Source organism: Carboxylicivirga sediminis (assembly GCF_018156225.1).
Lineage (GTDB): Bacteria > Bacteroidota > Bacteroidia > Bacteroidales > Marinilabiliaceae > Carboxylicivirga > Carboxylicivirga sediminis.
The window spans coordinates 1-115,343 of the sequence record NZ_JAGTAR010000005.1; the positions used below are offsets into that span (position 1 = coordinate 1).

The 115,343-nt window shown below is 40.1% G+C and carries 81 protein-coding genes and 1 riboswitch (1 of these 82 running past the window's edge); of the genes, 34 read left to right on the forward strand and 47 right to left on the reverse strand.

Translation table 11 applies throughout. From position 1 onward, the window contains the following. From KDU71_RS04655 to KDU71_RS04665, 3 genes are all read right to left on the reverse strand, one after another. Positions 1-1,169, reverse strand: a 1,169-nt coding sequence (locus KDU71_RS04655) for an Ig-like domain-containing protein (protein WP_212188749.1), incomplete at its 3' end; no start/stop codon positions are given. A gap of 293 nt (positions 1,170-1,462) precedes the next feature. Then, positions 1,463-2,122: a hypothetical protein gene (locus KDU71_RS04660; RefSeq protein ID WP_212188750.1), complete on the reverse strand. Its 660-nt coding sequence runs from the start codon at positions 2,120-2,122 to the stop codon at positions 1,463-1,465. Between the two features lie 552 nt (positions 2,123-2,674). Beyond that, complete coding sequence (locus KDU71_RS04665; RefSeq protein ID WP_212188751.1) at positions 2,675-3,691, reverse strand: Smr/MutS family protein; 1,017 nt, start codon at positions 3,689-3,691, stop codon at positions 2,675-2,677. 113 nt (positions 3,692-3,804) lie between these two features. Between KDU71_RS04665 and KDU71_RS04670 the strand changes: the two genes are divergently transcribed. After that, on the forward strand, positions 3,805-5,019 hold the full coding sequence (locus KDU71_RS04670; RefSeq protein ID WP_212188752.1) for an S-adenosylmethionine:tRNA ribosyltransferase-isomerase: 1,215 nt from the start codon (positions 3,805-3,807) through the stop codon (positions 5,017-5,019). 39 nt (positions 5,020-5,058) lie between these two features. Here KDU71_RS04670 and KDU71_RS04675 read toward each other — a convergent pair whose 3' ends face one another. Together KDU71_RS04675 and KDU71_RS04680 are read right to left on the reverse strand one after the other, a co-directional pair. Next, the gene (locus KDU71_RS04675) at positions 5,059-5,253 is read right to left on the reverse strand and encodes a (2Fe-2S)-binding protein (RefSeq protein WP_212188753.1); all 195 of its coding nucleotides are present in this window, start codon (positions 5,251-5,253) and stop codon (positions 5,059-5,061) included. 53 nt (positions 5,254-5,306) lie between these two features. Continuing rightward, positions 5,307-6,173, reverse strand: a complete 867-nt coding sequence (locus tag KDU71_RS04680; RefSeq protein WP_212188754.1) for a histidinol-phosphatase — start codon at positions 6,171-6,173, stop codon at positions 5,307-5,309. A 331-nt stretch (positions 6,174-6,504) separates the two neighbouring features. Between KDU71_RS04680 and KDU71_RS04685 the strand changes: the two genes are divergently transcribed. The 8 genes from KDU71_RS04685 to KDU71_RS04720 all read left to right on the forward strand — a co-directional run bounded on the left by KDU71_RS04685 (position 6,505) and on the right by KDU71_RS04720 (position 14,956). Then, positions 6,505-7,500, forward strand: a complete 996-nt coding sequence (locus KDU71_RS04685; RefSeq protein WP_212188755.1) for an AAA family ATPase — start codon at positions 6,505-6,507, stop codon at positions 7,498-7,500. Positions 7,501-7,581: 81 nt separating this feature from the next. Further along, complete coding sequence (locus KDU71_RS04690; protein WP_212188756.1) at positions 7,582-8,448, forward strand: DUF58 domain-containing protein; 867 nt, start codon at positions 7,582-7,584, stop codon at positions 8,446-8,448. After that, entirely contained in the window at positions 8,449-9,489 is a 1,041-nt protein-coding gene (locus tag KDU71_RS04695) for a hypothetical protein (RefSeq protein ID WP_212188757.1), read from the forward strand. Then, complete coding sequence (locus KDU71_RS04700; RefSeq protein WP_244828179.1) at positions 9,486-10,481, forward strand: vWA domain-containing protein; 996 nt, start codon at positions 9,486-9,488, stop codon at positions 10,479-10,481. Before KDU71_RS04695 ends, KDU71_RS04700 begins: the two co-directional genes overlap by 4 nt. Before the next feature lie 73 nt (positions 10,482-10,554). Next, positions 10,555-11,604, forward strand: coding sequence for a VWA domain-containing protein (locus KDU71_RS04705; protein ID WP_244828188.1), 1,050 nt, complete (start codon positions 10,555-10,557; stop codon positions 11,602-11,604). 12 nt (positions 11,605-11,616) lie between these two features. Next, complete coding sequence (locus tag KDU71_RS04710; RefSeq protein ID WP_244828190.1) at positions 11,617-12,351, forward strand: tetratricopeptide repeat protein; 735 nt, start codon at positions 11,617-11,619, stop codon at positions 12,349-12,351. Positions 12,352-12,383: 32 nt separating this feature from the next. Continuing rightward, positions 12,384-14,204, forward strand: a complete 1,821-nt coding sequence (locus KDU71_RS04715) for a BatD family protein (RefSeq protein WP_212188758.1) — start codon at positions 12,384-12,386, stop codon at positions 14,202-14,204. Further along, positions 14,204-14,956, forward strand: coding sequence for a tetratricopeptide repeat protein (locus KDU71_RS04720; RefSeq protein ID WP_212188759.1), 753 nt, complete (start codon positions 14,204-14,206; stop codon positions 14,954-14,956). The genes KDU71_RS04715 and KDU71_RS04720 overlap by 1 nt, the downstream gene beginning before the upstream one ends. A gap of 413 nt (positions 14,957-15,369) precedes the next feature. Here the strand turns inward: KDU71_RS04720 and KDU71_RS04725 are convergent, their stop codons facing one another. Beyond that, positions 15,370-16,320 carry a hypothetical protein gene (locus KDU71_RS04725; RefSeq protein ID WP_212188760.1) on the reverse strand — a complete coding sequence of 317 codons (951 nt, stop codon included), beginning with the start codon at positions 16,318-16,320 and terminating at the stop codon, positions 15,370-15,372. A 194-nt stretch (positions 16,321-16,514) separates the two neighbouring features. Here KDU71_RS04725 and KDU71_RS04730 point away from each other — a divergent pair, with 194 nt between their 5' ends. From KDU71_RS04730 to KDU71_RS04740, 3 genes are all read left to right on the forward strand, one after another. Further along, positions 16,515-18,134: a sensor histidine kinase gene (locus KDU71_RS04730; RefSeq protein WP_212188761.1), complete on the forward strand. Its 1,620-nt coding sequence runs from the start codon at positions 16,515-16,517 to the stop codon at positions 18,132-18,134. Positions 18,135-18,139: 5 nt separating this feature from the next. Further along, positions 18,140-18,832, forward strand: coding sequence for a response regulator transcription factor (locus KDU71_RS04735; protein ID WP_212188762.1), 693 nt, complete (start codon positions 18,140-18,142; stop codon positions 18,830-18,832). Between the two features lie 67 nt (positions 18,833-18,899). Then, on the forward strand, positions 18,900-19,535 hold the full coding sequence (locus KDU71_RS04740; RefSeq protein WP_212188763.1) for a DUF4097 family beta strand repeat-containing protein: 636 nt from the start codon (positions 18,900-18,902) through the stop codon (positions 19,533-19,535). Between the two features lie 82 nt (positions 19,536-19,617). Here the strand turns inward: KDU71_RS04740 and KDU71_RS04745 are convergent, their stop codons facing one another. The 18 genes from KDU71_RS04745 to KDU71_RS04830 form a co-directional block, all read right to left on the reverse strand. Next, a complete protein-coding gene (locus tag KDU71_RS04745) occupies positions 19,618-20,550 on the reverse strand; it encodes a CPBP family intramembrane glutamic endopeptidase (protein WP_212188764.1) in 933 nt (310 codons plus the stop codon). A 153-nt stretch (positions 20,551-20,703) separates the two neighbouring features. Beyond that, positions 20,704-21,279: an acetate uptake transporter gene (locus tag KDU71_RS04750; RefSeq protein ID WP_212188765.1), complete on the reverse strand. Its 576-nt coding sequence runs from the start codon at positions 21,277-21,279 to the stop codon at positions 20,704-20,706. Between the two features lie 260 nt (positions 21,280-21,539). Further along, complete coding sequence (gene htpG, locus KDU71_RS04755; RefSeq protein WP_212188766.1) at positions 21,540-23,594, reverse strand: molecular chaperone HtpG; 2,055 nt, start codon at positions 23,592-23,594, stop codon at positions 21,540-21,542. A 197-nt stretch (positions 23,595-23,791) separates the two neighbouring features. Continuing rightward, complete coding sequence (locus tag KDU71_RS04760) at positions 23,792-25,840, reverse strand: sulfatase family protein (RefSeq protein ID WP_212188767.1); 2,049 nt, start codon at positions 25,838-25,840, stop codon at positions 23,792-23,794. 166 nt (positions 25,841-26,006) lie between these two features. Next, positions 26,007-27,470, reverse strand: a complete 1,464-nt coding sequence (locus KDU71_RS04765) for a sulfatase family protein (protein ID WP_212188768.1) — start codon at positions 27,468-27,470, stop codon at positions 26,007-26,009. A gap of 1,177 nt (positions 27,471-28,647) precedes the next feature. After that, positions 28,648-29,661 (reverse strand): ABC transporter ATP-binding protein, encoded by a 1,014-nt coding sequence (locus KDU71_RS04770; protein WP_244828192.1) that lies wholly within the window; start codon positions 29,659-29,661, stop codon positions 28,648-28,650. Then, on the reverse strand, positions 29,654-30,700 hold the full coding sequence (locus tag KDU71_RS04775) for an iron ABC transporter permease (protein ID WP_212188770.1): 1,047 nt from the start codon (positions 30,698-30,700) through the stop codon (positions 29,654-29,656). Before KDU71_RS04775 ends, KDU71_RS04770 begins: the two co-directional genes overlap by 8 nt. Positions 30,701-30,702: 2 nt before the next feature. Continuing rightward, complete coding sequence (locus tag KDU71_RS04780) at positions 30,703-31,881, reverse strand: ABC transporter substrate-binding protein (RefSeq protein WP_212188771.1); 1,179 nt, start codon at positions 31,879-31,881, stop codon at positions 30,703-30,705. Further along, a riboswitch (cobalamin riboswitch) is annotated at positions 31,870-32,070 on the reverse strand. Its footprint overlaps the gene before it by 12 nt. Before the next feature lie 43 nt (positions 32,071-32,113). After that, positions 32,114-34,081, reverse strand: a complete 1,968-nt coding sequence (locus KDU71_RS04785) for a dipeptidyl-peptidase 3 family protein (RefSeq protein ID WP_212188772.1) — start codon at positions 34,079-34,081, stop codon at positions 32,114-32,116. 17 nt (positions 34,082-34,098) lie between these two features. Further along, positions 34,099-35,298: a hypothetical protein gene (locus KDU71_RS04790; RefSeq protein WP_212188773.1), complete on the reverse strand. Its 1,200-nt coding sequence runs from the start codon at positions 35,296-35,298 to the stop codon at positions 34,099-34,101. Positions 35,299-35,405: 107 nt separating this feature from the next. Then, positions 35,406-36,437: an L-threonine 3-dehydrogenase gene (gene tdh, locus KDU71_RS04795; RefSeq protein WP_244828194.1), complete on the reverse strand. Its 1,032-nt coding sequence runs from the start codon at positions 36,435-36,437 to the stop codon at positions 35,406-35,408. Between the two features lie 162 nt (positions 36,438-36,599). Then, positions 36,600-38,285, reverse strand: coding sequence for a SusD/RagB family nutrient-binding outer membrane lipoprotein (locus KDU71_RS04800; RefSeq protein ID WP_212188774.1), 1,686 nt, complete (start codon positions 38,283-38,285; stop codon positions 36,600-36,602). Positions 38,286-38,302: 17 nt separating this feature from the next. Then, positions 38,303-41,419 (reverse strand): SusC/RagA family TonB-linked outer membrane protein, encoded by a 3,117-nt coding sequence (locus KDU71_RS04805; protein WP_212188775.1) that lies wholly within the window; start codon positions 41,417-41,419, stop codon positions 38,303-38,305. A gap of 317 nt (positions 41,420-41,736) precedes the next feature. After that, positions 41,737-43,482: a SusD/RagB family nutrient-binding outer membrane lipoprotein gene (locus KDU71_RS04810; RefSeq protein ID WP_212188776.1), complete on the reverse strand. Its 1,746-nt coding sequence runs from the start codon at positions 43,480-43,482 to the stop codon at positions 41,737-41,739. A 21-nt stretch (positions 43,483-43,503) separates the two neighbouring features. Then, positions 43,504-46,584, reverse strand: coding sequence for a SusC/RagA family TonB-linked outer membrane protein (locus tag KDU71_RS04815; protein ID WP_212188777.1), 3,081 nt, complete (start codon positions 46,582-46,584; stop codon positions 43,504-43,506). Positions 46,585-47,000: 416 nt separating this feature from the next. Further along, positions 47,001-48,287 (reverse strand): tRNA (N(6)-L-threonylcarbamoyladenosine(37)-C(2))-methylthiotransferase MtaB, encoded by a 1,287-nt coding sequence (gene mtaB / locus KDU71_RS04820; protein WP_212188778.1) that lies wholly within the window; start codon positions 48,285-48,287, stop codon positions 47,001-47,003. Between the two features lie 2 nt (positions 48,288-48,289). Next, positions 48,290-49,633, reverse strand: coding sequence for a tRNA (N6-isopentenyl adenosine(37)-C2)-methylthiotransferase MiaB (gene miaB / locus KDU71_RS04825; RefSeq protein WP_212188779.1), 1,344 nt, complete (start codon positions 49,631-49,633; stop codon positions 48,290-48,292). Between the two features lie 166 nt (positions 49,634-49,799). Next, positions 49,800-50,480: an FAD-binding oxidoreductase gene (locus KDU71_RS04830; RefSeq protein WP_212188780.1), complete on the reverse strand. Its 681-nt coding sequence runs from the start codon at positions 50,478-50,480 to the stop codon at positions 49,800-49,802. A gap of 274 nt (positions 50,481-50,754) precedes the next feature. On the opposite strand from KDU71_RS04830, the gene KDU71_RS04835 reads away from it, so the two are divergent. The 3 genes from KDU71_RS04835 to KDU71_RS04845 all read left to right on the forward strand — a co-directional run bounded on the left by KDU71_RS04835 (position 50,755) and on the right by KDU71_RS04845 (position 57,594). Then, positions 50,755-54,828, forward strand: a complete 4,074-nt coding sequence (locus KDU71_RS04835) for a hybrid sensor histidine kinase/response regulator transcription factor (RefSeq protein ID WP_212188781.1) — start codon at positions 50,755-50,757, stop codon at positions 54,826-54,828. Between the two features lie 101 nt (positions 54,829-54,929). Then, positions 54,930-55,811, forward strand: a complete 882-nt coding sequence (locus KDU71_RS04840; RefSeq protein WP_212188782.1) for a lysophospholipid acyltransferase family protein — start codon at positions 54,930-54,932, stop codon at positions 55,809-55,811. A 10-nt stretch (positions 55,812-55,821) separates the two neighbouring features. Beyond that, the gene (locus KDU71_RS04845) at positions 55,822-57,594 is read left to right on the forward strand and encodes an AMP-dependent synthetase/ligase (RefSeq protein WP_212188783.1); all 1,773 of its coding nucleotides are present in this window, start codon (positions 55,822-55,824) and stop codon (positions 57,592-57,594) included. A gap of 80 nt (positions 57,595-57,674) precedes the next feature. Here KDU71_RS04845 and KDU71_RS04850 read toward each other — a convergent pair whose 3' ends face one another. Both KDU71_RS04850 and purL read right to left on the reverse strand, forming a co-directional pair. Then, a complete protein-coding gene (locus tag KDU71_RS04850; protein WP_212188784.1) occupies positions 57,675-61,403 on the reverse strand; it encodes a DEAD/DEAH box helicase in 3,729 nt (1,242 codons plus the stop codon). 339 nt (positions 61,404-61,742) lie between these two features. After that, positions 61,743-65,432 (reverse strand): phosphoribosylformylglycinamidine synthase, encoded by a 3,690-nt coding sequence (purL, locus tag KDU71_RS04855; RefSeq protein WP_212188785.1) that lies wholly within the window; start codon positions 65,430-65,432, stop codon positions 61,743-61,745. Between the two features lie 342 nt (positions 65,433-65,774). Between purL and KDU71_RS04860 the strand changes: the two genes are divergently transcribed. After that, the gene (locus tag KDU71_RS04860; protein ID WP_212188786.1) at positions 65,775-66,833 is read left to right on the forward strand and encodes an aldose epimerase family protein; all 1,059 of its coding nucleotides are present in this window, start codon (positions 65,775-65,777) and stop codon (positions 66,831-66,833) included. A gap of 49 nt (positions 66,834-66,882) precedes the next feature. On the opposite strand, the gene KDU71_RS04865 is transcribed toward KDU71_RS04860, so the two are convergent. Continuing rightward, on the reverse strand, positions 66,883-68,226 hold the full coding sequence (locus tag KDU71_RS04865; RefSeq protein ID WP_212188787.1) for a tetratricopeptide repeat protein: 1,344 nt from the start codon (positions 68,224-68,226) through the stop codon (positions 66,883-66,885). Positions 68,227-68,423: 197 nt separating this feature from the next. On the opposite strand from KDU71_RS04865, the gene KDU71_RS04870 reads away from it, so the two are divergent. From KDU71_RS04870 to uvrB, 4 genes are all read left to right on the forward strand, one after another. Beyond that, on the forward strand, positions 68,424-70,340 hold the full coding sequence (locus KDU71_RS04870) for an AMP-dependent synthetase/ligase (protein ID WP_212188788.1): 1,917 nt from the start codon (positions 68,424-68,426) through the stop codon (positions 70,338-70,340). Next, complete coding sequence (locus KDU71_RS04875; protein ID WP_212188789.1) at positions 70,333-71,088, forward strand: copper homeostasis protein CutC; 756 nt, start codon at positions 70,333-70,335, stop codon at positions 71,086-71,088. Before KDU71_RS04870 ends, KDU71_RS04875 begins: the two co-directional genes overlap by 8 nt. 151 nt (positions 71,089-71,239) lie before the next feature. Continuing rightward, positions 71,240-72,076 carry a hypothetical protein gene (locus KDU71_RS04880; protein ID WP_212188790.1) on the forward strand — a complete coding sequence of 279 codons (837 nt, stop codon included), beginning with the start codon at positions 71,240-71,242 and terminating at the stop codon, positions 72,074-72,076. 78 nt (positions 72,077-72,154) lie between these two features. Then, entirely contained in the window at positions 72,155-74,164 is a 2,010-nt protein-coding gene (uvrB, locus tag KDU71_RS04885) for an excinuclease ABC subunit UvrB (RefSeq protein WP_212188791.1), read from the forward strand. 31 nt (positions 74,165-74,195) lie between these two features. Here uvrB and KDU71_RS04890 read toward each other — a convergent pair whose 3' ends face one another. Next, complete coding sequence (locus tag KDU71_RS04890) at positions 74,196-75,056, reverse strand: sigma-70 family RNA polymerase sigma factor (RefSeq protein WP_212188792.1); 861 nt, start codon at positions 75,054-75,056, stop codon at positions 74,196-74,198. An 80-nt stretch (positions 75,057-75,136) separates the two neighbouring features. Then, positions 75,137-76,612: a Do family serine endopeptidase gene (locus KDU71_RS04895; RefSeq protein WP_212188793.1), complete on the reverse strand. Its 1,476-nt coding sequence runs from the start codon at positions 76,610-76,612 to the stop codon at positions 75,137-75,139. Between the two features lie 263 nt (positions 76,613-76,875). Between KDU71_RS04895 and dapF the strand changes: the two genes are divergently transcribed. Beyond that, positions 76,876-77,664 carry a diaminopimelate epimerase gene (gene dapF, locus KDU71_RS04900; protein ID WP_212188794.1) on the forward strand — a complete coding sequence of 263 codons (789 nt, stop codon included), beginning with the start codon at positions 76,876-76,878 and terminating at the stop codon, positions 77,662-77,664. A 56-nt stretch (positions 77,665-77,720) separates the two neighbouring features. Here the strand turns inward: dapF and gyrB are convergent, their stop codons facing one another. From gyrB to KDU71_RS04925, 5 genes are all read right to left on the reverse strand, one after another. Next, positions 77,721-79,685 (reverse strand): DNA topoisomerase (ATP-hydrolyzing) subunit B, encoded by a 1,965-nt coding sequence (gene gyrB, locus KDU71_RS04905; protein WP_212188795.1) that lies wholly within the window; start codon positions 79,683-79,685, stop codon positions 77,721-77,723. A 161-nt stretch (positions 79,686-79,846) separates the two neighbouring features. Continuing rightward, on the reverse strand, positions 79,847-81,604 hold the full coding sequence (locus tag KDU71_RS04910; RefSeq protein WP_212188796.1) for a TonB-dependent receptor: 1,758 nt from the start codon (positions 81,602-81,604) through the stop codon (positions 79,847-79,849). A 12-nt stretch (positions 81,605-81,616) separates the two neighbouring features. Next, entirely contained in the window at positions 81,617-84,658 is a 3,042-nt protein-coding gene (locus KDU71_RS04915) for a tetratricopeptide repeat protein (protein ID WP_212188797.1), read from the reverse strand. A 167-nt stretch (positions 84,659-84,825) separates the two neighbouring features. Next, a complete protein-coding gene (locus KDU71_RS04920) occupies positions 84,826-85,557 on the reverse strand; it encodes a cell division ATP-binding protein FtsE (protein WP_212188798.1) in 732 nt (243 codons plus the stop codon). Between the two features lie 73 nt (positions 85,558-85,630). Continuing rightward, a complete protein-coding gene (locus tag KDU71_RS04925; RefSeq protein ID WP_244828196.1) occupies positions 85,631-86,830 on the reverse strand; it encodes a pyridoxal phosphate-dependent aminotransferase in 1,200 nt (399 codons plus the stop codon). Positions 86,831-87,114: 284 nt separating this feature from the next. Here KDU71_RS04925 and KDU71_RS04930 point away from each other — a divergent pair, with 284 nt between their 5' ends. Together KDU71_RS04930 and KDU71_RS04935 are read left to right on the forward strand one after the other, a co-directional pair. Beyond that, positions 87,115-87,642, forward strand: coding sequence for a DUF7935 family protein (locus KDU71_RS04930; RefSeq protein WP_212188799.1), 528 nt, complete (start codon positions 87,115-87,117; stop codon positions 87,640-87,642). Positions 87,643-87,653: 11 nt separating this feature from the next. Next, entirely contained in the window at positions 87,654-88,415 is a 762-nt protein-coding gene (locus KDU71_RS04935) for a glycosyltransferase family 2 protein (RefSeq protein WP_212188800.1), read from the forward strand. A gap of 2 nt (positions 88,416-88,417) precedes the next feature. Here the strand turns inward: KDU71_RS04935 and KDU71_RS04940 are convergent, their stop codons facing one another. Continuing rightward, positions 88,418-90,805: a GumC family protein gene (locus tag KDU71_RS04940; protein WP_212188801.1), complete on the reverse strand. Its 2,388-nt coding sequence runs from the start codon at positions 90,803-90,805 to the stop codon at positions 88,418-88,420. A gap of 68 nt (positions 90,806-90,873) precedes the next feature. Next, on the reverse strand, positions 90,874-92,193 hold the full coding sequence (locus tag KDU71_RS04945) for an amidohydrolase family protein (RefSeq protein ID WP_212188802.1): 1,320 nt from the start codon (positions 92,191-92,193) through the stop codon (positions 90,874-90,876). Positions 92,194-92,329: 136 nt separating this feature from the next. Here KDU71_RS04945 and KDU71_RS04950 point away from each other — a divergent pair, with 136 nt between their 5' ends. From KDU71_RS04950 to KDU71_RS04965, 4 genes are all read left to right on the forward strand, one after another. Then, a complete protein-coding gene (locus tag KDU71_RS04950; RefSeq protein WP_212188803.1) occupies positions 92,330-93,229 on the forward strand; it encodes an EamA family transporter in 900 nt (299 codons plus the stop codon). Between the two features lie 534 nt (positions 93,230-93,763). After that, a complete protein-coding gene (locus tag KDU71_RS04955) occupies positions 93,764-95,173 on the forward strand; it encodes a tetratricopeptide repeat protein (protein WP_212188804.1) in 1,410 nt (469 codons plus the stop codon). 5 nt (positions 95,174-95,178) lie between these two features. Beyond that, the gene (locus KDU71_RS04960) at positions 95,179-96,090 is read left to right on the forward strand and encodes a DUF368 domain-containing protein (protein WP_212188805.1); all 912 of its coding nucleotides are present in this window, start codon (positions 95,179-95,181) and stop codon (positions 96,088-96,090) included. Between the two features lie 2 nt (positions 96,091-96,092). Beyond that, entirely contained in the window at positions 96,093-96,833 is a 741-nt protein-coding gene (locus KDU71_RS04965) for a shikimate dehydrogenase family protein (protein ID WP_212188806.1), read from the forward strand. Positions 96,834-96,840: 7 nt separating this feature from the next. Here KDU71_RS04965 and truA read toward each other — a convergent pair whose 3' ends face one another. Next, a complete protein-coding gene (gene truA, locus KDU71_RS04970; RefSeq protein WP_212188807.1) occupies positions 96,841-97,620 on the reverse strand; it encodes a tRNA pseudouridine(38-40) synthase TruA in 780 nt (259 codons plus the stop codon). Positions 97,621-97,765: 145 nt separating this feature from the next. Here truA and KDU71_RS04975 point away from each other — a divergent pair, with 145 nt between their 5' ends. From KDU71_RS04975 to KDU71_RS04985, 3 genes are all read left to right on the forward strand, one after another. Continuing rightward, the gene (locus tag KDU71_RS04975; RefSeq protein ID WP_212188808.1) at positions 97,766-98,209 is read left to right on the forward strand and encodes a nuclear transport factor 2 family protein; all 444 of its coding nucleotides are present in this window, start codon (positions 97,766-97,768) and stop codon (positions 98,207-98,209) included. A 69-nt stretch (positions 98,210-98,278) separates the two neighbouring features. Beyond that, on the forward strand, positions 98,279-98,905 hold the full coding sequence (locus tag KDU71_RS04980; protein ID WP_212188809.1) for a protein-L-isoaspartate(D-aspartate) O-methyltransferase: 627 nt from the start codon (positions 98,279-98,281) through the stop codon (positions 98,903-98,905). 51 nt (positions 98,906-98,956) lie between these two features. Then, complete coding sequence (locus KDU71_RS04985; protein WP_212188810.1) at positions 98,957-99,496, forward strand: glutathione peroxidase; 540 nt, start codon at positions 98,957-98,959, stop codon at positions 99,494-99,496. Positions 99,497-99,617: 121 nt separating this feature from the next. Here KDU71_RS04985 and KDU71_RS04990 read toward each other — a convergent pair whose 3' ends face one another. From KDU71_RS04990 to KDU71_RS05005, 4 genes are all read right to left on the reverse strand, one after another. Then, on the reverse strand, positions 99,618-101,732 hold the full coding sequence (locus tag KDU71_RS04990) for a M3 family metallopeptidase (protein WP_244828198.1): 2,115 nt from the start codon (positions 101,730-101,732) through the stop codon (positions 99,618-99,620). Between the two features lie 119 nt (positions 101,733-101,851). Further along, positions 101,852-103,279, reverse strand: a complete 1,428-nt coding sequence (gene dnaA, locus KDU71_RS04995) for a chromosomal replication initiator protein DnaA (RefSeq protein WP_212188811.1) — start codon at positions 103,277-103,279, stop codon at positions 101,852-101,854. Positions 103,280-103,590: 311 nt separating this feature from the next. Next, positions 103,591-104,829 carry an MlaD family protein gene (locus KDU71_RS05000; RefSeq protein WP_212188812.1) on the reverse strand — a complete coding sequence of 413 codons (1,239 nt, stop codon included), beginning with the start codon at positions 104,827-104,829 and terminating at the stop codon, positions 103,591-103,593. A gap of 79 nt (positions 104,830-104,908) precedes the next feature. Continuing rightward, complete coding sequence (locus KDU71_RS05005; protein WP_212188813.1) at positions 104,909-106,018, reverse strand: N-acetylmuramoyl-L-alanine amidase family protein; 1,110 nt, start codon at positions 106,016-106,018, stop codon at positions 104,909-104,911. 137 nt (positions 106,019-106,155) lie between these two features. Here KDU71_RS05005 and KDU71_RS05010 point away from each other — a divergent pair, with 137 nt between their 5' ends. Together KDU71_RS05010 and KDU71_RS05015 are read left to right on the forward strand one after the other, a co-directional pair. Next, positions 106,156-108,882, forward strand: a complete 2,727-nt coding sequence (locus tag KDU71_RS05010; RefSeq protein WP_244828200.1) for a putative LPS assembly protein LptD — start codon at positions 106,156-106,158, stop codon at positions 108,880-108,882. A gap of 36 nt (positions 108,883-108,918) precedes the next feature. After that, the gene (locus tag KDU71_RS05015) at positions 108,919-109,296 is read left to right on the forward strand and encodes a RidA family protein (RefSeq protein WP_212188814.1); all 378 of its coding nucleotides are present in this window, start codon (positions 108,919-108,921) and stop codon (positions 109,294-109,296) included. Positions 109,297-109,448: 152 nt separating this feature from the next. Here the strand turns inward: KDU71_RS05015 and rplI are convergent, their stop codons facing one another. The 6 genes from rplI to KDU71_RS05045 form a co-directional block, all read right to left on the reverse strand. Continuing rightward, entirely contained in the window at positions 109,449-109,892 is a 444-nt protein-coding gene (rplI, locus tag KDU71_RS05020) for a 50S ribosomal protein L9 (RefSeq protein ID WP_212188815.1), read from the reverse strand. Positions 109,893-109,910: 18 nt separating this feature from the next. After that, positions 109,911-110,180 carry a 30S ribosomal protein S18 gene (rpsR, locus tag KDU71_RS05025; RefSeq protein WP_212188816.1) on the reverse strand — a complete coding sequence of 90 codons (270 nt, stop codon included), beginning with the start codon at positions 110,178-110,180 and terminating at the stop codon, positions 109,911-109,913. A gap of 3 nt (positions 110,181-110,183) precedes the next feature. Further along, on the reverse strand, positions 110,184-110,531 hold the full coding sequence (gene rpsF, locus KDU71_RS05030) for a 30S ribosomal protein S6 (protein WP_212188817.1): 348 nt from the start codon (positions 110,529-110,531) through the stop codon (positions 110,184-110,186). A gap of 162 nt (positions 110,532-110,693) precedes the next feature. Beyond that, entirely contained in the window at positions 110,694-111,686 is a 993-nt protein-coding gene (locus KDU71_RS05035; RefSeq protein WP_212188818.1) for a dihydroorotate dehydrogenase-like protein, read from the reverse strand. A 4-nt stretch (positions 111,687-111,690) separates the two neighbouring features. Further along, a complete protein-coding gene (gltA, locus tag KDU71_RS05040; protein WP_212188819.1) occupies positions 111,691-113,175 on the reverse strand; it encodes an NADPH-dependent glutamate synthase in 1,485 nt (494 codons plus the stop codon). Positions 113,176-113,177: 2 nt separating this feature from the next. After that, positions 113,178-114,008, reverse strand: a complete 831-nt coding sequence (locus tag KDU71_RS05045) for a sulfide/dihydroorotate dehydrogenase-like FAD/NAD-binding protein (protein ID WP_212188820.1) — start codon at positions 114,006-114,008, stop codon at positions 113,178-113,180. Positions 114,009-114,267: 259 nt separating this feature from the next. Here KDU71_RS05045 and rd point away from each other — a divergent pair, with 259 nt between their 5' ends. Continuing rightward, the gene (rd, locus tag KDU71_RS23290; RefSeq protein WP_212188821.1) at positions 114,268-114,972 is read left to right on the forward strand and encodes a rubredoxin; all 705 of its coding nucleotides are present in this window, start codon (positions 114,268-114,270) and stop codon (positions 114,970-114,972) included. A gap of 130 nt (positions 114,973-115,102) precedes the next feature. After that, a protein-coding gene (gene rbr, locus KDU71_RS05055; protein ID WP_212188822.1) for a rubrerythrin crosses the window boundary here: on the forward strand, positions 115,103-115,343 show its beginning. It continues 335 nt past the right edge of the window; only the first 241 of its 576 coding nucleotides appear in the window; the start codon lies at positions 115,103-115,105; its stop codon lies off the right edge, out of view.

Below are 115,343 nucleotides of genomic sequence, written 5' to 3' on the forward strand. Positions count from 1 at the left end.
ACATCAGCCGGGTCGATGGTTAAGGTAGCACCTGTTTCACCTCCAATTACAACTCCGCCTTTTGTCCAGGTATAAGTAGTATAGGTTCCTGAACCTCCTGATGCATTAGCACTAATCACTAAACTTCCTCCATCGCAAACCGGCGCATTGTAGGATGGTGCTACAACTGGATTTCCTGAAACGGTAACACTTGTGGTAGATGAATTTACACAAGTAGTCACATCTTCAATTGTAAGTGTAAATATATGAGTACCTACGCCATAATCGCTTGAAGATAATGTTATATCTTGATTGGTACCAACCTCAGTACCACCTGCATTGGTCCAGGTATAACTGGCCATCCCATCCGGATCGGCATACAGCAGAATATCTTCTCCTAAACAAACATCGCCTCCATTGGAGGCAACAGGCACTGGTAAAGGATTAACTGTGACAGTAGATGTACCATTCATTACAGCGGCACATGTGCTTTCCGTACCATTAACAGCCTCTACCCGATAAGTCTCAGTTGCATTAACAATAAAACTAATTGGGCTTCCATTTCCATTTACCGGAAAGCCAATCGGATTATCACCGCTATCAAATAACTGATATTCCATGCCAGTTTCAGAGCCACTTAATGTAAGTGTAGCATCTTCTCCTGCGCATATATCAACTGTAGCAGGACTTAAATCAAAGGCAGTGGGTGTTTGATAAACATATGTATAATCCCACTCTGTATCAACAATAAACCCAAGGTTATTTTTTTGTATATATTCAAAGTAAATAGGAACGTTATAGTAGTCCGATGTTACCCTATCAGGATAAAACCTCAATACCGTACTTTGACCTGTTCCTACATATTCGGCCCAATCAGGGTGCTCTTCAGATGAACCAACGATGGTTGTAATTGTCCACTCTATAGTTACAGCATCGGCATCGACATTATCAGGTACGATATCAACAAAGCCAGCATCAGAGCAATACTTATCGCCTAAACTTGAAATAGGATTACCTGGACGAGCGCCTTTTAACACTGGCAGACCATAACTAACCCGCTTTTCTGTAAAATAATTCGTGGCCTGACGTAATTCTTTCTTAGATATATCCTGAGCGAAAGCACTAATATTCACCAGTGCAATAACCAGACTTACAAACCATCTAAACCTAAAAAGTAACATTCTTTTCATAAACTTTGAGTTTATTTCTGCCCCCAACTTCTCTACCCTTCTACACAGCATTAAAAATATAACATCGTTACCGAAACCCATTAAGAATCGACCGCAATCTTTTAATATTTTTATTAACAGCCCATAAATGCAGACTAATTCTAACTTTACAGACATATAACACCGTCTCATACAGAGCTAACAGCAACGTTCATTCTTAAACAATTACGTTTTTTACGTTAACACTGTACAGATGTTACGCCTTTAAAGGCATTATTTGGCTTTTTCTTCAGTTCAGTTTTCCATATTACATTCTATTCTCTTTTAGCGCCAATACCTAAACTGCTTAAAAGCTTAGGCTTCTCTTCGAGAGCAATACGAACCACCTTCACATAGTCACTTACATAACGCTGCATATTTACCAACTTCTTCTTCTTTAGGTCTGTCAAACGACGCACCTCGCCCTGAGCTTCCAGACATTTATCAGAAAGCTGCCCCAATTGCTTCAAACGCTCCTGCAACTCACGGATAGTTTCTGTACTAATATTATAAACGTTAAGCGCATTGAGCCAACTGGAATTATTCATCAGATTGGACACAAAAGCACTTATTTGAAACAGCAATTCATTATAGGTCCTTGCCCTAGAACCATTTAACATCAGAGCTTCAGCGGCCTTTAAATCTTCACTCAAAACTATTCGAGCAAGTTTAAGACAGCGCATATAATCCTTTTTGATACCTGCCAATAGCGCATTCTTATCTCGAAAGACAAGCCTTTTATGGCTTTTTGCTTGCTCAACGGCAGTGACAATGCCAGCCAACTCCCGATTAAGGTTATAAATATGGTTCAGTTCATCCTCACTATAACCAAATTGAGTGACAGTATTCTTAACCGACTGCTGATTCAGACTATTGTAAAGCAAAAGCTCTACTCCAGATTGATAGTTTGCTATGCTATTTTTTGTATAATGCATATTCTAACTATTTTAACTTATCTATTTGTTAATAATAGAAGTCAAATTATATAATATCATATAAATGTTTTAAATTATTTTTTAATTATGCAAATTATTTTAACTCTAATTTATAATTTCATTTTTCTATTTTATAAATGTATCTACACAACTAATTATATCATTATTCAAAATTTACCTTAGATAACTATTCATATACGGTAGATTATTACATTATTCATTTAGGTATAATTTAATTTAAAAAAGACTTCGTAGTTATTATAATAGGTTAATTCAAATTTAAAATTTTCTTCAACTATTACTTATTATCGAATCACTCCATCTTGAAAATAGAATATACAATTAGCAAGTCACTAGTTACATCAAGGTTTAAACCGCAATTGAAGCTAGAGAAGATTGACGATGATGAGATTACATCAAATAAAAAGCCTGCTTGCAATACAAACAGGCCTTACCGAAATTAGCTGGCAATTATTTCCAACCAAGACATTAAAAAAAAGCCGCCTGAAACCAAATTCAGACGGCTAATATTATTATCTACTATATAACTCTCTAAATAATCACCATGGTCGCCCCATAACCATATTCCTGAAAAGAGGCATCCTGAAATGCATGTTTTTTATACTGACGTTCGAGCAGTTTGCGCAGTTCACTCTTAAGCTTGCCATTGCCAACACCATGAATAAAAACAATTTTTTTACCACGATTCTGCTTATTATGATCCATCACTTGCTTAAACTTATCTAATTGTATCGTAATTATCTCCCCTTTACTCAGACCTGCTATGGAATCAATCAGCTCATCAATATGTAAATCCACTTCAAGCATTTTATCGTCATCGCGCCTTTTGATCTTCTTTCGTACGGGTTGATGATCTTTTTCCTTTCTGGCTTTCTTTATTTCACGTTCACTCAAGGCCTCTATCTTACGTTCCAGATCACCTTTTATCACTGGTAGCAAAACGGCCTTTTCGTGATAATAGGCATTATCAGCAAAAACATTATCCTTTAAAAATCGTGGTGCTTTAATTTTCAAAACTTCAGCAATCGGTGCTATATTTTTATATGTTTTTCCTTTCTTAAACAGTATAAGATTAACATGCCATTGACGATCATCCAGCTGCATCACTGCCAACTTATCAAGCGCTACTTTTGTATTTGGCTCCACCTCTCCGTGATAGAACAAATCAAGGCTGCCATCTTTACGAAGATTGCTAATTGTATAAAACACGAAGTAATTGCTATCATTTACAGCTTGGATTCGCAAATCACCAGATGCCTGGCCCGGCTTATCGCCTTGCAAGAAGGCTATATAGAATTGTGGTGCTGAATCATCACCCACCTCTTCAATGTATTCATACTCCTCTACTTCTTCCGCAACCGCACTAGCTGCTACATTACTATCGCTTTTGGGTGGCTCTTCTTTAATAACAACACATTCACTGATAAGCACGGGTACCTCAAAGCCATCTTCATCTTCCACATACGCCAGCTTACCATCAACACGCACCACAACACCTCCACCACTTATATCTAAAAAGCGAACCACATCACCTGCCTTCACATTCATAATTTACCGATTTAAAAGTTTGATTTTTTTTGACAAATTATCTTAACAACTAACACCTGATTTGGTGCAGTCGCACAAAGTTAACTAAATTTGTCGCGCCAAAAATGCTGAATATGATTAAGCCGAATATATCTATAAGTGATTACACATACCATTTGCCCGACGAACGCATTGCCAAGTATCCGTTAAACAGCAGGGATGCATCAAAACTTCTTATCTATAAAAATAAGGAAATCAGGGAAGACTTATTCAAAAACATCACTGAAGAACTTCCACCTAAAGCACTGCTGGCGTTTAACAATACCAAAGTCATCAGAGCTCGATTACGTTTTCAGAAACATACCGGCGCTCAAATAGAAATATTCTGCCTGGAACCATTATTGCCTGCTGAAGTACAAATGTCCTTTGACAGCCGAACAGCAACAAGCTGGAAATGTATTGTGGGCAATGCACGTAAGTGGAAAAACGAACCATTGTCTCAATCATTTACAATTGACGGCCAAACAACACTGCTACAAATAGAAAAAGGCGAACGCATGGGCGATGCCTATTCAATTAAGTTTAGCTGGGATAACCCACAGATATCGTTTGCCGAAATAATTGAGCACATCGGTCTAACACCTATTCCTCCATATCTGAATCGTGAAACTGAAGACATTGATAAAGATCGCTATCAGACGGTTTATTCAGAGCACCAGGGTTCGGTTGCTGCACCAACTGCTGGTCTGCATTTCACGGAGGACATTCTTAAAATGCTCACCGATAATGGCCACTCGTTACTGAACGTAACCCTTCACGTTGGTGCAGGTACTTTTAAGCCAGTCAAATCGGAGGAAATTGCAGGCCATGAAATGCATACGGAACATTTCGTGATCGAAAGGGATGCGTTAGAAAGGCTTATCGCTAACGAACAACAGCTGATTGCCGTTGGCACTACATCGGTACGAACACTTGAGAGCCTCTATTGGTATGGCGTTCGTTTGCTAACCGGACATAGCATTACCAACGGCATTGAACAATGGGATCCGTATAACCTGAAGGTGAACTACACAACAAAGGAGGCGTTAGCTGCACTCCTCGAATATATGACCAACAACAACCTAGCCTATTTAGCTGGTAAAACAGCCATTATTATTGTGCCTGGTTATCGCTTTAAACTTATTAATGGCCTTGTAACTAATTTCCACCAGCCACAAAGCACCCTGCTACTGCTGATTGGAGCCATTGTTGGTCATCGGTGGAAAGATATTTATAATTATGCGCTCAATAATGATTTTCGTTTTCTCAGCTATGGAGACAGCTCACTATTGATGATCGAACAAGAGTAGACTAAAAAACAAAGGGCACTTTAAACGGCGCCCTATTTTTTACATTTCGCGTTTGGCAATCTCATCCTCCAGAATTTCTTCAATATCAGCCACACAGCTACCACATACAGTAGCCACATCCGTTTCATCCTGAAGATCTTCAAAAGAGGTGATATCCTTTTCTCTTATCACTTTTATAATATCAGCTTTTGTCAGCTGCATATGTCTGCAAACAAAATCATTATCATCAAACATGGTTGTTTCTTAAATTTTTAGATTAAATACTGCCAGGGATAATCCAAGGCTTTCTATTTATCTGAAATAACATCACTAATAGGAATTTGTTTCCATGCTTTCCCTTCAAAAACACTGAGGTATTCACATCCGGCCGATTTCAATCCAGCTGCCGCCTCGCTAAAACCTGAGCATAATTCAGAAGGATGATGTGCATCGACAGAAACAGTCAAAGGAATATCGAGTTCAACACAACGCTGAATAACATTTTCATTTGGAAACCAAGTATGGTATTTTCCCCGGTAGATACCTCTTGTATTCACTTCAACAATTACAGAAGATGCTGCAATTACCTGCAAGGTTTCTTCCATGGCATCTTTGTACCACGAGTCTGACTCGAAAAAATAGCCATTCTTGTTGTTCATGACAACTTTATCCATGTGCGCAATCACATCGGGCTGCTGTAACTGAACCATTTCTCTTATTTGCGCAAAATATTGTTCAACCGCTCTTCTGGCATCACCATCAAAACATTGCTCAATTCCTTTGTCATAGTTAGTTGATGGTCCGTCTAAAAACCACAAACCATCATGCTTAGCAGGATTAGTCACCAAATGAACCGAACCAATCAGGTAGTCCAACTGCCCTAGCTTACGCAATTCATTGAACGGAATGCTCCTTCCTTCTCCGATATAATCAGCTTCAAGCGAACGGTAAATCTTAATTTGATCCTTATACTTAATTTTACATCGCTCCACCTCTTTCACATACGCCGATAAATCCTCAAAACGCATAGCCCAGGCAGTTTCAAACATAACCGGGGCATGACTGGAAAAACCGAGTGATGATAAACCTTGTTCGATAGCGCTGATACACACCTCTTCAACACTAGCCTTACCATCACAAAAGGAAGAATGCGTATGATAACTGAAATATTTCATGCCAATAATTTTAAGGCTGACAAAAGTGTTAATAAATTCTTAAAATGACAATGACAGAACTCCCGCACCTATAGTAGAGTCTAAAACTAAGGGCATATAATTCGGATAGTCCTAAAATCCTGCTATTTTTGCTTACTCATCATTTGCGCATGGCTAAAACATATTGGTTTAATGTCAGAAAAAGAGAAGTTAAAGCTTAGTTAAAATGGCTATTGCTTAACAAAAATTAACGAACATCAAATATTTGAATAGCCCAATATTGTGTTTATTTGAAAGTAACGAGATAAATATTCAAAAAATATAAAAAAAACAGATAAATAAAATAATCATCATGGAACAATCCGTAGACATTAAAGCGATAAACGAACGCATTAAAGAAGAAAGCTCTTTTGTTGACTTGTTAACAATGGAAATGAACAAGGTTATTGTTGGGCAGAAGCACCTTGTCGAAGGTCTTTTAATTGGCTTATTATCTGATGGCCATATTCTTTTGGAAGGTGTTCCCGGATTGGCAAAGACACTTGCTATTAACACATTGGCAACTATTGTTGACGCTAAGTTCTCGCGAATTCAGTTTACACCTGACCTGTTGCCTGCCGACTTATTAGGTACAATGATTTACAGCCAGAAAAAAGAAGAGTTCATTGTTAAGCAAGGACCAATCTTCACCAACTTTGTATTGGCTGATGAGATTAACCGTGCCCCTGCTAAAGTGCAAAGTGCTTTATTAGAAGCCATGCAGGAACGCCAGGTGACCATTGGTGAAACCACCTACCCGCTAGACGAACCATTTTTGGTGATGGCCACACAAAACCCTATTGAGCAAGAAGGTACTTACCCATTGCCCGAAGCACAGGTTGACCGTTTTATGCTTAAGCTGGTGCTTGACTATCCTAAGAAAGATGAGGAGCAGATGATCATCCGTCATAACCTGGCTAAAACATTCCCAAAAGCATCAACCATCCTGAAGCCTGAGGATATCATCAGAGCGCGCCAGGTGGTTAAAGATGTTTACATGGACGAGAAGATCGAAAAGTACATTGTTGATATCACTTTTGCTACGCGTTACCCTGAGCAATATGGATTGGAGAAATTTAAGGACATGATTTCGTATGGTGCTTCACCTCGTGCAAGTATCAGTTTATCTATGGCCTCAAAAGCCTATGCTTTTATTAAGCGCCGCGGCTATGTGATTCCGGAAGATGTGCGTGCTATCTGTCACGATGTATTACGTCACCGTATTGGCTTATCGTACGAAGCCGAAGCCAATAACATCACATCAGAAGAAATTATCAGCGAAATATTGAATCAGGTTGAAGTACCATAGCGATAGCAGCTGCTACTAGCCATTAGCTAATAGCTTCCTATGATTACGAAACATTTTGTTTAACTTCTAAACGAGTTTAGATTGGAAGCAACTGATTTATTAAAGAAAGTACGCCAGATAGAGATTAAAACCAGGGGTTTATCGGCCAATATTTTTGCCGGCGAATACCACTCGGCATTTAAGGGCCGCGGTATGACCTTTAGTGAAGTGCGTGAATACCAATATGGCGATGACATACGTAACATTGACTGGAACGTAACTGCCCGCTTCAATCATCCATATATCAAGGTGTTTGAAGAAGAGCGAGAGCTGACCGTTTTACTGATGATTGATGTTTCTGGCTCGCGCGAGTTTGGCACCTCATTCAAATACAAAAAGAATATCATAACCGAGATGGCCGCTGTGCTGGCTTTCTCGGCGATCCAGAATAACGATAAGATTGGGGTCATCTTTTTTAGCGACCGGATAGAGAAATTCATTCCGCCTAAGAAGGGCCGAAAGCACATACTGCATATCATTCGCGAGTTTATCACCTTTACACCTGAGCACCGCGAAACCAACATCTCGGAAGCACTAAAATATCTGACCAACGCCATTAAAAAGCGTTGCACGGCATTTATTATTTCTGATTTTATTGATGATGATTTTGAGGATGCCCTTAAGATTGCCAATCAAAAGCACGATGTAGTAGCCCTAAAGGTGTATGATAAGCGGGAAACAGAAATACCATCCATCGGCATGATTAAGCTGAAAGATGCCGAAACCGGTCAATACCATTGGGCAGACACATCTAATAGAGCCGTAAGAGAGGCCTACAGTAAATGGTGGCGCGAAACCGATGAGACCACCCGCAGGCTTTTCAGCAAGTGCGGTGTCGATAATGTGTCGGTTCGTACCGATGACGACTATGTAAAAGCGCTGATATCGTTATTTAAAAAACGTATATAAATGAATCGTATAAAAAAACATATATCTCGTGTATTAGTATCTTTTCTGATTCTTTTACCCGGAGTTGTGCATAACGCAAGTGCTCAGAATGTATCTGTTTCAGCAGAAATGGATTCAACTGTCATATTTATTGGTGGGCAAATTGACTTGAAATTGCAATTGAGCCAGCCTGATAATATGGAGTTGAACTTCCCGCTATTAACCGATACCATTACAAAGAATATTGAGATAGTCAGGGCAAGTCAGATTGATACCTTAAACAAAGAGAACGGTCGTTATTTGATTGAACAGAGTTTAAGAATTACATCTTTTGATAGTGGGTTACACTATATTCCACCCATTGTATTTGAGGAAGCCAGCCAAAAATTGGGTAAGGCTATTCAGACCGAACCAATGGCATTAATGGTAGTTAATCCGTTTGATGAAGTGGATCCGCAAAAAGGTATTGTAGATATTAAACAACCCATGCAGGCACCATTCCATCTGTCGGAATTGTACAAATACCTGCCATGGGTGCTGGGCATTATTCTACTTGCCGGCATAGTAACATTTATTATACTCAGATATTTTGGCAAAGAAGTGCCGGTTAAGATTTTTGCTAAACCTGCACCAGTGATTCCTCCCCATGTTAAGGCATTGGAGGCGCTGGATAAAATTAAGCAGGAGAAGCTTTGGCAACACAATCGCATCAAAGAATATTACTCCGGGGTATCTGATACATTGCGGCATTATATAGAAGAGCGCTTTGAAATAAGAGCCATGGAGCAAACTACCGATGAAATAATGGACTCGTTCAAAGGCATTGATTTCAGAGATGGCAAATCAATTGATAACCTCAGACAAATATTAATTACTTCGGACTTGGTGAAGTTTGCCAAGCACGAGCCTTTGCCAGATGAAAATGACTTAAGCATGATCAATGCCTTCTTTTTTGTGAATCAAACAAAACTGGAAGAAATAAAGTCACTGGAAGAAGAGAAAGAGGCAATGCTTAATAAGGAAAATGAAGTGCTTAATGTATCAAACAGTAGTGAGCGATGATGAATAATATAACATTTACACAACCTTACTTTTTTTGGTTACTGCTGATTGTACCTGCCTATATAGCCTGGTACGTTTGGAAGCAAAAGGGCATGCAGGCCTCGCTTAAAATTTCAACACTGAGAGGATTTGCAAAGGCCCCCACCTCCAATAAAGTATATTTACGTCATTTGCTGTTTGTCTTTCGTGTCCTTAGCATCATTCTTTTAATCTTTGTTCTGGCTCGTCCGCAATCGAGCAACAGTTTCAGAAACGAGATTACTGAGGGGATTGACATTATGATGGCCCTGGACATATCAGGTAGTATGTTGGCTGAAGATTTTAAACCCAATCGCCTGGAAGCAGCCAAGGAGGTAGCTGCAGAATTTATTAAAGGACGTCCGAATGATAAAATTGGATTGGTGATATATGCCGCTGAAAGTTTTACCCAGTGCCCGCTGACAACGGACCACAATGTACTCCAGAACCTGTTTAGGGATATCAACATGGGTGATTTGGAGGACGGTACTGCTATTGGCATGGGATTGGCAACAGCTGTGCAGCGCATCAAAGATAGCGAAGCGAAAAGCAAGGTGATCATATTAGTTTCGGATGGTGAGAACAATCGTGGAGAAATTGCTCCGATGACCGCAGCCGAAATAGCAAAAACCTTTGGTATTAGAGTATATACTATCGGTGTTGGCACCAACGGCATGGCGCCCTTCCCCATGCAAACCGTTTTTGGTAAGCAATATCAGCAAATGGAAGTTAAGATCGATGAAGAGTTATTGCAAGGCATAGCTGATTTAACTGACGGCAGATATTTCAGAGCTACCGACAAGCAAAAACTAGATGAAATATACAAGGAGATTGACCTATTGGAGAAGACAAGAATAGAAGTACGCGAGTATACGAAACGTAAAGAGGAATACTGGTGGTTCGCAGCCTTTGCCGGTTTATTTCTTATGTTGGAGATATTTATGCGTAGCACCGTTTTCAGAAATCTACCTTAATAATTAAACAAGCAACAGCCTCAATAATGAAAGTTATTCAGGCGCCACTAACGACTGTAAAGAACAAGATAAAATGAATATATTCAGGTTTGAACATCCGGATGCGCTCTATTTACTCTTGCTGATTCCTGCCCTGGCCTTTATCCATTTGTACCTGGCTAAAAGACGCAGAAAGGCACTAGAGGAATTTGGTAATGTAGAGCTACTTAATGATCTGATGCCAAATGTGTCCTTTAAGCGTCCTACGGTTAAGTTTTATATTCTGCTGCTGGCCTTCATTATGCTCATCATAACCATTGCAGGACCACAGTATGGTAGTAAACTGCAAACCGTCAAACGAAAAGGTATTGAATTGATTGTAGCCCTGGATGTATCCAATAGTATGATGGCACAGGATATAGAGCCCAATCGACTGGAGCGGGCTAAAAGAGCGATATCCCGACTCATTGATAAACTGCAGAACGACAGAGTTGGTTTTATTGTCTTTGCTGGTGAGGCATACGTTCAATTACCAATCACCACAGACTATGCATCAGCGAAGATGTTTCTGAATTCTATAAACACTGATGTAGTTGGTACACAAGGCACCGCAATTGGCTCCGCCATCAATAAAGGTATCAGCTCGTTTACAACTCAGGAAGACATCAACAGGGCCATCATTGTAATAACCGATGGTGAGAACCACGAGGATGATCCGGTGGCAGCTGCTAAAATGGCGGCCGATAAAGGGATAAAAATATATACTGTTGGGATGGGTTTACCTAAGGGAGCACCTATACCTGTTGCTGAAGGGCGCAGTAACGACTTTATGAAAGACAAAGATGGGAATGTGGTCATCTCAAAACTGGATGAAGAAACGCTTCAAAAAGTAGCCATTACAGGCAATGGTGCATATATTCCCGCCAATAATATTCGCAATGGCATTAACAACCTGGTAGATGAGTTAAGCCAGTTAGAAAAATCGGAACTGGAAGCCAAGGTGTATACCGATTATGACGATCAGTTTCAGTATTTTGCCGCCTTTGCCTTATTACTGATTATTCTTGAATTTATTATTCTAGAAAGGAAGAACAGACGTTTAAAGCACATCAATATATTTGAGGTAAAAGATAACAAAGAGTAAAGATTAACGGGTATGATGAATTTAAAATATATCACATTAATAGCTATTCTGCTTCTTGGGGTCTTTAACCTGAAAGCGCAGGATGAGCGCAAGTTTATCAGAAGTGGTAACTCTCATTTTTCCGACTCGGCCTTTCTCGAATCGGAAATTGAATACCGCAAAGCACTTGATAAAACAGATAATTCCTTCGAAGCCCAATTTAATTTGGGTGATGCATTATATAAGCAGGAAAAATTTAATGAAGCATTGGACCAGTTTCAGATTTTAGCAGGTACCGAGCAAGAGCCTGAAAAACTGGCACAGGTGTACCACAACATGGGTAACAGCTACTTTGCCATGCAAAAACTACAGGAAAGCCTGGAAGCATATAAAAATGCGTTGCGCAACAACCCTGAGGACCATGATAGCCGCTACAACCTGATTGCTGTTCAGAAGTTGCTGGATCAACAGCAGCAAAACCAAGATCAGCAAGATCAGCAAGACCAACAGGACCAGCAGGAGCAGGATCAACAGCAACAGCAGGATCAGCAACAAGACCAACAGCAACAAGACCAGCAACAGCAAGATCAACAGCAGCAGCAACAGCAGCAGCAAAATCAGCAGAACCAGCAACAGCCTTCTGAGCAGATGTCGAAAGAGGATGCACAGCGTTTACTCAATGCCATCCAGCAGGATGAAAATGAATTGCAAAAAAAACTGCGTAAAGCCAAAGCTGGACAACGAACAAAAACAGAAAAAAATTGGTAGAAGTACTATTTTTGCACAAAACACTCTAAAATATGCGACTCACAATTCTTTCCATAGTACTATTCATCACTGCCTGCATTTCTGCCAACGCGCAGGAAATAAGCTTTACAGCCCGTGCACAGTCAGCAGTAGTAGTTGGAGATAAGTTTCAATTAGTTTACACACTTAACAAAGAAGGTAGTGATATACGCCTCCCCTCATTACAGGATTTCCAAATATTGATGGGCCCCAGCACTACATATTCAACCAGCACTTCCATCGTAAATGGGAAGGTATCGCGCGAAACATCGTATACCTATACATTTATTTTAAAAGCGCTTAATGAAGGTCAATTTACCATTCCTCCTGCCACCATTAAAGTAGATGATGAAAAGGTGAGCTCCAATGCTGTTAGCATTAAGGTGGTGAAAGGCGATGCGCAGGCTCAACAAGAAAATCAAAGTAGTGCAACTGCTGGCTCAGCACCTTCCGATGATGACCTGTTTATTACGGTTACCCCATCGAAAACAAACCTTTACCAGGGTGAAGCAATGGTGTTAACCACTAAAATTTTTACCAAAGTACAACTCGAAGGCCTATCGGACATCAAGCAGCCTGAGTTGGCCTCATTTATTACGCAAACACTTAAAGATCAGGATGGCATTAAGTGGACCATGGAAAATATCAATGGTAAAACCTATAATGTGGGGACATATGAACAAAAGCTATTGTTTCCGCAGAAATCAGGTAAGTTAACCATAGAGCCCACCGAGATAGAGTTTATGGTGCGTCAGCGAGTAGCACGCAGTCGTTCACGCAGTATTTTTGATGATTTCTTCGAATCAAATTACAGAACCGTCAAAAAAAGAGTCAAATCGAAACCTATATCGATTAATGTAAAACCGTTGCCATCTGGAAGACCTGCCGGTTATTCTGGCGGTGTTGGGCAGTTGAGCATGCAGGCCAGTGTTAACAAAAATGATGTGGCCGTCAACGACGGTATCACGCTCAAAGTAGTCATAAGCGGAACCGGTAATCACAAGTTCATAGAAGATCCGGCGATTCAGTTTCCGGCTGATTTTGATGACTTTGATGCTAAAATATCAAACAGCATTAGTAATACAGCCCGCGGTATGAAAGGATCAAAAACCTATGAATACCTGATGATACCACGTCATGCCGGCACCTTTACAATACCATCCATTCAGTTTGCCTACTTCGATCCGGCCAAAGGCCAATACCAGTCAATGGAATCGGGCCCAATCAGTATTAATGTTGCCAAAGGAGAAGGTGATGAAACAAGCACTTCGGGTGTTGTAAGATCAAATGTGACAAAAGAGAATGTGAAATTCATTGGCAAGGATATCAGATTTATTAAAACCGGCAAAACACAACTAAAACCAACTGGCACATTCTTTATCGGAAGCCTTACGTATTACCTGGCTTTATTGATACCATTATCATTATTTGTGTTGCTGTTTATCATTAACCAGAAGCGTTTAAAAGAGAATGCCAATGCGTCGTTAATGAAAACAAAGAAAGCCAACAAGATAGCCAAGAAACGCCTGAAAAAGTCGGCACATTTCCTTAAAACAGGTGAAAAAGAAGCCTTCTACGAAGAGGTGCTTCGTGCACTTTGGGGTTACTTAAGCGACAAATTAACCCTGCCATTAAGTGAATTGTCGAAAGATAATGCTGGTGAATTACTTCAGCAATCCAATGTGTCGGACGAAGTCATTTCTGATATGATGAATATTCTGGATACCTGCGAATTTGCGCGCTATGCACCAGCATCTGGCACCGGAGAAATGGATAAACTTTACAAACATACAATTGCAACTATCAGCCAGCTTGAAAACCAAATAAAACGTTAATGATGAAGCAATTAATTATACTATTCGTTTTTTGCCTTGCTACAGGAATAGCTAATGGCCAGGACGACCGTTTTGAGGAAGGCAACACACAATACAGCAATGGTGACTTTCAATCGGCCATTGATACTTACAAAGGTATTTTGTCTACGGGCGTTGAAAGTGGCGACTTGTATTTTAACCTCGGTAATGCCTTTTATAAAAATGGTGAATTAGCCAGCGCCATTCTTAACTACGAACGTGCTTTGCTATTAAAACCACACGACAAGGATATAAAGTACAATCTGGAGCTTGCCTATTCTCAAACCACTGATAAGATAGAGTCGGTTGATGAATTCTTCTTAAGCAAGTGGGTGGCAGATTTCAGGAATAAGACAACATCAGACACCTGGGCCTTTATTGGCCTAGCTTGTTTTATGCTGACCCTGGTCATGGCTGCTCTTTTCTTCTTTTCAAATTCGGTTCTATTAAAGAAAGCCGGATTTTACCTGGGAGTTGGCTTACTATTGGGCACATTGGTCACTTTATCATTTAGTTATCGTCAGAAAACGAAACTGGTGGTGCGCAACCATGCCATTGTATTCAACCCTTCACTAACAGTTAAAAGTTCACCAGATGCCAGTGGTACTGAAATATTTATTTTACACGAAGGCACTAAAGTAGAGATCATCAGTACTCTTGGGCAGTGGAAAGAAATACAGATTGCTGATGGTACTGTTGGTTGGGTTGAAGAAAGCTCAATCACCGTGATCTAGAGCTAGTTTTTACCGCATAAAAAAAGCTCCCTGTCCGTTGACAAGGAGCTTTTTTATTATAAACACCCAAACTACTGATTGGCTCATCTTCATTATTGTTCTGAAGCGCCAATCAAATATATTTTATATATCATCTTGATTAGCAATCAAGTATTTGTCAATCACATACCATGCATATATCAAAGTTATGGCTGCACCAATTATTTCTATCGCAATCATTATTGTTATTTGATAATGTCTATTTCAATTGCCTTGCCAAAAACTGCATTACACTGTATTTGTGTACTTTAACAAAATACTCACAAATTACACTATCCATATATTGGAATTATATGTATTATATGGAAAAGCAAAGCGGTCATCCTTCCCACAAGAAGAATGACCGCTTAAATTTAAGTTTATGGTTGCTATTTTTATAGGATGATTTTTCTACCGAAAAGCTGATTGTTCTTAGATAGAATCAAGTAGTAAGGTGCCTCTTCCTTTTTTAAGTCCAATTCTTCTTTTAATGGTCCTGCCTTGATATCCGCCTTTTCCTTCACCTTATCCCCTTCCTGATTAAATAATTCAAGCAGGTAATCACCATCTGGTAATTCACATTCAATATGCATTAATGTCTGAAGCTTTTCATTCTCCATAATTTTTTCAATTTTTACTTTCACATCTTTCAGATCTAAAGGCTCAGAAGTCAGCTTTTTTGACGAAATGCCTACTTTCTTTAAAAAAGGGATGTCTTCCATTGGAATAGACTCCACTTTGACCGTCATATGGTGTGTGTGCTTTTCTTTCCAGTGCATGGGCATCTTTTCATCATCCGTGGCAATGACAATTGTTTTAACTCCGGATTCCCCATCTACTTCACAATCAATCTCTTTTTGAATAATTTTTACAACATCGCCATCCTCACTGATAAACTCATTAATATCAAAATCCCCTTCTTTCTCCCTCAAAAACATGATATGATTTCGGTGCATCTCTTCCATATTCTCCAGCTCAATGCCCTTCTCTTTCAGCATTTTCTCAATTTCAATATGCATCTTCTCCATATCTCCGTCAAATTCAAAGTGAAAATCATTTAGCGAATCCATGGTAAAAGCCATCACCTTCATATGCTTGTCAATCTCTTCCCTGTTAGCATCCATGATGCTGTCCATATTTATCACTGTTGTTTCGCCTCCCGATTGTATTACAAATACATCATGTGTGAAAGTGGTATCCATGTCAACTACCTTCTTACCATCGCTGCCCACCACTTTTACTTTGACCCGGTTTTCCTTTTTTGTTTGTGCTGTCGCCTGATAGCTTACACCACCAATAAGCAGTCCTATCAGTGCCAACCATAGAGCATTCTTTCGTTTTTTCATAGCTTCCGCGTTATTTGTTAGTATTATTTTCTGAACAATTAGAATAATTTATCCTGTACACTTATTCAATGTCAAATGTATGAATGAACTGATTATTTGCGGGTTAAGGCGCGGTTAAAAAGAGTTAAGGAAAGGTTAATGTATAAGTACACTTTTACTCAAACACTTATCTTTACGCTATAATTAAGTCATTTATGAAACGTAAATCAATACAGGGACTAATACTTTTAATGAGCCTTTCGCTATTGGGTATTATTGCCGCTCAGTATTTATGGATACAACAGTCGGTAAATGTGCAGCGTGAGAAATTTCAGGCAGCAGTTTACAGGTCGCTTGACAATGCAGTCCAAAGAATGGAAAAAGAGCAAAGTGCTGATTATATCTTTCGCGAGTTTTTTCACCAGCCAAGTTCAAAATCAAGAACAAGTTACCGTCAAGATAATAATGGCAATGTGTCTATCATCAGACAAAAAAGCACCAGCTCTGTCAAACCTAACATTGTTTATCAGAAAAAAGACACCGTTATTACACAAGGAGGCACACGCATAGAAGTGCATACCGAGGTTAATGGCAACCAAACCGATCATCAGGTATGGATTAATGCATCAGGTGAAGCTGTTGACTTGCTCGAACTGGAAGAACAGATGGTTCATATCGAAGACTCTATTGAAGTGGTGATCAGCGCTATGGAAGAGCGTAATCAGGAGATTAAAGAAGTGTTTAATCAGATGAAACGCGAAATTGAAGCACGCCATAATCCACTACAGGCACGCATTGATCTTGAGCACCTCAACGATGTTCTGACACAGGAACTGGCTCAAAACGGCATAGATACGAAATTTGAATTTGGCATATTCAATCAGTATACGCGGCAACTCTCCAATTACAAAACCACTAATTTTGATATTTCAAAAGCCAATAGTTACCATCCATTTCAAATTAACCTGTTTCCGCGAGATATCTTCAGAGGCATCACACCCTATGAATTGGTGGTCTATTTTCCCGACGCGGCATCGTACCTGGTGAAAACAATTGGCTGGATGGTATCGCTATCCGCCATATTTACACTGTTCATTCTCATTACCTTTTTCATCACGATGCGGACAATATTAACGCAAAAAAAGGTATCGCAGATAAAAACAGACTTTATCAATAACATGACCCATGAGTTCAAAACGCCTATTGCTACCATTAGCCTGGCTACCGACAGTATTTTAACCCCAACCATCATTAATAACGAAGAGCATATCAAAGGCTTCTTAAAAATTATTAAAGAAGAAAACAGTCGGATGAACAGTCATGTGGAACGTGTGCTGCAGATGTCACAAATTGAGAAGAAAGATTTCTCAGTTGTAAAAGCATCGCACGATATTCATGAACTTATTTTGCGCGCCGTTGATAACATGCAGCTTTTAGCTAATGAAACCAATGGTAAAATTAGCACCTCATTAAAAGCTGAGTTAAGCGTATTTTTAGTAGATGAAATACATTTTACCAATGTTATTGTAAATTTACTGGAAAATGCACTGAAGTATGCAAAAGAACAACCATTGGTAACACTTTCGACCATTAATAATAACAATGGCATTGTAATAAAGATAGCCGATAATGGCATTGGTATGACGCGTGAACAGCAAAACAAAATTTTTGAAAAATTCTACCGTGCTGCGGGTGGCAATGTGCATAATGTTAAAGGCTTTGGACTGGGCCTAAGCTATGTTAAGGCGGTAATTGACGCTCACCATGGTTCAATAAGTGTAAAAAGTAAAATAAGCGTTGGAACTGAGTTTAGTATTCAACTACCTTACAAATAAAAACAATGACGGATACAAACAGAGTTTTTATGGTGGAAGATGACCGCAATTTTGGTACGGTCATGAAAGCCTATCTGGAGATTAATAAGTTTGAGGTAACCTGGGTGAAAGATGGCCTGCAAGCCTTTAAGCGCTTTAAAGAAGGGCAGTACGACATATGCATTCTTGATGTGATGCTTCCCAATGTGGATGGCTTTACCATTGCCCGTGAAATAAAAGAATATAACCAGGATATTCCCATTATTTTTCTAACCGCCAAGGTAATGAAGGAAGATGTGCTGGAAGGATTTAGCACAGGGGCTGATGACTATATTACCAAACCCTTTGACTCGGAAATTCTTATTTGTAAAATCAATGCCATACTAAACCGCAATAAGCGTCAGCAGACAGAAGAAATGCCTTCTGAATATACGATTGGAAACGCCACATTCAACCATGAATTCAGAACCATCACCATAGCTGGAGAGGAACAGAAACTATCACCAAAAGAGGCGGATTTATTGCTACTGCTATGTCAGACACAAAATAAGGTTCTCCCCCGAGATAAAGCACTGAAACAGGTTTGGGGCGAAACCGGCTATTTTACAACAAGAAGTATGGATGTATACATCACCAAGCTGAGAAAGTACCTTAAAGATGTTGAAGGTGTTGAGATAATAAATATTCACGGCAGTGGTTATCAACTAAGAATTGATTAATCACTTTCAAGCTGTAACTTATGCTCCACTGTATGCGTCCTACAATCATTAATCACTAAAACGCAATATGATGAAACAACTGACCATACTCATTGGCCTATTAATTTGTACGCTGGTAGCTTTTGGCCAGACCAAAAAGGTAGAAGTAGACAAAACGTTCGACAACATAACAGATGTGGAAGTGAACGTAGTATTTAGCGACGTAGTGGTGGAGGCTGCTGACGGCAATACTGTGCATGTAACAGGCTCCCTGACCTGGGACCGGGACAAAGATGAATATGAGATTGTAACACGCCAATCGGGTACTACACTATATGTAGAAGTAAAACATCCTCGTAACTCAAGAGGAAGTGCCGAAGGACAATTTTACATTACCATGCCGGCCATGACAGATGTAGATGTTAACAGTGTGAGCGGCGATATTAAAGTAAGTGGCGTGGGGCAGCGAAAAGTTAAATGCAATACCGTTTCGGGCGATATCGTAGCTGAAAAAATTGGCAGTGACATATCAGCGAATACAGTATCAGGCGACATTGCTCTGAATGGCGTTAAAGGCAATGCCAAATCCAATACGGTTTCTGGAGATGCCGAACTATCGGATATTGATGGTAATCTGAAGGGCAATTCTGTTTCAGGTGATTTCCGCATTACAAACCTGAAAGGTAATCGCGAGATAAGCACATTATCAGGAAGCGTGAGATAGAGATCCGCCATTGTAAAAAGCACAAAAAGGACTGCTCGCAGTCCTTTTTTTTATAGTTGTAATTGATGGCTCGTTTATTTATTTACACTTCCTCTACCGGAGCTTCAATTTTTCTGAATAAGGCACTTAACTGCCAGCGATACTTGAAAGCAAGTGCGCCTACAAATACCAGTGATGCAACCAGCAGAGTTCCTAATTCTTTTGATGGATCTATTTCGTGAGCCTTTAATAAAGCATCCGTTTGAAAAGCCAATCCATCAGCAGTCACAAACATGCTTATAAAAACATTATTGACAGCATGCGCTCCCATGGCCAGTTCAATACCATCATCAAATACCGAAATGAGCGCATAAACAAATCCCATAATAAAATACTGAGGCATCATTACCCAAAAGCCAAACTTCTGAATTTCTGGATTAGTGCCATGCATCAACGCAAAAAATACAGAAGGAATAATAAGTACCAATATTCGATTCTTGAAAAGGCGCCCAATGCCTTGAGCCAGATAACCTCTGAACAATATCTCTTCATAGAATGCTTGAAACGGGATAAGTAAAATGGAGACTAAAGCCAATACTATTAGCGCATTCCAGTTTAAGCGCATCTCATAATTATCAATATTCATATAATAATCAACCACCAGGGTAAAAGCCATTATCATCCCCCACAATCCAGCTCCAATAATCACACGTCGCCAGCGAATAGCTTTGGTTCCATTAATAACAGTGGCAAAAGTGCGCTGATGAAACGCTTTAAAAAGCACAACAAATAACACAAGACTGAGAATAAAAGGCAGGATAATCAAAGCCAGACCAAGTGAAGAGTTAATTCCCATAGCCGCAAAATCCATACTCTGAACAGCAGCAGTATCAATATTACCTGAGCCGGCCCATGCCAGTACTACCAACAATGGGATGGCTCCGAAGAACTGACCACCAAGGAATGAAATAAGTATTAGTAAAAGGTATTTCCACCATTCGTTTTGTCCGGTGTATGAACTTTCTAGATGCTTCATTGTATGTGTAAGATTATGTACTGCTAAAATAATTATTCTCAGCTCTTCGACCATGTCGTTTAAGGACAAGATTGATACTTTAGTCAAACAAAGACAATAAAAAAGCGCCCGAACTAACATCCGGGCGCTTGTCAATATCATTCATTCAACTAATTAAGGCATTGGCAAAATTTGCTTGCCATATACCTCAACCAATAGTGTTCCGATAGCAATGTAAAGAGCACTTGCTCCACAAATTACACCTTCGATACCTGCTATGGTATGAATCAGGTGACTACCTGTAAAGTTGGCGATAGCCAACAGTGCAAAAAGCACTACTACAGTTCCAAATAACCAAATCATGGTCTTTGTCATCTTAAGGGTAGCAATCCACAATCCAAAAGTAAATATACCCCACACAGCCAGGTAATACCCCATAGCAGTTGCTGAAGGAGCCTCGCCCAAGCCCATTTTAGGGAAAATCCAGATAAATACTAAAGAAATCCAGAATGCGCCATAAGATGTAAAAGCCATCATTCCAAACATGTTGTTCTTCTTCCACTCAAGCATACCTACAAGAATCTGAATCAGACCTCCCATCATGATACCCATACCCATAATCATGGTATCCAAACCGAATAAACCGGCATTGTGAAGGTTCAGTAGCATGGTTGTTAATCCAAAGCCGGTTAGTCCAAGAGGCGCAGGATTAGTTGTCACATCTTTTGCGATGAAAACGTTTTGTTCCATTTTTTTCTGGTTTTAAGAATAGTGTTCTGGTCCATTACCAACTGTCCCCTGAACGGCAATGCACCCTGTAATAAAATCGGCGCAAAAATAGACAAATGCCTGAATTATTAAACTATGCAACATCATACCTCGCCAAAATAAACGTTAAAAGATGTTAAGTCAGAGTCAAACATTTATACCTAAGCCGTTATTTAGGTGCATTACAGCAAAAAGCCCGGAAACAAATTGCTTCCGGGCTTAAAAAGTATGATGCTATAACATTATATCAAATCGATGCTGCGCTTAACGAATTTAGTCAGGGCCTCCCCTTTCAACATATTATTCGAAAGCAAAGCCAGGTCAATCAGCTGTGATACTAATTTGTTAGATGATGCAAACGATGATAGTTCTGCATCTTTCTTGCCGTTCAATTCGGTCAGCTTCTTGTTGATGTCTTCCATTTCATCCTTATCGGCTTGTGGAATCTCCTCATCTTTTTTCCCTTCTTTGGCTTTTTCCAGTTCAGAGCGCTTACCTTCCAGTCCTTCAATCTTATGACGGATAGACGCTACTTTTTCGCCTACTTCTTGCTCTTCCTCTTCGATGATGCGATTTACCAATGGGTGATTACCATTCACCACCAGGTTGTAGCTATCAGGCATTTCGCCATAGAAACTCATTGGGCCACCACCCAGCTGACTCATCTCTTTCATTCGGCGCATAAACTCCTGCTGCGTAATCATCACTGGCGTATCAGTCTCTTCTAATGCTTCAAAAGTTACAATGAAATTGGCCTTATCCACATTTGGCACCTGAGAGCTGAAGATGGTTGTTAAATCCTGTTTTTGTGCAGCAGACAGCTTCAACTCAGCTGCATCTGCCTTAGGTATCAGTTTTTCAGCAATATCACTATCAACACGCACAAAACGAGACTTCTCGAACTTGCTTTCCAGATGGTTCACAAAGTGACTGTCAAGCTGTCCGTCAAGTACTAAGACATCATACCCCTTATTCTTAGCCGCTTCAATAAAGCTGAACTGACCTTCAACATCAGTGGCATAAAGGTATACCAGCTGATCATCTTTATCCGTCTGGTTGTCCTTAATGATGTTAGCGTATTCGTCAAAAGTAAAGAATTTACCATCCGTATTTTTCAGAAGCGTGAACTTCTTGGCACGGTCGTAGAATTTCTCCTCTGTCAGCATACCATATTCGATGAAAATCTTCAGGTCATCCCATTTGGCTTCAAATCCGTCACGGTCTTTCTTAAAGATTTCTTCCAGACGATCCGCTACTTTTTTGGTGATGTGGCTCGAAATCTTCTTCACATTACCGTCACTCTGCAGGTATGAGCGCGATACATTTAACGGAATATCCGGTGAATCAATCACACCATGTAACAAGGTTAAGAACTCTGGCACTATTCCCTCAACCGAATCGGTTACATACACCTGGTTGCAATACAGCTGAATCTTATTCTTCTGCACTTCAACATTGTTCTTCAGCTTAGGGAAGTACAATACACCTGTCAGGTTAAATGGATAGTCTACATTCAGGTGGATGTTAAACAAAGGCTCATCGGCCATTGGGTACAAACCACGGTAAAACTTCGTGTAGTCCTCATCTTTTAATTCAGATGGTGTGCGAGTCCACAAAGGCTTAGTTTCGTTAACCACATTGTCCTTGTCGGTCTCTTCTTCCTTGCCATCTTTCCACTCCGTCTCTTTTCCGAAGATAACCTCAACAGGCAGGAAGCGACAGTATTTCTTTAACAGCTTATCAATCTCTACTTTGGTGGCATACTGCTCATTATCCTTGTCAATGTAAAGAATGATATCTGTACCTCTGTCGGCCTTTTCTACTTCTTCAAGCGTGTATTCCGGACTGCCATCGCAGCTCCATTTAACAGCTTGTGCACCATCACGGAACGATTTGGTGATGATCTCCACCTTTTCAGACACCATGAAAGATGAGTAGAAACCTAAACCGAAATGACCGATAATGGCATTGGCATCCTTCTTATATTTTTCCAGAAACTCGTTGGCACCCGAAAAAGCCACCTGGTTGATGTATTTATCAATCTCTTCAGAAGTCATCCCCACTCCACGGTCAGAGATGGTAATGGTCTTCTTTTCTTCATCAAGGATAACACGCACAGGCGCTTCGCCCATTTCACCTTTAAATTCTCCAACCGAAGCCAGTGTTTTAAGCTTCTGCGTAGCATCAACCGCGTTAGATACTAATTCGCGTAAGAAAATCTCATGATCTGAATAAAGATACTTTTTGATGATAGGGAAAATGTTCTCGGTAGTAACCCCAATATGTCCTTTTTGCATCGTTACTAATATTTATGTTTTTACATATCAATTTAACGGCTCAAAGTTATCAAAGCCTGTGCCATTCGTCAATGTGTGACAATGCGGCAGACAGTGCTGACAGCCCCTTGCAATTTTGGCAGAAGTTAATGATGTCAGATATAAAAAAAGGCCACCCTAAGGCAGCCTTCTAATCGGAAAGTAAAGATTTATATCTGCTAGTTTACAATAAACTCATCACAAAACAACCACGAAGGTTGTCCGGCACCGGGCTTGCCCTCGGGAATAAGTCCAAAATTAGAGACCTTAACTCTTATATAACGAGCCTCAACACTCATGCCCGTTGCTCCTTTAGTCACCAGGTAAACATTGTTAAGCACTTCGTTTTGTTGCGACTCATTTAGCTGAACAGGCTCGTAAGAACGACCATCTTTTGAAATAAATATCTCCACCTGTTGGGGTGCATACACCCACGAGCCACGCTTATCCAGGAAACGCATTTTTATCTCATTAATGGCAGTCAGTTCGTTTAATTCAATAACGCCCTGCATATCGTTGCCGTTGAAGCCTAAAAATGTATCATAGTCGGAAGCCCAAAGAGGTGTAAAGTTCTTGCCTTTTCCATCGCACAAAAAGCTGATTGGTGCATCGTAGGGTTTATCGGGCATCTGCTTCATGGTTACCTTTGCGCCTTTTGCTTTATTGGTAAGGGTCACAAATCGTTCGCCCATCTCCTGCTCTATCGAAGGCACCTCATATTGCTGCTTTAATTTAGCCAGCTGTGCTTTCAGCTCTTCTATCAGCGTTGCACACTCAGCATTAGCATATTGGTTATTCATTTCCTGTGGGTCGGTTTCCAAATCGTAAAACTCCCACTCGTCGGTATCAAAGTAGAAATGAATTAACTTGTAGTGACCTGTTGAGATGCCATAGTGACGCTTAACGGCGTGTATACCCGGATACTCATAATAATGGTAATAAACGGCGTCGCGCCATGCATCTGAGTTTTGCTCCAACACCGGACGCATGGATAAACCTTGCATTTCCTGTGGTGCTTCAACACCGGCATAATCAAGGAAAGTCTGCGCAAAATCCAGATTCTGTACCAGCTTGTCACATACCCATCCTTTCTTCACACCTTCCGGATAGCGTAATAGCAATGGTGTACTTAATGACTCTTCATACATAAAGCGCTTATCGAACCAGCCGTGCTCGCCCAAATAAAAGCCCTGATCTGAGGTATACACCACAATCGTATTATCGGCCAAACCATTTGCATCCAGGTAATCCAGAATCTCACCCACGCCATCATCAACCGAAGCAATGGTTGACAGGTAATCCTGCATATAGCGCTGATATTTCCAAATAGCCTTTTCTTTTCCACTCAGCTCTGCATCATAATAGGCCTGATTCTTGGCCCGATAGGCATTGTGCCAGTTGGTTTTCTGTTCGTCGCTCATACGCTCATACCAGTCGCCCCAGCCATCTCTGATAATATCATCGGTACCGGGCTTTGTCAGCTTCAGGTCGTAGCCTTCAAACATGATTTTATCGATTTCCATTTCCTGCTCCCTGGCAGCACGGCCACGGGTGGAATAGTCATCAAAGAAGTTATCCGGCACAGGAATTTCGGCCTGATCAAACTGATTGAGGTACTGCGGTGCAGGCATCCAGTTACGGTGAGGTGCTTTGTGCTGCACCATTAGGCAAAATGGTTTGTCCTCCTGTTTGATGCCTTCGAGCCACTCCAAGGCTTTATCAGTAATAATATTGGTCACATAACCGGGAATACGAACCAATCCCTGCGGCGTTCTGAAGTCCGGATTATAATATTCTCCCTGATCGGGTAATACCATCCACTGGTCGAAACCCGTAGGTTCACTCTTGAGGTGCCATTTACCAACAATGGCCGTATGATAGCCAGCCTCTTTCAAGAGTTTTGGAAAAGTGGCCTGCCCGCCATCGAAGGTCACCTCATTATTAATCAATCCGTTTTTATGACTATGCTTACCGGTTAATATTACCGCACGCGACGGGGCACAAATAGAGTTGGTGACCGTCGCATTTGTGAATAGCACGCCCTCTTTAGCCAGCCTGTCGATGTTAGGTGTTTGATTAAGGCCATGTCCATAGGCACTGATGGCCTGTTCAGCATGATCATCAGATATGATGAAGACGATATTAGGACGCTCTGTTTTGACTGCCGAACATGCAAAAGTCAGCAGTATTACAAAAGCAGCCAGTAGCTGATTGATAGAATTTTTCATCGTATTGTATTTATTGTAGCCTGTTAGTTTATTTAAACAGTAGTAACTTAATGTAGTACCAAGACATAAGATACGAGACTATTAATGCTCCCATTGGAACAAGACTTGGGTCTAGTCCCCCATCGCCTTCGGCACTTCCCCAAGGGGAAAATGCTTTGCTGTTCCACTAATTCTCCTCAATACGGCCAAGGGGACGCACTTCATGACCTTCCATTTTTTGCAGCCTGTCGCCCAGTTCGTAACGTGCCTGTTTGGCAATCGCCTCTAACTCCTCTACTACATCAGGGTGCAGGTCAATGACGTTATATGCTTCCTCAATATCATCCTGCAGGTTGTACAACTCCAGGCCGCATGGCATTTGTTTGGTCCAGCCCGGGAATCCATCCTTTCCCGGAGGGTGCTGACGATATGAGCGATACTCATGCGGGAAATAGAGCTTCCAGTCGCCTTTACGCACAGCGTGCAGTTCGCCGCCGTAGTAGGCCCAAAACTCATCACGCGGCGTTACATCTTTACCTTTTAGCAGTTTAGAGATATCCACACCATCAATCTTATTCTCGGGCAACCTGGCACCCGTTATTGCAGCTATTGTCGGCAACAAATCAATGGTCGATGCCAGCTTGTCGTTTACCTGCCTGCCTTTTATCTGTGCAGGCCATTGCATCACACAAGGCACCCGGTGGCCACCTTCCCACATCGAACCTTTCCCTTCGCGCAAGGGGTAAGCCGAACCGGCATGATTACCAAAACACATCCAGGGGCCATTATCACTTGTAAACACCACCAGTGTATTATCATCAACACCAGCGTCCTTCAGAGCCTTCATCACCTGGCCTACCGACCAGTCTATCTCCATCATCACATCACCATAGAGCCCCTGTTCACTTTTACCTTTAAACTTATCGGACACCGCCAAAGGCACATGAGGCATGGAGTGCGCCAGATACAAGAAGAATGGTTCTGCCTGGTGACGCTGAATAAACTCAACGGCCTTATGGGTATATAAAGTAGTTATTTGAGCCTGGTCGTCGAGGTTATGAATCTCCGCCACCTTTTCATTGCCTTCAAGAATAGGCAGAGGCGGATATTTCAATTTCCAATGCTTGGCAACAGTATCCTTCTCATGCACAGATATGCCATCGTAATCAACGGGCCACATATCGTTGGAGTAAGGGATGCCATAGTATTTGTCAAAGCCCTGCTGAAGCGGCAAGAATACCTTATTATGCCCTAAATGCCATTTGCCAACCATACCCGTTGCATAGCCATGCTCTTTCAGCATGTCAGCAATGGTCACCTCATCGGGATTTAAACCAATAAGCGTATCCCAGGGCATGTATGCTCCCCGCACGTTAAGGCGCTCGTTATAGCAGCCGGTAAGCAGTGCAGCACGCGAAGCACTGCATACAGCCGTGCTCACATGAAAGTTGGTAAATCGCATGCCATTTTCAGCCAGCCGGTCGATGTGCGGTGTTTCAAACTCGGTGGCCCCGTAGCATGACAGGTCGTTATAGCCCTGGTCATCAGTGAAAATAATCACCACGTTGGGCGGCCTGTTGTCCTTACAGGCAGTGAGGCTCACAAGCGTAAGCAGGAGCCAGCTAAAAACATAAGATTTGGATACTTTCATAGTATGATTACTTGTAAATGCACTGTCATACAAAAATAATCAGCTCCTGTACACCTGTTGTTTTATGCCGGTTCAGAAAAGGTCAGTCATGTTCAAAATACGCCATATCAGTAAATCGATTCAAAATAATACCGAAAACGACTCAAAACGATTGATAGAAAATCAATCTGTAATTCTGAATCGCCATAACGATGGCTCTCTGTTCTTTCGCCAATAAACACTGAGCACCACTCATTGCATACACTCCGAATCCGTTACTTTGCAACGAACTCAGCACACCATGTGCCTTAGCGCAATATTCATTGTTCAAATGGATTTCCCCCTTGGCGAAGGGGGATAGTTTGTATAGGTTTATAACAATTTAATGATGAGGGGGATTGCCTTTTAGTTAGATTGAAGGGTAATAAGAACCCATGCTATAATACCGTTTACTAATCAAAATGCGCCTTTAATGCCTTTCAGTTTTAAAGCCACTTTGATTATGTATCGGCATTTACCATTGTTGTTTTTAAAATTGCGCTTAAGGCGCATTTTAAAATACAATTGCTATAACAGGCAATAAACAGGGTTTTGCTCCCTATACAAATCCCATGGATTAAACGGGAATCACTTCAAATAGTTGTGGAGTAACATTAATTCCTAAAAAAAGCTATAGCTGTGATTAGTTAACAGGACTATGCATAGTCTTGGGCTTCAAGGAGCTTTGTCTTACCAGACGGGTTTTCTTTTTCCATATCCGAAAAAGAAACAAAAAGACTAGTCCCATTGATGCTTCCGCGCGCTCTAATAAATTATAAGCATCGCTATCAAAGTAGGATAAACCCCTTTGATGCTCTGCTAAATAATCTATTATTCACCCCTTCGCCGGCCCGCCAATGAGACAGGCCACCCCTCAACCGGAACATCCCCATAAGTAAGAAAGACTTAAAAGTATTGTTGTCGAAAACAGAAATGAAAATTGTTTTCTCAGGATTAGATTAAATTAACCTCAATCACTTTTGTCCACAAAATGTCAATTGTTCCCAAAACGCTCTTGATACTTTTCAAAAACCTTCTAGACACTTTTAAAATTGTATCTAGAGACTTTTTGATTTTCATCAAGACGCTTTTTAACCGACTACATAGCCAATGTAAAAAGCCACCATTTAATTTGTGGGTGTAATAATATTAATGATTACTATTCCTGACGAATCTGTAGTAAGAGATCTTCAATGGTCCTGAGCGCGTGCCGGCTTCCATCGGTCTGATGCAGTATGTACGCCTTATTGGCATTACTGTCTATCTCAATATTTGGGTAATTACCTTCTTCAACCGTTGTTTGGTAGCCTGTACGGTTAAGGGCATGGCTCAGCCACTTGTACTCCACTCCCTTGCCTATCACCCGGATGGTTTTCATTTGCTCGCGCTCCACCTTAAACGAGCCACTTTCGTTGTCAAACAGTATCCCTTCCTTCTCGAAGAAACGACGAAACCCATTGGCCAGCACCAAATCTTCGGGCACTCCGGCTTCCAGCTGTCGTCCTTGTGCCAATAACCATATTTTATCGGCCAGTTGCAAGGCCAAATCCAAATCGTGGGTGGACAGCAGAATCGCCCTGTTTCGTTCGCGAGCCAGTTTCTTCAGTAGCTGAACAATCTCAATCTTACTTGGCAAATCCAGAAAAGCGGTTGGCTCATCCAGAATAATCAAAGGTGTATCCTGCACCAGTGCTTTGGCAATCATCGCCTTTTGGCGTTCACCATCACTCATGCACACCAGCTGGCGATTAATAAAACCTTTCAGGCCCACATCTTCAATGGCCTGTTTTACCAGTTGCTTATCATGTTTAGAAAGCATACCAAAGAAATCGGTATAAGGTGTGCGACCTAAAGCCACCAAATCAAACACAGTCATGTTTGGAATCTGCAATCGCTCAGTGAGGACAACAGATACCACTTTAGCCAGTTCATTGCGTTTATAATCAGCCAAGGCCTTACCATTAACAGACACCTTGCCGGCCATTTTAGGAATAAAACCACTCAGTGTTTTTATCAGGGTTGACTTGCCTGCTCCATTGGGCCCCAATAAGCATGCGAACTCACCACGGTGCAGCTGCACATTAATATCCTTATGCAGCACCAGCGACTTGTTGCCACCTTGCCTGTAACCAACAGCTAAATCATTCGATTGTAACAGAACAGCATTATCCATTGGCATTCATCTTTCGGCGTTTAATAATCACTGATATCACAATTGGTGCACCTATCAGGCCCGTCACCACATTAATCGGCAAAGCCCCATCGAAGCCAGGCAAGCGGGCTATTAAGTTACAAAACAGCGCTAACACGGCACCTGCAAGTATAACAGCAGGCATCAATACCTTTTGGTCGCTGGTACGGAATAATCCCTTTGTTAGGTGAGGCACTGCCAATCCTAAGAATGCAATAGGTCCGCAAAAAGCAGTAATGGCGGCTGTCAGTATACCTGTACAAAATAATATAGCAAGCCTTGTATTGCGGATATTAATCCCCAGGTTTTCGGCATAGTTTTCGCCCAACAGAAGTACATTAAGCGGCTTTATCAATAGCAAACTCATGACCAGACCAATTAAAACAATTGGAATTAATATGAGCAGATGTTCCCAACTGACGTTTGAGAAACTACCTAAGCCCCATATCACATAGGCGTGTACATCTTCCTTGGGACTGTAAAACTTCATGACCCCAATAATAGCCGATGCGGCATAGCCTATCATTATTCCCACAATCAGCAGGATGGTATTATCGCGCAAAGCCTGCGCAAAAAACACGATGAGCAACAATATGGTAAAAGCACCCAGAAACGCAGCTCCTACCACCGTCATGTGACCGAGCAAACCATATCCACTAATGGTTACCCCCAGAATATTTCCGGCAAATAACACTACTAATGCCACCCCCAGGCCTGCCCCACTGCTGATGCCAAGAATTGATGGTCCGGCCAGTGGGTTACGAAACAAGGTCTGCATCTGCAATCCGCCAACGGCCAATCCGGCTCCAGCCAGTACTGCAGTAATCGTTTGTGGTAAGCGCGACATTAATATAATGGATGTATAGGCACTGCGTGAAGCTTTTTCGCCCAATAGTACATTTAAAATATCATCGAATGGAATGGACACGGAGCCAAAACCAATATTCGCCATAAACAACAAGAGTAGTAAGGCTACCAATAAGCCAAATCCCAATACCCACTTTACCCGGTGCTCCTCCATTACTACTTGTTTATCAGTTGAAAATAGACAGGCTCATAATCGGGTAGTAATGCAGGATGAAAGGCATGGGCCAAATCGCTTAGTACAACATGCGGCTGCAACAGGCCTTTTTCAAAATACCTGGAGTAAGATGAGTTAGTCACCACCACCTGCTTGTTTTTATAAGCATCAAAATCGGTGTAGCGCTTATCTATCGTTTCTATCTCATTATAAGTAACCTCAGTTGGGTAGTTAATAATGAGCACCCAGAAGTCGGTATGCTCAGCCTTATCTATTATTGTCTCATAATCGAGCGAAAGAGAACCCGTTCCTTCGGTATCATTGTAGATATAATTACATCCGGCATCGTTAAAGAAGTTGGCCATGTAACTCTGGCCGGCAGGTGTGTACCATATACCCTGATAGATGTGCCCGGTAAAGACAGATGGCTTATCCTCCACCCGACTCACCTTTGCTTTAACAGCTAAGTACTCCTTTTCGATGGCCTCAAACTGATGTTTTGCATTGTTTCCTTCACCCAGCAACTCACCAACAAACACGAGCCATTCGGCACGCCCCAATGGTGTATGCTCCAGGTAATCGGCATTGGTAATAACAGGAATGCCCGCACTCTCAACCGCCATAAAATGATTATCCTTAAAGGGGGAAACCATCATAAAGTCAGGCTCGATATCCACCATGATTTCAACATCAGGTGCCACGGCCAATCCTACGTTTTTAACCTGACCACTGGCAATGGCCTCTTGCAAATAGTCATCGGCAATATATTGTGGTTCTGCTACTCCTTTAATGGTGTGTTTTACCCCCAAAGCATGCGCATAATTCACCATGGTGGAAGACAGTGCTACCCATTTGCTCACCGGGTATTTTAATACAACATCATTTTGTGCTTTAAGGACTTTTAACTTCGATTCATCTCTCACCAAAGCAATGGTTTCGGTTTTAGTCGAATCGCCCCATGGGTCGTTCAACACAATCTGACTATATCCATCAAAGTAATTGATGACAAAGCCTTTGGCATAATGTGGGATATAAGTACTATCAGGTTCTGCAACGCTTGATTGCTTACTATTGCTGCTGGTTCGTGCTGTGCAGGACCACATGAGTGCTGCAACTATAGCTATGGATATGAAAGTTCTAATCATCTCTTTTTCTCCGAAAGAATTCTGAATAAATAGCATTACCAGACAGGTTTTCCGGCTCTCTTTCTTTGCTTCCCCTTCCCATCCATTCAAAGACAGTGGTTATTGAAACAAAGCTCCTGTTGCAGGCACAGATTACGGCTGCGGGAACAGCTCAGGTATTTAACCTGATTCCCTTTCTGAATAATGTGCAAAAATAGTGTTTTATGCTGACAAGCCTTTAAAATAGTGCATTTATTATCGCGCACCGGGCGGATACATAAGCCAAAACTTAAACCATCGAGTACGATAGATAATGATAATCGCGGTTATACCTCATCATTTGCTCAATAAAGTTTTCATCGTATGAAACAGTGATATCAACCACCTCCCCTTTATTATTCAATAGAGGCTCCAGCTTTGGATTGACAAAACCGGAGTAAGGGGCAACGTGCAGTTCGGCATAACGATTAAGCACTTCCTCATGTAATGGCTTATCAACCTTTACACCATATGTTTCAACCAATTTACGCGCAGCTTCATAATCACCCTGCGATTTAATGCGTTGCACCTCTCTCAACAGTTGACCAAACAATTGCCTTAGCTTTTCATAGTTATTAACCTGGTAGTAGGTTTTATTATTACGCGAGTGCTGTTTTATTACCTCTTCTGCCTGACCATGCTCCAACACCCATTTAGCAATCAACTGACGGTTACGCATGTGTGCCTGCTCAATATTGGATCCTTTATTGATGCGAGCTAATTGCACCATCAAACCATTCCTGATATAGGAATTATATTGCGCTTTGGCCACATCCATATTTGGCACAAGGTCCAACTCCATCATTTTTTCATCGGCCATAAAATACAAGCCAAACAGATCAGCGCGCGCCTCTTCAATAACCGAACCATATGCTTTTAAGTCATCGGAACGCACACCCGGCTCCAACTTTCCAGAACCATGACCAACACATTCGTGCAAATGTGTATGCAAATGATCGGCCAATGCACCATACTTCTTATGAAGTTCAATTTCCTCCTTTGTACAGGCAAATTCTTCGATTACTCCCGATGTCAATGAAGCCATCTCATAAGCTTCACTAATGTTGTTGAGTGATACCGACTTGGAGCCATGCACCTCTCTAATCCACTCAGCATTGGGCAGATTAATACCCAATGGCGATGCCGGGTAACAATCACCACCAAGCATAATGGCATTAATCACCTTCATACTTACGCCACTCACCTGCTCTTTGCGATGATTATCCATCACTGGCGAATGATCTTCAAACCACTGCGCATTGGCACTTATTACAGATGCCTTGTCTGTTTCCTCTTTATCAGTGATATTAACGAGGCTCTCCCAGGTAGCTTTAAAACCCAAAGAGTCGCCATACACTTCAATAAAGCCATTTATAAAATCAACTTCTCCGCTCTGCTCTTTGAGCCATTCAATGCTGTAGTTATCAAACAGCTTTAGGTCGCCTGTAGTATAGAAGTCGCACAACAACTTAATCACTTTTTGCTGTTGCTGATTTTCACATACTTCAGCGGCTTTATTCAAGTAATGAACTATCCGCTCTATTGCGGCAGAATATTTACCATTAATGCACCAAACTTCCTCCTTTATCTCATTCCCGTGTTTTATCAGGCGCGAATTCAGTCCGTGTGAAACGGGCTGAGCATCGTTCTTATCTATTACCTGCTTGTAAAAGTTCTCAGCCTCATCCTGTGTCAGGTTTTTGTAAAAATTATTGGCCGAGTGCAGAATAAGGTCTTTATCGTCATCCTGACACACACGCTTGGCCATTGCCTGCTCATTAAACAGCAACAGCTCCAGCTTTTCGAATAGCTCTGTATGGGAACTACATCTCAAATGTTCCAGCTGCTGAACAGATAGCTTTTCCACCCATGTTTTTAGCTTCATTGGGCTAAATTGAGGAACAAGCTTATCGGTGCTATAATGATGATGCATTCCATTGGAGAATAACACCCTTTTGTAATATATCTCTAAATAAGTGTATTCATCATCAGTCTTGTCGACTGAATAATAAAGCACATCCAAACAATCTCTTAGCCAAAGATTATATTCGTTATGCTGATCCCAAATGATATCGCGACCAGCCAAAGCGGCTTCTGACAGATAATAGATATACAATTTCTTTTGCAAATCTAAATCATCGAAACCGGGTATTCTGTAGCGAAGGATACGCAGGTCGGCAAATTGCTCCACCTGGTATTGAAAATTATTGCTTGCCATTACATTTTATATTTTAACTATTGTCGCTTGGGGTTACGCAAGTCAATATCTTTTTTCAGTTCCCAAACTCCCTTACTAAATTTAAATGCATTGTATGAAAAATCGGGTCCATAATATTGGTAAACGCCTCTAAACATCGGATCCGCCGGTTCGAGGTTATCAAAAACAATCATCTTTTGATTGGTATCGTAACGCAGCATCATAGTAGCTTTTGCCGAATACTCAAATACAATTCTGTTACGCGTTAACCTATCGGTTTTAAATATCGGAGCGCCAAAACGAATCCGGTTATTCTGAACAATTAAGACATCCAAAACGCGTCTTTTCATAAACTCATCGTGCCCTTTGTAGCCAATAAGCGTATAATAGGTTTGATTGCCACTCTGATTTTCAATTATGTCGAGATAAAGCGCTCCGTACCATTTTTTATCTGATAAAGTAGAGCGTTCAGGTGATTTTATTTTGTCCGATGTATCAATTAAAGGTTTAACAATTATGCTTTCATCGTTAATAATAACAGCTCCATAGAAATGTTGCTTAAAATCTTTCTTTTGGATGTTGTAAGTACACACCTTCACACGCCCATCTTTTGAATGTAAGGTTTTCATGCGTTTCAGTTGTGAAAATCCATTTTCATAGTACTCCTTATCAGTCCATAAGCGCATGAGCCGTTTCTCAATAATGTTATTGAGAGAATCCTTTTGCGTATCTTCGGTCAACATTTGCAAATGTTCAAACAAACCTTTGGTTACCAAATCCGATGCATTGATTAGTTGCTTCTTTCCTCGATGTATGGAAACACTGTAGATGTCTTCCTGCTTTTGTGCGATATTAATGATTAACGAGACATTACTTTTTGCCTCAGTTATTTGCACTTCCTCACTATAGCTCCAGGTTTTTCCAGCATAATTAACCAACCATTCTAATTGATATACTCCACTGTAAGTATTTGTACCAAAAGCTACAACTACCATCTCCAGATCCTCTGATTTGACCACTTGTAACTTCTTCGTATGACGCATTATCTCGTTAAGCTCAGTATCCGATTTCCAAATACTGTGAAGTGCTTTATTGAGTTCCTGCAACTCAAATCGTTTGTTGTTAGGATCCAATTTAACTTCCAATGCGTTCAGCCGTTCTGCCCACTCTTTTGATTCTTGAGCAAATAGATTGATCGAAAACATTATTAATACCAGTAGTGAGAATTGTCTAATCATCGTGCTGTTTTTGATTAACTACACAAATTTAAAAATAAATGATGACTAGCTATGGCAATAAAAAAGGCAGCCATACGACTGCCTTCATAAAATATTTCTTTATTGCCTTAGTCCCAGTTAAGAAGCACTTTTCCGCAATTACCTTCTTCCATTACATCAAAACCTTTCTGGAAATCGTTGATGCTATACTGATGTGTAATAATTGGTGACAAGTCAAGTCCAGACATCAACATTTGTTCCATGTGATACCAGGTTTCATACATTTCGCGACCGTAAATACCTTTCAATGTGAGCCCTTTGAATATAATTCTGTTCCAATCAACCTGTGTAGTAGATGGTAAAATCCCTAACAATGAAATCTTTCCTGAATTATACATGTGCTCAACCAGTTGATTAAATGCTGCAGGCGCACCTGAACACTCCAAACCAATATCAAAACCAATCATTCCCAGGTCATCCATTACATCACGAAGGTTCTCAGTAATTGGATTAACTACACGGGTAGCTCCCATCTTACGGGCTAATTCAGCTCTGAATTCATTTGTTTCGGTAGCTACTACATAACGTGCTCCGGCAAACTTAGCCACAGCAACAGCCATACTGCCGATTAGGCCTGAACCAGTTATTAAAACATCTTCGCCAATTAATGGAAATGATAAAGCTGTGTGTGTAGCATTACCAAATGGATCCATAATTGCCAGAACCTCATCTGGAATAGATGCATTGATCTTCATCACATTGGCTGAAGGCACCTTTACATATTCAGCAAATGAACCATCGATATTAACACCAATGCCTACAGTTTTTTCGCAGATATGCTGACGGCCCCGACGACAGTTTCGACAATGACCACATGCGATATGGCCTTCACCGGTTACGCGATCACCCTCTTTAAACTCAGTCACTTCGCTACCTAACTTTGCCACATGGCCCACATACTCATGACCAATGGTCATGCCTACAGGAATGGTGTTTTGAGCCCATTCATCCCACTTATAAATGTGCAGATCTGTTCCACAAATGGCCGACTTAGACACCTTGATTAATACATCATTAGGTCCAATTTCGGGAATCTTCACTTCTTCTAACCAAATACCTTTTTCGGCTTTTGATTTTACAAGTGCTTTCATCGTTGTCATTGTCTTATTTTTTAGCGTGTAATTATATTCCTATCTATTTTTAATCTAAATAACAAATGTGCAAAAGGTATTTGAATTGCACCTATGATTATTATCAGATTTGTAAAATAAATAAAGGCCGGCACGTTTGCCAGCCTTTTGGAACGATTATTTTAGGTTTAGTTATTTAGCCCACCAAAGAGTAGTCGCTTGTAAGTCCACTCCTTGACGCTCAAGAGCCTCTTCCAAGTTATCTCCATTAGTTGTATATGCATTAGTACCATAACGCATTCTTTGCGGATATTTTCCATTAAGATCTCCCATTCCATAAATATCAGGATCATCAACACCTGCAGCTAGCTCAGTCGGAAAGCCTGTATCGCGAACAATTGCCCATGCTTCAAAACCTTCTGTATAATTAATTAACCAACGCTGTATAGCGATCATCTCTTCATCATTAGCCCCAGTTAGGTTGGCCATTGGTGAGTCTGCCAAAAATGTTGTAATATCATCAGGAGCAACACCCCAAAGCAACATAGCCTGCTCCAATCCACTACGATACAAAGCATTAGCATCTCCAGTCACAAATCCTTTAACTACAGCTTCCGCTCGCATAAAATATGCATCAGCAGACGACACAACTACTTCAGGTGCAATTGGTACTGACTCATTTTTAGGTGCGACAATATAGTCAGCCGGCATACTATAAAACTCCCTTCGATTATAATCATACATTTCACCATTCAAGCGAGGAGGTTGGCCAATGTAATACGTATCTACATCTATGGTAACAACTGTTTCTCCATTTTCATTTGTACTTGTGGTATAAACTGCACCAGCTTCATCAAGATTTGCGAGAATAAAATCTCTTCGTTTTGCATATAAAGCATCATCATCTGATTCTGGCTGAGGTATTGTTATCTCACCACCAGGAGCTGGCTTGGCATATTTTTCTAAGCGAGGATCAGCATTATCTTGCAAATAATTAATAACATACTTGCTTACAGTCCATTTTGAACCATATCCACCAAAGTTATGCCAAACATCACCATATGCCGCACTATTCCATTGGCTAATTACATTATCCTTTGGCAACAAAGCATTGTCTTCAAAATCTTCCAAAAAGGAACCTCCCATAGCCTCAGTGATAGCAGGTGAGGAAAAATTATCACCTTCAGCACCATTTGCCCTTAATGCAAGACGTAATTTTAATGTGTTAGCAAGGGCCTTCCACTTTTGAAGGTCGCCTCCAAAGAATAAATCATTTTCACCAAGATCTTCATTTAATTCACCAGTAGTAGTTGCACTACCAATTGTTTCAATAGCTAGAGTCAGATCAGTGATCATTCCTGAATAAATATCTTTCTGCGTATCAAACTTTGGAAGTAATACATCTAAACTACCTGTTTCACTATAGGGTATTTCTCCAAAAGTATCTGTAAAATACATAAAGTAAAGACTACGCATAACCAAACCAACAGCATATGCTAATGGATTCTCTCTATCACCTCCTTCTCCAGTAATTTGGAGATAGGTAACCAGAGTGCCCGTATAGCCTTCAAAATAATCCCAAGTAGCATTAGTATAGCCTCCACTATAACTATAACCTAGAGCATCACTCCACCAAGAACCATTAAAACCGAAACAAAACTGACCGGCATAACGATCTGCATGTATCAATTGACCACGCCAATATGGATAGCGATTTGGTGCGATTAAATTTACTTGAGCCTTAGTGATAAAATATTTCGCTTCAATATTTTCGCCTGTTATAGCTGAAGGATCCTGATTAAATTCTTCAAACTTATCAGTACAAGCACCCACTAAGCTCAATAATAATGCAATTATTAATAAATTATATACTTTCATAATTCAACTCTTTAAAATTAGAACTTAAGGTTAACATTAAATCCAATGCTCCGTGCTGAAGGAAGCGGATTGTAAAGAATACCCTGAGAGAAATTACCTGTACTATAACTCATTTCAGGATCAAAGTTCGGCGAGTCTTTATAAATAAAGAATAGGTTACGCGCTATTACGCCGACAGATACACTTTTCAAAAATGTGTCATCAATTATTGACTGAGGTAAACGATATGTCAATGACATTTCACGTAAACGCACGTTAGTCTGACTGTACACATAAGGAGCTCCTAAACCAGAAACAGCACCCCAATATTGTTCAGCAGTTATTGAAGTTTCATTTGGCACATAAATAGGATTTCCACTTCCATCTTCCCCATTCTGAACAACAGCATCCAATACTACATCACCATCTCTATATTTTAAAGAACGATCTGAAACACCATTTGCATCTAACGCAGCATCAGTACCCGAGTAAAACTCTCCTCCAAATCTAGCATCAATCAAAAACCTAAACGTAAACGTTTTAAAATCAATAGTATTAGTCAGACCTGCTAAAGCATCTGGCTGATAGTTACCCAATAGCTTTGCTTCACTATCAGTTGGAACACCATCCGAATTAACAATCATCCTTCCATCTTCTGTTCTAGCGTAGTCCGTTCCCCATATCTCACCAAATCCTCCTCCAACAGTACCCTGCACAAAGATATTTCCACTATTAGTTTGTCCAAATGCAAATGTTTCGGTACCTGCTATTAATGAATTTAATTTATTGTCATTCTGAGAATAATTCAATGCAACATCCCAAGTTAAATTTGAGGTCTTTATAGGGGTACCACCAAGTAATATTTCGAAACCAGTATTTTGAATTTCTCCTACGTTATCAATTACTTTTGAGTAACCTGTTGCAGCTGCTACCGGCACAGGAAAAATCAAATCAGTAGACTTTATATCATAAAATGTAAAATCTGTATAAATACGATTTTTTAAGAAGCGCAATTCAGCACCAGCCTCTATTGAAGTTATTGATTCGGGCTTTAAATTTTCATTATTTTTGGTACTGCTTCTACTCATGGTTGTACGTCCTAGATATGAATCAGTAGCTGAATCAATGGTATAAACATCAACTAGTCTGAAAGGATCGGTATCATTACCAACCTCTGCCCAACTAACTCTCAACTTGGCAAAATCAAGTATTCCGCCTCCTAAATCCAGTGCTTCATGTAACAGTACTGAGGTACTAACAGAAGGATAGAAGAAGGACCAGTTATCCTTAGGAAGAGAAGAGGACCAGTCATTTCGTCCAGTAACATCTAAATACAACCATCTATCAAATGAAATAGAAGCGGTCGCATATAGCGAGTTCACGGTGCGCTTTTTTAATGGTGCATATCCTGTAAAAACTTGCTCAGCAATATCTACAGGAGGGCCATCAGGTATTCTATAATCTTCGCCATTTATGCGGAAGAACGCTTCTCCCCTATACATATGATTACCACCAAATGAAGCACTTAAATTTATACGATCACTTATATCTTTATTAAATAAGAATAAGAAATCAGCATTGGTTTCTGTTGTTTTAAACTGCCTAAAGTTAAATCTCCCTTGTGGATAGAACCAATGACCATAGCCTTCTTCTGTTTCAATATTATGATTTGTAAAATCTGTACCTATTCTAACGAAAGCTGAAAGCCAGGCGTTGAAATCATATTGTATTTTAACAAATCCATTAAAACGATTCTTCCAGTCTTCTTTTCTATTTTGATATTGTGTAAAATAGGCGTTAGCTCCTAATGTATTGTATGAATTTGCCATTCCAAACTCATCAACCTGATTAGCTTTTAAATCATTTATAATCAAGTTACGAGGAATTGAATACACATCTCCCATAACACCCTCAGTACCTAGTGTTGGTCTATTTTCACCATATTGGTAAAAATATGTTGCTTTTGCATCAAGTGTTAACTTATCAGCCATCTTAGCGAAACCACGCAAATTAAAATTATGACGAGTTAAATCAGAATTAGGCAACATGGATTGAGCATCAGTGTTGGTATAGGAGAATCTCACATTAGCATCTTCATTACCAGCATCTAATGCCACAGAAGTAATTACAGTTGTCCCTGTTTCCAAGAAATCTTTAACATTATCAGGTTGCGCAGTATATGGTTTATTTTCGTCAGTCCAATAAAGCTTGCTTGAACCATCCATTACTGCTCCCCATGAACCTCCAGCTTGCTTTAAGTCTTCAATATTATCAGGCACAAACCCTTGCTTGCCTTGTCCATATTGATTTTGGTATTCTGGAAGTATCATTGGTGTATCAAAAGTTAAACTAGAAGAAACAGTAACTCCAAGGCCTTTCGTTGTAGAACCTTTTTTAGTAGTAATTAATATAACACCATTTGCGGCCCTTGAACCATAGAGTGCTGCAGCATTAGGACCTTTTAAAACGGTCATTGACGCAATATCGTCTGGATTTAGATCTGATATACCGTTACCATAATCGGTTTTGGAATAGGCCCCTGTATCATCACTAGCCGAAGAACCTTGTGCACTATTATCCATTGGTACTCCATCCACTACATACAATGGCTGGTTGTTTCCTGTAATAGAGTTATTACCACGAATTGTAACCTTTGAACTACTGCCTGGACCAAAAGCACCCTGAGTAATATTTACTCCAGCAACTTTACCTGCTAGTGAATTCATAACGTTAACATCTTTGACTGTAGATATTTCGTCACCACCTACCTCAGTAACGGTATATCCAAGAGCTTTCTTTTCTCTAGTTAATCCCAAGGCTGTTACAACCACCTCATCCATACCAATTACATCAGATACCATGGCAACACTAATTGTAGTAGTATTCGCAGCTACCTCTTGAGTATCCATTCCAACAAATGAGAATACAATAACAGCACCTTGCGGTACAGTAATGTTATAGTTACCATCAATATCGGTAATGGTACCATTTGTTGTACCTTTTTGCACAACAGAAACACCCGGAATAGGCTGTCCGTCTTCTGAACTAGTTACTGTTCCAGTAACTGTTAGGTCCTGAGCGTATAAAAACGCTCCAAACATGAGTGTTGGAATAAGCAACAAACATCTTTTAAACCAACTTACATTTCTTTTCATACGTGTGATTTTTAGGTTACTATTTGACCCAGAGCGTTACAAAATGTTAACACCTCAGGTTTCCCTTAAAGCTGAATCGACCGATTCCAGCTAGTTTACTCAGTTAATTACAACAGGTTAAGACCACATCAATGTAAGTAGTTATTAAAAGAACTTCAAGTCTGTTTTTACATTATTTTACAATTGGGAACATATTTAATCACTTAAAAACATATCTACACCCAGATATATTATACAAAAGGAGCCCTGCCTAAGCAGAGCTCCTTCAATTAATCGCACTTATATAATAGTTTGGTTTTAGAGACTTATTAATAAGTTTAGTAGTTAGCCCACCAAACTTTGTTCATCATGTCTTTATTTTCAGCGGGTACATTATCATTAATGGCCACTTCGCTTTCAGGTACGCGCATTCGCTGTGGCAATTGAAAGTTTGTACTTCCTTGTGCGTACTTTTCAATCGTACGATTTTCGGTACTTCCATCAGGATTAACCCATGTTCCCGTAATTTTCCTGTCCTTGTCAATGTAGGCAAACTCAGGATGACCAGTACGACGTAAAACCGAATAAGCCTGATGCGGTACTGTATATGCAGACACCCAACGCTCCGTTGCAATGATAGCTTCTTTCTCGTCAGCATCACCACTATTAAATTTAGATACCACATCATCGGCAAAGCTACCAACTTCAGCTCCCCAGCGCTCACAGCTTGCTTCCAGTCCCTCTTTCAACAGGTCGGCATCTGACTTACCATAGGTCACTAAACCTCTATTAACTGCCTCAGCAAGAGCCAAACACACTTCGGCATAATCTAAACTAACTGGATTCCAAGTACCACCATCATACCATATTGATGGGTGCATCCAAGAATAGTTATGTACATCACCCTCATCATCATCATTTTGAATATTGGTGATAACACCTTCTTTTAAGAAGAACTCGGCGCGAGCTGGACGACCTTTATGTTCTGCTTCGCCATCACCTTTAGGACGCATAAAATACTTGTCCAATCTTGGATCATATATACCTGAAACAGCGTTAATATCTTCAGAAGCCGAACCTCCATCTTTCACTTCAGCAGCATATAATGCGCTACCTTTCATTACTTCTACAATTTCGCGTGCTGGAATGAATGCACCTGGACCAGGTCCCCACTCCATAACAAAACCATCCCATGAGTAAGAACCGTTTGGCATTGCTCCTGGCCATGTTTTGAAGAATCCATAGTATTGATTATGAAGGTCGGTGGAAGATTTTGTACGCTCAACCATCACATTATCACCATTGCCTTCCAGCAGTGGATACTTAACAATATCAGCAAGTATCGCTTTGGCACCTTCACTATCAACATTTGAACGTCGCAATGCCATTCGCAACCGTAAAGAGTTGGCAAACTTTCTCCATTTGCTTACATTTCCTTTGTAAACCAGATCGTACTTTGACATGGTTCCGATAGTCACATCATCAGCAAAGTTTTCTTCTACAACCATCTTTAATTTAGCTTCAATATCATCATAGATAGCTTTTTGAGCATCAAACTTTGGAGTTGGAATATCAATATTACCATGTTCTGAGTATGGCGTATCACCAAATAGATCGGTTATTTTCAGAAATTGGAAAGATCGTAGCACATGACAAATTCCGGTAAATTCTTTTGCATATGGTGCTTCAGGATTTTGCTCATAATAGTTTAAAAGCACATTTGTATTAGCAAATAAAGCCCCTCCATAACCATTTACAAATGATGATGAATTATATGAATCCCATGCTGCAGCTGTCCAGCCTTCGTGGTAATTATATGAATCACCTGGTGCCCACCAGCCTCCTTTATAACCACCATCAACATGACCTGCAAATCGCTCGGCATGTAAAACTACCCCTCGCCAGAACTCAAATCTATCTTCATGAAATGCTTTTCGCATAGAACTTGCCAGTACAGCTTCTGTGGCAGGGTTATCTGCTGAAGGTGAGTTTGGGTTTGTGTTCATTTTATCAAAGTCATCAGTACAACTGATACTTGCTAAAGCAACCAAACCAACTAAAATATATTTATTAAATATCTTCATCTGTTTTCAATTTACTTTTGATTAAAACTTAACATTTACAGTAAAACCATAAGAAGTTGTAGAAGGCACATTGTATAAGTTATAACCTTGTGCGTTACCTGTACCCCATGTTTGATTCGGATCAATATCCTTAGCATCTTCATCACGATAGATGAAGAACAGGTTATAGGCATTGAAGTTAAGACTAAGCCCCTTGATAAAGAAGTTAGGATCTAACTTAAAGTTGTAACCTAAGCTTAACTCACGCAAACGAACATTAGTAGCATCAACCACCCAAGGCTCACCATAGTTGGCTAATCCACCCCAGTAAGCTTGTGCATTCATCAATACTGTAGTTGGGTTACCATTCGCATCAACACCTGATACTTCAACTCCATTTTCGCGGTATTCCAATGTATTCTCTGTGATACCTTTAGCGGTAAGAGCTCCTTTTGTGGCATTCATCACATCTCCACCAATTTTACCATCGATTAATGCTCTGAAATTAAAACGCTTATATGAGAAAGTGTTTAACCATCCGAATGTAGCATCAGGTGTAAAGTTACCTAACTCAACACGCTCATTACCTGGCAAGAAACCATTATTCCCCAGTTGATACTCTCCATCAACTTTAGCTGGCATACCCATGATAACACCGTAACCGTTTTTACCTTTGTTGGCTACAATTTGCACACCACCTACTATGTTTCCTAAATCTGCTAACACTTGGGTATCTAATCCTTCAGCCAACTCTTTAACTTCTGTTACATTCTTAGCCAGAGTTAGAGTCGTTTCCCATTCAAAAGAACCTGTTTGCACTGGAATGCCTCCTAACGACACCTCGAAACCACGGTTAACCACATCACCACCATTCAGGTATTTATTCACATACCCGGTAGCCGACGACACTTTAGTTGTGAACAGCTGGTTTTTTGTAGATTGAGTATAGTAGTTAAAATCAGCGAATATACGATTATTAAATGCTCTGAAATCAACTCCAAATTCCATAGACCCAGTTCTTTCTGGCTTTAAATTAGGTACTCCTGGAGTTCCGTCTACATCCATTAATGGAATGCCGTTATGGTCTAACAATGGATTAACACCAAACGTTGTTGCTAAACGGTAAGGGTCAGAATCATTACCTACCTCAGCATATCCTACACGTACCTTTAACAGGTTCACATTATTTAGTTCAAGTACTTCATTAAGCAAAATACTTGTAGAAACAGCAGGATAGAAATATGAACGGTTCTCTTCAGGTAGTGTTGAACTCCAGTCGTTACGGAAAGATGCATCTAAGTATAAGAAGTTCTTATAGCCAAGGTTTAATGTAGCATAGGCCGAATTAACCTGCTTTTCATAGATATTGTAGCTGGCATTCTTATTCAGGTAGTTTTGGATATTCCAGAAACCATTCGATATCACATCGTCACCACGGTTATAAGTTACATTACTCTGGTTTTTCATGATATTACCACCAACATTAAATCCAAAATCTAACTCACCAAAGCGATTGTTATAGCTCAATAAGGCATCAAAATTTGACTCACGTCGCTTATATTGGTTCATAATCCACTGACCGGTGCTGTTTTGCTTATGGCCTAAATTATAGCGTTCTTCAATTGAGTTATCAGTATAGTCGGTACCTGCTCTAACAAAACCTGATAAATGCTCAGTAATATCAAAGTCTAACTTTACAAAACCAATTAAACGATCTTTTTTATTAATCATGTTATCGTGTAGCGTAGTCCAATATGGATTCATTTGCGTTCCGATGAATGGATCGTTAGGCGAGTTGTTAAAATTGTATCTCTTCAACTCATTTAAATTTGTATTTCGAGGAAGTGTAAATAAGCCATAAACAGCATTGCTACTTCCTTCACCTAACCAAGTACCACCTTCAATCTCCTGATTGATGTAGTTTGCTTTAGCATCAACACGTAACCAGTCGGCTAAATCATATTGTGTTCTGATATTAAAGTTGTGACGTGTTTGCTCATTACCTGGCACGATACCATTCCCATATAAATTAGTATATGAGAAACGAGATGATCCGTTTTCACCGCCTTTAGTTAGAGCGATGGTATTGGTCGTTTTGAATCCAGTTTCGAAGAAATCTTTAATATTATCAGGCTGAGGCGAATAAGTCAGGTTATCCTGAAATTCACTCCATGAAGGCAGGCTTTGCCCATCCATAGCAGGGCCCCAGCTATCATCAGTTACAGTAGTTGAATACGTTGGTACATTATTAACGTAGCTACCTTGCCCGTATTTATTCTGAACTTTTGGTAAATACTGCTCTCCAACAACATCAAACATATTAGAACTTGAAATTTCAACACCTAGTCCCTGTCCTTTTTTACCTGATTTAGTAGTAATAATAATAGCACCATTCTGAGCACGAGATCCATATAAAGCTGCAGCATTTGGGCCTTTTAATACTGTTACACTTTCTATATCATCAGGGTTGATATCCATTGAACCTGAACCAAAGTCTTTCCTATCCCAAACACCGGCAGACTCTTCAACTGTAGAGTTATTAACCGGCACACCATCAACAACATATAATGGCTGGTTATTACCTGAGATAGAGCTATTACCACGTAAAACCACACGATTTGACGAACCTAAACCTCCTTGAGCTGACCCAAGGTCTAAACCAGCTACCTTACCTTGCATAGAGCTAAGCACATCACTACCAGCTGCAGCTTGAATCTCTTCACTGTCTACTTTAGACACGCCGTAACCTAGTGATTTCTCTTCGCGCTTAATACCTAAAGCCGTTACAACCACACCCTCCATTTCGATGGATTCGGGCTGAAGAGCAATATTAAGGGTTGTTTCATTACCAACTGTTATCTCCTGTGCTTTCATTCCAACAAACGAGAATGATACCACAGAACCTGTTGGTGCTGTAATTGTATAGTTACCGTCAATATCGGTAATAGTACCGTTGGTAGTACCTTTTTGAACGACTGAAACACCCGGTATTGGCATTCCATCCTCGGCACCTGTAACGGTACCATTAATTGTAACATCCTGGGCAAATGCCATCCCTACTGATAGAAGTAGCATGATAGCTCCCATTAGTCCTCTCTGAAACCAGTTAAATCTTCTTTTCATAAAGAGTTTAATTTTGGAATTAGTTAATGTATTATTAAATAAATGTGAGTAGCAGCAACAGGGTTAGCATGAGAATTAAGAGTACAATCAGCACGCTCCGTATTAGAAAATACCGGCGTGCCTCATGTTTAATACTCGATGGTTTATCTCTATTGCTCATTGTCAATTTCATGACAACAAAACTATCAGCACAGAGGTGAGAAGAATTAAACAGATGTTGTAAATAATAGAACTTTTAACACTTGCATTGTACTATTGTATCCTTATTGTACTATTGTTGCACAAACTGATATTTAAGCACTTAAAAAGTGTTCTTTTTTAGATAAAATATTAGAAATTGACTGCGTCTGATGACTTTATTGAATAAAAAAAGGTGAACAGTAGTGCTCACCTTTTGAAAAAATATATACTTTGTATCAATTCTGAACCACTCCTATCAGATTGTGCTCCTCACCCTGGGCTTCAATACCAGTAATTTTGACTGTATAGAGCCTATTTCGCTCCAGTGACTGATTGATTTTTACAGGCACATAATACTCACCATAGCCTTTGGAGTAGCCATCTTTTACAGTATCGACCAATACATGTAGCTGCTCGCCAATGAACTGTTGACGGTAGTTGATTTTTGAATCATTGGCTGCCTGGCGTAACTCTTCGCTTCGCAAGGTTTTGTCCTGCTCTGGCACAACATTACTCATACGGGCTGCACGGGTGTCCTCCCGTTTTGAGTATTTGAAAGTATGCACATGCCCAAAACTCAGTTCCTCTACCGCATCAAGCGATTTTTGAAAGTCAGCTTCCGTTTCTCCGGGAAAGCCCACAATAATATCGGTTGTAATATTAAATCGAGGATCAATCTCGCGCAGGCGCTCAACTATTCGTTTATACAATTTATAGGTGTACATCCGGCGCATTTGCAGTAAAACCGACTCGGAGGCACTCTGCAGACACAGGTGCAGGTGCGGTGTTATTTTAGGATGCTTCAGCAGCTCAAAAAATTCCTCATCAAAGCTGTCAGGCTCAATGGAAGAAATACGCACTCTGAAATCGAGCTTGATGTCAACTATTTGCTTTAACAAAGCAGAAAAACCAATACCATTGTAATTATAGCGGCTGATATTAACGCCTGTAATAACTACTTCTTTATAGCCGAAGCCAACTACTTGCCGGATATTCTCCAATATATCTTCAACCGGACGACTCACAGCCCTCCCCCTTACTTTGGGAATGATACAGAATGTGCAGTAGTTATCGCAACCATCCTGAATTTTTATCATGCTGCGGGTATGAAATGTTTCAGCAGCAGGTGCATAATCAAATACACCACCTACATTCTGGTTACTTGGCAGTATCTCTTTATTGTAATGAGCTTCAACCAGCTGTGGGATGGTACTCTTCTGCTGATTATCCACCACATACGCATTGGGATAGCGTTTCTCCAACTGCTCTTTATGATTATTGGCCATGCAACCGGTAATCACCAGCATACCTGTATGCCCATGATTGAGGGCATTATTGACCACATACCTCGACTTTTGATCACTCTGGTTAGTAACGGTGCAGGTATTGACAATAAACACATCGGTATCTTTGCTGTTCTCAACCACCTCATAGCCTAAACCCACAAATTTGGAAGCCAGCGCATCAGTTTCAAACTGATTCAGGCGGCAGCCCAATGTTTTAAATCCTATTCGCTTTTTCATTACTATCCAACCTTTGCTGCTACCTCCACCAATTCACCTTCCACCGAAAAGTTGCTGGCCGATGTAATTTTCACATCCACTATCTGGCCAATCAAGGTCCTGTTATCCGATTCGAAACGAACGGTAATCTTCCCTTCTGTCTGTCCACTTAAATAGCCGCTTTTCCGATCGGTATCGCGCACAAGCACTGGAAAAACCTGTCCAACCATAGCCTCATTGTACGCGCCGGATACTTCTCCTAAATCTTCCGATAACAAAGCCAGTCGTTCTTTCTTAATTTTCAGGTCTACATCGTCGGGCCAGCTATAAGAGGCAGCTCCCGGACGTTTCGAATACATGGCAATGTAGGCCATATTGTATTGAAACTCCTTCAGTGCCTTACGCGTATTCTGAAACTGCTCTTCCGTTTCACCCGAGAAGCCCACAATAATATCAGTAAACAGGGTGGCCTGTGGAATTAATTCACGGATGGCATCCACCGATTCACGGTATTTCTTAACCGAATGCTTTCGGTTCATCTTAATCAGCACCTTATCATCACCCGATTGGATGGGCAGGTGAATCTGCTTGGCCAGGCAATCATATCTGGCAATCACCTCAATCACTTCGCGGCTCATATCTCGCGGATGCGGCGATGTGAAATACACCCAAAAACGGTGATTACTGGCCGCTCCTATCTGCCCTATTTCATCAAGTAACTGCGCAAATGTTATCTCTTCACCTTTCTTATCGAGGCCATATGAATTCACATTTTGGCCCAGTAGCGTGATAGATTTATAGCCTTTCTCTACCAGATTTTTAACCTCGTCAATAATTTCATGCGATGGGCGGCTTACTTCACGGCCTCGTGTATAGGGTACAGCACAAAAGGAGCAAAATTTATCGCAGCCATTCTGAATAGGTATGAACGCTTCAAAAGCACTATTATACTTCGGTTTCACCTGCCAAAAAAAATTAATCTCCTCCTTCGGATTAAGATTATCGCGCTCTAATCCAGCTGGTGTTGTTATGCCATATTGCGAAAGCATCTGAGGCAATTGCGGCAACTCTCTCATGGCAAAAACAATGTCGAAGAGTTTTAGAAACTTGGTTTTATCAGCCGGCAAAATACAACCACTAATAAATGTTATCAGGTTTTGTGAAGCCTTCCGTTTATTCCAAAGAGCTATCTTTGAATAAACCTTATCAATGGCCTTCTGACGCACCGAGCACGCTAATATACCAATGATATTGGCTTCTGACTCATTGTCCGTCCATTGAGCACCCATCCCATCCAATACTCGTTTTACACGTTCACTATCAGATTGATTCATCTGACAGCCCAATGTTACTAAATGATATTTCACTATTTAAATACTTATCTATTATTGTCAATTTAAGCTGATAACTACTGGCTGACAGCTGATAGCCATTTACAAATTGCCTATCTTATTTCCCAGTAGTATAACCCAACTACCTTTTTACTCCTCTCTTATCTCTACTGACTACTGACTACTGACTACTGACTACTACCTAGAAATAGACTTCAGCATGTATATTATCAGTGCTCACCCCCTGCTCTTCCAAAATATCATATACATCATGGATCATATTACAGTTACCACATAAGTAGTAATGAGCATCAGCACCAAAGTGGTTAGCTTTAAGATAGTCGGTTACCCGTCCGTTGAATGTGCCTTTATCTTCCTGAGATGTACATAAAACATACTTATCTTTGTCATAGGCCTCTGACTCATAAGCCTCACTGGCATATTTAACACCATGCAACAGCGTGTAGTTTTCTGCCTTACCGCTTAATACAAAACTATGAAAGGGTGAAACGCCTGTTCCACTGGCAATAAATACATATTTTTGGGTTTGCGGTAAATCCTTATTGATGGTAAAATAACCCACAGGCTCTTCAACAACCACATAACCACCTTTCTGCAATTTTTTCAAACTGGGCGAAACCAATCCATTCTCCACTTCCTTTACCAGAATCTCAATGTATTCATCCTGTTCAGCACTATAAATAGAGTACTCCCTGGTATGTATCCCATTTGGAGGCCCTACACATACATGCTGACCGGCTTCAAATTCCAAATCTTTTTTCTCAATACGTAAAACAAATGTACTATCCGTCAGGTGACGAATATCCAATATCTCGTGCAAGTCTGTCTTAATTTTATTGGCTGCCGGAACTCCTTTTCCCATAACTCTATTCTATTCTTTTTAAAGTTTAATTTTCCCTTTGTTGGTCGATTGATATAATCACCCCACAATTAACAGGTCAAAACGTGTTTTGGTTTAATAAAAAACACCTTTAGGTCTGATATTATAAGAATCATATTACTACAGCTACCATTAAATAGCTTTTGAAAGTCAAAAAATTAGCACGGAAAATATTTCGAAAGAGCTCATTTAAGTATCATAAGAAAAACAATGCTCTTTATTTTTTATATCTTCACCACTCTTAAAAATACCGTCCATGCTGCGTTTATATATATTAGGCACCATCTTATTCGTATTGCTGTTTTCGATAAAGGCCCAATACTCACAATATGGCTTTAATGGCCTGGATACGGAGAATGGCCTTAGCAATAACTCTGTGAATGGCATTCTGCAGGACAGTCGTGGTTATATGTGGTTCAGCACCTATTATGGTCTTAACCGTTATAATGGTTATGACATTAAAACCTATTTCAGCACTACAGATAAGGAAACAAGCCTGACAAGTAATTTCATCACTCAGCTGCTTGAAGATAATGACGGTAACATTTGGGTAGGCACAAAGTTTGGTTTAAATAAATACGATAAAGACACGGAGAGCTTTACGCGCTATTGGGCTGATGATGAGCAACCGGCCGCCTTAACCAATAATCAGATTGGTGCCTTACTGCTCGATAGTCGGGGGCAAATGTGGGTTGGTACCATGGGTGGAGGATTACATTATTACCATAAGCAAATAGACGGTTTTTCATGCTTCTCACAAAACGACACCATTGATACTTATATAAACACCATTTCGGCCATTACCGAAGGCTATAACGGTGAACTATGGATTGGAACCTATGGCAATGGTCTGAGCATGTTTAATCCTAAAGAACACTTCTTTATCAATTTTGAATTTCCAACGATGCAAATTAACTCATTGTTAGATGATGGGAACGGAAGCATCTGGATTGCGACTGATAACATGGGTTTGTACCGGTTCGATAAAGAGATGAAGGTTTATGAGCGCTTCGACATGAAAGGAAGCAAGGTTAAAACCAACCTGAACATCATTCTCTCTCTGACACTCGATAAGGACGGCACCATATTGGCGGCCGTAGATGGTGGAGGTATTATTAGCATCGATCCTATACATAAGGAAGTTATTAACAACAGGAATCAGAACAGTGCTTTCGAACAACTCGATACCAAAGCTGTCTTCTCGGTATATATTGATAGTAATGGACTCTATTGGGTAGGCACAATAGGCAAAGGCGTGCGCATTATCAATATGGATCGTAACCGTTTTCAGCACTTTACTCACCAGGCGCTGAACCCACAAAGCATCAGCGACAATACTATCCTTTCGTTACTTGAGGACTCTAAAGGACGCATATGGGTGGGTACAGACGGAGGCGGTCTTAATTTATTTGACGTCACAAAAGAAACATTCAGAAGTTACAATCAGCTATCTTCTAACTTAAAAAGCAACGTAATCAAGCGTATATACGAAGACGATAAACAAAACATATGGCTGGGGACCTATGGCAGCGGCCTGGCCCACCTCAACGAAACCACCAATGAATTAATCACCTATAATCCAAGCAATATAATAGACAATGAGGCTATCTCCATTTCTGTCTGGTCCATCACTCAACAAAAAAAAGACAAACTATGGATTGGTACATTGGGCAATGGTCTGTACGAATTTGACATCAATCAAAAAACCTTTATCCACTTAAAAGATGTATACCCCGAATTGAATGAGGTAATGAATGATTACATCCTGAGTTTATTTGTTGATTCACAAAAAAACCTATGGATTGGGACCAGTAATGGCATCTATGTGTGGTTAAATAATGAAAAGAAATACATCAGGTACCTGTTTGATCGTATTAACGATAGTGGTGTAGGTAAGAACGCCATACTAAGCATAAAAGAAACCAGTGACGGACAAATATGGATTGGTTCAAATGGTGGTGGTATTTTCAAAATCGACCCTGACAATGGTGATATTGCAAACCTCACTATTAACGACGGGCTGGCACAAGAGCAGGTGTATGATATCCTTGAAGTCGATAGCCAGAACATTTGGTTTGCTACACACGGTGGATTAACCAAATACGAGATTGAAACTGGTCGTTTCCAAAACTATGACACCCGTGATGGTTTGCTGGGTAGTACATTTAACAGCCTTTTGTATTCCAACAATGGCAAGTTAATGGTGGGTGGTGTAAAGGGCCTAAATGTATTTGACCCGAATGTGATTAAGGTTAACGACAATGTACCCAAGGTACTGTTAGCTGAATTATACATTAACAATACACCTGTAAAAGCTGGCGAAGAAGACAGCCCGCTTTCACACAATATAGCCGATACCAAAGAAATAGTTCTGAACCATAACCAGACAAACATCGGCATAGAATTCGTCGCCATTAACTACTTTATATCGGAAAAGAACTCTTACAGCTACGTGCTTGAAAATACTTCAGAGGAATGGAGTAAAGCATCATCTAACCGACTGGTGAAATACAATAACCTCAAGCCCGGCGACTATACCTTTAAAGTGAAAGCCGCCAATAACGATGGCGTATGGAGCAACTCCGAAACCAGCTTGAAAATCAAAGTACTGGCTCCCTGGTGGAAACGCTGGTATGCTTATGTTGCTTATTTCCTAATCATTGGTGGGGTAATGTATGCCTATATACGTTATACAGTATTATGGATTGACCTTAGGAGAAAGCTAGAATTTGAGGTTATGGAGCGCGAAAAGATTAAAGAACTGAACCAGATGCGCTTGCAGTTTTTCACCAATATATCGCATGAGTTCCGCACCCCACTAACCTTGATTTCAGGACCACTTGAGACATTAAAGAGCAAGCTATCACTCAACAGCGATGACGAAAAACTTTTTAGCATAGCTCATAAAAACACAAACCTGCTATTACGCTTAATTAACCAGGTAATGGATTTCAGAAAGGTAGAAACCGGCTCAATGGCACTGAATATAAAAACCGGTGATATAATCGCCTGCATCAAAGAGTATGGCGAATCTTTCAGGTACATGGCGGCTGAGCGTAATATGAGTTTTAGCATTCAAAGCAACATAGATGAGCTCAATATCCAGTTCGATGAAGACATAATTGAGAAGGTAGTCTATAACCTACTCTCAAATGCTTTTAAATATGGAAAAGAGCAAGGCCATGTTTCATTGAACATGCAGCTAACACAGAATGCCGTTATTGAACACCAGCAACTGCTAATTAAAGTAAACGATGATGGCATCGGTATCGATAGTGATACGCCTGAAGAAGTATTTAAACAATACAAACGCTTCAAACATGAGAATAAAGCAGTAGCAGGTACGGGTATTGGACTGGCCTTAACCAAATCGCTCGTCCAGCTGCACGGCGGAACAATTTCTGTGGATTCTGCCAAAAACAAGGGCACCACTTTTACTGTTGCATTACCAGTTGTTAATACAGGCATTCAGCAACATACTGATTTACCAGTCAATGAAACATTTATTGAGAAAGCGGAACCCACCACCGTTAAAAAGGCAACTCAGGATAATGAAGATAAACAAAAGTATCAGCTGCTTATTGTTGATGACAATCAGCAGGTTGTTGACTTTTTGACGTCGGTACTGCAAGAGCGCTACCGGGTTAAGAGTGCTAACAATGGGCAGCAAGCCTTTGATTTGCTCAAAAAACGAACTTTTGATCTCGTCATATCTGATGTAATGATGCCTGTAATGGATGGCATTGAATTATGTATGCAAATCAAATCTGACCTGCAAACGAGCCATATTCCGGTTATTTTACTGACGGCCAAAACATCGGTTGAAAATAAAATAGAAGGTCTAAATACAGGTGCTGACGCCTATGTACCAAAGCCATTTAACCCTGAGCTGTTAAAAGCCTACATTGATAACTTGCTAAAGAGCAGAGAGAAGCTTAAAGAGATCTTCACTGGCAATGCTATTATTTTACCATCTGAGATTACCAGTACGTCCGTAGATGAAACCTTTATAACAAAGGCCATTGATATTGTCAAAGCAAATATGGAAGATGAAAGCTTTGGCGTTGAGGAGTTAGGTAATGAACTGGCTATGAGTCGCAGTAACCTTCACCGCAAAATAAAGGCATTAACCGGCAAATCAACCACTGACTTTATTAGAACTATCCGCCTGAAAGAAGCAGCTGCGAAACTTATAAGCAGTGATGATCAGATTAGTGAGATAGCCTATAAAGTAGGTTTTAATAGCAGCTCGTACTTTATTAAAAGCTTTAAAAAGGAATTTAGTATGTCGCCCGGGCAATACAAACAAGCTCATCAGCGCTGGAACTAGCTACCCAAAAAATCTGTTGATAAATAAATAAGTAAATTTGTAACCTTGGCACAACATCTGCAGTAAAGCAAACAGAATCATAAGGAAACACTATATTATTGATGCACATATTCACAACCGGCATTTTCTTATCATTTGTTGGACTGGTAAGCATAATGCCATTTAAGCTCCTTTATGGGCTATCAAATTTTGCAGCCCTGATTATGGGTAAATTAGTCAAGTATCGCCATAAAGTGATATTTGAAAACCTTCATCAGGCATTCCCAGAAAAATCACCTGCTGAAATTGAAGCAATTGCCAAGGGATTCTATCGAAACCTTACTGATAACCTGTTAGAAAGCTTCAAAGCGTTTTCGATGAAACGCTCCTCAATAGTAAAACGGCATAAAATACATAATCCTGAGTTACTGGAACCTCTGCTAAATAAATACAATGGCGTGATTGGCGTTACCGCACATTATGCCAACTGGGAATGGGGCAGTCAATCGGGCAGCCTACAATGCAACAACCAGTTTGCAGCCCTGTACAAGCCTCTCAAGAACAAATACATTAACAAGATACTTAAGCGAAGTAGGGTAAAATGCGGCACCGAACTGGTGTCTATCTACGAAACATCAGATTTGTTTGAGAGATCTATGAATAAAAAATGTGTTTACCTGATGGCGGCCGACCAGAGTCCGGCAAATGGTAAGCAACTTGATAATGCCTTCTGGTTTGATTTTTTCAATCGGCCAACGGCCTTCTTATACGGACCTGAAAAATATGCCAGAAAATATAATTACCCGGTAGTTTACATCGATATTCAGCGCGTTAAGAGAGGCTATTACGAGGTCACACTATCAACACTTACCGAAACACCAAACGAGTTAAACGAAGGAGAAATAACGCGTCTATACAAAGACAAAGTGGAGGAAGTAATTACAGCCAAGCCTGAAGATTGGTTGTGGTCACACCGCAGATGGAAACGTTCGCCAAAACAATAAATATATCGCCATGAAGGAAAATCATATAGCCAGAATGCTCCGTAGCAGAGCTGATAAATACACCACTCGTGAAGTATTTCGTTACAAAAATGACGAATCTTATCAATCAATAGACTGGCAAACATTTAAAGAGCAATCCGAGCAAATTGCTAAGTTCCTTCTAGCCAAAAAAGCAACAACAGGCAGCAATATTGGCATATACAGTCAAAACAGACCTCAATGGACCATCAGCGACTTAGCCATACTCTCCATCAGGTCAGTGGTGGTACCGCTCTACCCCACTGCTACTTTTGAGCAGTTAAAATACATTATTGACGAAACAGGGATGGAAATGCTGTTTGTTGGTGATGATGAGCAACTGGTGAATGCACAAAAAGCGTTAGATGAAACCAGCAGTTTAAAGTACGTGGTTACTTTTAACTGCAACGCCAATAATGATGAACGCATATTTACTTTTGAACAAATACTAGAAACGAATTGTGAAGAGCAGACTACACAACTTTATAGTCAATTAGAAGAAGGCCAAGCTGATGATTTGGCAACAATAATTTATACTTCGGGCACAACAGGCGAACCCAAAGGCGTAATGTTGCACCACAGCCATTTTATGCACTCGTTTAAAATACATGATCAAAGACTAAGCTTATCTGAGAACGATGTGTCAATGTGCTTTTTGCCCCTAAGCCATGTTTTTGAACGTACCTGGACCTATTATCTGCTTCACTGCGGCGGAACCAATGTCTATAACGTCAATCCTAAGGCGATTATTGAGGAACTGCCAAAGGTCAGTCCAACGGTTATGTGTGTGGTACCTCGTTTTTTTGAGAAAACATATGATGCCATTCAACAAACAGCCGACAGGTGGCCTCAATGGCAAAAAAACGTATTTAACTGGGCTATTAAAACCGGTCAGTCGTATATTGAGTATGAAAAAGACAATCGAACTGCGCCTTTCAGTCTGTCTGTCAAAAGGCGCATTGCCAATGCGCTTGTATACAAAAAAATCAAACAGGTATTTGGCGGCAATATCCGCTTTATGCCTTGTGCCGGTTCAGCATTAAATAACTTTCTGTTGCGCTTTTTCCATAGCATAGGCTTACACATCTGCTATGGGTATGGCACTACAGAAACAACTGCCACCGTTTCGTGTATGCCTAATCAGAACTACGATTTTGATTATACCGGAGATATCATGCCCGATATTGAAGTAAAAATCAATGAGGAGAACATGATACTGGTAAAAGGAGAAACAGTATTCTCGGGTTATTACAAGAAACCAGAACAAACTGCAGAAGTATTAAAGGATGGCTGGTATTACACGGGCGATCAGGGCTCTATTCCTCAGCCAGGCAAGTTGCATATGACCGAACGCATCAAGGATATCATAAAAACATCAACTGGCAAGTATATTTCGCCACAGAAAATAGAATTGGAGCTCTCTAAAAGTAAGTTTATTGAGCAAATATGCATTATAGGTGACAACCGTAAATACCTTACTGCGCTCATTGTGCCTACTTATCCGGCTATTGAAAAACTGGCTAACTCTGAAAACATTAAGGCTGAGAATATGGCTGTTTTACTTGCAGAACCATTTATCTACAAACTCATTGAAAAGGAAATAGCCAAATGCCAGACCCACTTACCAAGGCACGAGCATGTAATTAAGTTTCACTTGCTTCCTGAACCATTCAGTATCGACAATTCAATGCTTACCAACTCACTAAAAGTGAGAAGAAAGCAGGTAAACCAGATTTATAGCGATACGATTGAAGCCATGTATTAATAGGATTCAACTTTCGGGTGAGTAAGTGCCGAAGGCGACGAAATTTTTATTCCGGCGCCTTACCTCGACACTCTTTTATCTTACCCCAATAAATCCTTAATATCGTCGATGGTAAGGTTCTTCATGATGGCCTCATCCGTTTGAACGATATCGCCGGCTACTTTCTTTTTACGTTCCTGCAGCTTCAATATCTTTTCCTCAACTGTATCGCGGCAAATCATGCGATAAGCAAACACCTTCTTATCCTGCCCAATGCGATAACAGCGGTCAATAGCCTGATTTTCCACCGCCGGGTTCCACCATGGATCGATAATATACACATAGTCAGCAGCCGTCAGGTTAAGACCTGTTCCTCCAGCCTTGAGGCTAATAAGGAATACGCGCAATTCATCATTGGTCTGAAAGTTATTGACCGATTGTTCGCGCTGCTTGGTTGAGCTTTTACCATCAAGGTATTCAAAATCAATGCTTCGTCGGCTCAGTTCATCCTTAATTAATCCCAGCATCTTCACAAACTGTGAGAAGATAAGTATTTTATGGTTCGCTGTCTTATCAGTGATGTGCTGCACAATCTCTTTGATTTTCACCGATTCAGTTACATCAAAATTGCTACCCTTCACCAGCTGTGGCGAGTCGCAAATCTGACGCAAGCGGGTTAAGGCTTCGAGCACCATCAGTTTACTTTTGCCAATGCCCTCGTCCTTCACTTTACCAATCAGCTGGTCGCGGAACTGATTGCGATAGGCATCATACACCTTACGCTGTGCAGTATCCATTTCACAAAAGATAACATCCTCTGTTTTAGGTGGCAACTCTGAAGCCACTTTCTCCTTGGTACGGCGCAACACAAAGGGATTAATCAGCTTCTGCAGTTCATTACCTATCAACTCATCACCATCTTTATCAATGGCATTGGCAAAACCTTCCTTAAACCCAGAAACAGACCCCAGAAATCCGCGATTCACAAAGCTCATTTGCGCATATAAATCAAAAGTACTATTTTCAATGGGTGTACCTGTCATCGCCAATCGACCTTTGGCTTTCAGCAGACTGGCTGCCTTAAATCGTCTTGATGCCGGGTTTTTGATAGCCTGCGATTCATCCAGCACTATATAATTGAACTGATAGTCTTTCAGCAGCTCAATATCGCGCAGTAATATGCCATAGCTGGTAAATACAATGTCATAATCGTCAAACAAGCGAGTATCATTCACCCTGTCGACGCCGTAATGATAGTATGCACGAAGTTTTGGCGCAAACTTACGTATTTCATTCTCCCAGTTGAACAGCAGCGTAGTAGGCACAATAATGAGGTTAGTAGTTGAATCGCGCTCCACCACCTGCTGCAGGAACGTAAGCACCTGCAAGGTTTTTCCCAATCCCATATCATCGGCCAGGATACCACCCCACTGCATCTCGTGCAGGAAATTAAGCCAGTTAACACCCTCTTTCTGATAGTGGCGCAGCTCAGCACTAATGGATGAAGGCACCTCAGTAGCCTCAATCTGTGTAAACGCCGCCAAGCGTCGGCGCTTCTCGGCCAATTCTTCCACAACAGTCGCATCCTCTATATTATCAAATAGCTCATCAATAATGGAAAAGCGCAGTTTAGAAACCGATAGCTGTTCCCCATTCACTTCTCCATGCCTGAAGTATCGCTCGAAACGATGAAACCATTCTGAAGGCAGCACACCTACTGATCCATCGGCCAACTGAATAAAGCGCTGCTTATTCATCACTGCCTTACGAATCTCACTAAGCTTCACCACGTTGTCCCCAAAACTCACATTAATTTGAATATCAAACCAATCCTGACCCGAGCTAATGGTCGTAGAAATCTTACCCTTATGCGGCGAGTATTTAAAACTCTTAAGCTCTTTCAAACCATATACCTCGATATTATTATGCTGCAGCGCATCAAAAAATCGATAAAACCACATATCGTGGCTAAACTCGTTATAGTGCAGATGAAACACCTTGCTGCTCTTTTGCGCTTCAAACCTGGGATGAAGCGTAGATAGTTGTTCTGCAAAATCATCCTCCAACTCAAAGTTGCGCTTGTACTGTATGGTTTTATCATCCTCCTCAATAAGGATGTTTCCATTGGTAGTGAGTTTAACCGATACTCCATGGTGGTATTCCACCTGAGGGGTGATAATCAGGTGATGATCGCGTTCAGACAAAAACACTTGCTTCTTTTTAAAATCCAGTTCAGCCGTTTCAAGGACGTAAATTCCCTTATCAAACTCCATATCGAAGCTATGTGCCAGTGGTTTTATCACTTGCTCAAAGAACAGGTCTTTATGCGTCTTCACCATCTTAATGGGCTCATTGTGCTCTACAATCAGCTTAGCCACCCGATAATCCTTGGTGACATAATAGGCGCCATCAATCACATAAATAAATTGCCCAGAGAGTTCAGTATTAATGGTATCAATTGCTAAAGTTCGGTCACCAATTCGCAGCTTAGGATTCAGGTACACAAATGTGTCATCCTCTTTCACCTCATAAAAAGCATCAATGGGCTCAGCTGCAATCTCAATCGGCTCCAAATCGGCACGGCGCAGCTTATAATTATTCGATGGGTTAATGTACACATGCTTTTCTTGTGCCAGCAACTCCATTATTCGCTTATGCACAATAAATAAATCAGATGCTTTGATGGGCGCATTGCATTCATCAATTAGCTCCAGCAATTCTTTCTGATGCTCACTGATTGTTAGCAGGTAATCTTCGTGCATGCCATCATACTCGGCAATGTGCGAACTCAGGGCATCACGCTTTTTATTGGGTTTACCAATGATTGGCGTCAATTCAATAACGTAGTTGTCACTGAAATAGGTTTTAGTGGTACGCAACTCAAGTACAAAGCCCATTTCGCGCTCCTGCTTCTGTACTTCCTCCTGTGTTTCCAGATGGAATGTCTCTACATCAATTTCGTGTAAAATCTGGTCGACTATGTGCTTTTCATCAGGCTGTACTGGTATCAGTCCTTTTGCAAAATCAGTTTGCTTAGCCACCAATCCCAGCTTTTCATCAAAACCAATGGTAAAATAGGTATCGAACTGGCCGGAGGTAATACCATGCTTCTGCAGTGTTTCTGTCTTCACCCCTTCCAGGCTGTTTTTAAAAACTCTCTTGAGAATATCCGGGCTGGCAGATCGGGCAAACTTAAGCAAACAAACCACCTCAGGTTCGGTGAGCGATTGCAGGTTGGTTTTCTCTTCAGGTGAAATATACACCTTATCATCAATGTAACTAAAAACAAGCCTGGCGTGTTTTTTAAAATTCTGATCCAACTCCACTATGAGCTTATTGTCGCGCACAATCAATTCAGAAATATAGCTTACCTGGTAGCTGTAAGATACAGCACTCAGCACCGAGTAGGTGGTATTCTCCTTCACAAACGACTCGGTGATACGCTCGAAAGAGGGCAGTTCAAAGCCCAATACCGAACGCCCCGAGACAGCACGCTGGCTGGATTGCTCTTCGCGCTTATCAAAGCCCATCTGAATATTGCCATCTATATCAGCTATAAACAGTAGAGCAGCAATCGTGTGTACACAAAACCGACCGCCAATATAAGAACAGTTACACATGGTCTCTATCTGGCGCTGATTCAGGTTACGAATCTGCACCTTGTGCATTTTTGTATCCTTCACCGAAAAAATCCAGTTATCCAGTGCTTTCTGGTAGAGCTGTAACGACACCTTGCCCTCCTTATAAAGATTGGTGCCCGCACTACTTATATCGTTTGATGTATAAAAGTCTATTGCATCACTAATGTATTCTCTCACGCTTTCCGCCATAATCCTTTTTCAATTTGAAAAGTGCTAATCCGCAAAAATACTAACAGTAACGCAAATATCAGCAATGAAAAATGGGGTATTTCATTGCTAAAAACATATCTAACTGAATCTCTGAGCATAAAAAAACAACACACGCCTGTACAAGAAATGAATCAATGCAGTACTTGCGTTGGTATATTCAGGCAATATTTAGTAGTAACTATAAACAACATATAGGAACTAGTCCGTTTTGAAACTCACAAACAGGTATCATTTTTAGCTACAGAAATGAAAAAACCTGTCAGGCATTAAAATCCTGACAGGTTCACTATAAAACACTATATTTTAGTTCTATTTATCTTAGCTCTGAGCTTCAATCCATTTACGGGCATTTACAAAAGCCTCAATCCATGGTGATACCTCATCTCCTTTTCTGTAGGCCGGGTAGTAGCCCCACTGCCATGGGAAGATGGCACGCTCCAGGTGAGGCATCATCGCAAGATGACGGCCATCATTAGAGCAAATAGCTGCCGTGTTATAATCGCTACCGTTTGGATTAGCCGGATATGTTTCATGCACATATTTACCTACAATATTGTATTGCTCTTCGGCATAAGGCAATTGGTATTTTCCTTCACCGTGAGCTACCCAAACACCCAGTTTGCTACCCGATAATGACCTAAGCATCACTGTATTGTTTTGCGGAATCTCCATGTTCAGGAAGATAGACTCAAACTTGTGTGAGTTATTGTGTAGCATCTTAGGCTGCTGCTCATGCTCTGGATACACCAAGCCCAGCTCAACCATCAGCTGACAACCATTACAGATACCTAAACTCAGTGTATCCTTGCGGGCATAAAAATTATCTAGTGCCTTTTTCGCCTGAGGATTGTAAAGGAAAGCACCAGCCCATCCTTTGGCCGACCCTAATACGTCACTGTTTGAGAATCCACCCACAAACACAATCATATTCACATCTTCGAGCGTTTCACGACCCGCTATAAGGTCAGTCATATGAACATCTTTTACGTCCATACCAGCCAGGAACATGCTGTAGGCCATCTCGCGATCGCCGTTCACACCTTTCTCACGGATGATGGCTGCCTTTATACCTGAGCGCTCTTTTCGATCCAATGCCAGGTTCCACTGATCTAACTGACCGGTGAAAGCCGTTGGGAAATTGTAATCCAATGCATGGTTGGCATAGTTGTCAAAGCGCTCCATAGCCAAAGCTTCTCCACTCTGCTTGCGGTCCAGCAAATAAGATGTTTTGTACCAGTCGTTACGGTACTTATCAATGTCAAGTGATAATGTTTTGCCATGATTTTCGATGATCAGCTCACGTGATTCAATTGGCTGTCCCAATTCACTAAACTGAATGCCATTAGCTTCCAAAACAGTGGCCACTTCAGTCAAATCTTTCACTTGAATAACCACGCCCGGATTTTCGCTGAACAGCAACTTAATCAGGTCTTTTTCTTCGTAATCATTTAGGTTCACCTTCGCACCGAATGATGTATTTGCAAAATTCATCTCCAGTAATGCTGTTACCAAACCACCAGCTGACACGTCATGACCGGCCAATACCAGACCTTTATTAATCAGCTCCTGAATAGCATTGAATCCATTCTTGAAATACTCGGCATCTGTTACTGTTGGTGCTTCGGCTCCAAGCTTGTTAACCACCTGAGCAAATGAGCTACCTCCTAATTTCAGACTGTCAAACGACAGGTCAATATGTAATAAATGCGTATCCGTATCTTTTACCAATACAGGCTCAACAATCTTTTTAATGTCGTTCACCTCACCGGCACCAGAGATGATAACAGTTCCGGGACTGTAAACCAAATCCCCATCTTTGTACTTCTGTGTCATCGACAGTGAATCTTTACCGGTTGGAATGTTAATTCCCAACTCAACACTGAAATCACTTACCGCTTCAACAGCGCGGTACAAACGACTGTCTTCACCCTTATTTTTACAAGGCCACATCCAGTTGGCACTTAAAGAAACACCGTTTAACCCATGCGTAAGCGGTGCCCACACCAAGTTGGTTAATGCCTCAGCTACTGACACAACAGCTCCTGCAGCAGGATCTACCAAACCAATGGCTGGCGCATGACCAATAGAGGTAGCAATACCTTTCTCTCCTTTAAAATCAATGGCACAAGCCCCAAGGTTATTTAATGGCAATTGCAACTCACCGGCACATTGCTGCTTCGCCACTTTACCGGTAACCGAGCGATCCACTTTATTAGTCAACCAATCTTTACAGGCAACAGCTTCCAACTGCAACACATCGCTGATGTATTTTTCTACTTGTGTTGTTTCATACTCTACAGCTTCAAATTGCTCATCCGCTGTTTCGTCATTCATGATGGTTTTTGGCGGATTACCGAACATATCGGCCAGCTGCCAGTCGATTGGCGCATTGCCTTTATCATCTTCGAACTTAAAGTGCATATCACCGGTCGTTTCACCCACCTCGTAGAATGGCGCACGCTCACGAGCCGAAATGTTTTTCAGGTTCTCAATATCCTTATCTTTCAACACCAATCCCATTCGCTCCTGCGATTCGTTACCAGCAATCTCTTTCGATGATAATGTTGGGTCACCAACAGGTAATTTATCCAGATGAATAGTACCACCGGTCGTCTCAACCAACTCCGATAAACAGTTCAGGTGACCACCTGCACCGTGGTCATGAATCGAAACAATTGGGTTGTCATCCGATTCGGCCAATGCACGAATGGCATTCATGGCACGCTTCTGCATCTCAGGGTTTGAACGCTGTACAGCATTTAGCTCAATAGAGTTATCAAATTCACCGGTAGCCACTGATGAAACTGCTCCACCACCCATACCAATGCGGTAGTTATCGCCACCTAAGATTACTACTTTATCACCTTTCTCTGGATCATTCTTTAGGGCGTGCTCTTTACGACCAAAACCTATACCGCCGGCCAGCATGATTACCTTATCGAAGGCAAATTTCTTTTGGTTTTCGAAATGCTCAAAAGTAAGTACCGAACCACAAATCATGGGCTGGCCAAACTTATTTCCAAAATCAGATGCGCCGTTAGAAGCTTTGACCAAAATCTCTTCTGGCGTTTGATACAACCATGGACGAGCTGGAATATCTTGCTCCCACGAGCGACCTTCCTCAGAACGTGAGTAAGAAGTCATGTAAACCGCAGTACCTGCCAATGGCAATGAACCGCGCCCACCGGCTAATCGATCTCTTATTTCACCTCCACTACCAGTTGCAGCACCATTGAAAGGCTCAACAGTAGTTGGGAAATTATGTGTTTCGGCCTTTAACGAAAGAACCGTATCAATATCTTTTGTTTCGAAGAAATCAGCCGTATCCTGACGACCTGGAGCAAACTGCATCGCTTTAGGACCTTCAATAAATGCTACATTATCTTTATAGGCTGAAACAATATAATTAGGATGCTCTTTTGAAGTGCGCTTAATTAATTGAAATAAAGAGCTCTCTTTCTCTTCGCCATCAATGATGAAAACACCGTTGAAAATTTTATGCCGGCAGTGCTCTGAATTAACCTGAGAAAACCCAAACACCTCACTATCTGTTAGTTTCCGACCCAAGCGCTCACTTAAGCCATTCAAATAGTCAATCTCATCTTCACTCAAGGCCAATCCTTCCTGCACGTTGTAAGCTGCAATATCTTCAATGTGCACAATTGGCTCAGGCTGCTTGTCAATAGTAAATATTGAATCATCCAAGCCCTTGTACATAGCCTGAAGCATTGGATCGAATTCTGCTTTTTCAGAATCAACTTCAAAAAACTCTTCCACACGAGTAATACCATCTACACCCATGTTTTGAGTAATTTCTACAGCATTTGTACTCCATGGAGTAATCATTTCCTTACGAGGACCAACAAAAAAGCCTTCTAAAGTTTTACTTTCAGAAAGCTTTGCCCCGCTAAATAGCCACTCTAATTTACTGATGTTTTCAGATGAAAGTTCGGCTTGCGTTCCTACCGCAATAATCTGCTTGGAGTTTCCCTTAAAAAACAGAACCATGAATGAATGTTTTGAATTTGTTTTTAATGAGCTGCAAATTTAATAATAGTTCAGTAGTTTTCACCTAGAACGATGTTGTTAATTGATGAACTTTTAAACAAATTGTTGATATAAAAATAAAGAGGTCATTCTTGCGAATAACCTCTTCTCTCTAAAACCAAAAAACTACCTGCGCTTATTTAAATATCCTTTCGGATAAAGTAGCCAAGTATTCAGAAAGATATAGTGCGATCTTTCAGGTATAAAACTACTACTTTTTTAATTGCAGGCAATATAAAAAGTAATAAAATGTTAAAATTATCTTTTTTCTTATTTTTGCTAATATAATCCACAATCACCACTATGATAATTAATGAAAAAAGGCAGTTTATACCTGCATTAAATCAAGAGATTACAACTGTAACACTTCAGAACCGCAAACACACACAGGTAACGATTACCAACTACGGTGGCATAATTATGAGCATCAAAACACCCGACCGACGTGGAAATTTTGCTGAAATAGCGCTTGGATTTGATGACGTAGAAGATTACCTGACTGAAGCATATAAAAACAATTGCCCGTATTTTGGCGCTGCCATTGGCCGCTATGCCAATCGCATTAAAGATGGACGATTTACTTTAGATGGCAACGCTTACAAGCTCGCCTGCAACAATGGTTCCAACTCCCTTCACGGTGGCCCCGGCGGTTTTCACCAGAAGGTATGGCAGCTAACAACATTTAAAGAGCCGAAACGCACTGGTGTTGTTTTAACACTTAAATCAGAAGATATGGAAGAGGGCTTTCCTGGCAACCTGGAGGTTAAAATGACCTACACCCTCACTTTCGACAACGAACTGGTTATTGACTACGAGGCGACAACTGATAAAAAAACAGTGATTAACCTAACGAACCACTCCTACTTCAATCTATCGAGTATGCAACACAATGTACTCGATCACCTATTGGTGCTATATGCCGATAACTTTACCCCTAAAGACGAGCATGATATACCCACCGGCGAGATAGTGTCGGTAAACAACTCTCCAATGGACTTTCTGTTACCACATAAAATTGGTGAACGCATTAGCGATGTTGATGGCCGTGGTTATGATCACAATTATGTCATCAACGGGTTTGAAGGCGAATTAAATATTGGCGCAAGGCTGGTTGATGAAAGCACAGGGCGTTCTTTAGAGTTCTACACCACAGAACCCGGCTTTCAGGTGTATAGTGGCAACTACCTTGATGGTAGCTATAATAGAAACGAAATACCGTTCAAAGCGCATTACGGGCTCTGCTTTGAGGCACAAAAATTTCCTGATTCACCTAACAAAACCAACTTTCCGAGCGCAGAACTGATGCCCGGAGAAACATACCAACAAACAACCGTATATAAGTTTGGTATAGCAGATATATAAAAGCAAAAGCGGCAGATTCATTTAAACCTGCCGCTTTCTATTATCACACTTAGCGATACCTTACTATGGTTTTTTCGTTAATCCAGGATCCAATGGTGTAATTAGCACCTTCCTCCACACCATGGAAGAATCCTGTTTCTTTATCGGGGATATATTGTGAATAAAGATTTATCTGTTTCTCAGCTTCTGCTGCGCATTCCGGATCTATTGACTTAGCTTTAGTAAAACGATCCAGGGCCACCCAATAAACAGTTTGATGATCAAAATCACTATCTCCGTATTTAGGACTCTCATGAGCATAAATATTACCTATTAAAATATGTGGTTTACCCCAACTTCCATTCTTTTGCAATGCATTTTGAGCATACTGACGGGCTTCTGGACTATTTTTGTAATGAGAAAAGGTAACCACTGCTAACTCATAAAAGCATTTTGCCTGCAAATCATCATCAACTGCCTGACTGATTGTTTTTAGATAATACTCTTTAGCTTTATCAAACTGATTCTGTTTAATGAAATATTTAGCCAATAAATAGGAAGCCTCTGCTGTTGGCGATAATTCATAATTGCGTTCAGCAGCAGCAGCATACAAATCACTATCAGTGCAGTTAAAAGCATCCAGCAACTTCAGCAGACGCTCAAGTCCATCCGGGCTATCCTTTACCATATCGTACTTAGCCATTAACGACTGCTGAAGGGCATCACAGTTATCAAGTCCACTGCGCACAACAATCTCCACGCAGGTGTTACTGGCTTTATTCAACATTTCTACAACCTTAGGATTCTTCTGCTTTTTAATATTATATGCCAATACATCATCCACATTCATATACACATTAAGCAATTGTTCTGATGTTCTATCACCATTATCCAGTAGGGCATTTGTTGCCTGAAGCCAATTAACGGCCACCATTGGCTCCATTTTGGTACCCAATTCATTAAATGAAGCCTCAAAACATGTTACTGCCTCTTCGAGTGCAGGCACCTCATCGCGCCTGTAAGTTACAATCTCCAGACCTTTACGTCCCAGCACCCATGCTTCAGGATATTTCGGATGATTACCAAAGTACTGAATACGTTGGTCATATATCAATAACAGCGTATCGACTAAAGCCTGCTTTTTTAACTCATCTTTTTCCTTCTTAATATAATGGGTATAAATATCTACACCATCGGCATATAAACGAATGGTCACATCAGGGCATTGATTGAACATTGTACGCCAGGCACTAATAGAATAATCATACATTTTCTTTTTCAGTGCCTCTTTATACAATGAATAGTTTTTCAAACACTCAACACTATCCATCTTCTGAACATCTTGAGCTTTTACATAGGTAGTACCTGCTATTACCCCAACTAATAGCATAAAAATCAGCGCATGTCTCTTCATGGTCATTAGGTTTTAATTTTAACTCATATTAAACATTCAACATTCTTGCCAACAAACCCTTCATATTGATTTACTGATTGTTAATTTTTCGAACAATTCATCCATCTTGTCCGTTTACACACACAAGATGGTCGATATCGAACACTTCAACTTTTGATTAATTTAGCTTACATTTAACGGGTGAAAACAACAGGAATATGAAAAGCATCATTAATTTTTTTGAAGATAGTATCAGCAACTATCCAAACAATCCTTTGATCTGGGAAAAGGAAACAGACAAATATATACCAACAACTTATAAAGACGCACAAAAAGAAGTACACCAATTCAGTAATGCATTGCTGGCCTTAGACATTAAGCATGGCGACAGAGTAGCTTTACTTTCGGAAGGCCGCAGACTTTGGCTGATAAGTGAGTTGGCTATTTTACACATAGGCGCCATTAATGTACCATTATCTACCAAGTTGGAAGCTGACAATGATTTAATATTCAGACTTAATCATTCCCAATCAGAAACCATCATAGTTTCGCGCAACCAACTGGATAAAATTCGGCTTGTTAAAGCAGAGTTATCCAATCTCAAACGTGTGGTTGTTTTGGACGATATGGATAATCTGGAAGAAAACGAAATTTCGATCAGCCAGCTACTCCATTTAGGAACTCAATTTGCCGATGAAGCACCCAATGCTTTAGCCGAAGCAATGGAAAGAGTAAAACCAGAGACCCATGCTAACATCTGCTATACTTCAGGCACAACAGCCGATCCTAAAGGCATTATTCTTTCTCACAGAAATTACACAGCAAATGTAGAACAGGCATTTAGTTACATTAACGTGCCTCAACACTATAAAACGTTAGTTGTGTTACCCTGGGACCATGCATTTGCCCACACGGCATCATTATACTCCTTTATGCATAAAGGTGCATCCATTGCTTCAGTGCAGGTGGGCCGCAACCAACACGAAACGCTTAAAAACTTCGTGACCAACATGCAGGAGATAAAACCAGAAATCTTAATGAGTGTTCCTGCTCTGGCCAAAAACTTTAAAAAGAACATCGAAAAGGCCATTGAAAGCAAAGGTCCAACAGCCAATAAACTCTTCCAGTCGGGCTTACAATTTGCGTATTGGTATAATGGTAATGGTCAAAATGCAGGTAAAAACTTCAAAAAACTGCTATATCCAGTTTATGCCTTTTACAAGCGAATTATTTTCAACAAAATTAAAGAACGATTTGGCGGTAACCTCCAGTACTTCATTGGCGGAGGCGCTCTTTTAGACATCGAACTGCAGCGTTTCTTTTATGCTATTGGCACGCCAATGTATCAAGGCTACGGATTAAGCGAGGCTTCTCCCATTATTTCAGCTAATACGCCCAAATTTCATAAACTCGGCTCTTCCGGCAAAGTTGTTAACCAACTGGAAATTAAAATTTGTGATAGCGATGGACACCCTTTACCAACTGGTGAAAAAGGCGAAATAGTGATTAAAGGCGAGAATGTGATGCAGGGTTACTGGCGCAATCCCGAAGCTACTAAAGAAACAATCAAAGACGGTTGGCTTTACACCGGCGACTTAGGCTACCTTGACAAGCAGAACTATCTTTATGTACTGGGGCGCTTTAAGAGTTTATTAATTGGTGCAGATGGTGAAAAATACAGTCCTGAAGGCATTGAAGAGGCGGTGATCGACCACTGTCTGTATATCGATCAATTTATACTTCACAATAATCAAAATCCTTTTACAAGCGGATTAATTGTCCCTAACAGAGAAAAAATAAATCTATGGCTAAAGAAACATGGCAAATCTGTGACATCTGATGAAACACTGATAGAAATATTGCAACTCATTCAAGAGGAGATCGAAAAAATAAAAGCCACCAATAGTGCTAATCTTAACTTCCCTTCAAGATGGCTACCAAGCACCCTTGTTCTTTTAAAAGAAAGCTTTACAGAGAAGAATAAATTATTAAACAGCACCATGAAAGTGGTTCGCCCTAAAGTTGAGGAATATTTTTCAGATGAGATAGCTTATCTTTACACCCCCGAAGCGAAAAATTTTCTATCAGAAACCAACATTCATAACTTAAGGATTTATCTGTCTAACAATGAATAACAACTACACATTCGAGATTTGTATTGATTCAGTTCAATCAGCTATCAATGCCCAGGCAGCAGGTGCTCATCGAGTCGAACTTTGCGATAACCTGTTTGAAGGCGGCACAACTCCGAGTGCTGGAATGATACAACAAGTAAAAAAGATGGCACCCGATGTTAAACTGTTCGTAATTATCAGGCCACGAGGAGGTGACTTCGTCTATTCGGAGCACGAAATAAGCGTAATGCTCGACGATATAGTGATGGCTAAAAAATTGGGCGCCGATGGCATTGTTTCCGGATGTTTAAAAGCTAATGGAGATATTGATGCTGAGAATACAGGAAAACTTATTCAGGCGTCAGGAAATCTACCTTATACATTTCACAGGGCATTTGACATGTGCCGCAACTATTCAGAGGCACTTGAACAGCTGATAGATCTTGGTGCATCTCGAATATTAACTTCCGGCATGCAACAAACAGCTCATCTGGGTATTAATACTTTGACAGAAATAATCAAGCAAGCCAATAATCGCATCGCAATACTTGTTGGCTCTGGAGTAAAACCTGAGAACATTGCCGAAATTGCTCGAAAAACAGGCGCTGAAGAATTTCATTTCTCGGCACGAAAAGAGTTTGCTTCACCAATGAATTTTAAAAATGAAAATATTAACATGGGTGGGGTTAGCGGCATTCCGGAATTTAGTCGTTTCTATTCAGATGTTGACACAATAAAATGTACGATAAAAGCAGTCATGGAAATTTAAATGTAAAAAAAACTTACATTTACTATGAAAAACCTGATGTCGGTAAATTTTTTTTCAGAAAGTGAAGTCTTTATTACATCTTTGGCATAAATAGATTTTTGTAATCGTAAAGTTTTTTACATTTTTACAACATATTTTAAAGCACATACGAATGCCATTATCATTAAGATATATTATTGTAATTGCCGTTCTGCTTGCAACTATCCTACCCGAATCATATGCACAGCGCAGAAGAAAACCAAAAATATGGGAAGGCTTTAGTGTTACCGGGCGTGTTGGTGCCAATCATTTCTTTGGGGATTTGGTTGATGACGGCCGTACCCACCTGTCACTGGGTATAAATGCAGACAAGGAGCTTAATACCTTCTTAACAGCGAGAGCTTCTATAATGGGTGGAAAAATGAGTGGTACTCAGTTTGCATACTCAGCAGGAAACCCTGACCCGAATCGTATTTATGCCTATTTTGACAATGTATATTCGGAATTGAATGTAGGTGCGACTTTTCGTCCGTTAAACGTACTGCTTGGATACTACAAGCAACGCTCGTTCAACCCCTATGTGATTGGTCAGGTTGGTATGCTTTACTATAGCGCTTCGGAATATTACGGTAATGGTTCGGGTCAACCTGACGGCAGTCTTTGGCGTGAAAAAAGTGGCATTACTGCATCTATTTCAGGCGGTTTGGGTATATCGTATTGGATTAATTCTCAATGGAGTGTCAATATTGAAGGAATCGGAACATTTCCAACAACAGATGAATTAGATGCCCACAGTGAATGGACCAATGGTGCAGGAGAAATCATTAAAACTGCTTCTAATGACTTTTACTACACCACCTCCGTTGGTATAACTTACCTGATAGACGATAGTCGCTGGAAAAATGAGCCAAAATATAACAGAAAGGCATACCTCAAGACAAGGTCGCAATACAGGAGCTCTTCTAAGAAAAATCTGAGATCGATTAACAAGAAACGCAGAAGACGATAAAAGAATAAATCAAATACATAAAAGAGTTGCAAATGCAACTCTTTTTTTGTGTATTATATATAGCGAATCACAGAAGCGATGGAACTAAAAATAATATCAGATTTTGCTCCCACAGGCGACCAACCTCAGGCCATCGAGCAATTAGTAAAAGGCATAGTTGACAATCAAAAACATCAGGCATTGTTGGGCGTAACTGGCTCTGGAAAAACATTCACTGTTGCCAACGTTATTGAACAGGTGCAACGCCCAACTTTAATTCTTTCACACAATAAAACCCTGGCTGCACAACTTTACGGCGAGTTTAAACAGTTTTTTCCCAACAATGCAGTTGAGTACTTTGTATCCTATTACGATTACTACCAACCAGAGGCTTACCTGCCTGTCACAGATACATATATTGAGAAAGACCTATCGATAAATGACGAAATAGAGAAACTCAGATTAAGTGCAACCTCTGCCCTACTGTCCGGCAGACGAGATGTGATTGTGGTATCTTCGGTCTCGTGCCTCTATGGCATTGGAAATCCAGAGGATTTTCACTCTGGTGTCATCACAATCGAGAAAGGCATGCAAATCGGCCGAAACGCTTTTTTAAGGCAATTGGTTGATAGTCTTTATTCGCGTAATGAGATATTATTTGAACGCGGTAACTTCAGAGTTAAAGGCGACACCGTTGAAGTTTTCCTGGCATATGCTGATCACGCTTGTCGAATAATTTTCTGGGGAGATGAGATAGAAGAAATTGAATTCTTTCACCCTGACAATGGCAAACGCATCGAATCACTGGATAAACTAAACATCTACCCGGCCAATATCTTTATTACTTCTAAAGAACGCACGCAACAAGCCATCAAAGAGATCCAAGATGATCTTACAGAACATCTTGTTTTCTTGAACGAAAACGGCAAACAACAGGAAGCGAAGCGACTAAACGAACGTGTCAATTACGATCTGGAGATGATACGAGAGCTTGGCTATTGCCCGGGTATTGAAAACTACTCCAGATACTTTGATGGGCGTAAAGAAGGTACTCGCCCCTTCTGTCTGCTCGACTATTTCCCAGATGATTTTCTGATTGTAATCGACGAAAGCCATGTAACCATCCCACAAATCAGAGCGATGTATGGAGGTGACCGTTCGCGAAAAGAAAACCTGGTTGAATATGGTTTTCGATTACCGGCCGCATTGGACAACAGACCACTAAAATTTGAGGAATTTGAAGCTCTAATCAATCAGATAATATATGTCAGCGCCACCCCGGCAGACTATGAACTGGAACAAACAGAGGGCGTCATTGTAGAGCAACTCATTCGCCCAACCGGACTTTTAGATCCTGAAATAGAAGTACGCCCGAGTCAAAATCAAATTGACGATCTTATAAATGAAATTAACGACCGCATTGAGAAAAATGAACGAATTCTTGTAACAACACTCACCAAGAGAATGGCGGAAGAGCTCAGCAAGTACCTTACGCGCCTTTCCATTAAATGCGAGTATATCCACTCGGATGTTGACACACTGGAACGAGTTAAAATTATGGAGAATCTACGACTGGGTACTTTTGATGTATTAATTGGCGTTAACCTGTTACGTGAAGGATTAGACCTACCAGAAGTGTCACTTGTAGCCATATTAGATGCCGACAAGGAAGGCTTTCTGAGATCGGAACGTTCATTAACACAAACGGCAGGTCGTGCTGCCAGAAACCTGAATGGACGCGTAATAATGTATGCCGACACCATTACCAAAAGCATGCAGGCTACCATTGACGCTACACTTTACAGACGTGAGAAACAGCTCAAATACAACGAAATTAATAACATCACACCAAGACAGATAAACAAGCAGCTAACTTCAATAATTGAATCATCGACAAAAGCAAAAGCCTATATCGAACCAGAAGGTACCGATATTGCAGCCGATCCGGTAGTTGAATACATGAGTACCGACGCCCTCAAGAAGACCATTGAGAAAACACGTAAAGAAATGCAGAAAGCAGCCAAAGAGCTTGATTTTATCACTGCAGCACAGCACCGCGATGAAATTAAGCGTCTGGAAGATTTAATCAATAAAAAAGCCCCGAATTAACTTCGAGGCTTTCTTTATTTTCAGTTTGTTATTATCCTAAATAAGACTTAAGCAGTTTACTTCTGGAAGTGTGACGTAAACGACGAATCGCTTTTTCTTTAATCTGACGCACACGCTCACGGGTCAAACCAAAACGCTCGCCTATTTCTTCCAGCGTCATTTCCTGACACCCTATTCCGAAAAATAATTTAATAATATCACTCTCACGTTCAGTCAGGGTAGCTAATGCTCTCTCAATTTCACGGGCCAGTGATTCATTAATTAACGTTTTATCAGCATTAGGTGAATCACTGTTAACCAATACATCTAACAGGCTATTATCTTCACCCTCAACAAATGGTGCATCTACGGAAATATGACGCCCCGACACACGCATGGTATCAGCTACCTTTTCAGGAGGAAGTTCTAACTTATCTGCCAATTCTTCTGGCGAAGGTTTACGCTCGTTTTCCTGCTCAAATTTCGAGTAGGCTTTATTAATTTTATTTAATGAGCCCACCTGATTAAGTGGCAAACGCACAATACGAGACTGCTCTGCAAGAGCCTGTAAGATAGATTGTCTAATCCACCAAACCGCATAAGAAATGAACTTAAAACCGCGCGTCTCATCAAACTTTTCAGCAGCCTTAATCAGTCCCAGATTACCTTCATTAATCAAGTCAGGTAGACTTAATCCTTGATTTTGGTACTGTTTAGCTACCGAAACAACAAAACGCAGGTTAGCTCTGGTCAATTTTTCCAAAGCAATTTGATCACCTTTCTTTATTCGCTGAGCTAACTCTACTTCTTCTTCTACAGATATCAATTCTTCACGACCGATTTCCTGTAAATACTTATCTAGAGATGCGCTTTCGCGGTTAGTAATCGACTTAGTTATCTTGAGTTGTCTCATATTCCTTAAAAAAATTTCGGCACAAAAGTACTACAATTTCGTTATTTTTCCAACCAATAATGCCCTTTGACGAAACATTTTTAGTCATTAAGGTTAACAGCATAGTAAACTACCCGGCCATTTGGATAAACACCTGTCAGAAACAAACCATCTTTAGCTTTCTCAACTGCTGCCTTAAAATCGTCAATACTTTTAATGGGCGTATCGTTTACTTTTGTAATAATAAAGCCATTTTTTACACCACTTTTACGTAAGCTTTCATTGCCGACTTCTACCACCTGAATTCCATAACGCACACCTAGTCGCCTTAAATCACTGGCAGACACTGGCTCTAAGGTAGCTCCTAAGGTTTCATCAATTTTACTGGAAGAAATAATACCGGTTGTTCCGCGTATATTACGTAAAGTTACCTCAAAAGGTTTCTGTTTTCCATCGCGTAATGCAATAATATTCACTTTTTCACCAGGACGATGCATACTTACACGTTCTTGCAATTCAGGCACTGAGTTTACATCTTCACCGTTTACCGAAAGAATAATATCCCCAGCTTTAAGGCCAGCTTCCTCTGCACCACCATTAGGCGCCACACTTCCGATAAATACACCTTTTATCTTATCAATTTTAACACCCAACTCATCGGCTAATTCATCAGTCACATTACTAACTTCAATAATACTCACACCGAGTAAGCCTCGCTGCACCTCTCCGAACTCCATCAAGTCAGCTACTACCTTCTTTGCTATCGTCACAGGCACAGCAAACGAATAACCAGTAAAAGAGCCTGTTCTGGATGCTATGGCGGTATTTATACCAACCAACTCACCTCGCTGGTTAACAAGCGCGCCTCCACTATTACCTGGATTAACAGCTGCATCTGTTTGAATAAAAGATTCAACTCCCAGCGTTTGGTTTTGGTTGGCAATTATATTAATACTTCGGGCCTTTGCACTAACAATACCTGCAGTAACTGTAGAAGTTAAGTTAAATGGGTTACCTACGGCCAATACCCATTCACCTACCTTAAGTTCATCAGAATCGCCATAAGGCACAAATGGTAACTCCTCTGCTTCAATTTTAATCAAGGCAATATCTGAAGTTGGATCAGCTCCTACCAATGTGGCTGAAAATGTGCGCTTATCGTTTAAGGTAACTTCAATTTCATCTGCATTATCAATCACATGGTTATTAGTTACAATGTAACCATCTGTCGTTAATATTACTCCCGAACCAGCACCCATCACCGGCTGCTGTGGTTGACGATACCCACTTCCGGGCCCAAAAAAGAAATCATAAAATGGATTTCCCGAATAATAATCTTTACCCCTGCTGCGAGTTTTAACGTGTACAACCGCATGAACACTTCTCTCCGCAGCCGTGGTTAAATCGGGTAATGACGCCTGCACTGTGTTGGCGGTCAGCTGCCCAATAGCAGGTACTTCCTCTTTAATCGTGATAACTTTCGGTTCGCTCTTTACAATATGCGAGTATACATAAACGCCAGTCACAGCGCTTATCACTGCAATGGCAAATGTGTAAAATACTTTTTTTGCATCCATATCTCTTACCTTTTTAAAAGTTATTGTTAGGTTTATAACAACATTGAAAAATAAGACAGCGTTGTTATTTAACAAATTTTATATCTCAACACTGTTAAGATACGAAAAGTGTTAGTTCAAAAATTATTCCGACTAGCGACTTTAACTTGACCTTAACGTTTTTTTGCCAATCATTAAGGAAGTTCTGCCATATCAGCGTATTTTTGTAAGCAAAACAAGACGTTTTGTCTTTTGTTTAATCTTTATAGCGACAACATTTCACAATGAAGAATATTCACTTCCATAAATACCAGGGTGCCGGCAATGATTTTATCATTATTGATAACCGCAAAGGCACATTTGATGGTAATGACACCACTCTTATTGAACACTTGTGTAACCGCCGCTTTGGCATTGGAGGCGACGGATTAATGCTATTGGAAGACCATCCTGTACATGATTTTACCATGCGATACTTCAACAGCGACGGTGGAGAAGCTTCCATGTGCGGTAATGGCGGACGCTGCATTGCTGCTTTTGCCGTTCACAAAGGTGTTGTCTCCAATCCAGATAAGTTCAGTTTCATGGCAGTAGATGGCGAACATCTTGCGGAATACAAAAGCGGCATTGTTAATTTAAAAATGATCGATGTCAATAGTGTGAATAAAGAAAATAAGTTTACTTATCTGAATACTGGCTCACCGCATCATGTATGTTTCGTTGATGATGTGGCAAAAACAGATGTATACAACGAAGGTAAAAACATCCGTTACTCAGAGCGTTACCAACCAGATGGCACTAATGTTAATTTTGTACAATTTAAGACAGGTAATGAAATTAAAGTGCGCACTTATGAAAGAGGCGTTGAAGATGAAACATTGGCTTGCGGTACAGGTGTTGTTGCAAGTGCCATATCAGCACACCTTAAAAAACCATCATTCAGCGAATTTGACATCGAAGTACTGGGAGGTAAACTCAAAGTCTGCTTTGAACCCAATAGTGAAGGTGGATTTAAAAACGTCTGGCTGGAAGGCCCCGCAACTTTTGTATTTGAAGGAACTATTGAAATATAGAAAACAAAAAAAGAGCTCTTAAAGAGCTCTTTTTAAATATATATTATTAGGCAGGTTTATGCATCAATATTTGCATAGGTTGCATTCTCTTCAATAAACTCCCTGCGCGGAGGCACATCATCACCCATCAACATGGAGAAAACTCTATCGGCTTCTGTAGCACTTTCAATAGTCACCTGGCGCAAGGTGCGTTCCTCTGGATTCATAGTTGTTTCCCAAAGCTGCTCGGCGTTCATCTCACCAAGACCTTTGTAGCGCTGTATATGAAGAGAACTTTCCTTTCCACCACCCCATTCTTCTACCAGTCGCAGGCGCTGATCTTCATTCCAGCAATAGGTCTGTTTCTGGCCTTTTTTGACCAGGTACAATGGAGGCGTGGCAATATATAAATAGCCGTTTTCTATTAAGCCCTTCATATACCTGAAGAAGAAAGTCATAATCAATGTAGCAATGTGGCTACCGTCGACGTCGGCATCACACATGATGACTATCTTGTGATAACGTAGCTTTTCAAGATTTAACGCCTTACTATCCTCTTCGGTACCGATGGTTACACCCAAGGCTGTAAATATGTTTTTAATCTCATCATTTTCAAACACTTTATGCTGTAGCGCTTTTTCAACATTCAGAATTTTACCACGCAATGGCAGAATAGCCTGGAACTTTCGATCACGTCCCTGCTTGGCTGTACCACCTGCCGAATCTCCCTCGACAAGGAACACCTCACAAGCTGCCGGATCTTTATCAGAGCAGTCTGCTAGTTTACCCGGCAAACCTCCACCACTCAATACACTCTTACGCTGAACCAATTCACGCGCTTTACGAGCAGCATGACGTGCCTGTGCAGCTAATATCACTTTATTGACAATATCCTTGGCATCTTTTGGATTCTCCTCCAGGTAATTGGTTAACATTACGCTAACCGCCTGATCGACTGACAAACTCACCTCACCATTACCCAATTTAGTCTTTGTCTGTCCTTCAAACTGAGGTTCAGCCACTTTAACAGAGATAACTGCAGTTAATCCTTCACGAAAATCATCACCATTAATATCAAACTTAAGCTTACTTAGCATACCTGATTTCTCGGCAAATGACTTTAAAGTACGAGTAAGTCCCCGGCGGAAACCGGTTAAGTGAGTACCACCTTCAATGGTATTGATGTTATTAACGTACGAATAGATATTTTCGGAGAAAGATGTATTATATAGAATGGCAATCTCTACAGGAATATCATTTTTTTCTGTTGAAATATGAATGGCTTTATCAATTAATCGCTCTCTTGATTCATCAATAAACTCAACAAACTCCTCTAATCCTCTTTCCGAGAGAAACTCTTCAGTTTTTACCTGATCTTCTTCATCGTGGTCACGTTCATCAGTCAGACGAATTGTAATACCTTTATTAAGGAACGCCAACTCTCTTAAACGATTCGCAAGAATTGAATACTTATAGGTTGTTGTATTAAAAATGGAAGCATCAGGCTTGAAGGTAACTTTAGTACCAGTCTTATCCGTTGTGCCAACTTCTGTAATTTCAGTAACAGGCTTACCAATAGAGTATTCCTGTGTATGAATTTTCCCACCACGATGCACTTCCGCCTTCAACATGGTCGATAGTGCATTCACACAGGAAACACCTACACCGTGTAAACCACCAGAAACTTTGTAAGAGTCTTTGTCAAACTTACCACCCGCGTGCAAGACGGTCATCACCACCTCTAAGGCAGACTTACCTTCCTTCTCATGAAAATCGGTTGGAATACCACGTCCATTATCACTTACCGTAATCGAATCATCTTCATGAATAACCACTTCAATTGAATCACAGTGGCCAGCCAATGCTTCATCAATTGAGTTATCTACCACCTCATACACCAAATGGTGTAATCCTTTTTCGCCAACATCACCAATGTACATGGCCGGACGCTTACGAACGGCTTCCAGACCTTCTAATACGGTAATACTGCTAGCGCTATATTCACCTTGTTTATTTACATTTTCATTTACCTGATCACTCATCTTTAATTCTTTTGAAAAGCGTAAAAAAACCGGCTTAACCGGTTAGATTCACCCTCCCTGTGGAGAGACTCACAAATATAGCAAAAATCACCATTTATACCGCCTATAAATGATGATTTTTGCAAGCTTTTAATCTTTGAATCAAACCGATTCAAATGAACTTAAAATGAGAATATTACCCCAGCTTTGGCATTCAGTCCCTGCATGGGGTATCCGTTCCATTTATAATATTTTGCTGCAGTCATATTATTCACAGAAGCCCAGAACGACCATTGCTTACTGAAATAATATTCAGCCCCTAAATTGACATCTACAATTCCTTTTAATTGCTTAATTCCCGCATCACTTGTAACATCATATGCCCACCTTTCTCCATAGTAGCTAATTCCGGCATTTACATAGAGGTTTTCAACAATATTCACGTTCCCTTCCAGTCCTAATTCAACTTCTGGCTTATGCCATGCTTTCTCCTGACTATCCAGATTCCAGCCGTAATAAGCTCCACGTAACAAAAACTCCATTGTTTGCTTTGGCTTATACAGGAGTTCTCCTTTTACAGTCAACAGTTCACCATCATCATAAACTACATCGAACATATTGGAATAATGTAAAACATTAAGCGGATCAACACCTTCCTCAGGTGTTGTATAAGTTTTATTTACCCAGAAATGTTCATTATTAAAGATACCATATTCAATACCTGCGGAAAAAGAGGTAGATGAACTAAAATTACCTTTAATACCAGCCAATAGATTGAGCCCATAAACTGATGAGCGCACATTTACATCTGCCGAAGCAAAAGCATTCTCATATAGCATTGTGGCATAATCATTCGCATTGACCCGTCCATTTATTCCGCCATAAACTGTAACAATACCTTCCACAACTGTCAGTTCACCCATCACATCAGGCGTTAAATAAAATTCATCGCCTTCGCTATCGATAAGACCAGCCACCAACAAACCAACTTTAAGCCTGGCTCTGTCAAAATTAAAAGCAACAGAAGGATTTACACTTATTAATAACTGCGAACGCTCATCAAAAGTGTACATTGGCCCAATTGAGTCAGGGACACTGGTTTTATAGCTTTCTATTCCACCATTTAAATCCAGTGCCAAATCACCAATTGGCTGATAGAGCTTCCCTCCCAGTTTAACACCAAACTGATTCACACCGGTAAGATTACCAAACGTGTTAATACCAGCATAAGCCTGATACCTCATCTTTCGCTCATCTACCACATTATTACTCAAGCCAACAGTTGCCTGAAATTGAGACAACCGTTGCTCAACATCCGGTATAAACTGATAGCCCGATGCTAACTCTCCATTAGGCAACCAATAAGCATCATCGCCCTTTAGCGTTTGATAGCCGTAATATTCATACATATTATGGTCAAATCGCATATCAACACTAAGCGTTTTATCATCGAAGAAATGTTTGAAATCAGCTATTGCCCAGGTATCATGAAATGGTGCATCAACACTATTATCATCCTCAAGTGTAATACTTCCAAGGGACGTTACATGCCCGGCATTTAACCCCAGCAAATATTTTTCATTCTCGAGAATATTATATCCCAACTCAGCTAAAATAGTAGAATAATTTCCTACACCTCCTTTAAGGTAAGACTTATGCAAATACTCTTTACGAGAGGTATTTATCTTAGCAGCGGCAATGGGGGTTGGCTGGTAATTTGTGGCAACAGAGGTGCTTAATATACGGTAATTAAATTGTGGTTTGGTATAGCTAGAATCAGCCAATACAGGCATAAAGTTGACTTTATAGGCATCAGATACCGTTGGTGTATATTCTTTTACCACCTTAACATCCTGATTAATTTCCTCCTGAGCTAATGCCACGTGACCATTAAGCAGCACCAAACTAAAACAAACTAAAAGTATATGTAAATATTTCATCGTAAGCATTAATTATCCAACATTATTTGCACCTGTATCTGCACTCTCATCTTTTGGGCTCCAACTATTCAGGTAAGCATCCACACGCTGTTCAATATCATCATCACCTTCATAGTTATCTTTTATGCTCTGCAGATATTGCACTGCCTGAAAAGTTTCACCTCGATCGTGGTATATCTCAGCCAATAGTATAAAACTTCTGGCTAACCAATACTGGTGTGAAGTCCCACGATCGATATAGTCAAAAATTTCTTTTTCTGCTGCCTCCTGATTTCCACTATCATACATCAACTGTGCTATCTGGTATTTTGATTCTGCTCCTTCTGCACTTTTGGTATTAACAGCCACTTTATGATAATTCTCTAATGCTTTCTCATTATCCTTTAATTTCAGATAACTGCTGGCCATATTATAATATGCCTCTCGCTTAATTTCGTCGGCAACTTTTGGCGATGCCAACAAATTTTCTGCGGCTCGAATACATTCCTGGGGTTGATCAATCTGCGCCAAACATCGCATCTTACCGATTTTCGCCTCCAGTCGGTTCTCTACAATCTCGGCCTCCAGTTCTAATCGGCTAAAGCTATCATAAGCTTTTCGATAAGCCCCTTGCTGAAACATAAGCTCACCCATTCGAAGTAAAGCTTCTTCTGTAAATAAGCTTCGCTCACGTCCGGCAACATATTCAAATGAGCTAAGAGCATCGGAATAAGCGCCAGTTTTATATTGGCAATCAGCCTTATAAAAATGCGCATTCAATACGAATTTTCCCTCAGGGAAACGTGTCAGGTAGTTTTTAAAATGAGCTATAGCCCTTTCACAATCGCTTTGCATGTAAAAGCGCTCAGCAGAGACAAAAGTCAGGCTATCCTGCTCACGCTCTCCCACCTGTGCAAAAGCACCAAGCGAAGCAGTATACTTCATATAACCATTCAGGTCGTTATTATCCATATATATATTCCGGATGCCCAACAAGGCATCTTCAGCCTCACTGGTTCCCGGATATTCATTAACAACCCGCTTATAGAATGTCAAAGAGTTGTCATTATCATTACTGTTATAGTATACCAGCCCTAACTGCAGCAGTGCTTTTTTAGCGTAACTTCCTTTGGGGTATCTCTCTTTAGTAGACTTGTAATAATAAATCGCCCGCTCATTATTGCTCAATGCCACATAAGAGCGTCCTGCTTCATAAAGGGCATCATCAACATATGGCGATTGCGGATAGCGTCGAACCATATCGTCAAGCACACTAATTTTTCCCTGATAGTCTTTAGTCAGGCCTAAACAAAAAGCCTTTTGAAATAAAGCATAATCTGGCGAACCTTCCGGTATAGTTGATGCTTTATCATACATTGAAATAGCCTGTGCAAACTGACGGTTCACATAGTAACAATCAGCGGTACGATTGTAAGCATCGCCCAGCATTACGCGATCATGACCATCAGTTAAATTATTATATTTTCGGAACCAGTTTTGCGCTTCTGCATATTCCTTTTGCTTATAATACGAATAGGCAATATTGTAGTGCGCAACCGGGAATTCTTTCATGTCATATGACCCTGGCTGATAAATAAATTCTCTGAAATCAACAATCGCTTTGTGGTAATTTCCAAGACGATAATAAGTTTCTCCCCGCCAGTAGTAAGCCCCAATTTTTAATTTTTTATCATACTCAGCATATTTCAGGCTATAATCGAAAAATTCCAGTGCCTCATTAAAGCGAGAATCTGTGAACAGCTCTAGAGCACGGAAATAAGCTACACGCTGCAACGCCTTGTATACATTGCCCGTTTTGTTTTGTATCTTTTCCATTGAAGCCAATGCTTCACGATAATTCTTCGTTGTCAGAAATGCTTTTCCGAGGTATTCGTAGGCTTCGTCAATACGATCACTTTCGGGAAATAACTCAATGAAACGCATAAAGGAATTGATAATTTCATTGAAAGGAGAAAAGGCCAACTCATAATTTAATTTAATGTAGTTAAATAAAGCATCTTCCTGAATACCCTTATCGAAATCATATTTTGAGGCTGCTTCAAAAGCAACTCTTGCCCGTTTTTTATCACCACTCTTTAGGTAACAATCTCCCAGATGGTAATAAGCATTTTGAGCCATTACATCTTCATTGGAAGTCACTTTAGATAAACCATTAATAGCTGCTTCATACTCACCAATAAAATAGTTAGCAAAACCTAAGTGATAAAAATCCTCACGCATTGGCTTATCAGCTAATCGAATCACTTTCTGATAATACACAACTGCCTTCGCATAGTCCTTTTGGGCATAATAAGCATCTGCAATAATGCGGTTCATATCTGCCTGTCGTGCCCTGGTTCCTTCATCAGTTAAAGGTTCAGCATATTTAATAGCACTGTCGTAATCTTCCTGTAGATAATATATCTGTGCCACATAAAAAGGTATCACTTTTTTGAAGCTACGCTCCTCTTCCAGTTTCTTAAACTCATTAAGTGCTGTTTCATAGTTTCCTTTCTGGTACTGTATATGCGCATAATAATACTGCACCGACGAACTATACTCATGTTTCTGCCCCCTAATCTTATTAAATTTTGCCAGGGCAGCATCATACTCTTCTTGCATAAAAAGCGCATAACCCGAAGCAAAGTAATAATCGATTTGTGTCTCTTTGTCTAAAGCTGACGGTTTTACCTTATCGTACCAGCGTGTGGCCTGCCTGTATTTATTTTTATCTTTATAATAATCACCCAGATGCATCTTCGCATAATGCAAGCGATTACTGTAGGGGTATTCAGCAAGGTAGCTTTCCCATAAATACTGCACATCATCATTTTCCAGTTTCTGTGCACAGATTCGCTCCAGATAAGCTGCCTCAGCTATTAAGGTTGCATTATCAGCACCACCTTCTTTGACGAAATTATTAAAATGAACACGTGCCAAACCGTACTTCCCCAGGCGATACATCTCCATCCCATGCTCGTACAGTTTATTTTTAGAATCAAATTTTAGTGATTGTTGTGCATATGTTAGGTGCACAAATGCGACAAAAAGCAACAATGCGATTTTTCTCATCATAAGGATAAGGCCTTTAAAATTATGATTGTACCTATTAAACGTTGCTTTCGTACTTTTAGTCTACTGGAAAGCATTTATGGAGTTTAAAGATAACAAAAGTGCTTCACCAGAAAAGTGAAACACGCAGGTATTTTATAATTAGTGATTGTCTTAATCTGATTTAAGGGTCAATCTAACAGATCGAACTCAATTTCCTCCTGCTTTGATTCAAACAGGCGAGTATCTTCACAGCGTATGGTTCGACCAGGAAACTTCTTGAGCAAGTTATAGTTGTGCGTAGCCATTACAACGGTATTGCCGGATATACAAATCTTTTTAAGCAGTTGCATCAACTCATCTGATGTATCCGGATCCAGGTTACCGGTGGGCTCATCTGCCAGAATTAAATCGGGCGAATTTAATAAAGCTCGTGCAATACCAATGCGCTGCTGCTCTCCACCAGACAGCTGATGTGGCATCTTGTAGCCTTTATGCACCATGTCTACATGCGACAACACATCGCGGATACGCTTATCCATATCCTTCTTGACCTTCCAACCTGTCGCTTTTAAAACGAACATCAGATTATCATATACACTCCTGTCGGATAGCAACTGAAAATCCTGAAAAACAATACCCATTTTTCGGCGCAACAAAGGTACCTGACTATCTTTAATTGTTTTTAAGGGGTAACCGGCCACAAAACCATACCCCTCATTCAGCGCTAATTCCTTGTACATTGTTTTGAGTAAGCTCGATTTTCCACTACCAACTTTTCCAATCAGATACACAAACTCACCTGGCTTAACACTAAAGTTGACATCCTGAAGTATTAAATGCTCCTGCTGTCGAATGCTGACATTTTTAAACTCGATAATATTCCCTTCAGTATTAGTACTTTTAACAGGCTGCTTACTCATATCTACCCAATGATTGCATTAAAATTAATCAATCAAAGAAACAATTTTTTTGCCGGATATAAAACCTTGCCTCCTACTTCAATTCCGCCAATGCTGATTTCACACGCTTAAATGCCTCTACAAGTAAATCATCAGCAGCGGCATAGGAAAAGCGCACACAATTTTCGCTTCCAAAAGCACTACCTGGAACTGAGGCCACATGAGCTTTTTCAAGTAAATACAAACTCATATCCATGGATGAATTAATCGCATGCGCACCATTGCTCTTGCCGAAATAGGCACTGATATCTGGAAATATATAAAATGCACCATCTGGTATGGCCACATTAAAACCAGGAATATCCTTAACGGTGTCAAGCACTAAATCTCTACGACGATTAAATGCCACACGCATGTCTTCTACACATTGTTGATCCCCCACAAAAGCCTGAACAGAAGCGGCCTGTGCAATCGCACACACACCTGAAGTATATTGCCCCTGCAGTTTTGTTACAGCTTTTGCTATTGCAAGTGGAGCTGCAATGTAGCCAATACGCCAACCCGTCATTGCATAACCTTTGGACACCCCATTAATTACAATTGTTTGTTCCTTAAGCGTATCAAATTCCGCAAATCCAACATGCTGACCAACGAAATTAATCTTCTCATAAATCTCATCCGAAATAATCAATACATGCGGATGCTTTTCTAACACTGCAGCTAATTCTTCCATTTCCTCCCGGCTATAAACACTACCTGTTGGATTTGATGGTGAATTGAAAAGTATAGCTTTGGTTTTTGGAGTTATACAAGCCTCGAGTTGCTCTGCTGTTATCTTAAACTTCGTATCAACGCCTGCTTCTACAATTACAGGTGTACCTTCAGCCAGCTTTACCAGCTCTATATAGCTTACCCAGTAAGGTGCAGGAATTATCACTTCGTCGCCATCATTAACAATACACTGCAATACATTTGCCAAACTATGCTTGGCTCCTGCCGAAACAACAATTTGCTCAGGCGCGTATTTCAAACCATTATCTTTGAATAACTTTTCGGCAATAGCTTTTTTTAACTCCGGAAAACCTGCTACAGGAGGATAATGAGACAAATTATCATTAATTGCCTTAATGCCAGCAGCTTTAATATGCTCAGGCGTATTAAAATCAGGTTCACCAAGGGTCAGGTTGATAACATCAACACCACTCTCTTTCAACTCTCTGCTTTTCTGGTTCATCTGAATAGTTTGCGATTCAGACAAGGCATTAATACGGTTTGAAATAACTTCTGTGCTCATTAAAAGACTCTCCTATTCTTGTAGTGACATTATTTATATACAACTCAGCTTAGCAGCAAAACATTTTATATCTTGCGTGCATAATCAAAGCAAAATTAGTTAAAAATTAAAAGCAACCAACAAATACAGGGGTATACATCATTATTTTTTATTGTTTTTTTCTTACACATAAAAACACAAAGAGCACTCTCAACTTCGAATCAAATTTATTAAGACTATTTTTATTGTGAATTATCATTTTGCAATTTAACAAAGGCTGAAAAAACGATTTAAAATTTCACACAATGATCTCATTTGACGAATTTCTAAAACTATCTACCATTGTAATTATAGTAGCCCTGCCAATTCTAATTATTCTCAGGTGGTTTTTAAAGCACAACCTTAAACTTAAAGAATTAGAACTAGCCAACAGCACCTACAAAGAACTCATACCAACACGCCTGCAAGCCTATGAGCGACTTAGCATCTTACTCGAAAGAATCAGCCCGGAAGCGATAGTACTGCGCTCAAATCAACAAGGCTTAACAAGTCTGCAACTGCAAAAGAAACTACTACAATCTATCAGGCAGGAGTTTGAACACAATTTTGCCATGCAGATTTACTTACCAGCAGCCACATGGGAGAAAATCATTAAATCACGTGATGAACTTATCAAACTAATCAATACATCATCAGCCGAAGTGCAGCCCAATGGCCCAGCCATGGAACTCTCAAGGGTTATCCTTGAAAAGGGCGTTAACGAAACAAACTTCTATTTTGACAAGGCCAAAGAAGCGTTAAAAAAAGACATCCAGCTATATTACTTTGACTAGGCATATCTAAAATGAAGAAGATAACAATAATTACAGTTACCTATAACTGCCAACATACTATTAAGGAAACAATCAACAGTGTAAACAAACAAAGTGCAAGAGAAAGCATAGAATACATCATTATAGATGGCCAATCAACTGACAACACCCTCTCAATAATAAAAAGCAATGCTTCCGCGATTGATCACTGGATTAGCGAACCAGACAAGGGCATTTACGATGCCATGAATAAAGGACTGGAGTTAGCTACGGGTGACTGGATAGGCTTTTTACATGCCGATGATATGTTTTACAATGAATTTATCATTGAATCTATTTTACAACAAGTTGAGAACACCCAATACAATGCTATTTACGGTAATCTGAACTACATCCAAGAAGAACCACCATATAAGACAGTGCGACATTGGAAAAGCCAGAATTATTCGCCCAAACTCCTAAAACGCGGCTGGATGCCTCCCCATCCTACTGTTTACATCAAAAGAGACCTGATTAAATCTTTGGGTAAATTCAACACCAACTTTCGCATTTCTGCTGATTACGATTATATGCTTCGCCTTTTCTCAAACGAAGCTACAACAAGTCTTTTTATTGACGAAACATTAGTGAACATGCGACTGGGCGGCGTAAGCAACAACTCAATCAAGAATATTATACGCAAATCAAAAGAAGACTTGAGAGCACTGAAGAACAACAATATTGGCGGCATATATGCCCTTTTCATAAAAAACTTCAGCAAACTTATTCAGTTTGTAACCAAAGACCGCAGTTAGAATTAACCTTTGTCACCATAGTATTCGGCCGAGTAATAACCGTACCCCTTTTCTTTGGCTGAGATATCATTGAGTATTATTCCAAGACCTTCTACTTTTTCATTGATAAGGCTATCAATGGTATGAACCATATGTTCTTTCGAACTATAGTTAGATCTGACTATAAATAAGTTACAGTCCGAATAATCCATCAACAAACGGGCATCAGCCACCAATCCAATAGGAGGCGAATCAATGACTATCACATCAAATTCATTGCGCAGATAACTGTATAACTCCTCTGTTTTATCCCCAACGATAAGTTCACTTGGATTGGGCGGAATTGGACCTGCTGGTATTACACTCACATTCTCATTGTCGGTTGGATATATTATCTCCGGAATAGTCGTTTGCCCAATAAAGTAGTTTGATAAGCCTAATCTATTATGCAGATCATACAAAGCTGTCAATCTGGGTTTACGCATATCAAAGCCCACAATCACCGTTTTTTTACCTGAAATAGCAAACACTGACGCCAGATTTTGTGCACAGAATGTTTTTCCTTCACCCGTATTTGAACTGGTCAAAGTAATGACCTGCACCTTATCTGAGCCAGCCATAAACTTTAGCTTTGTACGCAGTGAACGGAACGACTCACTAATAATAGAGTGAGGATGTGCATCAATCACATTTTCAACACCATTCTTATTATGCATCACCATACCAACAATTGGCACCCCAGGCACAAGGTGATTCAAATCCTCTTTACCTCTCACCTTGGTATTCAAAAACTCTTTTAATCCGATGAACACAGCCGGAATTAAAAGAGCCAACATTAATCCCTTTTTGTAATCGCTATTTTTGTTAGGCGAAACCAAGGCTGTGATAGATGCATTATCAATAATCTCATTATCGGGTGAATTACTGGCTTTTGTAATCTGTGTTTCAGAATGCTTTTGCAGCAAAAATGTGTAAATAGCATCGTTCAACTTATAAGTCCGGTCTATAATGAGATAATCCTTCTCCAAATCAGGCAGTTTTTCCATGTCAGCCAATATAGCCGTCAGCTCATTCTGTATCTTTTCTTCTTCGATACGGAAATTTCGTAATACCTGCTTAATGGCCTTATTCAGCAAATCAACTGTCACCTCCATCCTGCTCTTTTGGGCCGTCAAATATTGATTATTATCACTCACATCATTTTGAAGCAGCTCCATTTCTTTCTGCAACTCAATTAATTGAGATGCCAGCTCATTAACAAGTGAATTATTTTCATTATCGACTGCAGGCAAAAGAAACTGTTCAATATCATCGGACACCATCAAGTTTTCCTGCAGGTATTTATAATAATCAATTCGCATTCTTAGCATCTTAAGCTCGCTCTCTGTTTCATAGTACTTATCTGCCAGTTTCTGCGAAAACTCAGATGGCCCCATAAAACGGTTGGCTTTACGATAAGATGAAAGCCTGTCCTGCACTTTCTCAAGTGTATCTGCAACTGTCTCTAGCTGAGATTCGATAAAAATAATAGACCTGGAAGCCATATCATTTTTCCTATCCAGATTGTGCTCAAGTATAACCTCACACAACTCATCTAAAAAACGCACCAACTTAGCTCTGTTGGCACCTATTGAGGATATAAACAATATACTTGATCCTTCACTGTAAGGTGATACCCCTAATCCACTTCTATATTCGCTGGTTAACTGCTGGTGCGACTTGAAAATGAAATAATAAGAAGCTCCTTGCGGCACATTAATATGCTTGTTGCGGTGCAGTTTAAACGAAAAGGCATTAGTTGTTACCCATTCATTATCATCAACTACTTTATTATAGTTTAATGCACCAATACGTCCTACGAAAGCCTCATTACTGTAATTATGAAGCGCACCAGCCTCGCAACTAACTGTTATCTGAGCCTTTCCTGTTGATGCATAAGCCACTTGAATAGGCACATTCAGCAACTGTGCATGCAAAGAATCAAATTCAACAACAAATGGAGCTGTGCGGTATAATTCAGAGTCTTTAAATCGACCTTTTTGATAGTATGAAACACCGAAATCCAGTCCGTCAATTGCTTTTTTAACAATATTTCGGGAGCGAATAATAAAACTTTGATTTTCAATGCTCCGCATTTCAGGAGATAAGCCAAATCCTTCCATTAACCCACTCGGCGTAACCGTTTTTTGCTCACTGCTTTTCAGTAACAAAGTAGCAGACGCTTTATAGACAGGCACCGTATAACGGTGATAAATAAAAACAGCACCTAAGCACAATGGAAAAGAAATAACGAACAGGTACCAGTTTTTCAACACCAATCGAATCAATCGATTGATATCAAAAAGATTATCACCTCCAACTTTTTTAATCCCTGAATTATTTACTTCTGATGTAGTATTAAGATTATTCATCAACATAAATTTGGCTTGCCAAATATATACATTTTCAGAATTTTAATTACTGTCCATGCCCATACAAGCTAAGATGGACTGCGATACACATATCTGCCTTTCACAAGGTTTTTACTAATGCTTTCCCCATCATAAACCATGCACCCTTTAGAAAAAACAAAATCAACACGCCCTTTTAGCGGAAGCTGCTGTGCGCCATCCCCCTCATAACCTGGCAAATGACAGTACAAATTACGTTTATAGTCAGGATTCCATATCACTACATCTGCGTCACTTCCGACTCTGATTACACCTTTTTTGGGATAAAGCCCCATAAACAAAGCGGGACGATAAGCAATGACACCAACAAATTCCTCAAAAGATATTTTACCCGGCACTACCCCACAAGTATAGAGCACCGATAGCAAATTCTTAAGCAGTATATACTCATCGGGCCTGTTAGCCACCTGGCTCTCCTTTATCGTTCCTTTACCAGACAATTTTATCATGGGACGTGCAATAAAAAAATTGGATTTTTTCAAGCATGGCCAAACTTCTTCTGGCGACAATAGATTTAAACCATTTATTAGTGGGAATCCCGAAAAAATTGAACTATCGCCAATTAATAGCCTATCCGAATCCGCAATATGAAACGGAAACATCAACTCAGCATAAATCAGATCTTCCTTGGCATATCCTCTAATTATTTCAAGTTCTTCTTTAAAGCATATATTCATTAAACACACAATACAATTCAGCTCCATGGCGAATTCAATCAATTCTTTTATGTGCCCCAAATGTCTTTGAATCGTGTCTGAATCCACTTCTGCAATACCAGTTCCGTCATTAAACTCACCTGGCTTAAGCACATCAACTAAAACAGGCGTAGAATCGCGGGCAGCAACAGCGAGCAGCTCCTTGATAGCTGACAGTTCATTGTTATCAACAGGCCACCTCAAATAAAACGATGCAATGCCTTCGTGTGCATAACAAAAGTCTACATCAATACCCTTAAACAGCTTCCATTTATTAATTGACAAATGAAATCCGTAATCTGCATTAATTCCGTAATCTATTTGCTTTTTTCGCTTGAGTTCAGCTTTATATGAATGTGAAACAGTTGGAAGCACAGGTTCGAGCACCGTAGTGGTACCACCGATTATTTGTGCCTGATTGAATCGGTTAAGCGCCATTTCATCCTGCTGAACCAACTCTTCAAATACAATATTTGTATCAATGGCGCCAGGCAACACAAACTTTCCTTCCGCATTAATAACTGGTGTTTCAGGTTCAGGCCTGTCAATTTTATCAAGTATTTCTAAAATTTTATCATTTCCAATTAACACATCCTTTCGGAGTGCAACTCCATCAACCACAACCTTTCCATTTTTAATAAGAACATAATCCATGCTGGTGGTTTTTTGTTTAAATATATCAAATAAGCGAAGTAATAACAAGGTTATAAACTTCAGGTAAGTAAGAGAAAGCAACATTACCACAAGCACATTGTAAAATCTTATATACTTTTGCGAAAAAAATTATTCAATGTGGTTTTACCTGGCGCTTCTCTCTGCTCTTTTCCTTGGAATTTATGATATCTTCAAGAAGGTTTCCTTAAACAAAAATGCGGTTCTACCTGTATTGATGATAAGCATTGCGAGTGCAGCACTTATATTTCTGCCAGTTATAGTACTTTCAGCATTCGGCATCATACCCAATAACAACCTTCTGTTTATACCTGAAATAACTGCAAGCGAACATCTGCAGGTTTTCCTTAAAGCCATCATCGTATTAACATCCTGGATTTTTTCTTTCTTTGCCTTAAAACATCTTCCAATAACCATAGTAGCACCCATCAGAGCAACCGGTCCTTTCTGGACATTATTAGGTGCTATCCTGATATTTTCAGAACAACTAAATACATTCCAATGGATTGGTATAGCTATAACTCTTCTTTTTTTCTACCTGTTTACCACAGTTGGAAAACTCGAAGGCATCCACATCAAACGCAACAAATGGTTTTGGTTCATCATTTTAGCAACACTTAGCGGAGCAATCAGTGGTCTTTATGACAAACATTTATTACAAAACATTAACAGACTTGCTGTGCAAAGTTGGTTCTCTATTTACCAAACACTTATCATGCTTCCCATTATAATGTTTTTATGGTACCCCAAACGAAAGCGAAGCACCCCTTTTGTTTTTAGATGGACAATACCTTTGATTGGCATTTGCCTGGTATCAGCTGATTATATATATTTTAAAGCCTTAAGCAATCCTGAGGCCCTTATATCTGTCATTTCTGCCATAAGAAGAGGCGGTGTAATTATTGCATTTAGTATTGGTGCCATCCTGTTTAAAGAGCAGAACATTCAGCGAAAAACCATCTACCTATTGGGTATTATTCTGGGTATCGGCCTGCTAATTTTTGGCTCTGCACATTAACCTCTGTACGATAACGTACATCAACAATTACAAAATCGTACAGATTTGGATATAAGCTGAATATTGCCAAAAATACATAGACCCCTGATTATATGATAGTTGCAAAACATGGCATATCAATTGTTAAATGAACATCCAGATTGTAACGACAACTACTTGTAATGCAAAAACGCAAATACAAACAAACCTAACTTTTTTGCCCTTGGATAATGAAGATTCCAGACACTCACAAAGAAAATGGCGATTTCTTTACTACACTATAATAATGGGTTTATGCTCATTAGTATCTTCATTAAAAATCCAGGCGATCGTCTGAAGAATATTCACCGACACGGTTTCTAGTGTTTTGGCGATAAAGGTGCAATTTCTCTTCAGGCACAGAGGCTGTAACCCGACCCAAAGAGTTCAGCCTCTTTTTTTATTTCCTCCCGCATAGTACTATTAGATTGTGAATAAACCTGTTAATAACAATTTACTCCACACCTTGTTGATGCTGATAAAATTGATATTTTTGTATCATTAAAACACTATTATATGCAGGATTTCTTGCACGCAAGTCACGACGATGTATTGCAGGCGATTGAACGATTTGAGAAAATGATTAGTGCGGAGAAAGTTGAGTATTTTGACGTGCATCAGATAGAAAACATCTACGATTTTTATTACGAAAAAAACTTAATTGAACAGGCACAACAGATCCTAAACATTGGCCTCTCGCAACACCCCGACTCCCCTGCCTTAATGGTCAAAAAAGCCATCTTCATCGCTGAACATGGCAATATTGATGAGGCTTATAAACTTCTGAAAGAATTAGCTCCACTCGACGCTTCAAATCCTGATGTATACATGACGTTGGGATGGATTATGCTTCAAAAAAGTATCTCTCTCGAAGCTGTTAGCTATTTTAGGAAAGCCGTAGAAATTGCTTTTGAAGATAAAGAAGATATTCTACTGGAAATAAGCTATAACCTCAATCAGCACGAACTCTATCTGGAATCGATTAAATTTCTGGAACAATTACTGGAAATTAATCATGATAACGAAAATGCTCTGTTCGAATATGCGTTTTCACTAGATAAAATTCTGGAGTACGATAAAAGCATTGAAGCCTACCAACAATTACTGGAAACCAATCCGTTTTCAGATAATGGCTGGTACAACCTGGCAATCATTTATAATAAGACCGGTAAGCACGAGGAGGCTTGTCAGGCCTATGAATACACTATCACCATCAATCCTCAGCACGAAGAAGCCTATTTCAACATGGGCAACAGCCTGGTTCAATCTGGTCTTTTCAAAGAAGCAATTGATGCGTATAGTGAACACATTACAATTGGTGACGACCTGATACTAACTTACCAATACATGGCAGATTGCTGGGAGCAACTTGGCAACTACGACTTAGCCATCAGGCTATACCAATTGGTGATTAAGCTGGCTCCTAAACAATCAGATGCATGGTATGGATTAGGAACTACACTGATGGAAAATGAGGATTTCTCTGGTGGCTTACAGGCAATCGATCAGGCCATATCTATCAATCCGTTAAATGCCGATTACTGGTTTGCCCACGCGCGCGGGTTGTTCGAATTAGACAAGGTAGAAGATGCAGCACGCAGCCTGGAAAATGGCCTTAACCTTGATCCGCATGAGTTAGCTGGTTGGCTTGAGCTAATTAAACTAAAAATTGTATTAATCGAACATTTTGACATTAAGGCTTACATCAGTAGCCTGCATGAACAATATGAAGATACAGCATCCATACACTATTTGAGTGCTGTGGCACACTTCCGATATTTAAACAATAAAAAAGAAGCCCTGTCTGCATTATCAAAGGCCCTTAGTATTGACTCCGGTGGAATAAAGGATATTGAAAATGACTACCCTGAATTTATTGCAGACAAAACAGTTCAACAAATTATCAACAATTACTGTAACGAATAAGGTAAATGAATAATTCACTCTTTTCATTAATACAAACAGCCCTAAAAGGAGTTGCAATGGGTGCTGCCAACGTCATACCAGGTGTATCCGGTGGTACCATCGCTTTAATAACCGGCATTTTCGAACGCTTGATTAATGCCATTAAGTCTTTTAACGGCAAAGCCATCCAGCTACTTGTTAAAGGTGAAATCAAAGCCTTGATAAAGCATATTGATTTATACTTCTTATTGGCCCTGTTCACAGGTATTGGAGTGGCCATTATTAGCTTAGCACGCCTGTTTGAATACCTTTTCATCAACTACCCAATATACATTTGGGCGTATTTCTTCGGTTTGGTAATGGCTTCCATCTATTTTGTGGGTAAAACAGTGAAGAGTTGGACAACTTCTGCTATTATCAGTCTTATAGTAGGAACAGCTATTGCAGTGTCTATTTCCGTTTTAACACCAGCCAGTCAAAACGATTCATTTTTATACCTCATTCTGTGCGGCGTTGTGGCTATTTGCAGTATGATACTACCCGGATTGTCAGGCTCATTTGTGCTTATTCTAATGGGCAATTACCAATTGGTAATGATTGATGCAGTTAATAATATGGCCATAGGAGTTTTGTTACCTGTTGTGTTGGGTGCGGGAGTTGGATTAATCGCCTTTTCACACTTCCTATCGTGGCTGCTGAAGAAGTACCATAACCAAACCATCGCTCTGCTGACAGGCTTTATTGCCGGTTCACTAGGTATTCTATGGCCGTGGAAACATGAAATAACCCAGCAATTTGGCGATAAGGTTAAAACGGTTGACTTCAATTATTATCTACCAGAACTTAATACCGAATTTTATTTTGCTGTACTTTTTATTATTTTAGGTTTGGCCAGCATTATTATTACAGAACTATTAGCAACAAAGAAACAAAAGTAGATATGAGAACATTTGGTTTAATAGGTTTTCCTTTAGCACAATCATTCTCCCAAAAATATTTCACACAGAAATTTGAAAATGAAAATATTGATGCCAGGTACCTAAACTTTGAAATAGAAAACATTGATGAGTTACCGGCCCTATTGAACCAACACGCCTACATAGCTGGTTTTAGCGTTACAATACCACACAAAGAAAAGGTATTAAAATACCTCGACGAGATGGATGAAACTGCTCTAAATGCAGGCGCCTGCAATGCCATTAAAGTTACCTGGGAAAATAAAAAACCAAAACTAACTGGCTACAACACTGATTTAATTGGTTTCTCAGAATCAATAAAGCCACTATTACAGAAGCACCACCAGAAAGCATTAATACTTGGAACAGGAGGTGCTGCTAAAGCCATTGCCCATGCTTTCCGCCTGATGAATATCGATTACAAATATGTTTCACGGACTAAAGGTTCGGATAGCTTATGTTATTCAGACATCACTTCTGAAATCATGAAAGACTACACGGTACTGGTTAATTGCACACCTTTAGGCATGTTCCCTAATGTCAACACCTGTCCGGATATACCATACAATCTGGTTACGGACAAACATTTGCTGTATGACCTGACATACAACCCATCTACAACCTTATTTATGCAAAAAGGCATAGAGCAAGGTGCAATTACTAAGAACGGTTTAGACATGCTACACCTTCAAGCCGAAGCCGCCTGGAAAATATGGAATTCTTAAACACAATCTAACTAAAAGGAGGCTGACGCTTAACTTTTGATTGAAACACCTCTTGAGGGTATTCTATATCAACCAGAAACAATGCCTGGGGTGGAACAGAAGTGCCCGCCTTGCCCCTATCCATACTTTCAATCACTTCTCTGAATTGTTGCAGCGTTAGCTTACCGCGCCCTACTTCCAACAAGGTTCCAACAACAGCTCGAACCATATTTCTAAGGAAGCGATCTGCCTTAATAACAAGAACAGCACCTTGTGCCTGTTGCTCCCAAGCAGCATGCAATATTTTACAATTATTGGTTTTTGTATCTGTATGCAGTTTACTGAAACTGGTAAAATCTGTATAGTCAAAAAGCAACTTTGCAGCATTATTCATCAGTTCTATATCAACCTTAAACAAAGGCCGGTAGCTAAATTCCGACAAGAAAGGATTCTTCTCAGTTTGAAGATAGTAATGATAGGTTCTGGAGCTGGCATGAAATCGGCTATGCGCATCGCTATCTACTTTCAATATAGAATAAACGACGATATCCTTTCCCACTATCCTGTTTAATTTAAACACCAACTGTTCCGGGTCTTCAATTACTCCAACACAATCAAAATGCGCCACAAAATACGAGGCATGCACGCCTGTATCCGTGCGCCCGCAACCAACAACATTAATATCTTGACGTAGTGCTTTATTTAGGCCATCATTCATCACCTCTTGCACCGAAATGGCGTTAGGCTGTATTTGCCAGCCATGAAAACGACTTCCATTATAGGCCATTTCGATAAAATACCTGTGCATAGTTCCAATTGTAAAAATTCAAGCGCAAACTTAAAAAATTATCCCCTCACTTACCACATTCTTCAAGGTTGACATCATATAAGCAAATGGCTAACTTTAATAAATAGCAGCATTTTTTTTACTTAAAACCAATAAACTTTACACAATGGAAACAATCAACGCAAAGACTGTAAGTCCCGAAATTACACCAATCAAAAAGGTTCTTGACACGTTATTAATAGCCCAGGAAGAAGGTAATCTTGAGCAATTTTCGAGATGTTTCGCTCAAGATGAAAACACCTTAAACATTGGTACTGATTTAGATGAAATTTGGTATGGCTGGCATGCTTTTTACGAATGGATGACCCAGGCAATAAAAACAAAACCAGACTATACTATAGCAGCCAAAGATACACGCATTCAACTGAGCCAATGCAAAGAGGTTGCCTGGTATTCGCAACTACTTGACACCTGCTTTGAAACCAAGGGAGAACCATTCAGGCTGGAAGGATTCAGGCACACCGGAGTACTGGAGAAAAGAGATGGCAATTGGCTGATCGTTCAAAGCCACATATCTGTACCTGACAACACTTTACCACCAACTGAATAAAAGTCAGCAATGTTTGTTTCAGTCATAACAGCCACGCTAATTGTAATATTTACACAAGATTATAACTTGATGAGAGTCCGAATGGTGGAAGAACAAATTATCAGTAGGGGAATCACTGATACAGATGTCATTAAAGCACTTAAAAACGTCCCCAGACATGCGTTTGTTCCATCCGAACTGCAGCAATTTGCCTACGAAGACAGGCCGCTGCCCATTGGCTATAACCAAACCATTTCGCAGCCATACATTGTTGCCTACATGACAGAATTACTAAACCTTTCACCGAAGGATAAGGTACTGGAGATTGGCACGGGCTCAGGCTATCAAGCCGCTATACTCGCCGAAGTAGCTAAAGAAGTATATACGATTGAAATTGTTAAACCTCTGGGCACGCAAGCCACACATACTTTAGATTCGCTAGGCTATGAGAATGTGTATTGTAAAATAGGCGATGGCTATCACGGATGGGAAGAACATCAGCCCTACGATGCCATCATGCTGACTGCAGCCCCGGAAAGCATACCTGAACCTCTCATTAACCAACTAAAGGAAGGCGGTTCTATTATTGCTCCTATAAAAACCGGTTTTCACCAGCAACTTATCATCTACCACAAAAAAAATGGAAAATTGAGAAGCAAACAACTGATTGCTGTTCGATTTGTTCCATTTACCCGAGAAGCTAATAAACAAAAATAGAACCCATGCGTTTAGCTTTAAATTGTATAACAATTAATTAACACAAAACTAATGAAACAAACATTTGCAATCCTGACACTTATTCTGCTATCATGTGCTATTACATACAGTCAGCAATCCTTTTACGATTTTAAGGTAAATACCATTGATGGTCAAACATATGATTTATCAGCACTTAAAGGAAAAAAAGTGATGGTTGTTAATGTGGCCAGTAAATGTGGATTAACTCCTCAGTACGAACAACTTCAAAAAGTACATGAATTATATGGCGGAGATGACTTTATGATTATCGGTTTTCCGGCCAATAATTTTTTAAGCCAGGAGCCCGGTTCTGATGATGAAATAAAAACATTCTGCACAGATAATTATGGCGTCACTTTTTTAATGATGAGTAAAATATCTGTGAAAGGCGACGATATACATCCCCTTTATAGATGGCTAACAACAGGAGAATTAAATAACTTTGGAGATAGCAAGGTAAAATGGAATTTCCAGAAGTATTTAATCAATAAACAAGGAGAAATTGAAAAAGTGATTGATCCCAAAACGAAACCTGATGACCAGGAAATTATCGAATGGATTATGAATTAAAAAAGTTACCGGCTTTCAGACAACTACCTTAAATGCAATCTTTCTGTTATTCCGGTAACTTTTACAATATACAAATGGCCGATCCATGAATCGGCCATTTTTAATTTTCGCAATAATGGCTTTAGTTTAAACCACGCTTCTCAAGCAAGGGCTGAAGCGATGGCTCTTGACCTCTGAATTTCAGATACTGTACCATTCCTTCATCATTGCCACATTCCGACAAGCAGTGCTGACGAAACTTCTGAGCCAATTCCTTATTAAATATATCTCCACTCTGCTTAAACGCATCAAAAGCATCTGAATCGAGCACAGCAGCCCAGATGTATACATAGTAACCCGCTGCATAAAAGTCACTACTAAAGATATGACCAAAATAGGTAGAGCGATATCTTGGAATAATCTCATCAATTAAACCAATATTATCCATAGCCTCTTTCTCAAAATCAAGAGTGTTTTCCACAACATCTCCTGCATTCAGACTATGCCATTTAAGGTCAAGCAATGAAGCTGCCAGATATTCAACGGTGGCAAATCCCTGATTAAAATGTCCACTCTTCTGAATTTTTTCAATCAACTCATCAGGAATAACCTCGCCTGTTTCATAGTGACGTGCATAATGTTTTAGCACAGTAGGCTCAGCTGCCCAATTTTCCATAACCTGTGAAGGCAGTTCAACGTAATCCATTGGCACAACACCAGCAGTACGCTTGTATTCTCCATCAGTAAATAAAGCATGTAGACCATGTCCGAACTCATGAAACAAGGTACTCACTTCATCAAACGTTAACAAGGCTGGTGTGTCACCTGTTGGTTTGGTGAAGTTACATACCAGCGATACCAGAGGAGACACCTTCTTACCATCTTTTGTAATAGCATTACGGAAACTGGTTTGCCATGCTCCAGGTCGCTTGCTTTCGCGAGGATGGTAATCAAGATATAATAAACCAATATGTTCGCCATTGGCCTCTTTCACCTCAAAAACTTCGGCTTCGGGATTGTACACTTCTATATTGTTCAGTGGCGTAAATGTAATTCCGTACAGCTGATTAGCCACCCAAAACATCCCCTCACGCACATTCTCAAGCTGAAAATACGGGATTACCTCTGCCTCATCAAGGTCATATTTAGCTTTTCTCAGCTTCTCGGCATAGTACCACCAATCCCATGACTGCAATTCAAAATTACCACCTTCCTGGTTAATGATTGCTTGCATTTCCTTCAACTCCTGTTTAGCTACTTTTAGGGCCGGTCTCCACAAGCCCATCAGAAACTCATCTACGTTTTGAGGCGTTTTTGCCATGTTCACAGCTATCGCATAATCCGCATGCGTTTCATACCCCAAAAGCTTAACGCGCTCGCTACGAATCATCGCCATTTTTCGGGCAATTTCTTTATTATCAAACTCATCATCGTTGTTACCGCGCATAAAATAGCCTCTGTAAATCTTCTCACGCAAAGCTCTGTTTTCGGCATACTGCAAAAATGGAATTAAGCTGGGCTTTTGTAATGTAAACACCCATTTACCTTCCATACCATTGGCTGCAGCTGTTTCAGCAGCACCAGCTATAACACCCTCTGGCAAACCAGCCAAATCTTCAGCATTATCAACAACAAGTTTGAAATTCTTGTTAGTCTCTGCCAACTGATTTTCTTCAAATTTTAATTGAAGACCAGCTAACTCTTCATTATACTTCTTAAGCTTCTCCTGATCCTCTGATGAAAGCAGAGCACCGTTACGCACAAAATCATTATAATACTTTTCAGTCACGCGCTTTTGAGCATCAGTTAATTGTGCTTCGTCCATTTGCTCATAAACAGCTTTAACCCGACCAAAAAGCTCCATATTCATCGAAATATTATCAGAATGCTTGGTTAGCAATGGCGTAATTATACGAGCTATTTCCTGAATTGAGTCGTTATTATCGGTCCCCTGAATATTAAAGAAGACAGCACTTACACGCTCCAAAAGCTCACCTGAACGATCATAGGCTAATATGGTATTTTCAAAACTAGGCGCATCATTATTAGCTACAATCGCCTGGATTTCTTCCTGCTGTTCTGCCATTCCCTTTTCGAAAGCAGGCATGTAATGTTTGACCTCTATCAGGCTAAAAGGCGGTGTTTGAAAAGGTGTGTTGTAGGTTGTAAAAAACGGATTCATACTTTCAGGTGTCTTAGTTTGACATCCACTTACCAGCAGCACGGCCACCAGCAGTCCACTAAAGATTTTAATCATTTCAATAGATTTTATAAAATGTTAAATACTATCTGAATAGCATTATCAATTGCCATTCAAAAGTATAAAAAAAAGACACCCAAAAATTGGATGTCTTTATGTTGTACAACTTATACTATTTACGATTTTAATTGAGCTTCAATCTCCTTTATTTGCCCTTTAAAATCTTTATCAGTTTCAATGAGATTATTGATAGCCTTACAGGCATGCAAGACTGTGGCGTGATCTTTCTTTCCAATCTTTGCGCCAATGGTTGACAATGATGAATTGGTAAGACCTTTGCTAAAAAACATGGCAATCTGTCGTGCCTGTACTATTTCACGCTTCCTCGTCTTTGACTGTAGAATATCAAGTTCCAAACCAAAGTAATCACATACCGTCTGCGAAATTGAGTCGATAGATAATTCCTTGCTCGTTTTCTTAACGAGCTTGTCAATTATTTGCTTTGCCGTCTCAAAGGTTATTTCTTTTTTATTTAGCGTTGCTTGCGCCAAAAGCGAAATTAAAGCACCTTCTAACTCTCGCACATTATTAACTACGTTGCTGGCGATATAGTACACTACTTCTTCCGGCACGGTTAGCCCATCCTTATAAATCTTTTTATTTAAAATGGATACCCGCGTTTCAAAATCCGGAATTTGCAAATCCGCAGATAATCCCCACTTAAATCTTGAAAGTAATCGATCCTCCATACCATGTAGCTCTACAGGAGCTTTATCACACGTGAGAATTAATTGTTTTCCTGACTGATGCAGGTGATTAAAGATATGAAAGAAGGTATTTTGTGTTTTAGTTTTCCCGGCAAACTCCTGTACATCATCGATGATTAATACATCAATCATTTGGTAGAAATTCAGAAAGTCGTTTTGCGAGTTGTTTCGAACTGAATCGGTAAACTGAGTTTGAAACTTATTGGCATTAACATACAATACCGTTTTTTCAGGCATATTGCGCTTTACCTCAATACCAATCGATTGTGCAAGGTGGGTTTTACCCAAACCTGAATTTCCATACAGAAACAAAGGGTTAAACGCTGTTTTACCTGGATTTTTAGCTACTGCTAAACTCGCACTTCTTGCCAAACGGTTACATTCACCCTCTACAAAATTCTCAAAGCTGTAATCGCCATTAAGTTGAGGATCTACATTTAGTCGCTTAATTCCAGGAATTACAAACGGATTTCTGATATCTGGCTTTTCCTGATTAGTAACACTAACAGGTCGATTGCGAAGATCTGCCTTGTTACTAGTCGGGAAATTTAAAGTATAAGGTTGCTGATTGGCCATATGTGCATTGTCCATCACAACATTATACTCCAACTTGGCATTACCACCAAGTTCCTTTCTAAGTGTCTTACTCAATAAGTCAATGTACTGCTCCTCTAGATACTCATAGAAGAAGAGGCTGGGTACCTGAATCGTTAAAACATCCTTATCAATTTTAACGGGTACAATAGGTTCAAACCAGGTCTGGTAACTAATCTGTGGAATGTTGTCTTTAATAACACGCAAACAATTCCCCCAAATTCTTTTGCAATCGACTTCCATTCTTTCTGTTTCCTTAATAGAATTATGTTTGATAACTACTTTAAATGCGAAAACAAAAATTGTGAAAAAAAAAATGAAAAAAAAACGTTAATTCTCTTGACATTTTTATTTCGACGATATGATGCCTAATAATCAAGCAATTAAAAATAAATCAAACAACACCCTCACAACCAGGCGTTTATGCACATTTGATAACTTTTAATTAACACGTGAAATCCACTGTATTTAAACCACTTGGAAGAAACGGGGAAAAAATTCGAAAAAATTCAGAAAAAAAAATTCGAGCACCTACTTAACAATAAATTAAGGATTTACTTAGCTTTTCGACGGGCTTTTTTAAGGCTAATTGGCACACCATTTTCCAAAGCCACAATACTAGCTTCATCATACAAATCCTTCACTTCGTCTAATATTTTGGATGCTTCATCAAAATATCGGGTTTGACCTAAGTTATAAACGTATTTCGAATCACGATAATCTTCAAAAATTTTATACTTGCCATCCAGAATTGTCGAATCCATTTTTATCGGAGCTTTGGATTCCAGGATTTGAATTTCATAAACGATACCACCAACACCATAAGCCTGATCTGTCACAACCACCTTACGACCAAAATTAACCGCAGAGAATGATACATACCTGTCAGGATTATGTCTGAAATCAATTAATAGGCGATTAAGACTATTACTCACTTCGTTAAGCGAATAATAAAATTCATCATCAGACATCAGCTTGCCCAATGAACCTTTTCCATCATTAATACTATCCAACAAATCATTGGCACTACTTAAAGTAGACCGTAACTGCTCAACTGTGGCATCGATATTGGCATCTTCAAGTTGCTGACTAAAGCCAGCCAGATTAGAAAAAGTAGAATCAATATGCGGACGCTGCGCTGAAAGCATAGCAACCAATGAATCAGTACGCTGTAACATCATTGTCACTTCGCCATCATCCTCTAGCTTTTTTGCAAGATTGCGACTAATGGATTCAAAATGCCTTAACGACCGATCAAGATTATACATACTTGAATGAAAACGACTTTTCTCTTCACTAAAGATCTGACCAATGTTAGTCAATACAGTATCGAGCTTAACAATTAATCGCTCAGTCTTATCTTTCAGGGGCAATACTTCCATACTCATTTTATCGGCTAAGTCACCAACAACAGATGTATTCATAGTATCACCAACAGCCAACATCTGATCACTGTGTCCAATTATAAACTGAACCCCTTTCGTCCCCATCAAATCAAGACTGTAAATTTGTGCTTTAGAGTCATTAGGAATGCCTATCTCGTCAAATAGTGTGAAGGTTACCAGAAATCGATTAGGCTGAGTTGGGTGAAAATCTATATCCCTGACAGTTCCGACCTTAAAACCTCTGAAGTAAACCGGACTTGCTTTAGTTAATCCGTCAATACGATCATAAACGCCATAATAAGAATTACCTACTTCAATTAAATTATGTCCTTTCAAGAAGTTAAATCCCCAAATAACAATTATAAATGAAACAAATACGGTCAGACCTATCTTTACTTCTTTTTTCATAGTTTATGATGTTTGTAGACAATACCGAAGTATTAAATCAAGCGCAATTTAACAAAAATAATATCAATAGCCTAAATCTCTACTTTTGCTTATTTTGAATTTTACGCGCATCTGCAATCGATATCCGTTCATTCCCTTGGAATGCAATCACGAAAGCATCCCCAACCTTTTGGCGAACTTCTGTTAAAGAGCTAATTATTTCGCTATAACTATTGGTACAACATGTCGTGTATTTAAATCGTTCACCCTCCTGAAACATCCAAATGTCATCAAATAGAGCATAAACCATTGTTCCTTCCTGTATTTTCTTTTTAGAGGAAGCAACCTGGATGCGGTAATTGACACTATCAACTATAGAACTTTCGTTTTTTTCAACAACCTTAGTCAGCTTACTCTTGGCATCAAACTCATTCTTATAATCGCGTACAGCTCTGAAAATAGCGGAAGCCATATATGTTTGTCCACGTTCTGAAGCAATAAATTTCTCCTCAGTATTATTAGTAAGAAAACCCAACTCAACCAGCACACTTGGCATGGTTGCCTGGCGCAGCACAAGAAATCCAGCCTGTTTAACCCCGCGGTCTCGCCTCCCAACACGCTCCTTAAATTGTTTTTGCACCAAAGAAGCCATATAAATACTTTGATCGATATGAATGTTCTGCATCAACTCGAATATAATATATGATTCGGCAGAATTAGGATCAAATCCTTCATAGGTGGTTGTGTAGTCTTCCTCCAGCACAATCACGGAGTTCTCCAGCTTGGCAACTTCCAGGTTTTCTTTGGTTCGATGCAAACCTAACACAAAAGTCTCTGCTCCATAAATTTTAGGCGTTGAGATAGCATTGGCATGTATAGAAATAAACAAGTCTGCCTTGTTTTTATTGGCAATTTCAGCTCGTTTATTAAGCGGAACAAATACATCATTGGTACGCGTATAGATAACATTTACAGCAGGCATGTTCTCTTTAATATAACCACCAAGCTTAAGTGCGACATTTAAGACAATATCCTTTTCCTTTGCCTGTTTACCAATAGCTCCTGGGTCTTTGCCACCATGACCAGCATCGATAACCACTGTTTTAAAAACCATATCCTGCTGAGCTTGCAGCTTAGTATTGTTAAAAAACCATAAAGCAACCAGGCAGAAGAAAAATACAAGACGTGTTTTAAATAAATAAATTGTCATACATTTAGATTATTGCAGTTCAAAAATAGGAAAATTATACACAGCTAAAAATGGCTGCGTAGTGCATTATTTAAAGGACATGACCAGGTATGCGCATTTTTTATTTATTTTTGTGAACGCTTGAAAAAAATATCATTTTGACACTGATTAGAACTAAAGCATATAAGGCACTGAACCCAATTGTTTTAACAATTACTCTGCTACTTATATCGCCTCATTTTGCTGGCTTATGCGCCCAGGAAACAATACAAAGCTCCGATTCTCAAATAGCCGAATCATCATCGGACAGTACTCAGGTGCACTCCGGATCATTTATTATAGACTCTGAAGTTAATTATAAAGCCACCGATTCCATTGATTTTGATCTGAGGACGCAAAAAACATATCTGTATGGCAATGCAGAAGTAAGTTATCAGGATATCTTACTCAAAGCACACACCATTGTACTGGACATGGATAGCAGTACTGCTTTTGCGTATGGCACTAAAGATACGTTGGGCAATGAAATTGGGCTACCTGTTTTTACTGATCCTAGTGGTGAATACACCATGCGCCGCATGCGGTATAATTTCAAAACTGAGAAAGCCATCATTGAGCACATCGTTACCGAACAAGGCGAAGGTTTTGTGGTAGGAAATAAAGCTAAAAAGATTGAAGACAACTCCTATTGCATGAAGCACGCCAAGTACACAACCTGCGATTGCCATGATCATCCGCACTTTTACCTAAACCTTACAAAGGCCAAAGTTATTCCTGGTAAAAAAACAATTACTGGTCCTGCCTATCTGGTGGTGGAAGACGTTAAACTTCCAATTGTAGTACCGTTTGCGATGATACCTACGACCAGCTCTTACAGCTCTGGTTTTTTATTTCCTTCGTACCGCGATGAGCAAATCAGGGGCTTTGGTTTGACCGATGGTGGTTATTACTGGGCAGCAAATGATTACTTTGACTTTATGGTTAAAGGTGACATATTTACCAATGGTTCATGGGCCATCAGGACCGGTTCTAATTATAAATTAAGGTATAAATATAGCGGTCGATTCAATTTTCAATACATCAATAATATATACAGCGAAAAAGATTTGCCAGACTACAGGGTAACAAAAGATATGGCAATCACGTGGTCGCACAGGCAAGATGCCAAGGCCAACCCCTACCAAACATTTTCGGCCAGCGTCAACTATTCTACCAGTTCATTCGACCAAAACAACGTTAATAACCTTTACAACCCAGCCAACAACGACATTTCAACCAACACAAAGCGTTCGAGCATATCGTATAGTAAACGCTGGGCTGGAAAACCTTTTAATTTCTCAGCCAACTTACTGCACTCTCAAAACAGCCGCGATACAACCATTGACCTAACAATACCCGACCTGACATTTACAGTTAATCGGTTCTATCCGTTTAAGAAAAAGAACAAGGTTGGAACAAAGGAAAACATGTTTGAGAAGATCAACCTCTCTTACACTGGTAACATGAAAAACTATGTACATGCCAAAGAGTCTGAATTAGGCTTTTCAGGTGATGACTTTGCCAACCAGTGGAAGAATGGTGTTAAACACAGCATCCCTGTGGCCATGAACCTGAAATTTCTGAAACACTTTACGGTTACTCCTTCGTTTAACTATACCGAACGTTGGTACCTGAATAAGATTGAAAAAGGATACGATGAAGAGACCAATAAAATTGTCAACACAGATACCATTACTGGTTTTAACCGTGTATATGATTACAGTTTCAGTGCCGGTACTTCAACAAAAATCTACACATTCTTTCGCCCCTGGCGTAAACTTTTTGGCGACAAAGTCGATGCAATCAGGCATGTAGCCACACCATCAGTTTCCATGTCGTATCGCCCTGATTTCGGGGACTCCAAATATGGTTATTACGACTGGTTTGAATATTACGATGAAGACCGCGATGAAATTGTAAGGCACGATTATTCATACTATGATGGTGCATTATATGGTGTGCCCGGGCGTGGCAAATCGGGCTCCATGAGCCTTAGCTTAGGCAACACCCTTGAAATGAAGGTCAAAAGTGAGAAAGACACTACCGGCTTTAAAAAACTTAAAATACTGGAGAGTTTAAATTTCAGTACCAGTTATAACTTCCTGGCAGATTCACTCAAGTGGCAACCCATTAATATGACTGGTAGAACTAAACTATTTGGCACCAATGTTAACTTTGGCGCACGCTTCGATCCCTACGCTATTGATACTACCAGTACTGGTCAGCCTATACGCGTTAACCAATCAGTTTGGGCACAGCAAGGCAAGCTTTTGAGGCTTGAAAGTGCCAACCTGAGTTTCGGCCTTAACTTTGGCTCCGATACATTTAAGAAGAAAGACAAAAAATCAGGTACCGATCCTAACAGTACCGATGAAGATCCAAATGCACTACCGCCAGATCCACTGAATAATCAAGAATTTGATCCACAAGCTGCATTCCAGGGAGGCAATGCTACTTTTGTTAAAGGAGATGATGGCTATGCCAAATTTGAAATCCCCTGGAATATCTCACTGAACTACTCATTCAGATTAAGCCGGGGACAGTTTAACAAGAGTAAAATGGACTATGATTTCAAAGTCACTTCCGACGTTAACCTCAATGGTAATGTTTCGCTAACCCCCAAATGGCGCATTAATTTTGCATCGGGATACAGCTTTGATCGCAAGGAAATAGCGCATACCAACGTTGGAATCAGTCGCGATTTACACTGTTGGAGCATGAATTTTAACCTTGTACCGGTAGGTCGATATAAGTCTTATTTCTTTACTATTCGAGTAAATTCAAGCATGCTTCAGGACCTCAAGTACGAAAAACGCAATCACCCGCGCGACAACGGTCTATTCTAATCAATAGTGAATGATTAATCCTTAAATAAACTAATAATGAAAAAAGTAATTTCAACTAGCAATGCACCCGGTGCAATCGGCCCATACAGCCAAGCCATTGAATCCAACGGTACGTTATATATTTCAGGACAAGTACCCGTTAATCCAGCCACAGGTAAAGTAGTGGAAGGCGGCATTAAAGAACAAACCGAACAAGTAATGAAAAACATAGCCGCCATACTTGAGGAGGCTGGCTATACTTTTGCCGATGTTGTTAAATCAACCTGTTTGTTAAGCGACATGAGTAATTTTGCAGCTATGAATGAGGTTTATGGTTCTTATTACAAAGAAAACCCTCCGGCGCGTGCAGCTTTCGCAGTTAAAGAATTACCACTTGGAGTAATGGTTGAGATAGAAACCATTGCAGTTAAGTAAGCGAGTAAAATAAGATAATGAGCTCATGTAATTAATTGCATGAGCTTTTTTATACCCCAAACTTTGGATCACAAAAAAACCACCATGTCCCCATGGTGGTTTATGTCTGTTTGAAAAATGTTTTTTTAATCTATCCGAGATTAATAAAAATGTTATTCGGCAACCACCTCAATTGAGATGTCAACCTTAACTTCACGGTGTAATTTCACAGTAGCCGTGTAAGTACCTAATTCTTTTGCATCCTCTTTCATAGAAATGTTCTTACGCTCAACGTTGAACCCTTCTTTAGTAAGTGCTTCAGCAATTTGAATAGTATTTACCGAACCGAAAATTTTACCGGTTGATGAAGCCTTAGCACCAATAGTAAATGACTTACCTTCGAGTGTCTTAGCTACTTCAAGAGCCTCATTTTTGATTTTCTCTTCTTTATGAGCTCTCTGACGCAGGTTTTCTGCGTGTACTTTCTTGGCTGAAGGAGTTGCCAAAATTGCAAGTCCTTGTGGGATTAAGTAGTTACGTCCGTAACCATTTTTAACCGTCACAATGTCGTTCTTATGGCCAAGATTCTGAATATCTTCTTTTAAAATAATTTCCATCGTAAATCCTCCTTTTTCTTATTTCATCAAATCGGTTACGTATGGCAACAAGGCCAAGTGACGAGCACGCTTAACAGCTTGTGCAACTTTTCTTTGATACTTTAAAGATGTACCTGTTAAACGACGTGGTAAAATCTTACCCTGCTCGTTTAAGAATTTCTTTAAGAACTCAGGATCTTTGTAATCGATATACTTGATCTTGTTCTTTTTGAAACGACAGTACTTCTTTTTCTTAATCTCTACTGACGGAGGAGTCAAATACCTGATTTCTGATTGATTCTGTGCCATGGTCTAGTTCTCCTTTTGTTCTTTTTTAGTTGATCTTCTTTTCTCTGCATACGCCATAGCGTATTTGTCTAATCTGAATGACAAGAAACGTAGAACGCGCTCATCACGACGGAAAGCGGTTTCGAACTTGGCAATAAATTCAGGATTAGCTTCGAATTCGAACAACTGGTAAAATCCTGTTGACTTCTTTTGAATTGGGTAAGCTAGCTTACGAAGTCCCCAATTTTCTTCATTTACCATTTTACCTCCAGCCTCAACAATCAAACCTTTGAATTTGTCGACCGCTTCCTTCATCTGAACATCAGACAAAACGGGAGTTAAAATGAAAACGGTTTCATAACGATTTAACATATCTTCTTAATTTTAGAAGGTTTTAAATAATCAGGGCGCAAAGATAGAAATAAAAAAAGAAGAAACAAAGCAGTAAATAAGTGAATTAGTTAAAAGGCAGAAGGCAGAAGTAGTTCTAAAAATCTACCTCTGCCCTCTGCCTTTATATCTTATTGACTATACTCAATGCTTATGCCCCGAGAAGTAGCGCATAAATTGTACACGCTCGAAAACTTCGGGATTAGCAGACGCACCTTGACTCAAACGTCCTTTGAATTCATTAATTGAGTTGACTCCACGCCGCACCATCCAAGCATCAAGCTCTTTCAACATAGCGCCAATTACTTCCGCCCCTTCTTTATAAATAGCTGAAACCACCTCTACAGACGAAGCACCGGCCATCAGCATTTTCACCATTGCCCGATAATCCTGTATGCCTGTAGAAGCAACTAAGTCGCAACCAGCCTGCGATGAAGCTATTGAAATCCATCGCAATGAATTCACATAGTCATCGGCATTGGAATACACTTTTCCGGTAATCACCTGATCATTTTCTATATCGTAATCAACCGATGTGAAGCGGTTAAACAAAATTAGACCGTTAATACCTGAATGAGATAGACGATGAATCACATTACCAAGATTAGTAAAATAAGGTGCTAATTTAATTCCTACCGGAATTGATAGACGTTCTTTCACTTTTCGCACAATATCAAAATAGACCTTTTCTATTTCGCCAGCTTCTTCTTTTATTCCAAAAGGCAATTTGAATATATTAAGCTCGATAGCATCAGCACCAGCTTCTTCAATTTTATGGGCAAATGACACCCATTCGCTGTAACTGGAACAATTAATACTGGCAATGATAGGAATATCAACACTTTCCTTTGCTTCTCTAATAAGCGAAACATAGTTTTCCAACACCTCGTTTTTGACCTGATAGTCGTAATAATCATAGAACTCCAGGTTATTGTCATCCATCCCCAGCTGCTGTCCTATGGTTTGCTCAGCTTCTGCTTTAATCTCTTCTTCAAAAACCGATTTAAGTACAATAGCTGCCGCACCGGCTTTGGCCAGTTTTTTAATACCCCCAATAGTAGAAGCCAGTCCTGAGCTCCCCACTACAATCGGGTTTTTTATTGGTAATCCTAGATATGTAGTTTCTAAATTTCGCATGAGCTTAAGGGTTTAGTTTGTCCTGTAAATAGTTATGCATTGATGCTGCCGCATTTCTTCCATCACCCATTGCCAAGATAACAGTGGCTCCACCTCTTACAATATCACCTCCGGCAAACATTTCAGGAATAGAAGTCTGCAGCTTTTCTTCATCCACAACGATGGTACCCCAGCGGGTTGTCTCCAGTTGTGGCAGCGAACTTGGTATAAGTGGATTTGGCGACACGCCAACACTTACCACTACCGTATCAACCTCAATATCGTACTCAGAGCCCTCCATTGGCACTGGACGACGTCGACCAGAGGCATCAGGCTCACCCAGCTCCATCTTTTGCACACGCACCTTACTAACACGTCCTGTTTCATCTGCAAAATACTCCACCGGATTCGTCAGAGTCATAAACTCAATTCCTTCTTCCTGAGCATGCTTAATTTCCTCAACACGCGCCGGCATTTCTTCCATTGAGCGACGATAAATAATCATGGCCCTGTCGGCTCCTAAACGCTTGGCCGTACGCACAGAATCCATGGCAGTATTACCGCCTCCGATCACTGCCACATTCTTCCCGCTGATAATTGGCGTATCAGTTGCAGGATTGGCAGCATCCATCAGGTTAACACGCGTCAAATATTCGTTAGAACTAAGGATGCCTATGTAATTTTCTCCCGGAATATTCATAAAACGAGGTAATCCCGCACCACTTCCTGTGAAAAAGCCCTGATAGCCTTCTTCTTTCAAATCTTCAATGGTGGCTGTTCGACCTACAATAAAATTCGTTTCAAACTTAACACCCATTTTCTTTAGGTTATCGATCTCTACATCAACAATGCTGTTTGGCAAACGAAATTCGGGTATACCGTATTTTAGTACGCCTCCAATCTGATGTAAAGCCTCAAAAACAGTGACATCGTATCCTTGCTTGGCCATATCACCTGCAAAGGTTAAACCGGCCGGACCACTGCCAATTACAGCTACTTTAATGCCATTAGGTGCGGCTACCTCAGGCACTGATATCTGACCTGATTCGCGTTCATAATCAGCCGCAAAACGCTCCAGATAACCAATGGCCACAGGATCTTTCTCCATTTTTATCTGGTAAAAGCACTTAGCTTCACATTGCTTCTCCTGTGGACAAACACGACCACAAACAGCTGGTAATGCACTTGTTTCCTTTAGAACCCGAGCTGCATCCAGGAACTCACCTAACTCGATACGCTTGATAAACTTGGGAATATTGATTTCAACAGGACAGCCTGTAATACACGTTGGATCAGGACAATCAAGACAACGACGCGCCTCATTGATAGCTTCTTCAGCAGTCAATCCTGTATTTACCTCAATATTAGATTTGACGCGCTCATCCGGAGCAACCTCGCCCATATGAACACGCTTAAGCGCAGTGCGCTCTTTATTTTTAAGCAGTTTACGTACATCTACACGCCATGACTGCTCTCTCTCTTCTTTTAAAAATTCTTTTGTAACAGTCATTTTTATTTGTCTTTAGATTTTAAGTATTGCTGCTCGGCACCTTTTTCAATCTCCTTATAGCCATTCAGGCGAAGTAACATCTCATCAAAATCAACCTGATGGGCATCGAATTCAGGACCATCAACACAAACAAATTTTGTTTTACCGCCAACTGTTATACGACAGGCACCGCACATTCCAGTACCATCCACCATGATGGTATTTAAACTTGCCACTGTTGGTACATTGTATTCTTTGGTTGTCAGCGCAGCAAATTTCATCATGATTGCTGGCCCAATAACAACGGCCTCGTCCACTTTTTCTCGCTCCATTACTTCTTTCATCCCATCAGTAATCAAACCTTTTTTACCATAGGAGCCGTCGTCTGTCATAATAATCACCTCATCAGAATATTCTGCTATTTGCTCCTCAAGGATAACTAAGTCTTTTGTGCGGGCCGCCAGAATGGTCACTACTCGGTTTCCGGCCTTTTTTAGCGCCTCAACAATGGGCAATAAGGGAGCAACGCCAACACCTCCGCCGCAAGCCAGCACAGTGCCTACTTTTTCGATATGTGTAGCTTCTCCAAGCGGGCCAACCAAATCGGTTAGTTCATCACCCACATTTAAATCGGTAATGCGACGCGACGAAACGCCTACTTTTTGTATTACTAACGTAATGGTGCCCCTTTCAGGGTTTGCTGCCGCAATAGTCAAAGGAATCCGTTCCCCTGTTTCACCAACTTTTACTATCACAAAATGCCCAGCTCGCCGAGCCTTTGCAATACGTGGAGCCTCAATTTCCAGACGAACAACGTTTTCTGAGAAATGCTCCTTTTCGACAATTTTGTTCATTATAACAAACTATTACTTAGTTATATACCTGAGACCAAGGTAGCCAGATAACAAATATCTGGTAATATTTTTAGAATACTCAAAGGTAAAAATAGCGTTTGAATTAACCTCAAATTATGATATTAGTTATCTACTAATTATTTACATGCATTCTAAATTAGCCTATCTACACTGATTATAAACTATTTCTGAAAGTCAATACTTTTATTTAACAAGGCTTATTAATAACTTACCTATCCATCCTAATGAATTAATTCAGATGAATATTGAAGCATTTTTTAAGTTAACTTACGGCCTATACATCATCACAACAAAAGATGACAACAAGCTTAACGGCTATATTGCCAATACCGCATTCCAGGTAACAGCAGAACCCTCGCAAATAGCTATCAGCTGCAGTAAGAATAACCTTAGCTGCCAGATGATTGAGAACAGCGGTGTCTTCTCAATTTCCATACTCAAACAAAATGTCAGTGCCGACATTATTGGCTTATTTGGATACAAAAGCGGCAGTGAGATAAATAAATTTGAACACATCAATTATAAGACTGGAAAAAGCGGAGTGCCAATAGTTACGCAAGATTGCCTGGCATGGTTCGAATGTAAAGTCAACAAAGCAGTAGATGTAGGTACGCACATTTTATTTATTGCAACCATTGAAGATAATGAACTACTGGATAAGTCAGGTACTCCTCTGACCTACGCCTATTATCATGAAGTCAAAAAAGGATTAGCTCCTAAGAATGCACCTACTTACATCGATGAATCCAAACTAAAAAAGAGTACATATGAAAGCAAGGGTAAGCTTCAAAAGTACAAATGTCTGGCGTGTGGTTACATATATGATCCTGAGCTCGGAGACGAAGACTCAGGCATCACACCCGGAACAGCATTTGAAGATATACCCGATGACTGGATTTGCCCAACATGCGGTTCAACCAAAGACATGTTTACTCCCATCTAACACTCGTTTTAATATTTAGAAACATCCTAAATTAGCCAAACACAACTTCAAAAACATAAAAACACCCCTCTGTTAGTTTATATTTGCTTAACCCAGATCACAAATAGTTAAATAAGATAAAAGAACAAACATGGAAAGCTTAAAAGGAACCAAAACCGAACAGAACCTACTAAAAGCCTTTGCTGGAGAATCTCAAGCCCGCAATCGCTATACATACTTTGCCAAACAAGCCAAAAAAGAAGGATTAGAGCAAATCTCAGCTATTTTTATGGAAACTGCTGAGCAGGAACGTGAGCATGCCAAACGATTCTTTAAGTTTTTAGAAGGTGGAATGGTAGAAATAACGGCCACATACCCTGCCGGCATTATTG

Coding starts and splice junctions, on each gene's coding strand:
- KDU71_RS04670 (WP_212188752.1), top strand. CDS start 3,805: ATGATTAAGCCGAATATATCTATAAGTGATTACACATACCATTTGCCC.
- KDU71_RS05005 (WP_212188813.1), bottom strand. CDS start 106,018: ATGACAATTTATTTATTTAAAACACGTCTTGTATTTTTCTTCTGCCTG.
- KDU71_RS04835 (WP_212188781.1), top strand. CDS start 50,755: ATGCTGCGTTTATATATATTAGGCACCATCTTATTCGTATTGCTGTTT.
- KDU71_RS04715 (WP_212188758.1), top strand. CDS start 12,384: ATGCGACTCACAATTCTTTCCATAGTACTATTCATCACTGCCTGCATT.
- KDU71_RS04770 (WP_244828192.1), bottom strand. CDS start 29,661: ATGGATAATGCTGTTCTGTTACAATCGAATGATTTAGCTGTTGGTTAC.
- KDU71_RS04845 (WP_212188783.1), top strand. CDS start 55,822: ATGAAGGAAAATCATATAGCCAGAATGCTCCGTAGCAGAGCTGATAAA.
- KDU71_RS04910 (WP_212188796.1), bottom strand. CDS start 81,604: ATGAAATATTTACATATACTTTTAGTTTGTTTTAGTTTGGTGCTGCTT.
- rpsR (WP_212188816.1), bottom strand. CDS start 110,180: ATGGCACAGAATCAATCAGAAATCAGGTATTTGACTCCTCCGTCAGTA.
- KDU71_RS04875 (WP_212188789.1), top strand. CDS start 70,333: ATGAATAACAACTACACATTCGAGATTTGTATTGATTCAGTTCAATCA.
- KDU71_RS04850 (WP_212188784.1), bottom strand. CDS start 61,403: ATGGCGGAAAGCGTGAGAGAATACATTAGTGATGCAATAGACTTTTAT.
- KDU71_RS04930 (WP_212188799.1), top strand. CDS start 87,115: ATGATCTCATTTGACGAATTTCTAAAACTATCTACCATTGTAATTATA.
- gyrB (WP_212188795.1), bottom strand. CDS start 79,685: ATGAGTGATCAGGTAAATGAAAATGTAAATAAACAAGGTGAATATAGC.
- KDU71_RS04840 (WP_212188782.1), top strand. CDS start 54,930: ATGCACATATTCACAACCGGCATTTTCTTATCATTTGTTGGACTGGTA.
- purL (WP_212188785.1), bottom strand. CDS start 65,432: ATGGTTCTGTTTTTTAAGGGAAACTCCAAGCAGATTATTGCGGTAGGA.
- KDU71_RS04945 (WP_212188802.1), bottom strand. CDS start 92,193: ATGGATTATGTTCTTATTAAAAATGGAAAGGTTGTGGTTGATGGAGTT.
- KDU71_RS04810 (WP_212188776.1), bottom strand. CDS start 43,482: ATGAAGATATTTAATAAATATATTTTAGTTGGTTTGGTTGCTTTAGCA.
- KDU71_RS05000 (WP_212188812.1), bottom strand. CDS start 104,829: ATGAAAAAAGAAGTAAAGATAGGTCTGACCGTATTTGTTTCATTTATA.
- KDU71_RS04920 (WP_212188798.1), bottom strand. CDS start 85,557: ATGAGTAAGCAGCCTGTTAAAAGTACTAATACTGAAGGGAATATTATC.
- dnaA (WP_212188811.1), bottom strand. CDS start 103,279: ATGGAAGTCGATTGCAAAAGAATTTGGGGGAATTGTTTGCGTGTTATT.
- gltA (WP_212188819.1), bottom strand. CDS start 113,175: ATGACTGTTACAAAAGAATTTTTAAAAGAAGAGAGAGAGCAGTCATGG.
- KDU71_RS05015 (WP_212188814.1), top strand. CDS start 108,919: ATGAAAAAAGTAATTTCAACTAGCAATGCACCCGGTGCAATCGGCCCA.
- KDU71_RS04955 (WP_212188804.1), top strand. CDS start 93,764: ATGCAGGATTTCTTGCACGCAAGTCACGACGATGTATTGCAGGCGATT.
- KDU71_RS04775 (WP_212188770.1), bottom strand. CDS start 30,700: ATGGAGGAGCACCGGGTAAAGTGGGTATTGGGATTTGGCTTATTGGTA.
- KDU71_RS04870 (WP_212188788.1), top strand. CDS start 68,424: ATGAAAAGCATCATTAATTTTTTTGAAGATAGTATCAGCAACTATCCA.
- KDU71_RS04965 (WP_212188806.1), top strand. CDS start 96,093: ATGAGAACATTTGGTTTAATAGGTTTTCCTTTAGCACAATCATTCTCC.
- KDU71_RS04980 (WP_212188809.1), top strand. CDS start 98,279: ATGAGAGTCCGAATGGTGGAAGAACAAATTATCAGTAGGGGAATCACT.
- KDU71_RS04745 (WP_212188764.1), bottom strand. CDS start 20,550: ATGAAGCATCTAGAAAGTTCATACACCGGACAAAACGAATGGTGGAAA.
- KDU71_RS04985 (WP_212188810.1), top strand. CDS start 98,957: ATGAAACAAACATTTGCAATCCTGACACTTATTCTGCTATCATGTGCT.
- mtaB (WP_212188778.1), bottom strand. CDS start 48,287: ATGAAAAAGCGAATAGGATTTAAAACATTGGGCTGCCGCCTGAATCAG.
- uvrB (WP_212188791.1), top strand. CDS start 72,155: ATGGAACTAAAAATAATATCAGATTTTGCTCCCACAGGCGACCAACCT.
- tdh (WP_244828194.1), bottom strand. CDS start 36,437: ATGACAACGATGAAAGCACTTGTAAAATCAAAAGCCGAAAAAGGTATT.
- KDU71_RS04735 (WP_212188762.1), top strand. CDS start 18,140: ATGACGGATACAAACAGAGTTTTTATGGTGGAAGATGACCGCAATTTT.
- KDU71_RS05045 (WP_212188820.1), bottom strand. CDS start 114,008: ATGAACAAAATTGTCGAAAAGGAGCATTTCTCAGAAAACGTTGTTCGT.
- dapF (WP_212188794.1), top strand. CDS start 76,876: ATGAAGAATATTCACTTCCATAAATACCAGGGTGCCGGCAATGATTTT.
- KDU71_RS04800 (WP_212188774.1), bottom strand. CDS start 38,285: ATGAAAGTATATAATTTATTAATAATTGCATTATTATTGAGCTTAGTG.
- KDU71_RS04790 (WP_212188773.1), bottom strand. CDS start 35,298: ATGATTAGACAATTCTCACTACTGGTATTAATAATGTTTTCGATCAAT.
- rd (WP_212188821.1), top strand. CDS start 114,268: ATGAATATTGAAGCATTTTTTAAGTTAACTTACGGCCTATACATCATC.
- KDU71_RS04705 (WP_244828188.1), top strand. CDS start 10,555: ATGAATATATTCAGGTTTGAACATCCGGATGCGCTCTATTTACTCTTG.
- KDU71_RS04760 (WP_212188767.1), bottom strand. CDS start 25,840: ATGAAAAATTCTATCAATCAGCTACTGGCTGCTTTTGTAATACTGCTG.
- htpG (WP_212188766.1), bottom strand. CDS start 23,594: ATGCAAAAAGGACATATTGGGGTTACTACCGAGAACATTTTCCCTATC.
- KDU71_RS04665 (WP_212188751.1), bottom strand. CDS start 3,691: ATGAATGTGAAGGCAGGTGATGTGGTTCGCTTTTTAGATATAAGTGGT.
- KDU71_RS04780 (WP_212188771.1), bottom strand. CDS start 31,881: ATGCTATTTATTCAGAATTCTTTCGGAGAAAAAGAGATGATTAGAACT.
- rpsF (WP_212188817.1), bottom strand. CDS start 110,531: ATGTTAAATCGTTATGAAACCGTTTTCATTTTAACTCCCGTTTTGTCT.
- KDU71_RS04700 (WP_244828179.1), top strand. CDS start 9,486: ATGATGAATAATATAACATTTACACAACCTTACTTTTTTTGGTTACTG.
- KDU71_RS04895 (WP_212188793.1), bottom strand. CDS start 76,612: ATGGATGCAAAAAAAGTATTTTACACATTTGCCATTGCAGTGATAAGC.
- KDU71_RS04975 (WP_212188808.1), top strand. CDS start 97,766: ATGGAAACAATCAACGCAAAGACTGTAAGTCCCGAAATTACACCAATC.
- KDU71_RS04860 (WP_212188786.1), top strand. CDS start 65,775: ATGATAATTAATGAAAAAAGGCAGTTTATACCTGCATTAAATCAAGAG.
- KDU71_RS04730 (WP_212188761.1), top strand. CDS start 16,515: ATGAAACGTAAATCAATACAGGGACTAATACTTTTAATGAGCCTTTCG.
- KDU71_RS04660 (WP_212188750.1), bottom strand. CDS start 2,122: ATGCATTATACAAAAAATAGCATAGCAAACTATCAATCTGGAGTAGAG.
- KDU71_RS04725 (WP_212188760.1), bottom strand. CDS start 16,320: ATGAAAAAACGAAAGAATGCTCTATGGTTGGCACTGATAGGACTGCTT.
- KDU71_RS04915 (WP_212188797.1), bottom strand. CDS start 84,658: ATGATGAGAAAAATCGCATTGTTGCTTTTTGTCGCATTTGTGCACCTA.
- KDU71_RS04765 (WP_212188768.1), bottom strand. CDS start 27,470: ATGAAAGTATCCAAATCTTATGTTTTTAGCTGGCTCCTGCTTACGCTT.
- KDU71_RS04805 (WP_212188775.1), bottom strand. CDS start 41,419: ATGAAAAGAAATGTAAGTTGGTTTAAAAGATGTTTGTTGCTTATTCCA.
- KDU71_RS04950 (WP_212188803.1), top strand. CDS start 92,330: ATGTGGTTTTACCTGGCGCTTCTCTCTGCTCTTTTCCTTGGAATTTAT.
- KDU71_RS04890 (WP_212188792.1), bottom strand. CDS start 75,056: ATGAGACAACTCAAGATAACTAAGTCGATTACTAACCGCGAAAGCGCA.
- KDU71_RS04720 (WP_212188759.1), top strand. CDS start 14,204: ATGATGAAGCAATTAATTATACTATTCGTTTTTTGCCTTGCTACAGGA.
- KDU71_RS04740 (WP_212188763.1), top strand. CDS start 18,900: ATGATGAAACAACTGACCATACTCATTGGCCTATTAATTTGTACGCTG.
- rplI (WP_212188815.1), bottom strand. CDS start 109,892: ATGGAAATTATTTTAAAAGAAGATATTCAGAATCTTGGCCATAAGAAC.
- KDU71_RS04880 (WP_212188790.1), top strand. CDS start 71,240: ATGCCATTATCATTAAGATATATTATTGTAATTGCCGTTCTGCTTGCA.
- KDU71_RS04675 (WP_212188753.1), bottom strand. CDS start 5,253: ATGTTTGATGATAATGATTTTGTTTGCAGACATATGCAGCTGACAAAA.
- KDU71_RS04710 (WP_244828190.1), top strand. CDS start 11,617: ATGATGAATTTAAAATATATCACATTAATAGCTATTCTGCTTCTTGGG.
- KDU71_RS04785 (WP_212188772.1), bottom strand. CDS start 34,081: ATGGCAAGCAATAATTTTCAATACCAGGTGGAGCAATTTGCCGACCTG.
- KDU71_RS04685 (WP_212188755.1), top strand. CDS start 6,505: ATGGAACAATCCGTAGACATTAAAGCGATAAACGAACGCATTAAAGAA.
- truA (WP_212188807.1), bottom strand. CDS start 97,620: ATGCACAGGTATTTTATCGAAATGGCCTATAATGGAAGTCGTTTTCAT.
- KDU71_RS04680 (WP_212188754.1), bottom strand. CDS start 6,173: ATGAAATATTTCAGTTATCATACGCATTCTTCCTTTTGTGATGGTAAG.
- KDU71_RS04990 (WP_244828198.1), bottom strand. CDS start 101,732: ATGATTAAAATCTTTAGTGGACTGCTGGTGGCCGTGCTGCTGGTAAGT.
- KDU71_RS05035 (WP_212188818.1), bottom strand. CDS start 111,686: ATGCGAAATTTAGAAACTACATATCTAGGATTACCAATAAAAAACCCG.
- KDU71_RS04750 (WP_212188765.1), bottom strand. CDS start 21,279: ATGGAACAAAACGTTTTCATCGCAAAAGATGTGACAACTAATCCTGCG.
- KDU71_RS04695 (WP_212188757.1), top strand. CDS start 8,449: ATGAATCGTATAAAAAAACATATATCTCGTGTATTAGTATCTTTTCTG.
- KDU71_RS04925 (WP_244828196.1), bottom strand. CDS start 86,830: ATGAGCACAGAAGTTATTTCAAACCGTATTAATGCCTTGTCTGAATCG.
- KDU71_RS04830 (WP_212188780.1), bottom strand. CDS start 50,480: ATGGGAAAAGGAGTTCCGGCAGCCAATAAAATTAAGACAGACTTGCAC.
- KDU71_RS04865 (WP_212188787.1), bottom strand. CDS start 68,226: ATGAAGAGACATGCGCTGATTTTTATGCTATTAGTTGGGGTAATAGCA.
- KDU71_RS04815 (WP_212188777.1), bottom strand. CDS start 46,584: ATGAAAAGAAGATTTAACTGGTTTCAGAGAGGACTAATGGGAGCTATC.
- KDU71_RS04940 (WP_212188801.1), bottom strand. CDS start 90,805: ATGAATAATCTTAATACTACATCAGAAGTAAATAATTCAGGGATTAAA.
- KDU71_RS04935 (WP_212188800.1), top strand. CDS start 87,654: ATGAAGAAGATAACAATAATTACAGTTACCTATAACTGCCAACATACT.
- KDU71_RS04960 (WP_212188805.1), top strand. CDS start 95,179: ATGAATAATTCACTCTTTTCATTAATACAAACAGCCCTAAAAGGAGTT.